The organism is Alteribacillus sp. YIM 98480 (assembly GCF_009765375.1).
GTDB lineage: Bacteria > Bacillota > Bacilli > Bacillales > Marinococcaceae > Alteribacillus.
In genome coordinates, this window is sequence record NZ_VTOK01000002.1 from 57,672 (window position 1) to 173,014 (window position 115,343).

At 35.7% G+C, this 115,343-nt stretch carries 132 protein-coding genes, 7 tRNA genes and 1 riboswitch (2 of these 140 cut by a window edge); of the genes, 120 read left to right on the forward strand and 19 right to left on the reverse strand.

Annotated features, from left to right (window positions below):
• Positions 1–441, forward strand: the 3' portion of a protein-coding gene (locus tag FZF09_RS02920; protein ID WP_158735090.1) for an NfeD family protein. Its footprint begins 201 nt before the window's first position; only the last 441 of its 642 coding nucleotides appear in the window; its start codon lies off the left edge, out of view; its stop codon occupies positions 439–441.
• Positions 442–474: 33 nt separating this feature from the next.
• Here the strand turns inward: FZF09_RS02920 and FZF09_RS02925 are convergent, their stop codons facing one another.
• Positions 475–1,254: a DUF1189 domain-containing protein gene (locus FZF09_RS02925; RefSeq protein WP_158735091.1), complete on the reverse strand. Its 780-nt coding sequence runs from the start codon at positions 1,252–1,254 to the stop codon at positions 475–477.
• A 220-nt stretch (positions 1,255–1,474) separates the two neighbouring features.
• On the opposite strand from FZF09_RS02925, the gene FZF09_RS02930 reads away from it, so the two are divergent.
• The 8 genes from FZF09_RS02930 to FZF09_RS02965 all read left to right on the forward strand — a co-directional run bounded on the left by FZF09_RS02930 (position 1,475) and on the right by FZF09_RS02965 (position 6,083).
• Entirely contained in the window at positions 1,475–3,097 is a 1,623-nt protein-coding gene (locus FZF09_RS02930) for a Na/Pi cotransporter family protein (RefSeq protein ID WP_158735092.1), read from the forward strand.
• An 83-nt stretch (positions 3,098–3,180) separates the two neighbouring features.
• The gene (locus tag FZF09_RS02935; RefSeq protein ID WP_158735093.1) at positions 3,181–3,666 is read left to right on the forward strand and encodes a DUF456 family protein; all 486 of its coding nucleotides are present in this window, start codon (positions 3,181–3,183) and stop codon (positions 3,664–3,666) included.
• 93 nt (positions 3,667–3,759) lie between these two features.
• Positions 3,760–3,834: transfer RNA gene (locus FZF09_RS02940), tRNA-Asn, on the forward strand.
• Positions 3,835–3,838: 4 nt separating this feature from the next.
• Positions 3,839–3,915, forward strand: a tRNA-Met gene (locus FZF09_RS02945).
• Between the two features lie 65 nt (positions 3,916–3,980).
• Positions 3,981–4,056, forward strand: a tRNA-His gene (locus FZF09_RS02950).
• A 25-nt stretch (positions 4,057–4,081) separates the two neighbouring features.
• A tRNA-Ile gene (locus tag FZF09_RS02955) sits at positions 4,082–4,158 on the forward strand.
• A gap of 71 nt (positions 4,159–4,229) precedes the next feature.
• Positions 4,230–4,324, forward strand: a tRNA-Ser gene (locus tag FZF09_RS02960).
• A 661-nt stretch (positions 4,325–4,985) separates the two neighbouring features.
• Complete coding sequence (locus FZF09_RS02965) at positions 4,986–6,083, forward strand: CfrBI family restriction endonuclease (protein WP_158735094.1); 1,098 nt, start codon at positions 4,986–4,988, stop codon at positions 6,081–6,083.
• A gap of 24 nt (positions 6,084–6,107) precedes the next feature.
• On the opposite strand, the gene FZF09_RS02970 is transcribed toward FZF09_RS02965, so the two are convergent.
• Both FZF09_RS02970 and FZF09_RS02975 read right to left on the reverse strand, forming a co-directional pair.
• Positions 6,108–7,289: a DNA-methyltransferase gene (locus tag FZF09_RS02970; RefSeq protein WP_158735095.1), complete on the reverse strand. Its 1,182-nt coding sequence runs from the start codon at positions 7,287–7,289 to the stop codon at positions 6,108–6,110.
• Between the two features lie 59 nt (positions 7,290–7,348).
• Positions 7,349–7,570 (reverse strand): hypothetical protein, encoded by a 222-nt coding sequence (locus FZF09_RS02975; RefSeq protein ID WP_158735096.1) that lies wholly within the window; start codon positions 7,568–7,570, stop codon positions 7,349–7,351.
• 432 nt (positions 7,571–8,002) lie between these two features.
• Between FZF09_RS02975 and FZF09_RS02980 the strand changes: the two genes are divergently transcribed.
• The 3 genes from FZF09_RS02980 (at position 8,003) to FZF09_RS02990 (ending at position 12,304) form a co-directional block, all read left to right on the forward strand.
• A complete protein-coding gene (locus tag FZF09_RS02980) occupies positions 8,003–8,614 on the forward strand; it encodes a superoxide dismutase (protein ID WP_158735097.1) in 612 nt (203 codons plus the stop codon).
• A 287-nt stretch (positions 8,615–8,901) separates the two neighbouring features.
• Positions 8,902–10,185 carry an MFS transporter gene (locus tag FZF09_RS02985; RefSeq protein ID WP_158735098.1) on the forward strand — a complete coding sequence of 428 codons (1,284 nt, stop codon included), beginning with the start codon at positions 8,902–8,904 and terminating at the stop codon, positions 10,183–10,185.
• Positions 10,186–10,282: 97 nt separating this feature from the next.
• Entirely contained in the window at positions 10,283–12,304 is a 2,022-nt protein-coding gene (locus tag FZF09_RS02990; RefSeq protein WP_233269387.1) for a penicillin-binding transpeptidase domain-containing protein, read from the forward strand.
• Between the two features lie 546 nt (positions 12,305–12,850).
• Here FZF09_RS02990 and FZF09_RS02995 read toward each other — a convergent pair.
• Both FZF09_RS02995 and FZF09_RS03000 read right to left on the reverse strand, forming a co-directional pair.
• Positions 12,851–13,330, reverse strand: a complete 480-nt coding sequence (locus tag FZF09_RS02995; RefSeq protein WP_158735099.1) for a hypothetical protein — start codon at positions 13,328–13,330, stop codon at positions 12,851–12,853.
• 12 nt (positions 13,331–13,342) lie between these two features.
• On the reverse strand, positions 13,343–13,681 hold the full coding sequence (locus FZF09_RS03000; protein ID WP_158735100.1) for a hypothetical protein: 339 nt from the start codon (positions 13,679–13,681) through the stop codon (positions 13,343–13,345).
• Between the two features lie 181 nt (positions 13,682–13,862).
• Between FZF09_RS03000 and rpmG the strand changes: the two genes are divergently transcribed.
• The 5 genes from rpmG (at position 13,863) to FZF09_RS03025 (ending at position 17,571) form a co-directional block, all read left to right on the forward strand.
• Positions 13,863–14,012, forward strand: a complete 150-nt coding sequence (gene rpmG, locus FZF09_RS03005) for a 50S ribosomal protein L33 (RefSeq protein ID WP_091587194.1) — start codon at positions 13,863–13,865, stop codon at positions 14,010–14,012.
• Between the two features lie 232 nt (positions 14,013–14,244).
• A complete protein-coding gene (locus tag FZF09_RS03010) occupies positions 14,245–14,808 on the forward strand; it encodes a 5-formyltetrahydrofolate cyclo-ligase (RefSeq protein ID WP_158735101.1) in 564 nt (187 codons plus the stop codon).
• Between the two features lie 136 nt (positions 14,809–14,944).
• On the forward strand, positions 14,945–15,127 hold the full coding sequence (locus FZF09_RS03015; RefSeq protein ID WP_158735102.1) for a hypothetical protein: 183 nt from the start codon (positions 14,945–14,947) through the stop codon (positions 15,125–15,127).
• Between the two features lie 137 nt (positions 15,128–15,264).
• Positions 15,265–16,017, forward strand: coding sequence for an HAD family hydrolase (locus tag FZF09_RS03020; RefSeq protein ID WP_158735103.1), 753 nt, complete (start codon positions 15,265–15,267; stop codon positions 16,015–16,017).
• 6 nt (positions 16,018–16,023) lie between these two features.
• Positions 16,024–17,571 carry a rhomboid family protein gene (locus FZF09_RS03025; RefSeq protein ID WP_158735104.1) on the forward strand — a complete coding sequence of 516 codons (1,548 nt, stop codon included), beginning with the start codon at positions 16,024–16,026 and terminating at the stop codon, positions 17,569–17,571.
• A gap of 22 nt (positions 17,572–17,593) precedes the next feature.
• On the opposite strand, the gene FZF09_RS03030 is transcribed toward FZF09_RS03025, so the two are convergent.
• Entirely contained in the window at positions 17,594–18,406 is an 813-nt protein-coding gene (locus tag FZF09_RS03030) for a hypothetical protein (RefSeq protein ID WP_158735105.1), read from the reverse strand.
• Between the two features lie 135 nt (positions 18,407–18,541).
• Here FZF09_RS03030 and FZF09_RS03035 point away from each other — a divergent pair, with 135 nt between their 5' ends.
• From FZF09_RS03035 to FZF09_RS03070, 8 genes are all read left to right on the forward strand, one after another.
• Entirely contained in the window at positions 18,542–19,999 is a 1,458-nt protein-coding gene (locus FZF09_RS03035) for a spore germination protein (RefSeq protein ID WP_158735106.1), read from the forward strand.
• 210 nt (positions 20,000–20,209) lie between these two features.
• Positions 20,210–20,716 (forward strand): hypothetical protein, encoded by a 507-nt coding sequence (locus tag FZF09_RS03040; RefSeq protein ID WP_158735107.1) that lies wholly within the window; start codon positions 20,210–20,212, stop codon positions 20,714–20,716.
• 19 nt (positions 20,717–20,735) lie between these two features.
• The gene (locus FZF09_RS03045; protein WP_255450319.1) at positions 20,736–20,936 is read left to right on the forward strand and encodes a YqgQ family protein; all 201 of its coding nucleotides are present in this window, start codon (positions 20,736–20,738) and stop codon (positions 20,934–20,936) included.
• A 28-nt stretch (positions 20,937–20,964) separates the two neighbouring features.
• Positions 20,965–21,933 carry an ROK family glucokinase gene (locus tag FZF09_RS03050; protein ID WP_158735109.1) on the forward strand — a complete coding sequence of 323 codons (969 nt, stop codon included), beginning with the start codon at positions 20,965–20,967 and terminating at the stop codon, positions 21,931–21,933.
• A 192-nt stretch (positions 21,934–22,125) separates the two neighbouring features.
• On the forward strand, positions 22,126–23,025 hold the full coding sequence (gene rocF / locus FZF09_RS03055; protein WP_158735110.1) for an arginase: 900 nt from the start codon (positions 22,126–22,128) through the stop codon (positions 23,023–23,025).
• A 22-nt stretch (positions 23,026–23,047) separates the two neighbouring features.
• A complete protein-coding gene (gene aspA / locus FZF09_RS03060) occupies positions 23,048–24,466 on the forward strand; it encodes an aspartate ammonia-lyase (protein WP_158735111.1) in 1,419 nt (472 codons plus the stop codon).
• Between the two features lie 258 nt (positions 24,467–24,724).
• A complete protein-coding gene (locus FZF09_RS03065) occupies positions 24,725–25,348 on the forward strand; it encodes a hypothetical protein (protein WP_158735112.1) in 624 nt (207 codons plus the stop codon).
• Positions 25,348–26,400 carry an MTH1187 family thiamine-binding protein gene (locus FZF09_RS03070; protein ID WP_255450321.1) on the forward strand — a complete coding sequence of 351 codons (1,053 nt, stop codon included), beginning with the start codon at positions 25,348–25,350 and terminating at the stop codon, positions 26,398–26,400. Before FZF09_RS03065 ends, FZF09_RS03070 begins: the two co-directional genes overlap by 1 nt.
• Before the next feature lie 142 nt (positions 26,401–26,542).
• Here FZF09_RS03070 and FZF09_RS03075 read toward each other — a convergent pair.
• A tRNA-Gln gene (locus FZF09_RS03075) sits at positions 26,543–26,617 on the reverse strand.
• A 206-nt stretch (positions 26,618–26,823) separates the two neighbouring features.
• Here FZF09_RS03075 and comGA point away from each other — a divergent pair.
• The 24 genes from comGA to FZF09_RS03195 all read left to right on the forward strand — a co-directional run bounded on the left by comGA (position 26,824) and on the right by FZF09_RS03195 (position 42,051).
• Positions 26,824–27,897, forward strand: a complete 1,074-nt coding sequence (gene comGA / locus FZF09_RS03080; protein ID WP_158735114.1) for a competence type IV pilus ATPase ComGA — start codon at positions 26,824–26,826, stop codon at positions 27,895–27,897.
• Positions 27,878–28,906: a competence type IV pilus assembly protein ComGB gene (gene comGB / locus FZF09_RS03085; protein ID WP_158735115.1), complete on the forward strand. Its 1,029-nt coding sequence runs from the start codon at positions 27,878–27,880 to the stop codon at positions 28,904–28,906. The genes comGA and comGB overlap by 20 nt, the downstream gene beginning before the upstream one ends.
• A gap of 28 nt (positions 28,907–28,934) precedes the next feature.
• Entirely contained in the window at positions 28,935–29,075 is a 141-nt protein-coding gene (locus FZF09_RS03090) for a hypothetical protein (RefSeq protein WP_158735116.1), read from the forward strand.
• Positions 29,076–29,091: 16 nt separating this feature from the next.
• On the forward strand, positions 29,092–29,259 hold the full coding sequence (locus tag FZF09_RS03095) for a prepilin-type N-terminal cleavage/methylation domain-containing protein (RefSeq protein ID WP_158735117.1): 168 nt from the start codon (positions 29,092–29,094) through the stop codon (positions 29,257–29,259).
• Positions 29,260–29,309: 50 nt separating this feature from the next.
• Positions 29,310–29,549, forward strand: coding sequence for a hypothetical protein (locus FZF09_RS03100; RefSeq protein ID WP_158735118.1), 240 nt, complete (start codon positions 29,310–29,312; stop codon positions 29,547–29,549).
• A gap of 228 nt (positions 29,550–29,777) precedes the next feature.
• A complete protein-coding gene (locus tag FZF09_RS03105; RefSeq protein WP_158735119.1) occupies positions 29,778–30,464 on the forward strand; it encodes a helix-turn-helix domain-containing protein in 687 nt (228 codons plus the stop codon).
• A 219-nt stretch (positions 30,465–30,683) separates the two neighbouring features.
• Positions 30,684–31,130 carry a helix-turn-helix domain-containing protein gene (locus FZF09_RS03110; RefSeq protein ID WP_158735120.1) on the forward strand — a complete coding sequence of 149 codons (447 nt, stop codon included), beginning with the start codon at positions 30,684–30,686 and terminating at the stop codon, positions 31,128–31,130.
• Between the two features lie 157 nt (positions 31,131–31,287).
• Positions 31,288–31,491 (forward strand): helix-turn-helix domain-containing protein, encoded by a 204-nt coding sequence (locus FZF09_RS03115; protein WP_158735121.1) that lies wholly within the window; start codon positions 31,288–31,290, stop codon positions 31,489–31,491.
• Positions 31,492–31,540: 49 nt separating this feature from the next.
• On the forward strand, positions 31,541–31,765 hold the full coding sequence (locus FZF09_RS03120; protein ID WP_158735122.1) for a hypothetical protein: 225 nt from the start codon (positions 31,541–31,543) through the stop codon (positions 31,763–31,765).
• A gap of 429 nt (positions 31,766–32,194) precedes the next feature.
• Positions 32,195–32,944, forward strand: coding sequence for a hypothetical protein (locus tag FZF09_RS03125; protein WP_158735123.1), 750 nt, complete (start codon positions 32,195–32,197; stop codon positions 32,942–32,944).
• 89 nt (positions 32,945–33,033) lie between these two features.
• On the forward strand, positions 33,034–35,868 hold the full coding sequence (locus FZF09_RS03130) for a hypothetical protein (protein ID WP_158735124.1): 2,835 nt from the start codon (positions 33,034–33,036) through the stop codon (positions 35,866–35,868).
• Between the two features lie 404 nt (positions 35,869–36,272).
• On the forward strand, positions 36,273–36,500 hold the full coding sequence (locus tag FZF09_RS03135; RefSeq protein ID WP_158735125.1) for an XRE family transcriptional regulator: 228 nt from the start codon (positions 36,273–36,275) through the stop codon (positions 36,498–36,500).
• Between the two features lie 207 nt (positions 36,501–36,707).
• Complete coding sequence (locus FZF09_RS03140; protein ID WP_158735126.1) at positions 36,708–36,926, forward strand: hypothetical protein; 219 nt, start codon at positions 36,708–36,710, stop codon at positions 36,924–36,926.
• Between the two features lies 1 nt (position 36,927).
• Positions 36,928–37,290, forward strand: a complete 363-nt coding sequence (locus FZF09_RS03145; RefSeq protein WP_158735127.1) for a hypothetical protein — start codon at positions 36,928–36,930, stop codon at positions 37,288–37,290.
• Positions 37,291–37,304: 14 nt separating this feature from the next.
• Positions 37,305–37,445 (forward strand): hypothetical protein, encoded by a 141-nt coding sequence (locus tag FZF09_RS03150; protein WP_158735128.1) that lies wholly within the window; start codon positions 37,305–37,307, stop codon positions 37,443–37,445.
• The gene (locus FZF09_RS03155; protein ID WP_158735129.1) at positions 37,442–37,738 is read left to right on the forward strand and encodes a hypothetical protein; all 297 of its coding nucleotides are present in this window, start codon (positions 37,442–37,444) and stop codon (positions 37,736–37,738) included. The genes FZF09_RS03150 and FZF09_RS03155 overlap by 4 nt, the downstream gene beginning before the upstream one ends.
• A gap of 40 nt (positions 37,739–37,778) precedes the next feature.
• Entirely contained in the window at positions 37,779–38,042 is a 264-nt protein-coding gene (locus tag FZF09_RS03160; RefSeq protein WP_158735130.1) for a hypothetical protein, read from the forward strand.
• A 359-nt stretch (positions 38,043–38,401) separates the two neighbouring features.
• The gene (locus FZF09_RS03165; protein WP_158735131.1) at positions 38,402–39,133 is read left to right on the forward strand and encodes a hypothetical protein; all 732 of its coding nucleotides are present in this window, start codon (positions 38,402–38,404) and stop codon (positions 39,131–39,133) included.
• A 144-nt stretch (positions 39,134–39,277) separates the two neighbouring features.
• Positions 39,278–39,595 (forward strand): hypothetical protein, encoded by a 318-nt coding sequence (locus FZF09_RS03170; protein ID WP_158735132.1) that lies wholly within the window; start codon positions 39,278–39,280, stop codon positions 39,593–39,595.
• Positions 39,596–39,677: 82 nt separating this feature from the next.
• Complete coding sequence (locus tag FZF09_RS03175; RefSeq protein ID WP_158735133.1) at positions 39,678–39,890, forward strand: hypothetical protein; 213 nt, start codon at positions 39,678–39,680, stop codon at positions 39,888–39,890.
• Between the two features lie 197 nt (positions 39,891–40,087).
• The gene (locus FZF09_RS03180; RefSeq protein WP_158735428.1) at positions 40,088–40,612 is read left to right on the forward strand and encodes a helix-turn-helix domain-containing protein; all 525 of its coding nucleotides are present in this window, start codon (positions 40,088–40,090) and stop codon (positions 40,610–40,612) included.
• A 40-nt stretch (positions 40,613–40,652) separates the two neighbouring features.
• Positions 40,653–40,728: transfer RNA gene (locus FZF09_RS03185), tRNA-Ile, on the forward strand.
• Positions 40,729–40,799: 71 nt separating this feature from the next.
• The gene (locus FZF09_RS03190; protein WP_158735134.1) at positions 40,800–41,324 is read left to right on the forward strand and encodes a hypothetical protein; all 525 of its coding nucleotides are present in this window, start codon (positions 40,800–40,802) and stop codon (positions 41,322–41,324) included.
• Between the two features lie 79 nt (positions 41,325–41,403).
• Positions 41,404–42,051: a hypothetical protein gene (locus FZF09_RS03195; protein ID WP_158735135.1), complete on the forward strand. Its 648-nt coding sequence runs from the start codon at positions 41,404–41,406 to the stop codon at positions 42,049–42,051.
• Between the two features lie 11 nt (positions 42,052–42,062).
• On the opposite strand, the gene FZF09_RS03200 is transcribed toward FZF09_RS03195, so the two are convergent.
• Positions 42,063–42,686: a hypothetical protein gene (locus FZF09_RS03200; protein WP_158735136.1), complete on the reverse strand. Its 624-nt coding sequence runs from the start codon at positions 42,684–42,686 to the stop codon at positions 42,063–42,065.
• A 147-nt stretch (positions 42,687–42,833) separates the two neighbouring features.
• Between FZF09_RS03200 and FZF09_RS03205 the strand changes: the two genes are divergently transcribed.
• The 19 genes from FZF09_RS03205 to FZF09_RS03295 all read left to right on the forward strand — a co-directional run bounded on the left by FZF09_RS03205 (position 42,834) and on the right by FZF09_RS03295 (position 57,657).
• A complete protein-coding gene (locus FZF09_RS03205; RefSeq protein ID WP_158735137.1) occupies positions 42,834–43,694 on the forward strand; it encodes a hypothetical protein in 861 nt (286 codons plus the stop codon).
• Between the two features lie 46 nt (positions 43,695–43,740).
• Entirely contained in the window at positions 43,741–44,214 is a 474-nt protein-coding gene (locus tag FZF09_RS03210) for a hypothetical protein (RefSeq protein WP_158735138.1), read from the forward strand.
• Positions 44,215–44,232: 18 nt separating this feature from the next.
• On the forward strand, positions 44,233–44,694 hold the full coding sequence (locus FZF09_RS03215) for a hypothetical protein (protein ID WP_158735139.1): 462 nt from the start codon (positions 44,233–44,235) through the stop codon (positions 44,692–44,694).
• 292 nt (positions 44,695–44,986) lie between these two features.
• Complete coding sequence (locus FZF09_RS03220) at positions 44,987–45,433, forward strand: hypothetical protein (RefSeq protein ID WP_158735140.1); 447 nt, start codon at positions 44,987–44,989, stop codon at positions 45,431–45,433.
• A gap of 148 nt (positions 45,434–45,581) precedes the next feature.
• A complete protein-coding gene (locus FZF09_RS03225) occupies positions 45,582–46,427 on the forward strand; it encodes a tyrosine-type recombinase/integrase (protein ID WP_158735141.1) in 846 nt (281 codons plus the stop codon).
• Between the two features lie 226 nt (positions 46,428–46,653).
• A complete protein-coding gene (terL, locus tag FZF09_RS03230) occupies positions 46,654–48,282 on the forward strand; it encodes a phage terminase large subunit (RefSeq protein WP_158735142.1) in 1,629 nt (542 codons plus the stop codon).
• A gap of 18 nt (positions 48,283–48,300) precedes the next feature.
• A complete protein-coding gene (locus tag FZF09_RS03235) occupies positions 48,301–49,617 on the forward strand; it encodes a phage portal protein (RefSeq protein ID WP_158735143.1) in 1,317 nt (438 codons plus the stop codon).
• Between the two features lie 2 nt (positions 49,618–49,619).
• The gene (locus FZF09_RS03240) at positions 49,620–50,495 is read left to right on the forward strand and encodes a minor capsid protein (RefSeq protein ID WP_158735144.1); all 876 of its coding nucleotides are present in this window, start codon (positions 49,620–49,622) and stop codon (positions 50,493–50,495) included.
• Between the two features lie 138 nt (positions 50,496–50,633).
• Positions 50,634–51,296, forward strand: a complete 663-nt coding sequence (locus tag FZF09_RS03245) for a capsid assembly scaffolding protein Gp46 family protein (RefSeq protein WP_158735145.1) — start codon at positions 50,634–50,636, stop codon at positions 51,294–51,296.
• 175 nt (positions 51,297–51,471) lie between these two features.
• Positions 51,472–52,242, forward strand: a complete 771-nt coding sequence (locus FZF09_RS03250) for a phage major capsid protein (RefSeq protein WP_233269388.1) — start codon at positions 51,472–51,474, stop codon at positions 52,240–52,242.
• 77 nt (positions 52,243–52,319) lie between these two features.
• Complete coding sequence (locus tag FZF09_RS03255) at positions 52,320–52,586, forward strand: hypothetical protein (protein WP_158735147.1); 267 nt, start codon at positions 52,320–52,322, stop codon at positions 52,584–52,586.
• A 15-nt stretch (positions 52,587–52,601) separates the two neighbouring features.
• Positions 52,602–52,901: a head-tail connector protein gene (locus tag FZF09_RS03260; RefSeq protein ID WP_158735148.1), complete on the forward strand. Its 300-nt coding sequence runs from the start codon at positions 52,602–52,604 to the stop codon at positions 52,899–52,901.
• Positions 52,898–53,218: a hypothetical protein gene (locus tag FZF09_RS03265; protein WP_158735149.1), complete on the forward strand. Its 321-nt coding sequence runs from the start codon at positions 52,898–52,900 to the stop codon at positions 53,216–53,218. Before FZF09_RS03260 ends, FZF09_RS03265 begins: the two co-directional genes overlap by 4 nt.
• A 1-nt stretch (position 53,219) precedes the next feature.
• The gene (locus tag FZF09_RS03270) at positions 53,220–53,549 is read left to right on the forward strand and encodes an HK97 gp10 family phage protein (protein WP_158735150.1); all 330 of its coding nucleotides are present in this window, start codon (positions 53,220–53,222) and stop codon (positions 53,547–53,549) included.
• Positions 53,546–53,989, forward strand: a complete 444-nt coding sequence (locus tag FZF09_RS03275; protein ID WP_158735151.1) for a hypothetical protein — start codon at positions 53,546–53,548, stop codon at positions 53,987–53,989. Before FZF09_RS03270 ends, FZF09_RS03275 begins: the two co-directional genes overlap by 4 nt.
• Before the next feature lie 55 nt (positions 53,990–54,044).
• A complete protein-coding gene (locus tag FZF09_RS03280; RefSeq protein ID WP_158735152.1) occupies positions 54,045–54,605 on the forward strand; it encodes a hypothetical protein in 561 nt (186 codons plus the stop codon).
• A 107-nt stretch (positions 54,606–54,712) separates the two neighbouring features.
• Positions 54,713–55,039, forward strand: coding sequence for a hypothetical protein (locus FZF09_RS03285; protein WP_158735153.1), 327 nt, complete (start codon positions 54,713–54,715; stop codon positions 55,037–55,039).
• A gap of 44 nt (positions 55,040–55,083) precedes the next feature.
• Positions 55,084–55,356 (forward strand): hypothetical protein, encoded by a 273-nt coding sequence (locus FZF09_RS03290; protein WP_158735154.1) that lies wholly within the window; start codon positions 55,084–55,086, stop codon positions 55,354–55,356.
• A gap of 3 nt (positions 55,357–55,359) precedes the next feature.
• Positions 55,360–57,657, forward strand: coding sequence for a phage tail tape measure protein (locus tag FZF09_RS03295; RefSeq protein ID WP_158735155.1), 2,298 nt, complete (start codon positions 55,360–55,362; stop codon positions 57,655–57,657).
• A 143-nt stretch (positions 57,658–57,800) separates the two neighbouring features.
• Here FZF09_RS03295 and FZF09_RS03300 read toward each other — a convergent pair whose 3' ends face one another.
• The 3 genes from FZF09_RS03300 to FZF09_RS22600 form a co-directional block, all read right to left on the reverse strand.
• Positions 57,801–58,031, reverse strand: a complete 231-nt coding sequence (locus FZF09_RS03300; RefSeq protein ID WP_158735156.1) for a hypothetical protein — start codon at positions 58,029–58,031, stop codon at positions 57,801–57,803.
• 117 nt (positions 58,032–58,148) lie between these two features.
• Positions 58,149–58,286 carry a ribbon-helix-helix domain-containing protein gene (locus tag FZF09_RS03305; RefSeq protein ID WP_158735157.1) on the reverse strand — a complete coding sequence of 46 codons (138 nt, stop codon included), beginning with the start codon at positions 58,284–58,286 and terminating at the stop codon, positions 58,149–58,151.
• A gap of 172 nt (positions 58,287–58,458) precedes the next feature.
• Positions 58,459–58,611 carry a hypothetical protein gene (locus FZF09_RS22600; RefSeq protein WP_199256749.1) on the reverse strand — a complete coding sequence of 51 codons (153 nt, stop codon included), beginning with the start codon at positions 58,609–58,611 and terminating at the stop codon, positions 58,459–58,461.
• A 339-nt stretch (positions 58,612–58,950) separates the two neighbouring features.
• On the opposite strand from FZF09_RS22600, the gene FZF09_RS03310 reads away from it, so the two are divergent.
• The 9 genes from FZF09_RS03310 to FZF09_RS03350 all read left to right on the forward strand — a co-directional run bounded on the left by FZF09_RS03310 (position 58,951) and on the right by FZF09_RS03350 (position 64,033).
• Positions 58,951–59,139 (forward strand): hypothetical protein, encoded by a 189-nt coding sequence (locus tag FZF09_RS03310; RefSeq protein ID WP_158735158.1) that lies wholly within the window; start codon positions 58,951–58,953, stop codon positions 59,137–59,139.
• 89 nt (positions 59,140–59,228) lie between these two features.
• The gene (locus FZF09_RS03315; protein WP_158735159.1) at positions 59,229–60,908 is read left to right on the forward strand and encodes a recombinase family protein; all 1,680 of its coding nucleotides are present in this window, start codon (positions 59,229–59,231) and stop codon (positions 60,906–60,908) included.
• Positions 60,909–61,106: 198 nt separating this feature from the next.
• Positions 61,107–61,538 carry a competence type IV pilus minor pilin ComGD gene (comGD, locus tag FZF09_RS03320; protein ID WP_158735160.1) on the forward strand — a complete coding sequence of 144 codons (432 nt, stop codon included), beginning with the start codon at positions 61,107–61,109 and terminating at the stop codon, positions 61,536–61,538.
• Positions 61,525–61,842 carry a hypothetical protein gene (locus FZF09_RS03325; RefSeq protein ID WP_158735161.1) on the forward strand — a complete coding sequence of 106 codons (318 nt, stop codon included), beginning with the start codon at positions 61,525–61,527 and terminating at the stop codon, positions 61,840–61,842. Before comGD ends, FZF09_RS03325 begins: the two co-directional genes overlap by 14 nt.
• Positions 61,802–62,263 (forward strand): competence type IV pilus minor pilin ComGF, encoded by a 462-nt coding sequence (locus tag FZF09_RS03330; protein ID WP_158735429.1) that lies wholly within the window; start codon positions 61,802–61,804, stop codon positions 62,261–62,263. The genes FZF09_RS03325 and FZF09_RS03330 overlap by 41 nt, the downstream gene beginning before the upstream one ends.
• Positions 62,260–62,607, forward strand: a complete 348-nt coding sequence (comGG, locus tag FZF09_RS03335) for a competence type IV pilus minor pilin ComGG (RefSeq protein ID WP_158735162.1) — start codon at positions 62,260–62,262, stop codon at positions 62,605–62,607. Before FZF09_RS03330 ends, comGG begins: the two co-directional genes overlap by 4 nt.
• 83 nt (positions 62,608–62,690) lie before the next feature.
• Positions 62,691–62,849 (forward strand): hypothetical protein, encoded by a 159-nt coding sequence (locus FZF09_RS23300; protein WP_370514422.1) that lies wholly within the window; start codon positions 62,691–62,693, stop codon positions 62,847–62,849.
• A gap of 203 nt (positions 62,850–63,052) precedes the next feature.
• Entirely contained in the window at positions 63,053–63,643 is a 591-nt protein-coding gene (locus tag FZF09_RS03345) for a helix-turn-helix transcriptional regulator (protein WP_158735164.1), read from the forward strand.
• Between the two features lie 150 nt (positions 63,644–63,793).
• Entirely contained in the window at positions 63,794–64,033 is a 240-nt protein-coding gene (locus FZF09_RS03350; RefSeq protein ID WP_091579207.1) for a DUF2626 domain-containing protein, read from the forward strand.
• A gap of 642 nt (positions 64,034–64,675) precedes the next feature.
• On the opposite strand, the gene FZF09_RS03355 is transcribed toward FZF09_RS03350, so the two are convergent.
• Positions 64,676–65,311: an MBL fold metallo-hydrolase gene (locus FZF09_RS03355; RefSeq protein WP_158735165.1), complete on the reverse strand. Its 636-nt coding sequence runs from the start codon at positions 65,309–65,311 to the stop codon at positions 64,676–64,678.
• A gap of 177 nt (positions 65,312–65,488) precedes the next feature.
• On the opposite strand from FZF09_RS03355, the gene FZF09_RS03360 reads away from it, so the two are divergent.
• Positions 65,489–65,659, forward strand: a complete 171-nt coding sequence (locus FZF09_RS03360; protein ID WP_158735166.1) for a DUF2759 domain-containing protein — start codon at positions 65,489–65,491, stop codon at positions 65,657–65,659.
• Between the two features lie 66 nt (positions 65,660–65,725).
• On the opposite strand, the gene FZF09_RS03365 is transcribed toward FZF09_RS03360, so the two are convergent.
• Both FZF09_RS03365 and FZF09_RS03370 read right to left on the reverse strand, forming a co-directional pair.
• Positions 65,726–66,517 carry a YqhG family protein gene (locus FZF09_RS03365; protein WP_158735167.1) on the reverse strand — a complete coding sequence of 264 codons (792 nt, stop codon included), beginning with the start codon at positions 66,515–66,517 and terminating at the stop codon, positions 65,726–65,728.
• A gap of 17 nt (positions 66,518–66,534) precedes the next feature.
• Complete coding sequence (locus tag FZF09_RS03370) at positions 66,535–68,148, reverse strand: DEAD/DEAH box helicase (protein ID WP_158735168.1); 1,614 nt, start codon at positions 68,146–68,148, stop codon at positions 66,535–66,537.
• Positions 68,149–68,300: 152 nt separating this feature from the next.
• A riboswitch (glycine riboswitch) is annotated at positions 68,301–68,393 on the forward strand.
• 171 nt (positions 68,394–68,564) lie between these two features.
• On the opposite strand from FZF09_RS03370, the gene gcvT reads away from it, so the two are divergent.
• From gcvT to gcvPB, 3 genes are read left to right on the forward strand one after another with little or no spacing between them, the layout of a single operon-like run.
• Positions 68,565–69,665 (forward strand): glycine cleavage system aminomethyltransferase GcvT, encoded by a 1,101-nt coding sequence (gene gcvT, locus FZF09_RS03375; protein ID WP_158735169.1) that lies wholly within the window; start codon positions 68,565–68,567, stop codon positions 69,663–69,665.
• Positions 69,666–69,684: 19 nt separating this feature from the next.
• Positions 69,685–71,043, forward strand: a complete 1,359-nt coding sequence (gcvPA, locus tag FZF09_RS03380; protein ID WP_158735170.1) for an aminomethyl-transferring glycine dehydrogenase subunit GcvPA — start codon at positions 69,685–69,687, stop codon at positions 71,041–71,043.
• Entirely contained in the window at positions 71,033–72,520 is a 1,488-nt protein-coding gene (gcvPB, locus tag FZF09_RS03385; RefSeq protein WP_158735171.1) for an aminomethyl-transferring glycine dehydrogenase subunit GcvPB, read from the forward strand. Before gcvPA ends, gcvPB begins: the two co-directional genes overlap by 11 nt.
• A 222-nt stretch (positions 72,521–72,742) precedes the next feature.
• Here the strand turns inward: gcvPB and FZF09_RS03390 are convergent, their stop codons facing one another.
• On the reverse strand, positions 72,743–73,120 hold the full coding sequence (locus tag FZF09_RS03390) for a rhodanese-like domain-containing protein (protein ID WP_158735172.1): 378 nt from the start codon (positions 73,118–73,120) through the stop codon (positions 72,743–72,745).
• A gap of 238 nt (positions 73,121–73,358) precedes the next feature.
• On the opposite strand from FZF09_RS03390, the gene FZF09_RS03395 reads away from it, so the two are divergent.
• Positions 73,359–74,195, forward strand: coding sequence for a lipoate--protein ligase family protein (locus FZF09_RS03395; protein ID WP_158735173.1), 837 nt, complete (start codon positions 73,359–73,361; stop codon positions 74,193–74,195).
• A 519-nt stretch (positions 74,196–74,714) separates the two neighbouring features.
• Here FZF09_RS03395 and dat read toward each other — a convergent pair.
• The gene (dat, locus tag FZF09_RS03400) at positions 74,715–75,554 is read right to left on the reverse strand and encodes a D-amino-acid transaminase (RefSeq protein ID WP_158735174.1); all 840 of its coding nucleotides are present in this window, start codon (positions 75,552–75,554) and stop codon (positions 74,715–74,717) included.
• 363 nt (positions 75,555–75,917) lie between these two features.
• On the opposite strand from dat, the gene FZF09_RS03405 reads away from it, so the two are divergent.
• The 5 genes from FZF09_RS03405 (at position 75,918) to FZF09_RS03425 (ending at position 80,736) form a co-directional block, all read left to right on the forward strand.
• Positions 75,918–78,485, forward strand: coding sequence for a vitamin B12-dependent ribonucleotide reductase (locus tag FZF09_RS03405; protein ID WP_158735175.1), 2,568 nt, complete (start codon positions 75,918–75,920; stop codon positions 78,483–78,485).
• A gap of 68 nt (positions 78,486–78,553) precedes the next feature.
• Positions 78,554–78,712 (forward strand): hypothetical protein, encoded by a 159-nt coding sequence (locus FZF09_RS03410; RefSeq protein ID WP_158735176.1) that lies wholly within the window; start codon positions 78,554–78,556, stop codon positions 78,710–78,712.
• Positions 78,713–78,887: 175 nt separating this feature from the next.
• A complete protein-coding gene (mntR, locus tag FZF09_RS03415; protein WP_158735177.1) occupies positions 78,888–79,325 on the forward strand; it encodes a transcriptional regulator MntR in 438 nt (145 codons plus the stop codon).
• 61 nt (positions 79,326–79,386) lie between these two features.
• Positions 79,387–79,605 carry a hypothetical protein gene (locus tag FZF09_RS03420; protein ID WP_158735178.1) on the forward strand — a complete coding sequence of 73 codons (219 nt, stop codon included), beginning with the start codon at positions 79,387–79,389 and terminating at the stop codon, positions 79,603–79,605.
• Positions 79,606–79,845: 240 nt separating this feature from the next.
• Entirely contained in the window at positions 79,846–80,736 is an 891-nt protein-coding gene (locus FZF09_RS03425; protein WP_158735179.1) for a patatin-like phospholipase family protein, read from the forward strand.
• An 82-nt stretch (positions 80,737–80,818) separates the two neighbouring features.
• On the opposite strand, the gene FZF09_RS03430 is transcribed toward FZF09_RS03425, so the two are convergent.
• Positions 80,819–81,619, reverse strand: coding sequence for a phosphatase PAP2 family protein (locus FZF09_RS03430; protein WP_158735180.1), 801 nt, complete (start codon positions 81,617–81,619; stop codon positions 80,819–80,821).
• Between the two features lie 95 nt (positions 81,620–81,714).
• Entirely contained in the window at positions 81,715–82,089 is a 375-nt protein-coding gene (locus FZF09_RS03435; protein ID WP_158735181.1) for an SA1362 family protein, read from the reverse strand.
• 948 nt (positions 82,090–83,037) lie between these two features.
• On the opposite strand from FZF09_RS03435, the gene FZF09_RS03440 reads away from it, so the two are divergent.
• The 28 genes from FZF09_RS03440 (at position 83,038) to FZF09_RS03575 (ending at position 108,058) form a co-directional block, all read left to right on the forward strand.
• Positions 83,038–83,496 (forward strand): YqhR family membrane protein, encoded by a 459-nt coding sequence (locus FZF09_RS03440; RefSeq protein ID WP_158735182.1) that lies wholly within the window; start codon positions 83,038–83,040, stop codon positions 83,494–83,496.
• Between the two features lie 135 nt (positions 83,497–83,631).
• Complete coding sequence (locus tag FZF09_RS03445; RefSeq protein WP_158735183.1) at positions 83,632–84,702, forward strand: M24 family metallopeptidase; 1,071 nt, start codon at positions 83,632–83,634, stop codon at positions 84,700–84,702.
• A gap of 70 nt (positions 84,703–84,772) precedes the next feature.
• Positions 84,773–85,330 carry an elongation factor P gene (efp, locus tag FZF09_RS03450; RefSeq protein ID WP_158735184.1) on the forward strand — a complete coding sequence of 186 codons (558 nt, stop codon included), beginning with the start codon at positions 84,773–84,775 and terminating at the stop codon, positions 85,328–85,330.
• 388 nt (positions 85,331–85,718) lie between these two features.
• Positions 85,719–86,642, forward strand: coding sequence for a stage III sporulation protein AA (spoIIIAA, locus tag FZF09_RS03455; RefSeq protein ID WP_158735185.1), 924 nt, complete (start codon positions 85,719–85,721; stop codon positions 86,640–86,642).
• Positions 86,639–87,151: a stage III sporulation protein SpoIIIAB gene (gene spoIIIAB / locus FZF09_RS03460; RefSeq protein ID WP_158735186.1), complete on the forward strand. Its 513-nt coding sequence runs from the start codon at positions 86,639–86,641 to the stop codon at positions 87,149–87,151. Before spoIIIAA ends, spoIIIAB begins: the two co-directional genes overlap by 4 nt.
• A 46-nt stretch (positions 87,152–87,197) precedes the next feature.
• Positions 87,198–87,404 carry a stage III sporulation protein AC gene (gene spoIIIAC, locus FZF09_RS03465; RefSeq protein WP_091272499.1) on the forward strand — a complete coding sequence of 69 codons (207 nt, stop codon included), beginning with the start codon at positions 87,198–87,200 and terminating at the stop codon, positions 87,402–87,404.
• A gap of 12 nt (positions 87,405–87,416) precedes the next feature.
• Positions 87,417–87,812, forward strand: a complete 396-nt coding sequence (gene spoIIIAD, locus FZF09_RS03470) for a stage III sporulation protein AD (protein WP_158735430.1) — start codon at positions 87,417–87,419, stop codon at positions 87,810–87,812.
• Between the two features lie 12 nt (positions 87,813–87,824).
• A complete protein-coding gene (gene spoIIIAE / locus FZF09_RS03475; protein ID WP_233269389.1) occupies positions 87,825–89,027 on the forward strand; it encodes a stage III sporulation protein AE in 1,203 nt (400 codons plus the stop codon).
• 6 nt (positions 89,028–89,033) lie between these two features.
• Positions 89,034–89,651: a stage III sporulation protein AF gene (spoIIIAF, locus tag FZF09_RS03480; RefSeq protein WP_158735187.1), complete on the forward strand. Its 618-nt coding sequence runs from the start codon at positions 89,034–89,036 to the stop codon at positions 89,649–89,651.
• Positions 89,651–90,319, forward strand: coding sequence for a stage III sporulation protein AG (gene spoIIIAG, locus FZF09_RS03485; protein ID WP_233269390.1), 669 nt, complete (start codon positions 89,651–89,653; stop codon positions 90,317–90,319). Before spoIIIAF ends, spoIIIAG begins: the two co-directional genes overlap by 1 nt.
• A gap of 2 nt (positions 90,320–90,321) precedes the next feature.
• Positions 90,322–90,981, forward strand: coding sequence for a SpoIIIAH-like family protein (locus tag FZF09_RS03490; protein WP_158735188.1), 660 nt, complete (start codon positions 90,322–90,324; stop codon positions 90,979–90,981).
• 188 nt (positions 90,982–91,169) lie between these two features.
• Positions 91,170–91,547: a hypothetical protein gene (locus tag FZF09_RS03495; protein ID WP_158735189.1), complete on the forward strand. Its 378-nt coding sequence runs from the start codon at positions 91,170–91,172 to the stop codon at positions 91,545–91,547.
• Between the two features lie 50 nt (positions 91,548–91,597).
• Positions 91,598–91,993 (forward strand): Asp23/Gls24 family envelope stress response protein, encoded by a 396-nt coding sequence (locus tag FZF09_RS03500; protein WP_158735190.1) that lies wholly within the window; start codon positions 91,598–91,600, stop codon positions 91,991–91,993.
• A 197-nt stretch (positions 91,994–92,190) separates the two neighbouring features.
• Positions 92,191–92,589, forward strand: a complete 399-nt coding sequence (gene nusB, locus FZF09_RS03505) for a transcription antitermination factor NusB (RefSeq protein WP_158735191.1) — start codon at positions 92,191–92,193, stop codon at positions 92,587–92,589.
• Positions 92,590–92,607: 18 nt separating this feature from the next.
• Complete coding sequence (gene folD, locus FZF09_RS03510; RefSeq protein ID WP_158735192.1) at positions 92,608–93,456, forward strand: bifunctional methylenetetrahydrofolate dehydrogenase/methenyltetrahydrofolate cyclohydrolase FolD; 849 nt, start codon at positions 92,608–92,610, stop codon at positions 93,454–93,456.
• 5 nt (positions 93,457–93,461) lie between these two features.
• The gene (gene xseA / locus FZF09_RS03515; protein ID WP_158735193.1) at positions 93,462–94,862 is read left to right on the forward strand and encodes an exodeoxyribonuclease VII large subunit; all 1,401 of its coding nucleotides are present in this window, start codon (positions 93,462–93,464) and stop codon (positions 94,860–94,862) included.
• Positions 94,852–95,094, forward strand: a complete 243-nt coding sequence (gene xseB / locus FZF09_RS03520; RefSeq protein WP_304503049.1) for an exodeoxyribonuclease VII small subunit — start codon at positions 94,852–94,854, stop codon at positions 95,092–95,094. The genes xseA and xseB overlap by 11 nt, the downstream gene beginning before the upstream one ends.
• The gene (locus FZF09_RS03525; protein ID WP_158735195.1) at positions 95,091–95,978 is read left to right on the forward strand and encodes a polyprenyl synthetase family protein; all 888 of its coding nucleotides are present in this window, start codon (positions 95,091–95,093) and stop codon (positions 95,976–95,978) included. The genes xseB and FZF09_RS03525 overlap by 4 nt, the downstream gene beginning before the upstream one ends.
• Before the next feature lie 703 nt (positions 95,979–96,681).
• Positions 96,682–97,281 carry a hypothetical protein gene (locus FZF09_RS03530; protein WP_158735196.1) on the forward strand — a complete coding sequence of 200 codons (600 nt, stop codon included), beginning with the start codon at positions 96,682–96,684 and terminating at the stop codon, positions 97,279–97,281.
• A gap of 26 nt (positions 97,282–97,307) precedes the next feature.
• Positions 97,308–99,197 (forward strand): 1-deoxy-D-xylulose-5-phosphate synthase, encoded by a 1,890-nt coding sequence (dxs, locus tag FZF09_RS03535; RefSeq protein WP_158735197.1) that lies wholly within the window; start codon positions 97,308–97,310, stop codon positions 99,195–99,197.
• 3 nt (positions 99,198–99,200) lie between these two features.
• Entirely contained in the window at positions 99,201–100,031 is an 831-nt protein-coding gene (locus tag FZF09_RS03540; RefSeq protein ID WP_158735198.1) for a TlyA family RNA methyltransferase, read from the forward strand.
• Between the two features lie 174 nt (positions 100,032–100,205).
• Positions 100,206–100,655, forward strand: a complete 450-nt coding sequence (gene ahrC / locus FZF09_RS03545) for a transcriptional regulator AhrC/ArgR (protein WP_091579297.1) — start codon at positions 100,206–100,208, stop codon at positions 100,653–100,655.
• A 25-nt stretch (positions 100,656–100,680) separates the two neighbouring features.
• Positions 100,681–102,402 carry a DNA repair protein RecN gene (recN, locus tag FZF09_RS03550; protein ID WP_158735199.1) on the forward strand — a complete coding sequence of 574 codons (1,722 nt, stop codon included), beginning with the start codon at positions 100,681–100,683 and terminating at the stop codon, positions 102,400–102,402.
• 117 nt (positions 102,403–102,519) lie between these two features.
• Positions 102,520–103,773: a SpoIVB peptidase gene (gene spoIVB, locus FZF09_RS03555; protein ID WP_158735200.1), complete on the forward strand. Its 1,254-nt coding sequence runs from the start codon at positions 102,520–102,522 to the stop codon at positions 103,771–103,773.
• Between the two features lie 273 nt (positions 103,774–104,046).
• Entirely contained in the window at positions 104,047–104,835 is a 789-nt protein-coding gene (gene spo0A / locus FZF09_RS03560) for a sporulation transcription factor Spo0A (protein WP_158735201.1), read from the forward strand.
• 660 nt (positions 104,836–105,495) lie between these two features.
• Complete coding sequence (gene steA / locus FZF09_RS03565) at positions 105,496–106,608, forward strand: putative cytokinetic ring protein SteA (RefSeq protein WP_158735202.1); 1,113 nt, start codon at positions 105,496–105,498, stop codon at positions 106,606–106,608.
• Entirely contained in the window at positions 106,605–107,276 is a 672-nt protein-coding gene (locus FZF09_RS03570) for a glycosyltransferase family 2 protein (RefSeq protein ID WP_158735203.1), read from the forward strand. Before steA ends, FZF09_RS03570 begins: the two co-directional genes overlap by 4 nt.
• On the forward strand, positions 107,249–108,058 hold the full coding sequence (locus tag FZF09_RS03575; RefSeq protein WP_158735204.1) for a hypothetical protein: 810 nt from the start codon (positions 107,249–107,251) through the stop codon (positions 108,056–108,058). The genes FZF09_RS03570 and FZF09_RS03575 overlap by 28 nt, the downstream gene beginning before the upstream one ends.
• A 31-nt stretch (positions 108,059–108,089) precedes the next feature.
• Here FZF09_RS03575 and FZF09_RS03580 read toward each other — a convergent pair whose 3' ends face one another.
• Positions 108,090–108,341, reverse strand: a complete 252-nt coding sequence (locus FZF09_RS03580) for a DUF2627 domain-containing protein (RefSeq protein ID WP_158735205.1) — start codon at positions 108,339–108,341, stop codon at positions 108,090–108,092.
• A gap of 101 nt (positions 108,342–108,442) precedes the next feature.
• On the opposite strand from FZF09_RS03580, the gene FZF09_RS03585 reads away from it, so the two are divergent.
• The 5 genes from FZF09_RS03585 to FZF09_RS03605 form a co-directional block, all read left to right on the forward strand.
• Positions 108,443–110,506 (forward strand): sigma 54-interacting transcriptional regulator, encoded by a 2,064-nt coding sequence (locus FZF09_RS03585; RefSeq protein ID WP_158735206.1) that lies wholly within the window; start codon positions 108,443–108,445, stop codon positions 110,504–110,506.
• Positions 110,507–110,764: 258 nt separating this feature from the next.
• Positions 110,765–111,865 (forward strand): Glu/Leu/Phe/Val family dehydrogenase, encoded by a 1,101-nt coding sequence (locus tag FZF09_RS03590; RefSeq protein WP_158735207.1) that lies wholly within the window; start codon positions 110,765–110,767, stop codon positions 111,863–111,865.
• 460 nt (positions 111,866–112,325) lie between these two features.
• Positions 112,326–113,747: a dihydrolipoyl dehydrogenase gene (gene lpdA / locus FZF09_RS03595; RefSeq protein ID WP_158735208.1), complete on the forward strand. Its 1,422-nt coding sequence runs from the start codon at positions 112,326–112,328 to the stop codon at positions 113,745–113,747.
• Positions 113,748–113,767: 20 nt separating this feature from the next.
• A complete protein-coding gene (locus FZF09_RS03600; protein ID WP_158735209.1) occupies positions 113,768–114,775 on the forward strand; it encodes a thiamine pyrophosphate-dependent dehydrogenase E1 component subunit alpha in 1,008 nt (335 codons plus the stop codon).
• A protein-coding gene (locus FZF09_RS03605) for an alpha-ketoacid dehydrogenase subunit beta (RefSeq protein WP_158735210.1) crosses the window boundary here: on the forward strand, positions 114,775–115,343 show its 5' portion. 415 nt of this gene lie beyond the right edge of the window; 569 of the gene's 984 nt are visible here — the first part of the coding sequence; the start codon lies at positions 114,775–114,777; the stop codon falls past the right edge of the window. The genes FZF09_RS03600 and FZF09_RS03605 overlap by 1 nt, the downstream gene beginning before the upstream one ends.

The window sequence follows — 115,343 nt, forward strand, 5'->3', positions numbered from 1 at the left end:
ATTATTTTAGATGGAAAAGTTATCAGTGACGGTACGATAGCTGTTCTCGGTGCGCTCCTTATGGGGCTTGGCATAGCTGTTCCGACACCGAACATTACTTATGGTGTATTAGTTGTATTTGGATTTATAATAGGCCTTTTCGCTGCAGGACTTTTCTTAAAAGTATTTCCTAGAAGAAATTTATGGTCAAAGATAACGCTTAGAGATCGGTTGAGCGGGGAACAGGGGTATAATTCAATGAGTGACACATACAAAGCACTCGAAGGAAAAGAAGGAAAAACAATCACCCCCTTCCGTCCGATTGGAACGATTACTATTGAAGGTGAGCAATATAGTGCAACAAGCGGTGGACAATGGATTGAGTCCGGTGAAGAAATAGTCATCGTATCTGTAGATGGAACAAAAATACTGGTAAAGAGAAAAGAAAGTAATAACGAATAAAGAAAGAAACTGGATAAAAACCAGTTTCTTTCTTTATTCTGATTCGGTATTTTTTGGTTTTGGTAAATTTTTATAAACATTGTATAACATGAAAAATGCAATGGCCCAATAGAGGGTGAAAGCAAACGGTAATTGAAATGGCATTACATCAATAAGTGCTGAAATGACAGTAGGCAATGTCACTGTATAAGCACAAATAATCCAAATTTGACGATAAGTTAAACGGATCGGAGCGGCTTTTTTTATTAATAACCCGAATAGAGTAAGGGCAAATATTCCTATAAATTTTAAAGCAGTTGAAAATAAATAAAGTAACACCAAAACAACAGGAATCAATATAGGAAACAATCCACTCAACGTATCCGCAAATGTTATGATGTCATCTTTTGATAATTGAATATTTCCAGCTTGATCATACCGAAATGTTTGTATTGTGCCATCTTCTGCTATTACCACCTCTTCTCGCAGTAACGCAGTAGTGTTTTCTTCTTGCTCTATATCTTCTCTAGTTATTTCTCCGGTGGCATCAAAAACAATGGTTTCATTCTCATGTTCATATATTTGAGGGTCATTTTGCTCTGAGTGAAGTTGTCCGTTTTGTAGTTGGAAGTCTGGAATTTCTTCTGAAAGAGCATTTTCTACTTTATTTGCTGTCGAAAAAATAGTGTTTGTAAATAATACGCTAACAGGAATACTAGTAAGTAACATTAAGAAAAACACATAACCAATGGTTTTACCAATTCCTTGGAAGCGAAAACGTCCGATAAAGGTAGGGGAGTATAAGCTTTTAATAAATTTTTGGAATATGTTCACAGCATGCTCTCCTTTCTGCGTTTTATTTTACCTTACATTTTATAACGAAGAAAGGATGGGGTTTTTCTAATATGATATTGTGTAATCTCGGAAATAACTTTACGAAAAAATCTTAATAAAATCTTTACAAAAAATAAATAATTGCTCAATATTATATAAGTACGATGTAAGAGGTTTGTCGAAAAAGGGGAAATAATTTTAATCGAAGGGATGAATAGGTGTGGATCTTCAAACAATTTTGTTCACATTTTTCGGAGGTCTCGGTGTTTTTTTATTTGGAATTAAATTTATGGGAGATGGCCTACAAAAAATTGCAGGTGACAGACTACGAGAAATTTTGGACAAGTTTACAAGCAATCCCTTTATGGGTGTGCTGGCCGGGATCATTGTGACCGTATTGATACAATCAAGTAGTGGTTCAACGGTTTTGACTGTAGGACTCGTTAACGCTGGCTTTATGACCCTGCAGCAAGCAATTGGGGTTATTATGGGAGCAAATATTGGAACAACAGTAACAGCTTTCATTATTGGTATAAAGATTGAAGATTATGCTTTGCCTATTTTATTTTTAGGAACAGTTCTTATCTTTTTCTTTAAAAACAAGAAGGCTAACAATTATGGACAAGTAATTTTTGGGTTCGGTGCTCTTTTCTTTGGTCTATCCTTAATGGGAGATGGATTAGAGCCTTTAGAAGGTTTAGAAGCCTTTAAAGAATTAACTCTTAATATGAGTGAAAATCCGCTCCTGGGTGTAGTTATAGGTGCTTTATTTACCGTATCTGTGCAAAGTTCTTCTGCTTCTATAGGTTTACTGCAAGAACTTTATGACCAGGGATCCCTTATGTTGGATGCTGCTCTTCCTGTGTTATTTGGTGATAATATAGGTACAACGATTACAGCTGTTCTGGCCGCTTTAGGTGCATCTCTGGCAGCAAAACGTGCAGCGCTTACACATGTTATATTTAACCTTGTCGGTGCGACAATTATTATTATTTTATTAGTGCCGTATACAGCGTTTGTTGAGAACTTGCAAAGCTGGTTGAATTTGAATAACCCGATGACGATTGCTTTTGCACACGGAATTTTTAATGTATCGAATACAATTATCCAGCTTCCGTTTGTTGGTTTGCTTGCTCTACTCGTTACAAAATTAATACCGGGTAAAGAGACAGAAATAGAATATAAAGCGAAGCACCTTGATACTAGTTTTATACAGCGTTCACCTTCGATTGCGCTAGGACAGGCAAAGTCGGAGACATTGCGTATGGCAGAGTTTGCTGAAAAGGGACTTATAGAAGCTAGAAATTATTTGAAAACAAATCAAAAACGGCATTCCGAATTAACTGTTCAATTTGAAGAAGCGATTAATAATTTAGATAGAAAAATAACCGATTATTTAGTAATGATCTCTGAGCGATCTTTGTCAGATGAAAATTCAAGAATGCATTCTTTGTTAATGGATACAGTCCGTGACTTAGAACGTGTCGGTGATCATATGGAAAATTTAGTCGAACTTGTTGATTATCAGCTTACAAACAAAGTAACACTTTCAGAGGATGCGTATGCTGATTTAGAAGAAATGTTTGATTTAACAATTAACACTTTAAAAAATGCAATAAGCGCACTTGAAAATGATGATTTAGAAGAAGCAAAAGAAGTAGTAAAACAAGAAGAAGAAATAGACAAAATGGAACGCAAACTTCGCAAAAAGCACATTTTGCGTTTAAATGAAGGGAAATGTTCTGGTTCGGCAGGAATCATTTTTGTTGATATCGTAAGCAACCTAGAAAGAATTGGAGATCATTCAGTTAATATTGCAGAAGTAGTGTTAGAGGAAGAATAATGTATAATAAGAAGGTGTCCAAAAAAGGATGCCTTCTTTTCAAATATACGCGTTACTAGTCACAGCTGGAAGGAATAGATTTTATGTTTGATACCATTTTGTATATTTTAGCGGTGATATGTTATATCCTTGCAATAATAGGTGTTGTTTACCCAATTGTCCCTGGCGGTTTATTTTATGGATTGGCTATATTTATACTAGGATATATCAAAGGATTTATGAATTTTGATGTGTCTTTTTGGATTATTCAAGGAATAATAGCCTTTTTCTTATTTTTTGTTGACTATGCAGTTAATTATTTTGGTATACAAAAGAGCGGTGGAACAAAAGCTGCAGTGTGGGGCAGTTTCATTGGTATTATTATCGGTCCCTTTATCATTCCAGTTATTGGTATTCTCATAGGTGCAATCGCTGGCGCTATCATAGGGCAGTTGTTTTCAGGAGAAAAATCGTGGAAAAAAATAGGGAAAGTGGGTTTCGGATCTGGCGCTGGTTTTATTGTAAGTGTATTATTAAAAGGGATTGTGTTAATATCAAATATGATTTATCTTCTTTTTAAAATTATATAAAAAAATTGGATAAAGTTGTTGACTAGGTATTGTTACCATGATAATATAATTATTGTCGTTGAAAAACGGATTGCTTATTCACATAATTAATATTCCACAGTAGCTCAGTGGTAGAGCTATCGGCTGTTAACCGATCGGTCGCAGGTTCGAATCCTGCCTGTGGAGCCATTTTGGCGGTGTAGCTCAGCTGGCTAGAGCGTACGGTTCATACCCGTGAGGTCGGGGGTTCGATCCCCTCCGCCGCTACCATAATAATAAAAATCACACTAGTTTTAAAAACACACAGACAAAAACGGGAAGTTTATTCCTAAATGGCGGTTGTGGCGAAGTGGTTAACGCACCGGATTGTGGCTCCGGCATTCGTGGGTTCGATTCCCATCAACCGCCCCATTATTTGTTCAAAATTTTATAATATGGACCCTTAGCTCAGTTGGTCAGAGCTGACGGCTCATAACCGTCCGGTCGTAGGTTCGAGTCCTACAGGGTCCACCATTTTATAAAAAGCATGGAAAGCGTGCTTTTTTTGTTTCCTGTTTATAATGAATAATAGTAAGGAGGCAAATGGAGGAATACCCAAGTCCGGCTGAAGGGAGCGGTCTCGAAAACCGCCAGGAGTCTTTACGGGCTCGCGGGGGTTCGAATCCCTCTTCCTCCGCCATACATAAACGTTGACTTGACGGAGTATTTAGCGATTGTTGATCGAATTCCTTGGTGAAAGGATAGGCAAGACATGTCAAAACGTGCTAGCTAATCCAAACGAAAACAGCTGCGATTAGTTTCGTGCAATTTATGATTAGTTCATAATTTTTGCAGATTAATTACCGACATGCAGTGGTAAAATCATGGCAGCTATACATAAACGATTTTAGCCTCTCTAAAGCATAACTAGGGGGGCTTTTTTAGTGTGCTCGGCATGCACGCATGCTATAGGGTTGAAGTCCCGAAATAACTGTTAACAAAAGCAAATGGCGTCTATCGGAGCTGGTATCTAAAGGAAACTGGAAGCGAACCTCTGACCCGAGGAACACGAATACCATAAAAGGCTGCCCTATCTGGATGAGACACTCCAAAACAAGTCAAAATCCTAATGACCATAAGGAAGAGAAGTAAATGAGACAGGGGGCCTAACGGGAGAAGAGCACGACCGACCGCATCCTACGTTTAATGATCAATATTTGAGAAGCGATTTTTATGGAGTTTCACAGCCACCAGAGTCTAATTGCTAAATCATAAGCCTTTTTACTAATAAAGAACATTGGTGTAGAATAAAATAGTTAAAATCTAACAAGAAATTCCTAGTATAAAGAAGAGGTGTAGGAATGGAACAAAAAGAAAAAACAGAAATACATGATAACTATCCTGATTACGGTAAAAAGTTAATGAAAGCTTCAGGGGATAAGATGATTGACCAAGTTGGTAATGAAGGCATGCAGGAGCTTTTATATAATGTATTAACAGGAGGAAATGTACGTGATATAACTGAATTTTTAAGTAAACAAAGACTAATGAAATCGAATGCTGCATTAATGGAATTAATTTTTACAACTTTTAGTTATGAAATTAAAGGAGAAGATTACTTTAAAGAAATAAGTGAAGGTCTTAAAAATACAGCTAAGAAAAATGCTTCATTGTACTTATGGCTTTTAGGTTTAACAAATAAGGCTTTAGACAATGTAGTAAGAGGCCCAGAAAATATAGAAAATTATAAAGAACAGCTTATTGAAACATTCAATGAGCAAACTGAAGAGATTGAACAAGAATTTGGTGAAATATCCGGTACTCTTCGGTATAAAGGGAAAGAAATTGAAATTAATTGGAATGTACTCAATAAATTATTTATGGCAATAGGGTCTCAAACCTTAACGATTAGAGGGTCTGAAAAATCTAGTTATGGGAAATTATTCGGTAGTCTTGTTTTAAGTACAGTTTTGCAAATGTTTGGTTTTGAGTTAATCGACGGTCCTCCTAAAGAAGGAGAAAAAAACTCTAAAGTATTTTGGTTGGAGTTTGAAGCTGCGGATAAAAGGGAAGCCGATGCAGTCCTGTTATATGAAAATAAGGGTATAATGTTTGATATTGGTTTTATTGGCAAGGGAAATCCTGAAATCACATATGACAAAGTAACTAGGTTCGATAAACAACAAGAGTATGCTGACCAAGATTTTGAAATGAAGACAATAATAGTAGTCGACACTACTCCGAAAAAAGGAAAAGGAGAGGGGTTGGCTCGAGATATTGGAAGCATTATACAAATGAACCACCCTCACTGGGTTCAACAATTAGCTGCCACAATACAACAGTTTACTAATTACGAAGACCCTATTTTAAATGTACCCATAGAATACTTAGGAAATTATATTGATAAAAACCTTATGGAAATTGATTTTATGAAAGAAATAAATAAGTTTAGAAAATAATGAAGGAGAAGCCACCTCGAAATATTATTCAAATTCAAGGTGGTATTTTTGTTTAATTTCTTTATTTACTTTGTATTCAATATCAAAAAACTTATCAAAGTAAAATTTATGAAAATCATCCATCATGCCTTCCACGTACTTTTGTTCTTTTTCGATTGTTACAAACCTTCTTTCAAGGTCAATTGCAGACTGTCCGACAGTTCCAATCCCAGCAAAAGGGTCTAGAACGACGTCATTTTTAAATGAATAATATTTTATCACCTTATTTGCTAATTCTTTTGGAAATATGGCTCTATGTCTTTTATCTCTTGCAGGGCTTATCTCCCAAATATTTGTAACATCATATTCTCCCAAAACCTTAGAATCCTCTACAATTTCTTTGTTAGGGTGATTTCTTATATACCAATCTATTAGCTTATCAGTTTTCTTTCTATAAACTAATATATTTTCGGTAACTGGAACTGGTTTATATTGCAATGGGTTTCTGTCAGCAGAAAATCGCCTTCCTCTACCGCTAGCCCACCCTGCTCCTTCAGGTTTTTTCCATTGAATGTCATCCATAAACTCAAATCCCTCTTCAATAAACAAACGATGCATATCGAAAGGTACTGCTATTCGTTTAGAAGCTTGATTACGGCTTGCTCTAGGTATGAGTACAGGGGAAACATTCATAACAAAAAATCTTCCTTCAACTAAGACTCTTGCCGTTTTTCTTATTACCAACCTTATTTGTTCTAAATACTCTTCATAACTAGCGTATTCATTATATTCAGGTCGAGCATTGTAATATGGAGGTGAAGTAAAAACAAGGTCAATGCTATTTTCCGGGAGTTTGTCTAACTCTTGTGAGCTATCCCCATGAATTATCATATTGTTTAACGGAGAAATAGGGTACTTTTTTAAAGTTTCCTTTTTCTTTTTTTTTATTTTACTTTCCTCGTTTAACTTCTTTTTTAACAGATAAACTTTAGTTGAACGTTCTTCATCTATTGTGCCGTCTTTAGCGTCTATAATTATGTAGGCAACTGCCTCCTTATCGGAATTCCTTATAATAGGAACTCTCCAAACGTGATACCTGTCATCTATTTCGGGTAATCCAAAATCAAAATTTTCACTGATATTATTGTATTTTAAGTACGCTTTAGTAATTTCTTTTGCATCTGCAGTTGTTTTAACTAAGTAATTTCTTTTTTCACTAACAAACATTTTTGTACATTCTCCTCTCAGAACCACTATTAACATTTTGGATAAATTGTTGTCAGTTGTCAACTATTTTTTGGACGACCTACCTTTTTAATTGTTGGAATCAAATCTCGTAAAGCCTCTTCAGTAGTCACATACATATTTCCATTTTTTCCTATCTTTTGACACTTTAATTTTCCCTCAACACATAATTTATACATATATTGACGAGAGTAAGATTCATTTCTATTTCTTAAAACTGCAAGACGATCAGCAGCTTCAGATAAAGTATAAAGTTTGTTCAACTTATAACACTCCCTTAACATCGAGCAGATAAAAATGATATTCATATATTTTATCATCAAAAACAGTCACTATAAAAGGTGTCCATTCGTCGTAATGATGAGGAAAAGAAGGTCTTAACGTAGTTAGGGATTATTTGACAAAGAGAATCCGGTTGTATCTTATACTTTATTTAATTTAACATTGTTTTTCCATTGAAGATTTACTGATAACCCTAGTATTTCAATGTTTAACTCCTTGATTACTGGGGTACTGTATATACGGTGTTTTTTCGAGGGGTTTCATAATTGTTGAAAAGAATTTAAGATTTTGGTAACGTTAAAAATGGCAGACTTATGAAGCTGTTATGTTTTGTAGGTGCATCGCTTCTATTCAAGAGTTACTCAGCAAGAAAAACACCAAAAAACAAACCTTTTTAAGGAGGAGATTGACTAATGGCAAACCATCAACTACCTGAATTACCTTACGCACCAAACGCTCTTGAACCACATATCGATGAAGAAACAATGAAAATTCACCATGGGAAACACCATAATACGTATGTAACAAAACTTAATGCTGCTCTTGAAGGTCAAGATGACCTTGCAGCGAAAGATGTGAATGAGCTTATCAGTGATTTAAACGCGCTTCCGGATAGCATTCGTACTGCAGTGCGCAACAATGGAGGCGGTCACTCTAACCACACTCTTTTCTGGCAGATTCTAAGCCCAAATGGCGGCGGTGAACCTGGTGGAGAACTTGGGGATGCCATTAACAGTAAATGGGGAAGCTTGGATAAATTCAAAGAAGAATTTAAAAATACTGCACTGGGCCGTTTTGGTTCCGGCTGGGCTTGGTTAGTTGTTAATAATGGTGAACTTGAAATTCAAGATACTCTTAATCAAGATTCTCCGATTATGGAAGGAAAAACACCTATTCTTGGCATTGATGTTTGGGAGCATGCTTATTACCTTAAATATCAAAACCGCCGTCCTGACTATGTAGAAGCATTCTGGAATGTAGTAAATTGGGACGAAGTATCTAAGCGTTACAGCGAAGCAAAATAAATCAATTAAACCGCCGCCAAATAGCGGCGGTTTTTTTAAAAAGGTAAGAAATTATAAATATTTGGCGTTTCACATGTCTAGCTCCAGCGCCTACTCGCTCGAGATTCCTCAGTTCGTCAATGGAAACAAAAGATCAGCTTTCCATATGCCGGCCCTCTAGGACTTGTCGCTCGTGAGCAAGGTGCTTGCGATTTTTTTATGTTAAGATCAATTTCAGCTGTTCCTGCTCAAAGTGCATAGCCGTCTTGACTTTGCGACACAATATGGTCAAGGCGGGTGGGCACACGATGGCTAAGTCAATTACAAAAATTTTACTCGGAAATGTTCACGTAACGAAAAATTTATTAATATTATTAGTGATCGGCGGTCTTTATGCAATATCTATTTCCTTATCCAATACGTTTGTTAATATATATTTATGGAAGCAATCCGGTGAAGTTTCGGATATCGCGTTATATCAGCTGGCATCCGTGACAACTCAACCTGTTGCTTTTTTATTGGCCGGCTATATTTCAAAAAAAGCTGATCGCATTATCTCCTTGCGTTTAGGTGTTTTTATACTAACTGCTTTTTATTTAACTGTTTTATTTGCAGGAGAATCAGCCGAAACGATTCTTTTGTTATTAGGGGCATTACTTGGTATGGGATTTGGTTTTTATTGGCTTGGATATAACGTTCTCACATTTGAAATTACAGAACCGGATACTCGTGATTTTTTTAATGGATTTGCAGGTCTGCTAACCTCGTTTGCAGGAATGATCGGTCCGATAAGTGCAGGGGCTATCATTACATGGATGCCTGATACAAAAGGATATAAAATGATATTTTTTATATCCTTTTTCCTTTTTATTATGGCTGTACTTTTAAGTTTAAAGATGAAACACCGGCATGCTGAGGGACCATTGAAAATACCGGCAGCAGCTAAAGAAATAAAAAGAAATACGGCATGGCGAAAAATTCTATATTCCCATTTTATACAAGGATTAAGAGAAGGTATTTTTGTCTTTATCATTGTTCTGTGGGTTTATATGGCAACAAATAGTGAACTTGCTCTTGGCAGTTATGGCTTTGTAACGTCTGCAGTTTCTTTTGCAGGTTATTTTTTAATCAGCAGATTCTTAAAACCTTCACGTCGTAAAAAAGCCATTTTTATTGGAGGGATTTTGTTATTTGGTGCAGTTTTTCTTATTGTTTTTAATCCGTCTTATCCTCTCTTAATGACATATGGAGTTATTGTTTCAGCTGCGTATCCCATGCTCCTTGTGCCATATGTCTCTTTAACCTATGATGTGTTAGGAAAAGCGTCAAGTGCAGGCCCTCTTCGGATAGAGTATTTGATTACAAAAGAATGGTTTATAAATGGCGGCAGAGCAGTGTCTATCTTATTATTGTTATTAGGTATTTCTTTATTTGATGAGAAACAAATTATTCCTATCCTTATGGTAATTTGTGGATCTGGTCACTTTTTTATCTATTTTGTTATTAAAGGTATTGACACAAGATTTCTCCAAAATAAAAAAGAAGTCAATAGTGGAATGCCTGAAAACGGAGGAGGAGATTCTCTCACTTGAGAGGTTCTTCTCTTTTTTGTTGTTTCATTTATGTGCTAAAATAAGGATGGTTGCCTTCACAAATTTTATGATAGCTGGTAAAGGGAGAGGAATAGATGTGGCAAAAAATAAAGATGGAAAGAATCGAATTCCTTTCCGGTTAAATTTATTATTCTTTGCTGTTTTTATATTGTTTTCGGCATTAATTTTAAGACTTGGTTTTATTCAAATTGTTCAAGGCGATGAGTTTGAACGTGAACTTGAACAAACAAGCAGTGAAACAGCTCGAATTGATGCGCCCCGCGGTCTTATGTATGACAGAAACGGGGAACTTATTGTCGATAATGAACTGGTATTATCTCTTACATATACTAATGAACAAGATGTCTCTGATAACGAGAGGATACGTATTGCGACGGAGCTGAGTGAATTAATTGAAGTCGATAGAGAAGAGATAGAGAATATTCCAGAGCGGGATAAAAAAGACTATTGGCTGGTGACACATCCAGATGAGGCCGCTGAATTACTTACTCAAGAAGATAGGAACACAATAGAAGATGATGATGAGTTATATGACCTGCAGTTGGAACGAATTACAGAAGAGCAGTTAGATGAATTAAATGAGGAACTAGAAATTGTAGCAATTTGGAGAGAAATGACAAGCGGTTATTATGATTCTCCACAGCGAATTAAAAAAGGGCTGTCACGAGAAGAAGCCCATAGTATTAGCGAACGATTGGATAATTTGTCGGGAGTTGACATTTTACGCGATGCAAACCGAAAGTATTTATATGAGGATGCTTTTCCCCGCTTTTTTGGACGTACTGGTTCTATTCCGCGGGAAAATCTTGATGAATATTTGGCAAAAGGCTATGATAGATCTGATGAGGTAGGAACGAGTTTTCTTGAGGAATATTACGAAGAAGCTCTTCGAGGTAACAAAGGTGAAATTTCTAGTGACAATAAATCAAATAGTTCCGGGGAAGAAAGCGATGGAAGCCGTGGCAATGACCTAATTCTTTCGGTTGATATGGCCCTTCAGCAAGAAGTGGAAACCATCATTGATGAAGAAGTAGACAGCTCAACCGGAAGCTTTATTAATGACAAAGAGGCTTATGTGGTAATGATGGAGCCGCAGACAGGAGAAATATTGTCCGTTTCGGGTTATTCTGATCATCTTGGCACCGTTTCGAGCTCGTTTGAAATGGGGTCTACCGTAAAACCAGCTACGGTAATGCTGGGCTTGCAAACAGGTGTAATTAACCAACATTCAGTCGTGGTCGATCGAACGTTAAACATACCTTACACCCCGCCAATAAGCTCTGTGTCTAATTTAGGGCCAGTAAATTACTTGACGGCGCTTGAAAGGTCTTCTAATGTGTTCATGGCGCACATAGCTATGGAATTAGCCGGCTATAATTATGGTGTGAGTCAAACGTGGAATACGACCGAATACAATGAAGCTTATGATACTTTCCGCTACTACTATGACCAATTTGGGTTAGGAGCAGAAACAGGTGTGGACCTTCCATATGAATCTACAGGTATAAATGGAGGGAATGCAAGTCCAGGTAATCTTTTATATCTCAGTTTTGGACAGTTTGACACTTACACCCCTATGCAGCTAGCTCAATATGCAGCAACTATTGCTAATGACGGCTATCGCATGAAACCTCAATTTGTTAAACAGATACGTGAAGCAAGTGCCGACAAATCCAAACTTGGGGCAGTTCGCCAGCAGTTTGAGCCTACAGTGATGAATAAAGTAAATATAAACAATGAGTACATCAACATGGCTCAAGAAGGGATGTGGCGAGTAACAAATGGCAGTAGAGGAACGGCTCGCTCTTATTTTAATAATACAGAATATGTAGCTGCTGGAAAAACTGGTACAGCAGAAATACGAATACGCCAGGATGGTACAGACAGGGTAGTGGAAGGAAATAACCAAGCGTTTATTGGATATGCTCCATATGATGATCCAGAAGTAGCCATTGGTGTCATTGTTCCTTATGTCTATACAGACTCTTCTGGCGGAACAAGCGGTATTGCTAATACCATTGCAAGACGATCACTGGATGCTTATTTTGATTTAAGAAAAGATCGTCCGAACATAGAGCCAGAAGATACAGACGAATAAAAAAGGCTGATGCAGTGTTTTTACGCTGTCATCAGCCTTTTTTATATTTTAGAAAATGTTTAACTTTGTTAAAGGATTAAAGGATAAGCAAAACTACGACATTCGCCATAAGGACTCGGCGGCAAGCTGAGTTATTCTAAAAGGTAATAAAGTATAAATATTTGGCGTTTTACATGTCTAGCTTCAGCGCCCAGCCGCTCAGGCGCACACGAGAAAGAGGAACTTTTGCTAAAACCGCGACGTCCTGTCGCAACGCAAAAGTCCACACCTCCTGTGCAAGCCAGTTCAGCGTTGGCACAGGACGTACTTCCACACGATGTAGTGACTTCTACGTTGCACACTCGTCGCCAAAAACGCCACGTCCTGTGGCATTGGCGACATTAGCACATCCTATGCGTCGACGTGTGCGATCTTAGTAGAAGTTCATTAAAATGAGCTGAACGTCTGATGCCTTCCCTTTCGACTCCGGGCCGCAGGCGACCCTGCGCGAAAGCTCCAGAACCTGTCGCGGCTGACCAGGGCGCTTGCGCTTTTCCTAGTATGTTGTTATTTTGTTATCTTCGTAATAATTTCCTTTTCCGTCATGTCACTATTCACTTCATAAAAACCGGCTCGAATTTTGGTAGCGGCTTCACTATTTTGCAGCTCCTCTTTAAAAGCATCCATGTTTTCGATTATATTTAACCGATTAAGCAATGACACAGCATCATTACTATTCATTCCTTCTTCTATATGTAAGACAGCATGAGTAGGAAAATCATTTGAGGCTTCTTTTTGTTGTGATTCTTTGTTTTGATCTAGTTTTTCTGCTTCCTTATTGTGTAAAACAGTAAATCCTTCTGCTTCTAGATATGAAATGATTTCTTGTTCATCGAGCTGCTCAATAGAATCGTTTTCAACGTCTTGATAAGAAGTATTTTCAGGACCTACTAAAGGATGAGAGGTGAAAATAAAATAATAAATACAAACAATACATGCAGCAAAAAACCAGCCAGCAGCAAAAATTTGAACCCCTTTTCTATTCATTTTTTAACCTCCTTATTGCAGACTGGCTAGCAAGTACTTGACTTCATCTTCTTTTAATTGCATAGCCGCAGCAATTTCATGAACGCTCATGTTTTGCTGAAAATAGTTATAAGCTTCATTTACCAGCTCTTTGTTTGTTTTTGAACGGCTCACAGGAGGGGTAGGCTTAACCGTTGTAAGTAATTCTTCTTCTAACAATTGGAGTCTTTTTTTTATGTGGTACACTTCACCCATTATGTTTAGCGACAATTGCTCTAATTCATCTTTTGTTTGATCTTTGTTTTTTAATAAAAAAGAACAACTAAATAGCAAAACACTTACTAAGAGTAATATAATAATTAACCATTCCATAATATTCCTCCGATTGTAAAATCCCAAGTTTTTCTAAGAATATTATACATGCTTCTACATAAAAGGAGAATGGTTTTTTGTTAAATGAAGGTGGTTTTGCAATTATAACTTGATAGCTAGACGTGTATTTGCTATTATTGATAAGTATGAAAGAAGATGAAAAACGGGGAGGGAATGCGTCATGCGTGTACAAGTAACGTTAGCTTGCACAGAGTCAGGCGACCGTAATTATATTACGTCTAAAAACAAACGTAAAAACCCAGAACGCATTGAACTAAGAAAATTTAGTCCGCGATTGAACAAATACACTGTGCATCGCGAAACAAAATAAGCAGGTGGAGGGAATGCTCCTCTGCTTTTTTTATATTTAACTTTGCTTAAGGAATTAAAGTATAAAAAGATGAAGGCTTTCACAATTTGGACTTGATGCTAGGCCGAGTTTTTCTAACACTGTTAGAAATTAAGTTTTAATAATATCAAACAAACTACGATTTTTCACCTTAAACTTGATGAGAAAATCGTAGTTTTTCTAATACATGTAAAATTGTATAGCAAGGAGTAACATGATGAATCAAAAAAGAGATTTTCGCTTACATATTAGAAATCAATTTGAAGAATTACCGGTTCATCTAATAAATACTAAAAGTAATAAAGTGTATGATCACTTATTTCATTGGAGCATATGGAAAAAGGCATCCAGGGTCGCTATAACGATGGCTACCAATAATGAGGTAGAGACAATACCAATAATCGAAAAGGGCTGGGAACAAGGTAAAACTATGGCAGTTCCAAAAGTAAATCCTAAACATCGAGCATTAGATTTTTATGTAATAGACTCTTTTAATGATACGCGAGAAGATTTTGCCGGTATTTTAGAGCCTGATCCATCGGTAACACGACTCATAACTAAAACAAGTTTCGATTTAATTATTGTACCAGGGCTAGCTTTTGATAAACAAAAATTCCGAATTGGTTTTGGCGGGGGCTATTATGATCGTTTTTTAGAAAGTTTGAACGTTACCACGTGTTCTTTAGTGCTAGACTTCCAATTATTTGATTACGTTCCTAGTGAGTGTCATGACATACCTTTAACTGCATTGATTACAGAAACGGGAATTATTCGTTAGGGATGAAGTTTTATCATCGTTTAACAAGAAGAGACAGTTGGTTTGAAAGGCATAGCAACAAATCAAAAAAGACTTTGGTTTATCTGTATAAATCGCAGCAAATCTGCAAAATATACAGGTAAAAAGAGGGCGAGTCATGTTTAGAAACTGGAAAATGATTATTATGGTATTTGTTATAGTTTTTCTCATTATGCAATTCAGAGGACGTTTTCTTCATTTCTTTCTGTTAAACCGTCCTTTGCGGCGTGTGGCAGTGACTATTGCTTTACGTATCCCTTTAGTACGGAAGTATATGCTCACCCCATTTTCTACACAATAAAATATGTTTGGATAAAAGGTCGCCGTCTAATAAAAAGACAGGGGACCTTTTTTCCTTTTTAATTGCGTCATCAAAAAGTAAATTATTCGATGCGGAGAAGATGCATTGCTATAATATGGAGATGGGGGAGTTGTAATATGCTGTGGAATACAATATGTTTTGACTTAGATAATACATTATTCAGTCACGAAGAAGCATTTGAACATGCTATCATGCATACGTTTGAAGAGACGTTAAAAGAATTGAATCAAAAATATGACGATTTGCCGTCCATTAATATCAAAGACTGGTTTCGTACATTTAAATATAATTGCGATTATTATTGGGAGAATTTTGAAAACAATAAATTGTCCCATGACGCATATAGAAAAGTTCGATATGAAAAAACGATGGAAACATTCGGACTGCCGGTTGAACCAAATAGTGCAAAAAATTTTCACGACCAATACGAAGAAGTGGTGGTTGGTTATAGTGTCCCCTATAAAGGGCTTCATGAACTACTGAATACTTTAAAAGATGCAAAAATAAATTTGGGTATTATAACGAATGGAAAACGGGAAACGCAAGAACGTAAAGTAGTTCAGTTAGATATAAATAAGTATATTCCGTTTGAACACCTCATTGTTTCTGAAGATGCAGGTGCAGAAAAACCCGAAAAGGAAATTTTTGACCTTGCCTTAAAGAAAATAAATGGTGAGGAGAATAAAGCTTTGTTTATAGGTGATTCGTGGAAGCTTGATGTGCAAGGAGCAATCGCTGCTAATTGGGACGCAATATTTTTAAATACACGCAATGAAAAGAGAACTCGAGGGTGTCCTCCATTTGCTGAACATTTTTCTCTTGCTGAAACTGCTCAATTTCTCTACCGGTCGCTCCATTTGAAAGGATGACAGTGTGTGAAGCCAAACCACCTTTTTTGGAAATTTATATATCATTTAGTCATAAAAGAAGATTTACGCATTATTGATATTAGTCCTGATAATAAGCAGGTGTGGATAGAAAAAGAACAAAATGGCAAAAAAGCTGCGATACGTATCGTGAAAGTCGAATATGACTGGATGAAAGATTTAGAAATAGATAAAGAAAAAGCAAAACGTATGTTAAATAAAGTAAAAAAAATAATACCAGCTAGAAAATTAACATTTTTTAATATATACGTTTCAACGTATCCTCCAGTGGACCTAAACAGCAGATTGACCCAGCATTGGGAAAACGAAAAGGACATGAAGTCTTTTTTTATAGCATCAGATTCTGCTCAATCTACCGTTGATCAACCCGGAGATGTTTTAAAAACCATGGGTTTTGAACAGCATTGGGAAGACTCCCGTGATTTAATGGAGGAAGAACATCAGTATTATGCCCGGTATTTTAAAAAAGAGGTTTTTAGAAAACAAGAAAAACTAGAAAAGAAAGATAAAAATTTATTGCTTTTTGGAAAACCTAGGTTTACTTATTTATTGCTCGTTTCTATTTTACTCGTATTTTTTGCAGTAGAGCAGGCAGGCGGCAGTACCGATATACTCACTTTAATTGATTTTGGTGCAAAATATAATCCAGCGATTATAGAAGGAGAGTGGTGGAGATTTTTCTCTGCCATGTTTCTTCATATCGGTTTTTTTCATTTATTTATGAATTCGTTGGCATTGTTTTATTTAGGTGGGGCTGTAGAAAGGATGTATGGCACTGTTCGGTTTGTTATTATTTATTTTATCGCAGGTTTATTTGGTTCTCTAGCAAGTTTTGCGTTCAATGAACAAATCTCTGCTGGTGCTTCAGGTGCAATTTTTGGCTGTTTTGGGGCATTATTATATTTTGGGTTCATTCATCAAAAATTATTTTTTCGTACTATGGGAATGAACGTTTTAATTATATTAGCTATAAACCTTTCCTTTGGATTTATCGTTCCAGCTGTTGATAATGGCGCACATATTGGCGGTTTAATAGGTGGATTTTTAGCGTCAGCCTTTGTACATCTTCCAAAACATGGTTGGAAATTTAGACAAATTTTTATTTTTTTCTTGACGGCTGTATTAAGCGGCACACTGTTTTGGTATGGGCATGCAAATGAGAGCAAAGCAGAATCTCCTCTGCTTGACTTACAAATTGCCCAAGAACATTTGGAAAGGGACAACGTTGAAGAGGCGGAATATATTTTGAAGTCACTCTTAGAAAATAAAGACAATGCTCAGGCCTATTTTTTAATGGGAAATGTGTCAGTTCAAAAAGAAGATTATGAAACTTCCGCTCAATACTTTGAGAAGGCTGCAGAACTTGAGAATGAATTTCCACAAGCCTATTATAATCTTTCATTAGTTTATATAGAATTAAATGAATATGAAAAAGCAGAACTTGCTTTGGCTCGTGCTAAAGAAACAAATGAATCGGAAAATGATGAAAAGCTGAACTTTGAAAAAGTTGAAGAATTATTAAATGAAAAAGAGTAAACTCATTAAATACAGTTATTTCCTAAAAATGACTATAATGAATAAATAAAGATAATTTTCTTTGTTTTTCATCCCAGCTAATAAACGGCATTCCTCTTTTATTTTCCGATCGGTATTTGCGGTTTCCTTCTAATAACTTTTTGTAAATCCCCCCCCACATTTCTTCTAATTGTTCTAGTGGAAGGTGATTATTTGAAGCAGGATCGGTAATCATCTTCCATTTATTTAAGTCTTCTAATGGGAAAAGCAGCGTATCATGAGGAAGATTTGCTTCTTCGCGAATAATCCTTTCAATGTGATCTTGTTGTTGTTCGATTACAGCGTCCAAAATATTTTTAGCCTTTTCGTCTTCTTTTGATCTGGGATCTTTAAAAGAATGCATGTCGGTCATAGGTGTGTCCAAAACATATAATTTATCTTCACTCCAAACAAAGGAAAATTCAGAATCTTCTTCGGCATAATGAAAAGTTAATAAATGATAACGGCTGCTTTCTTCAGCTTTCGTTTGTTTTGTAATATTTAAATCGTTTTGATGCTCCGACCATGCAGAGGATGTATCTTTTAAATATCCATCCTCAAACAGCAAGGTAAAGCCTTGTTGAAATGAAACCTCATTATAAGTTTCGGAAGATCCTGTCCATTCTAAAAGGTATTCGTCATCATCACTGATATGAAGGATTTCAACGGTACTAGTCGAATCAGAAAAAAAATTGTCTGGGTGCTGAAAAGATAATTCAGATTCTTTATTACGTTCATGCGTGGCTAATGAAGTATGATTAAAAACAATAAAAAATAAATAAATAAGGGATAATGCTATATAAAATAATTTTGTCATAGAAAGAACCCCTGTCCTTTTTGTCTATTTTCATGGGTATGTATAGGAAAAAAATTCATGACATCCATCATTCATAAACTTTTGTCTGCATTTTTTTTTTAATTGCGGAGAAAATGGGAAAGAGGGGTGGATTTAATGGACAAAAATGGTGTACCAGTTAGTAAAAAATTGGAAGAAAATCAAAAGTATCTTTCCGAGGAACTGGCTATTGATAAAAATTTTGATATTATTGAACTTCCTGTTGAATATAACGGCAGGAAGATGCTCTTTTATATGGTGGACGGTTTTGTAAAAGATTCAGCGATGACACAGATTCAGCGCGAGCTTGCTCACTTAAAGTATTCTCAATACCGCGCCGATACGTTAAAGTTACTTATCACATCAAGAATACCGTATGTGGAATTAGAAACAAGTGATAATTTAAATGAAACAGTAGACCAGGTTCTCTCTGGACCAGCAGCACTTGTTGTTGATGGTGAAGAGCAGGTCATTCTTATCGATGTCAGAGAATATCCTGTTCGAAGTCTCGAAGAGCCGCAAACAGAGCAAGTCGTTAGAGGAGCGAAAGACGGTTTTGTTGAAACGATAGTATTTAATACAGCACTAGCAAGAAGAAGAATAAGAGATCGTGGTTTGCGGATGGAATATCTATCTGTTGGCAAGCGCTCTTTGACTGATCTATGTATTGGCTATATTGAAGACATAGCAAATAAAGATATGGTGGAAACCATTAAAGAACGTATAGAAAAAATAAAAATTGACGGTTTGCCAATGGCAGACAAAACAATTGAAGAATATTTGTATGGACAGTATTTGAATCCATACCCTCTCGTAAGATATACAGAAAGACCTGATACAGCTGCAGCCCATTTGTTAGAAGGCCATGTATTAATATTTGTAGATGGATCACCAGCTGTTATTATTACTCCGTGTACCTTTTGGCACCATTTACAACATGCAGAAGAATATAGACAAAAACCAGTAATAGGAACAATGCATCGGTTAACAAGACATTTTGCTGTATTTGCATCTTTATTCTTGCTTCCATTGTGGTTTTTGTTTGCTACCGAGGCACTCGACCCGCCGGCATATATGAGTTATATTGGAGCAGAAGAAACAGGGAAGGTACCGCTTTTAACTCAATTCTTAATTGCAGAACTAGGAATAGAAATGTTACGAATGGCAGCAATTCATACGCCTTCCGCTTTAGCAACAGCACTTGGTCTGGTGGCTGCTATTTTAATAGGAGAAATAGCCATTGAAGTGGGTTTGTTTTCATCAGAAGTAGTACTTTATCTTGCAGTAGCAGCTATTGGTTCTTATGCTACTCCAAGCTACGAATTGAGTTTAGCGAATAGGTTGTGTCGTTTAATATTTTTATTGATAGCAGCTTGGTTTGGAGTCACTGGTTTTATAGCGAGTGTAACAGTATGGATATTATTATTGGTAGTGCTAAGACCAGCAGGAGTCCCATATCTATGGCCGTTTATCCCTTTTTCTTTTCACGCGCTTGGTGATATTTTAAAAAGAAGGCCGATTCCATTAAAAAATAGAAGGCCTGACGCATTTCAACTTATTGATGAAGATAAATAAACGAGGAAACTGTCTTTTCCATTTAATAAATCAGGAAAAGACAGTTTTTTTATGTAAATAAGACTGAACGTACTGGACGTTTGAATGTCTGCGGGTTCTTAGAAATAAACAAGGCTCTGTAGGGTGTGAAATGTTTACATAAGTTTGCAGGTTATGATTTTGCTGGACGAACATAGAGTATATTAATCATCTCAACATGAGGAGGAAATCATGTTTGCATCTATGATGGAAATTATACTAGCAGCTATGACTGTGGGAGCGGCTTCTGTCTATACAAGAAATAAACAAACTATGTTATCTGTTCTTTTTATTTTATTGTTTGCTTCTTTTGCTTATCTTGGTTTCCTTTTATCAAGCTATCATATCATTTATCTGGAAGAACTCCATTGGACGGTTGATGTTGTCCGGTTTTTATTAGTGATAATTGTAGGAGCAGCAGCAGTATTTTCGTTTCTTCCTTTCCAAGGTTACTTTCATTCACAAAGCAAACAATTATGGCTCGCGGTTTCCGTGTTTTATTTATTTGTTGGGTGGCATGCTGGGCATTGGTTTGGGTCTTGGTATATGTTCACAGGACTAATAATATTGTTTATTATTTTTTATGTAGCAGGAAATATCTGTCAAGGTATAGTACAGATAAAATTGAAAGAAAAACAAATTGCATCCTTTATCCCTTTTATCATTTTGCTTTTATTTTCAATACTTCTGTTGCTATAATAAAGTTATGTATAATGAAATGAATTCAATATCGGACATTAGAAAATGGCTTATGCAGTTTAGAACAATCGTATATACAAAAGACCGGCAAGCGGATCTTGAATTAATGGAAGCAGAAATGAGAGAAGCTCATCAAATGGGTGTATTGAGTCAAGAAATGTATCAAAAAGCTATGTTGATTTTACGGCGGGAAAAATCTGCACTATCTGATAATAAATGAGAATCAACAAAGGAGCTGTACTTTACATATGGAAGCACAATACGTACTAGGGATCGATGTAGGCGGAACTTCCGTTAAGATAGCAGTGTTATCTGTAGAAGGTAATTTGCTTGAAAAATGGAATATACCGACAGACAAAGCAAACAACGGAGCCAACGTTCTTAAAGACATATCTTCCTCTGTTGATGAACACTTATCAAAACTGAAGTTGAATAAGAATCAATTTATAGGTGCTGGTATTGGCGTACCAGGTTTTATTAATATGGAAAAAGGAATGGTAGATTTTGCGGTAAATATTGGCTGGAAAGACTATCCGATTGTACGTATTCTTTCCGAATGTCTTGATATGCCAGTCGCTGTAGATAATGATGCAAATTTGGCTGCTGCAGGTGAGTACTGGCAAGGCGCGGGAACGGGTGCAGATGATGTGATTTTGTTCACTATTGGCACAGGTGTCGGCGGTGGAATCATTGTAAAAGGAGATATTCTTCATGGAGTTGGAGGCATGGGAGGAGAAATAGGACATGTGACCGTCGTTCCTGAAGGAGGAGCACCCTGCAATTGTGGAAAAACTGGATGTCTTGAAACAGTATCGTCTGCTACAGGGATCGTACGTATAGCTAATATGGAAGCTGAAAAAAATAAGGAATCTTCTCTATATAAACAAAAGCAAGAAGGAATACAATTGACGACCAAAAACATTTTTGAAGCTGCAGCTCTAGGCGATCAAACGGCTGATACTGTTATCGAAAAAGCAATGTATTACCTAGGATTAGCGGCTGCAAACATAGCTAATGTATTAAACCCTCAAAGAATTGTAATAGGGGGAGGCGTGTCGGCTGCCGGAGAACAATTGCTTTTTCCATTAAGGAATCATTACGAAAAATTTGCATTAGATAGGGTGAAGTTGGATTCTGAATTTGTCCTTGCTGAATTAGGAAATGATGCCGGTGTAATGGGCGCGGCATGGCTTGCAAAAAAGTATTTAAAAGATTAGAACTATAAAAACGGCTGTCTTATAAAGGCAGTCTTGTTTTATATTAATAGGAAAAAAACGTTTGTTGGTACAGAGTATACGATTTTTTCTCATCGTGGTAACAGAGAAGACATAATCAAAAAATCATCAACTTGCCTATTCAGTGTCATAAAATATAGAAACAAACTTTTTAATGGAAGGGGAGCCATACATATGAACCGAAACGTAACGATGATAGGTGTGCCGATGGACCTTGGTCAAAACAGGCGAGGGGTAGATATGGGACCAAGCGCTATCCGTTATGCAGGAGTTTTAGAGAGAATCCGCACGTTAGGATACAATATAGAAGACAAGGGTGACATACAAGTTAAAAAAGAAACACTCGGAAACGAAAACATACACAATTTAAGCAACTTAGAACCTGTAACAGAAACAAATAAATCGTTAGCAAGTACAGTCTCTTCCATTAATAAAGAAGGCCGTTTTCCGCTTATCCTGGGCGGCGATCATAGTATTGCTATCGGCACTATTGCTGGAATGTCAGGTTATTTTGATAACCTTGGAGCGATTTGGTATGATGCTCATGGTGATTTGAATACTGCTGATACCTCTCCTTCAGGTAATATTCACGGAATGCCTCTTGCTGTCTCTCTTGGTTTAGGTCATCCTACTTTAACGAAAATAAATGGGGATTTTCCAAAAATTAAACCGGAAAACGTAATTATTATAGGAGCAAGAGAACTTGATAAAGGAGAAAAAGATTATATTCGGCAATCCGGTTTGAATGTCTATACAATGCATGAGATAGATCGTTTAGGAATGTCGGAAGTCATGCATCAATCTATTAATTACCTAAAGCATAGGTGTGATGGCGTCCATTTAAGTCTTGATCTTGATAGTCTTGATCCCCATGATGCCCCAGGAGTAGGAACGCCGGTGTTAGGCGGTCTAACTTATAGAGAAAGTCATTTAGCCATGGAGATGCTTGCGGAAGCAAAAATGATTACTTCAGCAGAATTTGTAGAAGTCAATCCTATACTAGATGAAAAAAATAAAACAGCTGAAGCGGCTGTAGCTTTAATGGGATCGCTATTTGGAGAAAAGCTGAAATAATTGTTGTGAAGGAGAAGATGACATGAGTGAATTTCGAACAGAAAGAGATTTTTTGGGTGAAAAAATGGTACCTATTGATGCTTATTACGGTATACAAACAATACGTGCAAAAGAAAATTTTCCTATTACCGGTTATCCCCCTCATCCGGAATTGATAAAAGCTTTCGGATATGTAAAAAAAGCAGCAGCAATAGCAAATAGAGAAGTAGGTGTGTTAAATAAAAATATTGCAGCAGCAATTATACAAGCCGCAGATGAGGTGATTGAAGGAGCTTTTAATGACCAATTTATTGTGGATGCGATTCAAGGCGGCGCAGGTACATCGTTTAATATGAATGCCAATGAAGTAATTGCAAACCGAGCAATTGAAATATTAGGTGGAACCAAAGGTCATTATTTAACAGTTAGTCCAAACACTCATGTGAACATGGCACAATCGACCAATGATTCTTTTCCTACTGCAATTCATATTGCTGCACTTCGACTAGCAAAAGTACTAATGAAATCTTTAGAACAGATTATTTCTACATTAAAAGATAAAGAAGCGGAGTTTGATAAAGTTATAAAAATGGGTCGTACTCATTTACAAGATGCCGTACCAATCAGGCTCGGACAGGAATTTGGAGCTTACCGGCGGGTTTTAACTAGGGACTTAGCAAGAATTAAAGGCTCAGTAAATCATTTATATGAAATAAATATGGGTGCTACCGCTGTTGGAACAGGCCTAAATGCGAAACCTGAATATATTGAAAAGGTAGCAAAATATTTAGCTGATATAACAGGCTTTCCCTTATACAGTGCCGAAAATTTAGTAGATGCTACACAAAATACAGATGCATATACAGAATTGTCTGCAGCTTTAAAAGTACATGCTATAAATCTGTCAAAAATAGCCAATGATTTACGTTTAATGAGTTCAGGACCTCGCACCGGCCTGAATGAAATTAACCTTCCCCCAAGACAGCCAGGTTCCTCAATTATGCCTGGTAAAGTAAATCCAGTAATGTGTGAAGTAATAAATCAAATTTCTTTTCAAGTTATCGGTAACGATCACACGATAAGTATGGCTTCAGAAGCAGGTCAGCTTGAGCTGAATGTAATGGAACCAGTGTTAGTTTTTAATCTCCTGCAATCTTTATCGGTCCTGCACAATGGTTTGCAAGTTTTTAGAGAGCATGCAATTGTGGGAATAAGCGCAAATGTGGACCATTGCAAGGAAATGGTAGAACATAGTGTTGGTATTATCACAGCTATTAATCCACATGTTGGATATGAAACCGCATCAAGAATTGCAAAGGAAGCAATAGAAACAGGGAGAAGTGTGAGAGAGATTTGCCTTGAAAGGGATATATTAAGCAAAGAAGAGCTCGATGAAATTTTGGATACAAAAGAAATGACAAACCCGGGAATAGCTGGAGCAGATTTTTTGTTTCGATCATAAATTAATGCCTGGTTGAAGGAACCAGGCTGTTTTTTGCATAATATATAATTTATAAGTGAAGTACAAAGCTGCTTTATTTTTCAATAAAAAATCTAAACCTATAAATGATTCTTTTCCACCTATCTTTCTTTGATTGCTGGGATTAACTAAAATTTTCCATTTTATTTTTTACACACCAGCTGAACTCATTGGTGATAAAACATTAGTTTATCTAAAGAAAAACGATTGTATGGAAAAGCATGAGAAAGGATGGTTAACGTGTTTAATGGGAATAAGCTGGTTGTTATTTTGCCGGTTCTGTTGATGATATTTCTGTTTGCCGGAGGAAGTTATTACATAAATCAAACGGAAGTGGTAAATAACGAGGAACTGGATGAAAAAATAAACTGGGAAACAACCCTTTTGCAGACAGAAGACAGTTCGGTCTTAGAAGCAACTTGGAATTGGAGTGTTACTCCAAGCGATGGAATGGCGGGTGAAGATTATATTGGGGTAACTTTCATAGATGAAGAGGGAGAGGCTTTACCAGCTGAATTATTGGATGATTATCAATTGACGTTAAAGCTTGAAGAGGAAGAAATAACAGAAGATGGTGAGGAAACAAAAAATGGAATCATATTTTCATTTCCTAATGAGATAGAAGAAAATAAAACTTTGGGAGATAAAGGCTCATTACGAGTAGAAACAACTTCTGCCTCTAACCCCCCTGTGCGCGCAGTTATTAGTTACTTGCATACTTGGGAGGACCACGGAGGTCTTCAATCAAAAGATGCGAGGTTTTTTGACCGGGAGTTTGCGGGTAAAGGAGACAAAGATGAATCATTTTTCTGGGTGTCAGAACGATTTGTTGATTTAGAAGAGAAAGGCAGTTCGAACGGCTGATGAAAGGTCTCTCTTATCAAAACGGCGTCCTGTTTTTCGGTGAAAAATATATCGGATGGGCCAGCGTAAAGAATAATAAGCCAGTTTCTGAGGTACTTCCATTAAGCAGCATATCTATGTTGAAGATAGCATGCCACGTTTTTAATACGATGCCTCGCTGGTATAAATTATTATTTTATGTATGGGCTGCTGTTGCGTTTGCTTCACCTCTATTTCATTTATTAGGTCCAGATATACCGGTACTTCCTTTTTATACGTTTATTTATTTTGTTTTTGGTACCCATTTTATTTTTCCAAAACAATTAAAGAAGTTTCATGGTGCTGAGCATAAGGTATTTAGTTTTAAAGGGGTAAAAAAAAGAAGAAACATTTTTCGAATAAAAAAGGCAGCCATCACAAACCGTTACTGCTCAACAAATATAGTAGTCATGTATTTTTTAACAGTATTATTTTTTACGCCTGCTGCTTGGTTATGGTATCCGTTTGAACAAGCCATAGCTATAGTATCTTATAGCGCTGTTCTGTTCGTGCCAATTTTTCACCGTATCATCCAGCAAAAAAAGATGGCTGTTTTCAGAAAACCTTTACTTTATCTATCATACGCCGTGCAGCGCCATATCTCTTGTTCTCATCCAGAAAGAATTCATTTGTTAACTGCCGTAGAGGCATACAGAGCTTTGGCTGAAAAGGAATATTCGCATCTGTTAGTGGAAAAGTCTAAAATGAAAAAGGAGGAGAAAAAAATGGCAATCATTGATTTGACAATAGTTCCGGTGGGCACGGAAACAACAAGTATGAGTGAAGATGTGGCAGAAGTTCAAAAAGTTTTAGATCGGCATTCGGATAAAATAGACTATCACCTAACCTCGATGAGTACTATCATAGAAGGTGATCTGAATGATCTATTCCCTATTGTGCAAGAACTTCATGAAATACCGTTTAATCGGGGTGCAAAACGAGTGGCAACAAATATTAGGCTAGACGACCGCAGGGATGGTACACAAGAAAGTATGAAAGGGAAAGTCAGCTCAGTGGAAAATAAGTTGAGTTAAATCAAAAGGGAGCCATTTTTGGCTCCCTGTATTTTCCTTAAAAAAGTTTAAATTTTAAAGTGTTAAAGTAAGGACTTGCGGCATCGGTTTTTTCTAATTGAAAATATGCTGTTATAAGTTTGTTCAGCGCATGGTTGATGAATGGCTGGGATGGCAGGGTTCGAACCTGCGCATCACGGAATCAAAATCCGTTGCCTTACCACTTGGCTACATCCCATCGACAGTTTATAGTATAGACGCTATAAATATTTTTATACTTTAATTTTGTTAAAGGAAAAAAGTATAAGTGAAACCACGACTTTCGCCATACGGGCTCGACGGTAAGCCAGTTTTTCTAATTCACAAAAAAATTTTATATTTTTGCAGGAGTTTTAGTTATTACAGAGAATTGTATATTTGATAATTAGAAAGGATGGTGATTTATTGACGAATATTGAATGGGAAAGCAGAAAGTTAATTGAGCGTGCTTTGTCATTAGATGCTACAGATATTCATCTGCATCCTAATGAGCGCAGCACTTCATTACTTTTCCGGCTTCAAGGGAAACTTCATCACATGCAGTCTTTGAAGAAAAGAGACGCGGAACGTTTAATTGCCCACTTTAAGTTTAGGGCAGGGATGGACATCGGTGAACAAAGACGTCCTCAAAACGGATCTTTTATGTTAAAGAATACTTCTCCTCCGGTAAACCTTCGTTTTTCCACAATCCCTGCATACTTTCGTGAAAGTTTGTCTATTCGATTGCTTCCTCAAAATAATTTTTTTCCTCTATCTTCTTTATCTAACTCTCCGGCTGTGACTTCCTTTTTTTATCGTTTGCTTACTTATAGAAACGGCATGATTATTCTAACCGGGCCAACAGGCTCTGGAAAAACAACCACTCTTTATGCATTCATGAATGCCTTAATACAAGGAGATGATTTACGTGTCATCAGCATAGAAGATCCTGTAGAAATTAGAAATGAAAATGTTATTCAAACAGAAATTAATGAAAAAGCAGGTTTAACGTATACGGAAATGTTAAAAGCTTCGCTGCGTCATGATCCTGATGCACTTATGGTTGGAGAAATAAGAGGCCAAGACACCGCTTACCATGCGATACGTGCAGCGTATACTGGACATTTAGTATTTACAACGATGCACGCTAGTTCCCCGTATGGAGCTATAAAAAGATTAATTGATTTTGGTTTTTCTCCGTTTGATTTACAAGAAACATTATTATGTATTACTTCTCAATTTTTAATTGCAAGGTATTGTCCGTTATGTAAAAGCAATAAATGTTCGCCTTACTGCGGCAAGCATGGTATGTCTTCTCGAATTGCTCTGTTTGATATTTTAGCAGAAAAAGAACTCAAAAATGCTATAATTAAAAAAACTTCCCCTATTTTGACTTTCTCACATGAAGAACAATGGAAAAGAGGGCTTGCCCTTGGTCTATTTTCTGATAAAACAAAGATAAGGAGGTCCTTTACGATGTATGAGAAAGAAATGGAGTAAACATGCTGCAGCAAATTTTTTATTAAAATCTGGTGAACTGCTAGAACAAGGTTATAATCTTGATCAAGTTCTCGAGCTATTGTCTTGGGAACAAACAGCAGAAATAAAACAAATTATCTATGACATGAGAGAACAATTAAGAATAGGATCACCGTTTCATGAAGTACTTGCTCAACGAACTTTCCCATCTGATATTACTGCATATGTATTTTTTTCGGAACAATGCGGTTCTCTTTCGCAAGGTTTGCAAGGTGCCGGTGAACTTTATTTAAAAAGGTTAAATGCTTTAACCAATATCCGGAGATTTATGAGGTATCCCCTTGTTTTACTCTGGCTGCTTATTCTAATATCTATCGTCATGGTCCACTTTTTATTTCCACAATTTAGTCAATTATTTGATTCCCTTCACATGGAATTCCCTTTATTAACCTTAACAATGTTACACATATTTCAATATGCTCCGTATATGTTTCTTTTCATTTTTCCCACCCTTCTATTATGTTTTTTATATTATATAAAGGTTTTTCGCCATTACTCTGCTCATAAACAAGTTAAGATACTGACTCGTGCTCCTTTTTTAGAATCATTTATTCGTTTATTTCTTACTTACTATTTTTGTCTGCAGTTTAGCAGCATGCTCAAAGGAGGTCTTTCTATTTATGAAGCATGTCTTGTTTTTGAAAAACAGCACCATTTTGCTTTTTTTCAGACCGAAGGAAAATTCTTAAAACAACAATTAAAGGAAGGACACCAGCTTCACGCAGCTTTAGAAGCGGCAGGATGGTACAGAGATGAAATGAAATATGTTATTCAGCATGGGCAGGCTTCAGGAAAACTTGGAGATGATCTTTTTTTCTACAGTGAGAAAGTGTTTCAACTGCTTGAAGAAAAAGTAAAAAAGATTGTCATGGCAGTGCAGCCAGTGATGTTTTGTTTCATTGGCATCGTTATTTTAGGAATGTTTTTATCGGTGTTTTTACCTATGTTTCAGTTGATGACATCTATTTAAAATCAGGTAAACATTAAGGAGAGTGAACATGAAATTAATCGAAAATAAATGGCAGAAAACTTTACATGAAAAAGTGAAAAATATGGAAACAAGAATAATAGCACTAGAGGAGACAAAAGAAAAAGATATCATCAGCCTGCTAAAAGTAGTAGCCCGTAAAAAAATATAAGGAGGAGAGTTACTTTATGACAAAAAATTATTGGAACAAAAAGGGATTCACCATGATAGAAATGATGATCGTTCTGCTTATTATTACAGTGTTGTTGTTAATTGCAGTTCCTAATATGGTTACAAATAATAATGTCGCTCAATCTAAAGGCTGCGATGCAACGATTCATATAATAGGAGTATGAAACAAGCGAAAAAACGTTCTTATATATTTTTAAAAATCGGAGGAATTAATATGAAAACTTATGAGGTATTTTCTACAGTAACAGTGCCAGTATCCCTGAAAATTTCAGCTTCAGATATTGTACAAGCCCAGTATGCTTCTCAATTGCTGCTAAATCAATTAGATATTGATGAAATAGAATTGCTTGTAAAAAGGTTGGATCAGTCAAAAATCAAGCCAATTGTCCATGATCACAATGTTGAAGTAGAAAATATTTATGAGGAGGAGACAGAAGAATGGATAAGGTTGTAAGTAAATTCACGAAGTAACAAAAAAGGTAAAACACGATTTGAGTGTCAAGCAATAAAAGGGGCTGAAAGTGCGCCAACACTAACAGCCCTTTGTCACTTCCATACAGAAAGCAACTTCACCTATGTATTTCTATTGTATTTTATTTTTTTGATTTTATCAATAGAAACCCTGCTTTCTGTGTGATTATTTTAAATTTTTTAAATTAACAGAGAGTGAGGGTTATTTGTCATGCAAATTTTTCAATCAGAACGGAACCAATTATCTGCAATTAAAGATTTAGAATGGCTCAATGAGTCTGTGAGTTATCATATGGAAACCCTAAAAAAAAATACAGACAATGTTAAGGTTATGCAATTATTGCAGCGTATGAGCGAGTACAGCCTTTCTACGTTGGGAGTAAGCTTTATGAACAATAAGACTATGGCAAAAATAATTGGCGTATGTACAAGAACAATTCAACGATATACAGCTAAAATGGTTGATTTAGGAATTATAAGTAAAATCGCTACTGCCAGAGACAAAGACGGAGGAAGGACAAGCAATACCTATATTATCCTTCCAGTGTTAAAAAATCCAGTTATAAAGGGAAAAATGAAAGGTTGTCGTGAGGGTTGTCGTGACATTAATCCTTCTTTGAAACCGTCTTTTAAACAAGATAATAATAATATAGTCAGCGAGGATAAGTTATTTGATTTGTTTAAATTTAAATTAAAGGATAAGTGTGTCCAATATGGCAGCAATTACATGGAAAAGGTGATTAATACAGTCACAGATGAATATCACAAACTCCAATATGCACAAAAGCAATACGAGCAACGTAAGCAATCTGTAAATGTAGCTGTGCCTGATTTTGACTGGCTAAATAATTTTGACCTTTCTGATTTTAATGATCGTACAAGTTGGCTTGATGATTAATCCATTACAGAATCAATTCTGTACTTTTAAATCTAACTCCAATTACACAAATAAATATTTTGTATTGCTTCAAGGGGTATTAGTCATTTAGAGGGTTAAACGTTTTAGAAAGCCATACAATGACAATAAAAACTTTTATAAATAAAATTTAATTTATTGGTTAAAAAAGGTTGATTAAAATTTAACCTAGATGTATAATGGAATTACAGATTAAAGGAGGTGAGTCGTATATCACACGGAATAGACTACTTTTGCACACTTTTTAAAATAAAAAAAGGAGAATTAGCTGAGTATTTAGGTATTAAACAACCACAGATTAATTCATGGATAAAGGGTACAAGGGATATTCCACAAAAACATTTAGATAAACTGTGTGAACTGTTCCAAGTACCAAAAGATAAGAAATATTTACTAACAAGACCGGCGCTAAGCAAAATAGATGAGTTAGAAATACATATTATTTTATATTATTTTCAGTTAAATAATAGAAATCTTGATGAAAGGGGAGTGAAACACTATAAAACAAATATTGAGTTTGCTGAACGTGAAATAGAGATACAAGAAGTAATCAATAAGCTGGAATCAAAACTATCTGGATATACGATTTTTCCTGATCAATTTGAAGAAAAAATGGATAAGGTGAAAAGGTTAATTGAAAATTTTTAAAAATGGAGGAATGAAAAATGACAAGGAAAAAAGAAAAGAAAACATGGTGAAAAGTTCATGAATTGCAGGAGATGGCAAAAGAAATATTAGATGAGGGATTAAATGAACCAGATAAAGGTTTTATATATAAACAACTGCAAATCGGGGGACTTTTATCATGAGTGAACCAAATAAAGTTTTACTAACTGTTGAGGATGTAAGAAAGATTACTGGACTTGGGAGAGACAGGGTGTATGAATTTATGCACAGTCGAGAGCTTCCAACAATGAAAGTTGGGAGGAAACTGATGGTACATGAAGATCATTTTTATAAATGGTTAAAGAACGAAGGAAATAAAAATAGCTATTACATGAAGAAGTAGTATAAATAAAAGGATAAATATTATTTATTATTAAATGAGGGGTGTTGATATGAGTGAAAAAATCTTAGAATTGATACTTGAAAAACTTGAAAAAATAGACACAGAGCAGCGAGGGATGAAACAAGGAATGTCAGGAATAAATAAACGCCTTGAGAACATTGAATCAAAACAACATATTGTTTACGAACAAACAGGAATTTTAACAGAGCGACATGAAGAAATAATGTCACGTTTTAATGATTTAGCTACAAAAGAATATTTTGATAAGAAGTAATAGAAAATAACAATTAAAAAATCCCATGGAAAAACCCTCAAAATCTATTGACGAATTTTGAGTTCCATGGTAAGATTGATAGATAAGTAGTTTTTTTAAAAATTGTTAAAGGTATTCCATAATATATTATTACAATTCTTATTTTAGTCGCTTATTAACAAAAAGTCAATAAAAAATGTCTGTATAACAACAGGAAATTTAATTATACAGACACGATTATTAATCAAAAGGAGGTGAAATTAAAGTGGGTAAAATAAAAATTACGACAAAAGGGAAAAGTTTTTATAAAATTTACGAAGATTGGTTGAAAAGTTTTCAAATTACATGTCTAAAGGGGATGTTATTTTGACTGTTTAATAGAGAGAGTATAGATAGACCAATAGATAGATTAACACAAAACGAAATTACCTAATGAAGGAGGTGAGATGTTTGACGAGTGATTCATTCATAAAATTACCCGATTCATTTACAGATGATGGATCAGAGTATCATTTGACTCCAGAGGAGCTATATACATATTGTTTAATATACTCTCTAAGCAACTTGCGAGGGTCAGTCCAGTTTAATATTGATTTACTATCTCAGTTAAACAGCGCTCCATATGCAAAACAAACAAAAGAGGCAAAGAGTAAAGTCAAGAAAATTATTAACAACTTAATCCATAAAAAAGTAATTACAAACTATATAGATGGAGATTTTAAAAATGTGAAGAGTAACACTGAACTTATTGATGTGGATTTTGAAAAAATAGATGAAAATTCATTTTATCGTTTTAGCATAGTCGACTTTGACAAATTTGATGATATGTATGATTGCTATGTATATTGTGCTGTTGCTAAGTGGAGCAGGTTTAATAAAGAGTTTAAATGTGATTTAAACAGATGGGCAAGCATCTTACAGGTTTCTAAACCGACTGCCATAAAATATTTGCAACAAGCAATTGATCGAAACGTGATTTATGTGAACACTGGAGAGTATACAGAAAAAGAGAGTAAAGAAAGAAAACAGAAGCTACAAGAAAAGAATAGTTATCAGATTAAACCATTCAAGGACAAAGAGAAAACTTTTGCTCAAAAAAAGAAAGAGAACAAGAAGAAGTCAAACGTTACTAAAATAGACTTTAAACCAAACAAATTTAAGAAAAAAAGAAAAAAAGAAAGAATAGAAGATATCTTTTAAACAAAAGGAGCGAATGACAATGACAGCACAAACAAAAGTAGCTGTGAGCGTTTATAATCTAAATTTTAACCAAAATGGAGGAATTAATAATGGGAAGGGAAAAAAGAAGAAGTGGAAAGAAGAATAATTTAAGTAGTCAGGTACATGTATTTTCTCTCACAACGGATGCATTTTTATTTGAAGATGAACAAGCAATCAGCGATAGACTTAAAAATAATCGTATTAAATCAAAAGAATTGAAAAAGTTGCGAAAGCTAAATAATAAAAATAAGTTTCAAGATAAAATAAATAAACTGATCAATGAGAAACAGGAAGAGGTTCAGTATTCAAGTGATTCATACTACCAAGTTAACAAGGATTTATTAGAAATTTATATACTCTTACAGCAGACAAAAACTTTTAAGAATACCAAAAAGGAACTCAGGGATTTTATCAAATTAACCAAGAAAAAAATTGAAGATGATGAAATACTACTGAAGCAACGTATTAAAGAAAACATAGACAAAGAAGTTCCTAGAGAATTGAATCCTGATGCTCTGTATTTTAACGATAAAGAAGGGAAGCAACGTTATAATGGTGAGAGTATCATTTCTCTTTTTGATTCAACTCTGACACGTACAATAGGTGCTGAGGTGAATAAAATTAGCACTGACATTATTGTTGTCAAGACATACCATTTTGAAATCCTAGAAAATATGATTAATAATGGCTTTACATATCAAGGTGAGTTTTACATATTCCTGACGGCTAGTGCTGGACAGATGAGACAACGCAAGAGCATGTGGATTAAAGAAGTTGCTTGGGAAAAACATAAGAATCAACTTACTTGCGGCTTATCTGCTTATGATATTAATGATAAAGATGGAGTTAATATTAATAAATACTTGGCTTATCTTGCTTTGTCTGCTACAGCTAGTAAAAAATGGACTAACTTTAGTATTGACCGGGCTATTGTGGTTAATGACTTAGAAACTGATGTTTATGCCGAGGTTGATTACATAAATAGAGATACATATAAGATTAATAGAAAGAAAATGGACATTCCAATTGAACATACTGATGGAGCAGGAATGATATTACCGAGAAATTCTAAAAAGAGCAAGAAAAGTTTTATGTTCAGGATGCCATTTTTTAAAGGGCTTTTAATCCCGATTGATTTCAAAGCTTGGATAAATGAGCATGAAGGCGCAAGTATGAAGGTTAAAGATATATACAATAAGACTTGGGATATTGAAAAAAATGGAATTGAAATTATTTTTACTAAGTCTCAGTTTAAGATGTGGAAATACTATAAGAATTGGCAAGAGTACAAGGACAACTTTAAAAAATATAATTGTGAAGCTGCTAAATTAAATGAAGAAACGAAGCCTGAAGAGGAAATAAAGCTATCATATCAATATTTACAAACACTTACTGATGTATCTGATGAGGAGTTAAAGGCACTAGCACAGCCTACTATTGATGAGATTTCCAATATAGCAAAAGATAAAGATAATATGATGAAGGCTCTTGGCGTCGATATGAAAGAGACGGAAAAAGAAAAGATTGAAAAAAGAACATATTATCAGCAAGCACTTACTATCTATCCTGAGCTTATTGATGATCCATATAGTAAGCAAATGATTAAGGACAAAAAGGAAGCAATGATAAACGGTGCTAAGGCTGGCAAACTTAATATCAAAGGAAATCACGTATATATCTGTCCTGATATGTATGCTTTTTGCGAGAGATTATTTTTACATAAAGAGAAGCCTGAAGGGTTGCTTAAAAATGGTGAAGTGTTCTGTAAGTTATACGAAAATGGCACTGTTGACATGCTTAGGTCGCCACATTTGTACAGAGAGCATGGGACTAGGCAGAATGTGATTGATGAAGAAAAGAAAAAATGGTTTATTACGAATGGTATATATACAAGCATTTATGATCCGATTAGTAAACTACTGCAATTCGATTGTGATGGAGATTCAAGCCCAGTCATACAGGATAAATTATTTACAGATATTGCTGAGAGGAACATAAGAATTGGAGAAAAAGATGAAATTGTACCATTGTACTATAAGATGGAAAAAGCAGATGCACAAATAATTGATAAAGATAACATTATAAAGTCTATAGAGTTAGCCTATCAGGGGAATATAGGCGAAATCTCAAACAACATAAGCAAGATATGGAACGATGAGGAGCTTAACATTTCTGCGGTGAAATGGTTAACAGCCTACAATAATTATATGATTGATTTTGCCAAAACAAATTTTTTACCAGAGCCAAAAGGAGAAAAAGAAGAAATTATTGACGAATATAAGAGTAAGAAGTTGCCTTATTTCTTTAAATTTGCAAAAAATAAGAAGAGAGTACAACCAAAAAATAAGAGTGTAGTGAATAGGCTTGAGGACATTATAGATAATTCTGAAGCGAAAAAGCAGATCCAATTTAAAAAACATGCTGGTGGGTGGTTTGACTATAAATTGCTTATGAGCAATCAGCAATATAAATTTCAAGAAGAGGATTATAAAATAATTGATAAATACAAAGAACTCAGCAGGCAAAAGAAGAAAATGATGTATGATGAGGATGGAGAAAAGCGAAATTTAAGCTGGATTCATCAAGAAATGAAAAAGCAATTGCTTAATAAGGCTGAAGAATTGAAAATGGGAGAAGATGAGGAAAAAAGAAAGAAACGTGTTGTTAATGTGCTTGTAAAGTATGCCTATACAGAAGAGGCAAAATATAAATCAATTCTCTGGGATTGTTTTGGTAACATTATATTAGGCAATCTTAATAACAATGTAGAAAACACTAAACAGTGTAAAGATTGTTTGGAGAGAATTGAAAAGAAAAATAATCGACAGAAATATTGTGACGAATGTGCTAAGATGAGGGAAAAGAGAAGGTTAGAAAGAAAAAATAGGAAGAAGAAAAAATAACCGATTTAGAATCGTTAAAATAATTGAATTTTATTCAATAAATTGAATGTAGTTAAGTAACGATAGCTTATGATAATGTCTGGATGCCTTGTGCAACAAGGTATTCAGGCTGTTTTTTTGTAGTGAGACGAATGGTTATTAGGGAAGAGATGTAAATTCATTTGCATCTTTCAGTTCATTTTTTTTAAATACTTGAACTTTATCCAGATTTACAATATAGAGAGGTTACTAGCCATTCCCTCTCTATTATTCTTCTTTTTTTCTTTTTATTCTGTGTCACTGATCGGGAGTGACAGAGGAGTAAGCATAATGCTTGCTTCTTTTTTTATATTCAATTTTTTTAATAAATAAAATTTTAATGGATATAGATGTCAAATCACAAAATGTGAAATGAGGTGAGGAAAATGAATAGGAATGAACGGTATGATTTGTTATTAAAAATGAAAAGAAAAGAAATAACAAATCGAGAAGCTGCTAAACATGTAGGCTGCTCTGATGCAATGATTAGTCTGTTTCTCAGAAATAAAGCCAATATGAAAGAGAGTAAAATAGAAAAGTTAAAAGAATATATAGAGGGTAAGCCTGAGCGTATTGATATCAATGAGTGGATTAAAGAAAGGAAATCAATTTAATAATTAATAAATATTGTCGGTATCGGTAGCGTAATGCTGTCGCCTCATTTATCCTCCGACAATAAATAAAAGGATAGATATGCGAATATATAATGATACTTGTTTTCATTATTTATTCCTCCTAGAACACATGAGAGTCAGTGAGGGTGTCCAATTGGACATTCCTCTGTTCGTGTGTAGCAAAACGAAATTGAAAGGATGAGTAAGTTGACAAAAAATGAAATTGAAGAATTGATTTATCAGGTTGCACGTAAAAGTGAATTAGAGGAGCTTCAAACAAAAATGTATCAAGCTTCACGTGGAGCGAACAAGGAAATGTTTAATGGGTTATTGCCTTTCTTAGACAAAATTGAAGAGGACAATTATCACATTAGACAGGATTTAGAATACATAAAAACACTACTACAAGAAAAGGGGAATAAATAATATGTCTAAAATGTTGAATGAACTTTTAGAAAGCTTAGAAGCAATGAAAGAGGAGTCAATTAATGATGGCAGTTTGATTGATATGCTTGATGAATTTGATGACATTGGTGAGTTGGAAATAGTTAAAGAAGCATTATTGGATCATTTTGAATTTGTCAGAAGTAAACTGGAAGTGGATGAGACAATACTGAACAAATACGTTCAAAACAGGATGAGAGATAAAATGAGTATTTATGAAAAACTAAATAAAATCGAGCTTAATGATATTAATGTTCCTGATTACATTGGTGAAAACGGCAGAAAAATATTGGAGAGAACTAGAACACTACAAGATAATCAAATATTAAAAAAATGGAATCACTAGGAGGGATAAAACAAATGGATGCTCTACATGGAGCAAGTCTTATTGCAGAACGTTTTGATATGAGAATTGAAGATGTTTTTAGTTTAGATAGGAAGGAAGCTATAGAAAAAGTAATGATATTGCTTGATGAGATTGAAAAGGAAGGGGATTCATGAGTTTTTACTGTACTAAATGTGAATTAACTATTCTTTGGGATGAACTAAGTGATTGGGAATGTGATTGTGCTGCTGAATGTTGGAAGCCAGTTGGCGAAAAGTCTATACATAAGAAACCGATGAATCTATATGAAATGAAGAACGAAAAAGAAAAATGCTATGTGATTGCAGATTGTGAACAAAGAGCAAGAGTATTAGCTTATGAGAAATTAAATGATAGAAGAATGGGTATTAGATGTTTGTTTGAAGATTTATGCAACGAGAGTGTTAGTGATGTGTTTAATATTACATAATGCAAAATAAAGAATAAAAAGAAAAGAGGATGAAGTGAATATGTATAATTTGATTTTTGGCGACAAAACAACAGGAGAAAAGATTCTGACAGGTGTAACCATGTTGTTGTCACTTGTCTTTTTTATTGCTGTTCCATGTGGGATAGCTTGGATTATTAACTTACTCGGTGTAAGTGTTAGTTATTGGGTTGCAGCAGCAATAGGATTATTAATGTATATGTTTTTGTTTTCTATAAGTCTCCTGAGGTTAAAGCAATTTGAGAGAATGACAAAAGCAATGGATGATGAGTTTGGAAAATTTTAATAAAAGTGTTCAATTGATTTGTGTTGAAAATAATTGGTATGTCAAGGATATACATAAAAATGAATTGATAAAATTAGAAGAATACATAAGCAAGGTGTCCGGCAATGCTGGATGCCTTTTATAATTATTTTTTATTAGTACCTAATAATATGAGCAGGTGATAATTATGAATAATGGATTGACATATGAAATTGATAAAGACGGTATCGTACGTAACGTTAGGAAAAAGTAGGTGAGCATTTGGGGAAGGCAGATAGTATAGTACATGACTATTCTCAAAATGTGGAAAATAATAGTAAAGAATTAGCAGGATTAAAGTCTCTTTTTAACGAAATAAGTGAGTAAAAGGGGTGAATAAAGTGACTACAGTTATTTCTTATGTTAATAGCGCTTTCTCAGTTATTTTATCTGATAATAGAATTAATTACGGACACAATCAAGAGGGTGGATATCAAGACGGATTTAATAAGCTTATTAATTTACCTGAGATGGGCTGGTCGAGTGGTGCAGGTTTATCTGATTTCTTAGTAGAGATAAAAGATCAACTTGGCGCATTTGATATAAAAAATACTGATGACATTCTTCATTTATTTAAGGATGTATTAAATAAAGCAAAAGAAAATAATGTATTATATAAAAAAGAAATAGACGAAAGTGTCATTGTTTCCTCATGGTTAGGGTCTGATGGTAATGATGTTTTCTTTAGAGTAGGAATGCTCTCAAATAAACACTTTGGGATTAATTTAAGGGTATTAGAAAAGGGAGAAATAGACATTGTTTATCCAGGTGATTATCTTTCAAATATTCAACGAGTTGAAGAAATTAAAGAAAAGTTTAATCTAACTATCGGAGAAACAGATTTGTTTATGGCTTTAAATGAAATGCTTCAAATTTTTGATGTAATCTCATCTAATTCTACTCAGGTTAGTAGAACTTGTGATATTGGTTTATTTACATTTCAAGAAGATGGAGTTTATAAAATAAGAACAAGTGGTGATGTTGAAGAACTGAAAAAGCACATAAACAATAAGGAATTAGGAGAAAATGCTGAATTAGTAAATGTTATTAAGTTTAATTCTGAAGGTAATTAGCATCCGTAAGGGGTGCATTTTGATTTATTAACAATTTATTTTATGAATAAAAAGTAATAGATAATTTGAACTAAAAAAGAAGGGTATAATCTTTTTTTGTAGAATTAACCAATGCAATATATACTACAAAAGGAGATGATTGTTTTGGTTTCTGTAAAAGTGCATTGTTCCAACTGTGAAAAGGATATTGAGTTAGCACCTGATGACAATAAAAAAGCGAGTATGTTAAAAAGTTTGATTGATAACGATATGTACATATATGGTGAAGAAATAGATACTTCTTCGATTGGATATGATGAAGATGAAAGTGTAGAAAGGGCATTAACAGATGCTAAATCAGTAGATGAAGTAAGAAATTTATTAAACAATATTGTAATGGACACTGTGGAGGTTGAGCCTGAACTAAAAAGCGTAAGAATACAATGTACTGATTGTCAGGACAATTTAACTATCGAGTTTTAAATAGGCATTTAAGTCACTCTGAGAAGAGTGGCTTTTTTATTTGGATTTTTAAATTATATGAGTAAAAGGAGAAATGATAAATATGATTACCAAGAAAGATGTGTTCTATTGTTACGATGCAAAATTAGCGAAATTTTTGAAGGACAAAGGAGTGTATTCTTTGACAACGGCAATTAACCCAGCGTCCAAAAATATGTTTACAATGTTCGTTTCAACGGATGAAATGCAAGAGTATATAAAAGAGTTTAAAGAAATGCGTACAGCAGAGGAAGTTGAGGATGAAGAGAATAAATAATCAGGAGTGGATACCCATGAATCAAAAAGAATTTATAAGCAAAATGAATGAATATCATTATATAATGAATGAGTGTAATAGGCGGTTAAATGCACTAATAATAAAATGTAATGTTGCTGAAAGTGATTATAATGCATTTAGAAATAGGTTGATGTGTGATAGTACAATTAGTTGCAAAATAAATGAGTTGAGCAACAATGAGTAAATCGAAAAAGAGAAAGTCTATGAGAAATGGTTATGTAACTGTTTATTGCCCAGATCATCCTAAAGCTTCTAAGGACGGTTATGTATATGAACATGTTTATATAATGGAGAAGTTATTAGGTAGATACATAAAGGATAATGAGCATGTACATCATCAAGACTTAAATAATCTAAATAATAATCCTGAAAATTTACTTTGTTTGTCACATGGTCAGCATACAAAGTTACATAACTTTTTTAGGAAGAATGATTTATATGATGTATTGAAAGCAACTGGTGAAGAAGGTTATCAAGTAAAAGAGTGTGCTTATTGTCAAGATTATTTGATTGCAAATGATAAGTTTTGTGATAATGAATGTCATGATAAATATAGAGTAGAGAATAAAAAGAATAGACCGAGTAAAGAAGAAATTGAAGCTTTATTAAAGGATTATAATAAAGTTGAAATTGGACGGATGTATGGAGTACATAGAAGCACAATAAATAATTGGTTAAGAGAATATGAAGAAGCTAATTAATGGTTTATTAAGACTGACAGCGTGTCAGTTATTTCTTTTTGGACTTGTAGTCAAATGGTTAAGGCTTTCAGCTCATAACTGAATTATTGCAGGTTCGAATCCTGCCGAGTCCACCATGGAAAATGTTATAAAAGTTGCAGGAATTTGGAAGACTTTGCCGAAATTAGTAGGCGAAGGAGATGGTATAATGAGTGAAATTTTAAATTTGTGTGATGATATTTTAAGCAAGTATGATATGAAAAATATTGACATCTCCATGACGGATAAAGATAATTATGCAATGTATTATAACATTGATACAAGTGAAATATTTATCAATGTAGAAATTTTGAAACAGGAGTCGATGAGTTTTTTGATTCCGTTTTTAGATTATGCACAGATAATATTTTTACATGAATTAGGTCATGCCTTAGATAACGATTTACAGAAAATACATAAAGATAATAAAGAATGCTTTGATGAGTTAAGAATAAATCCTTTTGCAGATAATACAGATGATTTATTATTAAGGATAAAAAACAATAATATTAAAGCCGAAATTAACGCATGGAATATTGCAGAATCAATAATAGATAAAAGATTGAAAAGAGTTTGCCGTCAAATAAAAAATAAAAGTTTAAAAACAGATGAAGAAATTCAGCTTTTACAAATGGAGAAAATCAAATTAAAGATTGAAATTGCACAAAATAAAGTTCAGGAAATGAACGAATGAAAGACATGGATCTTAAGGTAAGGCTACCCGATGAGATTAAAAGAAAGTTATAAATTCAGTAAAAGTTTGGTGGATATCTATGGATGAATCAAATTATTATCGTATAGATGAATTAGAGAATGCAGTAGATTACTTGGAAACAACATTAATATACCTTAAAGATACAGAGCATCCCCATAGGTTCAAATGGTTGATGATAAGTTTGCATGGTGCATTGTATGGTTTTGGTGTTTTGGCTATAAAAGGAACAGATCCTACTGCAACAGTGTACAAGTCTCTAAATAGATCAATGAAGAAACATGAAATTGAAACGGTATATAAAATAACAAAAGAAAAATATGAGTATATGGGGATTGATTATACTGAAGATGATTTAAAAAAGGTTGCTTTACGAGAAAATGGACAATTGGAAGGTATATGGTCAATATTAGAAAGAACTCAAATGAAAGAATATATGAATAAAGAATTTGAGAGAAGTAACACTCTTATCCTCACAGACAAACAAGAGAGTGCGATATCTAAAATGATTGACTATAGAAATCAATTTATGCATTTCATACCAATGGCTATGGGATTTATGGGAGATTATGAAAAAGAAATAGTGAATCCTGTACTTGAAGTTATTGAATTTTTGGCATTAGAATCAGGGAATATTTTATATTACCAAAATAGTGAAAATAAAGTTGAACAGATATTTGAAGAGATAAACACATTGAAGAGCCAGTAATAAACTGGCTTTTATTGTGAACTTTTATAATTAAATATATCTAATAGAAGATTTTCCACTACATTAAGGAATTCAATACAAGCGTTGGATTCAAGCTTTATCTTATCATTATCGATGTAAAATCCGGGCAGCTTTTCAATTTTATCTTTTAATGTTGTATCACTTTTACTTAACTCGCCATTGTTGTGAATTATTTTATTTCTGACGTCTTGGTAACTTGTTACTTTCTCCCAAAGCTGGTTATCAATTTTAATACCAGCAATTTTATTTAGATAGAGTCTGTATTTATCAATACCTTTGCCTTTTAAATCATTTATTATAATAGGGCTTGTACTATTATCTTCATGCACCTTACATCGGTCAAACATTCTTTTTTCTAGGAAAGAATAGATAGTAACAAATAATGAATTTCTGTGCGTCTGAGCATATGTAACTCTATAAGAATACCATTCATCGATGTAAAACTCATAATATTCTTCTTGCTCTTCTTCAGAATATTGAGAGGCTTCTTGCTCAAATTCTTGTAATTTCTTTTTTAAATTATTTTCGATTAATTCTGCGTAATCTTTAAAGTCATTTATTGGATAGGTAATATAAAAGTAATTGCGAATTGAGCTTATTTTATTGTTTGTCATTATTAATCCCCTTGTAGGATTATAATGGATACTTTTGTCAAATGTAAAGTGAGGTGAAAATAGTCCCGCAATCTTCTATAACAAATACCACCTTCAAGGTAAGCTATGGTAAAATAATACAAAGCTTTTTGAAGGAGTTTGTTATTAATGAGCAATGGTAATCATAATGAAGAGTTCCGTAAAATTATGCAAGAAATAGCAGCAAAGGCATATCCAAGCCAACAAGTAATAAATCAAATCTTAGAACATCAAAGACAATGGGAAAAAGTCACTAAATCATTTGTTCAGCAAGTTGGTAGTCAGGTTAGAAGCGCTATTGAGTCATTGAAGCCTAATCTAACCAGGATTGTTGAATTGGCTAATCAAGCTGCTCTTACCCTTGAAGAATTTGAAGAAGAATTAGCTAAGTTGAATTACCCTCCTCTCTCATTACATATGAGCGCTGTTTATATTAAACTACTTCGAGATGAAATTAAAAGTGCAGAAAATGAAAAAGAAGCAGAGCAAATTTTAGATGAATTTATTGTTAACTTATATGATAATGAACATTTAGATGAATGTTTAGACATGTGGAAATCGTTTGAATGGTTGCAAGAAAGATATATTATTATTGAACAAATCATTCAAGCTCATAAACAAGGATTATATTATTTATCAACTCTTGCTGTATTCCCACAAATTGAAGGTATTTTAGCTGAGTTGTTTCCAGAAAAGAGAGAAAAGAATGGTAAGTTTTCAACACGGTGTATTAAAGAATCATTTAGAGAAATTTTAGCAGTGGAAAATGACAGGTTAGATCAAATGTGGGATAAATATTACGTTGATAACTTACTTGAAGGTTTTAAACATTTAGAGCCAATACAATATTTAAGTAGACATGCTTTAGCTCATGGTGCTGATTACAGCTATGGAACGCAAGTAAACTCAACAAAAAGTATTATGATCATGGAATATTTATTCACAAAAATTGAAATGTACTTTATAAACAACCTAGAAGATAATTCTTGATAATATGACCTATTCCTTCTAACATTAACTTGTTGGGAGGTAGTACATGGAAATAAATATCACTGCTGATTACATTCAAGGTTTAATTACTGGTGTAGCTGTTCCAGTAATATTGTTTATTATTTATCATTTCTTCATAGATAAACCTAAGCTGAACATCCAGTTTATTGAGCGTTCTTTACATTCATTTATAGGTATAAGTGATGGTATTGGTGGATATAAAATAGTCGATGAACAAGTAACTGAAGATAAAATTATGTATCATCTTTACTTAAAAATAGCTTTAAATAATACAGGTAAAAGGAAATTATCAGTCCAATCAATTTATATCAAGGATGATAAATTAAACAAACCCATACAATTAACTGATGAAGTAATTGATTTATTTGATGGTGATACCAAAATAAAAGAATTTAAAATATTTCTATCAAGTGAAGAATTTGAATGTATTGAGGAAAATAATTATGAGCTAATTGCTATAGATCACAAAAACAATAAAATAAAAATGGAAAAGAATTAACTCAAAAGGGGTGCGGATATGGGAAGTAAATTTGAAAGGAGAAGGAAAGAGCAAGAGAACTATAAAAAAGCACAAGAAATGTTTGAGAAGTACAAAAAAACGTTAGAGAAGGAAAAAGAATTATCCCCTCCTAAACCAGCAGAGAAAATTGATTTAACTGAGAATAGTTTTATTAGCAAGTGTTTAAATACTATCAAGACAATTAGGCGTTATAAACATAATAGTAAAACCACTAATGAACTGATTGATAGGCGGTTAAAATTAATTAATAGTACTCAGTCTTATGAAAACCCAGAAAGTATAGTAACATTAGATTTGAGTGATGTTCTAATTCCGAAAAAGGTATTAATGCTTATAGGTGAAGTCTATAATCATTCTGAGACTAGTAAACAAACTAAAGATCTAGTACGTTTTGAGCTTAATAAGTTACTTGGTTCAGAATATGATATAAAGGGTTTTTTAGATGATCCGATGTTTTAGTATTGTCATCCGAATGATGGATGGCTTTTTGTTTTGTCAAGTGATTTTGCTTTACAGTTATCTGTGGTGGAAATAAATAATGTGGATATAAAATTTTAAGATGAGTGTAAGGTGAAATGGCTTTACAAAAATGTGAGGATTTTGGGAAAGTGTGTATTGAATTTTCAATATGGTGTAAAGTGTTTTTGCTTTACGGGAAATGCAGTGAAATAAGGGAAAATGAAATATTAGTGATTATGGAATAAATAGGGCAAATGAGGTTTCGGATTGTTATAAGAAGGGGGTGAGGTAAATGCTAAAAGAAAGTCATAAAGAAATGATTGAAATGTATTATAGCGGAATGTACACAGCAAAAGAAATCACAGACAAATACGGCTATGCTGATAGGAAATCTCTGTATGATGTACTAAAGAAACCTGAAGCGAAAGAATATATTGAAGAGCTATCTAATGAATCACTCAAGGATGCATTACATACATTCAAAGTTTCATCTAAAGCATTATCAAAGAACATGCTTAAAATTGCTAATGGTGAAATTGAAGATACAAAGAAAGTTTATGCTCAATTGCAAGCACTCAATAGTATTCTTGAAAAGGCTGGACTTAATAGTAAAACACTTGTCATTGAAGATAAGAAAAGCAATGATGATGATTACAATGAGCTTATGGATATGTTAGATAGTAAGGAAGAAGATCAATCTGATAAGCAGCAGGGTGAAAAAGAAAATACAGAAGAGTAAGCGTTATTTTTTTATTTTCAAACTGTCTAGATAATAATAATTATCTTGATAGATGTTATCTTTAATGGTACAATTTACATATAGATTGGAACGATTAGAGATAATAAATCTGTCTAGATAATAATAAAGACGGTTTGGAGGATTAATTATGTTGGATGAATTTCATACTTATATTCAAGGAAAGTCTGATAATACTATTCGCACATACTTACAGAGAGTTAGTAAGTTTATTGACTGGCTTAGTGAACAATATGGTGAAGATGATCCTACAAATGTTACAGCATTAGACTTAAAGGAATTTCAAAAGCAATTAAAAGGATCAGCTTCAACAGTATCTCAATACATGTTTGCTGTTCGTTGTTATTGTGATTTCTTATATGAAAGAGGATACATTGAGAAAGACATATCAAAGTCAGTTAGAGTTAAGAAAGAAAGTAAAGCTACAGCACCTAAGACTCTAAGTAAGAATGAGTTTAATAAGTTCAGACGTATGATTCATTCAACAGATAATCCTTTGTATATTGCTATCATTGAACTGCTTATGGCTACTGGAATACGTGTTCATGAATGTACTTCTTTAACAGTGGATGATGTTACATTATCACAGAGAAAAGGAAGTATTAAGATTCAAGGGAAAGGTATCAAGGAAAGAGTTATTCCTTTGAACAATGACGCAAGGAAAGCCATATCCAATTACTTATTGTATCGAAGAGAAACAGACAGTGATAAACTTTTTATTGGTCAACGTGGTGCAATGAGTGATGATGGAGTTAGGAAATTAATTGATAGGTATAGAAAGAAAGCAGGTATTAAAAAGAAAGTAACTCCTCATATGTTACGGCATCAATTAGCTACTGAATTAATAAGAAATAAAAAGAAAGATTTGGTTATGGTTAAAGATATACTTGGTCATTCAAATATTAATACACTTTATGTGTACAGTAAGAGTACAGAAGAGGAACAAGCCGAAGCATTAGAAGACTTATATGAATGAAAGGCAATCACAAATAGTGGTTGTCTTTTCTTTTTATCTGTAATTCAAATTGGAAAATGAAAAGGGTGGGGGATTCTAATGACAGCAAAGAGTCTCTACAACAACACTTCTAAAAAAATCTGCCGTATTTTCTGCCCTTAAAAATTCATATTACATTCATTAATATTACAATCTATAATATTGCCTTACATAACATTAATCAATCCAATGAGAAAGGGGTGATACATTGCCAACAAATAAAACAAATCAATCTAATCAACTAAGCAAAAAAGAAAAACAACTCCTTCTTACATATCTAAAGAAGCATTTTAATCAATCAGAAATAAAACAACTACTCTCATCACATAAAAATAATTTAACTGGTCAAAATGGTTTACGTAAAAAATTAGCAGAATTAGATGTAGAATATTTTGCACTTGCTTATTTCCCTAAAGTATTTTGGCGTTCATTTGGAAACTTTCAACGAGAATTATTAGATGAACTTGATGAGTTACTACATAAAGAAGGGCAGCGTTTAATATATGCTGTACCACGTAACCACGGTAAATCCACTATAGTATCATTCTTAACTCCATTACACTTGATTCTCTTCAAGCGTATCCAATTTGTTTTATTATTATCTGCTTCAGATGATCTTGCTGTTTCACTAATGAATGATATAAAAGCTGAATTAGTATCAAATGATGCAATCATTGAAGATTTTGGAGAACTAAAGTCATCTGAAAAATGGTCAGCACAAGAGATTTGGTTAAAGAATGATTCTGCAATTATGGCACGTGGTATTCTAGGTACATTAAGAGGTATCAAATGGAAAGGTATTCGTCCTGAATTAGTTCTCTGTGATGACATGGTAACTGATGGAATGGTTGAAAGTGAATCAAAGAATGAAAAGGTTAAAAACTTGTTTAAAGAATCGGTTTTAAATCTGGGTGACTCCTATTCAAACTTTCTCCTAGTCGGTACAACATTAAGTGAAGATGATTTAATATCAGATATTCTTGATCCTTCTACAACAGGCTGGAAGAAAGTGAGAAAGCAAGCAGTTACATCATTTAGTGATGCTATTGATTTATGGTCAGAATGGGAATCTTTATATACCAATAGGGAAGATGAAGATAGGGAACAAACTGCCCTGTCTTTTTTTAATGCTCATAAAGGGGAAATGTTAAAAGGCACTTCTGTATTATGGTCTGAACGTTGGTCTTATTACGAATTAATGAAAAAGAAAATAGATGACGGTGAAATATCATTTTGGAAAGAGTTAATGAATGAACCTAAATCAGCGGGTGAATACATATTTCAAAAGCTTCAGTATTATAAAGAGCTTCCTGAATTATCTGAAATGGATATTGTCATGTACATAGATCCTGCCATTAAAGCAGGAAAAAGAAATGACTTCTCTGCAATAACTATTTTAGGTGAACATAAGAAAACAAAACAGAAATATGTCATAGATGGCAGTATGCATAAAGTATTGCCGGATGAATTATTTAAAATAGCGGCAAATAAAATAAATGATATCCCAGTTGACCGCATTGGTTTTGAATCTATACAGGCTCAATCCTATATGAAGACAAAGTTTGAAGAAACTCTGTGGAATAACAATATCTATCTGCCTATTATGGGTGTTAACTCTAAAGGCAAGAAAGAATCAAGAATAGAGAGTTTACAGCCTGAAGTCAATGCAGGTGATATTCTCTTTAACCCTGATAACCATGCATACAATACTCAAATCAAAGACTATTCAAGCAAAAGCAAGTACGATGATTGCCCGGATAGTCTATTTGGTGCTGTTCAAATGCTCAAGAAGAATAAACGTATTCAGACATTTGACCGCAAAGTATTAGGAATTTAATAAAAGGAAGGTGATACATTGGTTACACATGAACAATTAAAAGAAGCAATTAAGAAACACAAACAAGAGTTACCGCATTATCAAAAGCTCTACAATTATTATGTTGGAAAGCATGATATTCTTTATCGCAAGTTACCTGATCCAGAGAAACCAAATAATAAAATTGTTGCTCAATATCCTAAGAAAATTATTAATACTATGCTTGGTTACTTTGCCAGCGTTCCAATTTCTTATGTTTCTAAATCAGATAATGAAGATTTTCTGAATGAGTTGAAGTTAATCAATTACTTAAACAATGAAGAAGATGAAAACGCAGAATTAGCAAAGAACTTTTCCATTTTTGGCAAGTGTTATGAGCTATATTACATAGATAGAAATGGATTTACACGTTTTAAGCATTACTCTCCTCTTGAAATGTTTGTTGAGCAGGATATTAATGGTGACATTCTCTTTGCTGGTCGTTATTGGACAATAAGAGATAAAGATAATCAGAAAATCATGAAGATTGAGGTATATGATACTGAAGATATTTATTATTTTACTTCAACTGATAAAGGGAAAACATTCAAGCCTGATCTAAATGAAAGGAATAAAGAACATTATTTCGGTGAAGTGCCTGTTTCTATTTATCAAAATTCGGAAGAAGAAATAGGAGACTTTGAAGAATTCATTTCATTGGTCGACAGCATTGATAAATTATTATCTGATAGTGTAAATTCTGTGGAATCATGGGTTAACGCTTTTCTTGTACTTGGAGGAATGCAAGGGACTACTAAGGAAGACTTGGAGAAGATGAAACAAAACGGTGCTTTGTTGCTTGAAGATGTTACCCAAGCTAAGTTTCTTACCAAAGATGCTGATTCTGAATTTCAGAATAACTTATTTGAAACTCTTGATAACATGATTCATGAACATAGTGATACACCAAGATTAACTAGTGAAGGTTTCCAAAGTAATTTATCTAGTCAAGCGCTTAAGTGGCATCTTTTCGGATTAGAAACGAAGTCAGCCATGAAAGAACGTAAAATGGAAAAGGCTTTGCGGAAACGTATCAGAATGATTACGAAAATTTTGAATATGCAAGGCAAGTCTTATGATCCTGCTGATATTCGATTTAAGTTTACTCGTAACATTCCATCTGATGAGAGTGGAATTACTGATCAAATTGTAAAACTGTTTAACATTATACCAACTGAAACACTTCTAAGCTGGCATCCACGTATTCAACATCCAGAAAACGAAATAAAGAAACTACAAGAAGCACAAGATAGCATGGATCTTGAATCAAATTTGCAACAACTAAATCAGAATAGAATGAATCAAGCAGGTGATTAATCATGCTTGAAGATGAACTATTAAATGTATTGGCTCAGTTGTTGGATGAATCAGATCAGGATTATAAAAAAGTATTAGAACAGTATGATGTATCTAAAGAAAAGCTTGAAAAGTTAATATTCAAACTTTATAAAAAGCACTCTAATGAAGATGGAGAAATTGATTATTCTTCTGCTGTCACATCGGGAACTATGCGAGAAATTAATGAAACGATTGAAGAGGAATCAGAAACAATTGGTGCGCTTGAAGTAGCAACAATGACTGCTGTATTAGCAAGTACATATAGAAAATCTTATCATCAAACAGCTTTTACAATGGATCAAAACACTGACTTAGCTATTAATTTTAAAAAGCTTAATGATTCAATTGTTAATCAGTTTATTAAACAAGACTGGTCGGGGGCTATATTTTCTGACCGCATTTGGAGAAACCAAGCAGCTTTAAAAGATTCACTTAAAAGAAATCTTGAAAGAGGAATTAGAGAAGGTCAGAACATTAAAAAGATGGCAAAGTTATTTGATGAGGAGTTTGGCACAAAGCGTTTCCAGTCACAAAGACTTGTCCGTACTGAGACAGCATACATAATTACTGAAGCAAGAGAAAATGTGTACAAACAGAATGGTATTGAACAGGTACAGTGGTTAGCTACATTAGAAGGAAATACGTGTTCGGACTGTGCTGAGTTGGATCGGCAAGTTTGGAACATTGATGATTCTGCAAGACCTATCGTGCCTTTTCATCCAAATTGCCGGTGTGATATTATCCCTGTCATTCCTAATAATTTAGGCTCTGATATGCGCAAGGACAACGAAACAAAGGAATATGTAAAAAATCAATCGTATAAAGAATGGGCTAAGGATAAGGGTATTGAAGTTTAAATTTAATCACTTTCAAAGTGGTTAACATTGATATATCAATGGTTTTGACCTGAATAGGTCGTTAAACTGTTCAATAAAAAACAAAAGAACATGCAGGATTGATTACAATACTGTATGGTCTATGGAGGTTAAGTACATATGAATTTAGAAGAAATTAAACAATGGATTGAAGCAAATAAAGAAGATCAAGAAGTAAAGGACTACATTAACGGTATTGCACCTGAAAAGGAAATTACAGTTGATGGGGTTAATGAATTTCTTGATACTGATGAAGGTAAGAAGTTGTTACAACCGATGCTTGATAAATATCATGCAAAATCGCTTGAAAGCTGGAAGTCAAAGAACCTTGAAAAGATCATTTCTGATGAGCTTCAAAAGCGCACATCTGATAAGGATGATAAAGACATTGCTATGGATGAAATGAAGAAAGAAATTGAAGCAATTAAGCGTGATAAGCTCAAAGAGTCACTGAGAAACTCTTCTTTCAAGTTTGCTACTGATAATTCATTACCGACCGATTTGATTGATTATTTCATTAAAATTGAATCGGATGATGATGAGACAGGAACAAAGAGTAAGCAAGCAACAGAGGAGAATCTTAATACGTTCAAGGAAATTTGGTCTAATCATTTACAAACTACTGTGAATGAAAAGCTAAAGTCTAATGGTCATGAACCAAAAGGTGGTAACAATGAAAATAAAAAATCAATTACCTTTGAACAGCTTCAAAGTATGTCTACTGAGGAAATTGCTTCATTAGATCAAGATGTAGTGAATGAAGCATTAAAGCAAGCAAAATAAAAGTAAATCGTAAATTTGACATGTAAGGACTTGGTTAATGAGCCATGTCTATTTTTTTATGTCTTTTTTAAGCTTTAAGACGATAAAGAAAAAGCAAAAATAATTAATTCAGAAAAGGAATGATGTAATAATGTCAGTAAATAGTTTCTTACCAACAGTTTGGGAAGCACGTCTAATGGGGAATTTTACAAAGGAAAGTGTAGCAGCAGCTATTACTACTGCACCAACAAGAACAGAAGGAAAAACAGTAACATTCAATAAAGCAGGAGATGTTACTGTTTCTGATTACGATGGATCTATTAATTGGGAAGAAGTTTCTACTACAGCTGTAGATTTGAACCTTGATCAGAAAAAATACTTTGCATTTTCAGTTGATGATGTTGATGCAGTTCAAGCTTCAGGGGATATGGTTGATACATTTGTTTCAAATGCATCTGGAAGTATTCAAGAAGAAGTAGATTCTTACGTGTTTGGTCTGTACACTGAAGCACATGAAGATAATGTTATTGGTGACGACACTGAACCGGAAAGCGTAACAAAAGATAATGCATATGACTACATTGTTGATCTCGGTACTAAGCTTTCTAAGAAGAAAGTACCTAAGAATGATCGTTATGTAGTTGTAAACGCTGAATATCTTGGATTGCTTTCAAAAGATGACCGCTTTTCTTCTAATCCAACAGTACTTGAAAATGGTGTCGTTGAAGGTCAAGTAATCAACGGTATGCAAGTTGTAGTCTCTGAGGAGCTTTCCACTAACGAAAACGGTGATTACAAAGTAATTGCTATGCATCGTTCGGCTATTGGTCATGATACTCAAGTAGATGATGTTGAAGCACTTCGACTTGAAAGCCAGTTTGCAGACGGTGTACGTGGATTGTCTGTATATGGTGCTACTGCTCTTCGTCCTGAAGCAATGGCAGTACTTACAGCCTCCATTGGATAATAATTTCACATACTATATTTAAAGGGATAGAGTCATTACTCTATCTCTTTTTTAATGTTTTCTGAAAGGGTGAAACAATGAAATTTAAAAATAAAAAAACAGGTTTAACTTGGGATGTTTTGCATCCAGCACATATTAAACGCTGTAAAAATGATCCGAATTATGAAGAAGTAAAACAAAAAGCTAAAACAAAACCAAAAACGCAACCTAAAAAAGATGAAAAGGTTGAAGATGATAAGCAGGACAACAAACAACCTGAAACTGAGAAGGTTGAAAATAAACCGAAACAAAACACAACTGAATCAGCAACAAAAGCTGAAACAGCAGAAAAGAAGTCAGAATAAAGGTGAGGTGATAACATGGCTTCACTTACGAATATTAAACTAATCATTGGTATTAGTGATGATTCAAAAGATGATTTATTGAATCTCTATATAAGTCGGGCTGAATCATTTGTTAAACAATATTGTAATATTGAGGAGCTTAATGAGGTTCAATCCGCAATTGTTGAGGATATGACAGTTTATTTGTATCGAAATAATGGCATTGAGAATATTTCCTCTGAATCAAAAGGAAGTCTTAGTGAAACATATCGTGATCTTATACCTGATCATCTTATCAAAGCTTTAAACAGCCATAAACGGATGAGATACATATGAGACTTACAAAAGATTTTTATATCGTTGAAGAAATTGAGGGCGAAATTGTTGACTATGATGAGTTAGATCGTCCTATTTACGCTGAAACAGATTATGAGTACCGTCATTTTTTAGGTGAGCTTGAACCTTATTCTGCTCAATTGGCAGAACATAACTATGGATTATATATTGAAGTGACTCATAGAGTTTTCTGTGAACCAAACGAGAGAATTAAAATAGGTGAAACAATTACATATGAAGATGAAAAATATCATGTTACAGAGTGTTTGCGGTATGACAAGCATTATGAAGTCATGTTAAAGAAAGGAGACATGTGATATGGCTCTTAACATAGACAAAGCAATACAAGATGTAAGGCAAAAAAGAGAAAAAGTAGCAACAGATATTTCAATGTTGCTGGAGCGTGAAGCAAAACAAAAAGCACCGGTTTTAACTGGACATTTGAGAAGAAATACAAATGCTGAAGCTGAACATAATGATGATTCAAGCAGTATTACAGTTGGAACTAATAATGTGGAATATGCTGAAGCTGTACATGAAGGTTCTTTAGTGAAACAGACTCAAGGTCAACCATATATTAGAGATTCAATTGAAATGAATATGCAGCAAATGCAAAAGATGATTCAGGATGGAATGAAAACATCATGATGACAGAAATATATCAATATTTAAACGCTGATACTGAATTATGTGAGTTACTTGAACATTCCCCTCAAGAAGAACGGCTAAAAATATTTCTTGGTCGTCCCCAGTCTTTTTCCCCACATCAAGTAAATGACAAAGGCAGTTTTATTGACTATCCTTATATCGTTTACCGAGTTGAGCCATTTTCACAGGCTGTAATGACTTCTGATTATCGTGTGCAAGTTATACTTGTTTCATCTGATGATATTCTTATGTCTCAGATTTCAGATAGATTGCTTAAATTATTAGACTTTACAAAGCCTTATGTGGAAAGACCGTCAAATGTAGTTAATGATACAGTAGTTCTTAACTCACAATTACAAAATGGTGGGAGCTTACAGTATCACGAAAATGAAAATGTATTTGAACAGATTCAGTACTTTCTAGTCCGTGTAAAGGGGTAGATTTTTTTATTATATTTAACTTTAATAATTTAAATTGTGAAAGGAATGATTATAAATGGCAGAAGAACAGTCCATTTTATTTGGTGCAGGTGAAATTTTTATTGTACCGGATGATATTGATGTTGATAGTGCGACAGACGAAGAAATTGAAGATGCACTGGTAAAAATTGGAGAAAGTTCCGGGGAAGCGACCCTAAATTACTCTGGTGAATTCGCTGATGTAAGAGGGGGTAAACACAATCAAATTCTTGCTTCATTCATGACCTCGGAATCGACAAATTTTAATTGTGGTGTGGTAACTTTTGATTTATCAAAGATTAGTGAATTTTTACCTGGCTTTTATAATGAAGAAGAGGATGCAGATGGGAATGTAACGGAACGTACGTTAGGACTTGGAGGTAAAACATCTGTTCCTGTTAAGCAATTACGTTTTGTCCATGAGAAACGTCAGGATGGAAAAGATATATACGTTGATATGTGGAAAGCTCAGAATAGAAGCGGTCTTGAAATGACATTCTCCCCTGAAGCTGAATCAGTTTTTAACATGGAGTTTACTTTACTAGCTGATGACAGCAAGAGTGATGGAAATATTGTACGAATTACGGAAGAGCTTTAATTGATTAAATGAGGGTGAAATTATTCACTCTCTTTTTTTATTTTATATATCAAGTTTGATTGCGCAATCAAATTTAAAAAATCTAAATCACAAAGGAGACATGACACATGAGCAATATTATTGATCTTTCTATTTTAACAGCAGAGCCTTTAGAACTTAAATTTTCAGAGGATGATACATTTACTATTCCAGCAGAGCCTACTGTTGCTCTAGTGAATCAATTACTTGATTTTGAGCAAAAGGCAAGTAAATCCAAATCTAACAAGGAGCAATTTAATTTATTTGTAAAAATGGCAACGTTGATTTTACAGCAAGATAATTCAAGAGAAATTGATCAAAAGTTTGTAGAAAATAACGTCAGTATTTCACAAATGCGTAAGATTGTTGAGTTATATAAAGATAAAGTACAAGAGAATGCAACGTCAAAAAACTAAAAGTTCCCTACTATCCAACAGGTAAAAAGGATAGTGGGGGTTTTTTGTATGGAGATAAAGATGAATATGAACTATTCAGTGATTTTGCTTTACTGGCTCATTATTATCATTTCTCTCACGAACAGATTATGAATCTTCCTCATTCACATTTTCTTGCTTACATAAAACAAGCACACATTAAAGAATTACAGAAATCTGAAGAAGGCAGAGAATATCTAAGTAAAGCTTATCGTTACATGAATCCTAGAGTGGACGCTGATATTAATGCTATTCGTTCGCTTACTGGTTACACCTCCACAAAGAAAGGGGGTGAATAATTCATGGCATATGATTTAGGAAGCTATCAAGCTGAAATAAAAGTTGATGATTCACAACTTACAAAAGGCTTAAAAGAAGCTGGAAAAGGCATGGAAAATACCGAGAAAAAAGGTTCTAAAATGGGAAAAGTCTTGGCTGGTGGTGTAATGGGAGCAGTTGCCGGACTAGGAACAGCTCTAGTTGGAATAGGAACTGCTGCTTTTAACGCTGGTCAAGATTTTGAGGAAGCAAGTAATATTATTAGAACTGGTACAGGTGCAACAGGTGATGATTTAGCTGATTTAGAAGATAGTTTTAAGAATGTATTTAAAGATGTACCGCAAGATTCTGAGGAAGTAGCAACAGCTTTAGCAGATTTAAATACTAGGACAGGCGAATCAGGAGAGGAATTAGAAGAGCTTTCTAAACAATATCTTGATTTATCTCGTATTAGTGGTGAAGCATCTGATGAACTCATTGAAAGTGGTTCAAGAGGTTTTGAATCATGGGGCATTGGTGCTGAAGAATCAGCCGAGAAAATGGACAACTTGTGGAAAATTGCTCAAACAACTGGCGCTGGTGTCGGTGACTTAATGAATCAAATGGATCAGCATGGTGCTACGATGAGGCAAGCAGGCATGGAATATGATGACGCTGCATTACTCATGGGGAACCTTGAAGCAGCAGGTTATGATGCTGATACTGCTATGTCTGCTTTTTCAAAAGGTATTGCAAACATTGCTGAAAGTGGTCAAGATCCAGCCGAGGTATTACCCGGAGTTGTTGAAGAAATTGAAAACATGGGCGATTCTAGTGATGCCACACAACTTGCTATTGATACATTCGGTAAACGTGCTGGTCCCGAATTAGCAGAAATGATTCAATCAGGTGCATTCTCTATTGAAGAATTAGAAGAAACAATTGCAGGAAGTTCCGAAACAATTGATAAAGCTGGAGAAGATACCCTTACACTTGGTGAGCGTTTTCAAATGTTTAAAGATAGTGCCATGACTGCTTTAATGCCAATTGGTGAAACACTTATGGATGTTGCAGAATCGGCTTTACCTGTTTTGCAAGATGCAATGGAAAGCACATTTGCTTATATTGAAGAAATTATAAACTGGTTTAAAGAAAATATTGGCACTATGTCAGATGAAACAGGCGTTACATTTGATGAGATAAAACAAACATTAACTGAATTCGCAACAACTATTGAAGAAATATTTAATACTATAGTTGAAATCGCTACAGAATTATGGAGTATGTTTGGCGATACTCTTATTGAGTATGCTACAAATACTTGGGAAAATATGACAACAATCATACAAGGTGCGCTAGATATCATTCAAGGCATTTTTGATACGGTGCTAGGTATATTGACTGGTGATTGGGAAAAAGCATGGGAAGGTATTCAACAGCTTACAGAAGGTGTCCTAGAAGTCTTAGAAGCTGTTATATCTCAAGCGCTCAATACTATAGAAACAGTCGTAAATACTGTTCTCACGGCTATTTCTGAAATATTTGGAGATATTTGGGAAGGTATTTACTCGGCAGTGGAATCAGCAATTAGTGAAACAGAAGATACTATATCAAGTACCCTTGACTCTATCTCTTCTACTACATCAAATATTCTGTCCTCTATTTCTGATACATTTTCCAATATTTGGGATAATATCAAATCAACTGTATCTAATCTAATTAGCGACACTTCCAGTAGTGTAAAAAATACAATTGAAACTATGAAAAGCAATGTCTCAAGTACATTTGATTCAATTTACTCAACAGCAGAACGTATTTTTAACAAGATTAAAAATGCTATTTCGAATCCAATTACAACAGCTAAAGATACGGTACTCAGAATGATTGAAAATATTAAGGATGCTTTCAATTTTTCTTGGAGCATACCAAAGCCCAAAATTCCTAACGTTTCAGTAGATATGAAAGAAAACAGTTGGGGTATTCCATATCCTGATTTTAATGTTTCATGGCACAGAAAAGGCGGTATCTTTGATGAGCCTACTATTGCAGGGCTTGGTGAAGCAGGGAAAGAAGCTATAATGCCATTAGTAGGAGATGAAATGAATCCTTTTGCTGATGCTGTTTACAACAGGCTGCAAGACAATATTAATAGAGGAGACACAACAAACAATAATAATACAAATAATAATACTGAGGTTTCAAATGAAATTAATTTAAACAGCACTTTTAACTTTGATGTTAAACATAAGCTTGATAAAAAAGAAATGAAGAGAATTTCTAAATACATATCTACAGAGCAAGTTAAAAGATTGGAGAAAAGAGGTGTTAGGTTTAAAATATAAATATATCCCAATTTACCCTACTTACTAAAAAGTGAGTGGGGTATTTTTGTCTAATGTCACTAGATCCTTCTAATACTCCCATAAATTATTCACTTTAAAATCAAGGCGTTTTTTAGTTTGGACGAGGGAATCTCTCCTTTTTATTAAATGCTAATCGTATTCCCTCGTCCGTCTTTCCAACCGTCAACATCTTTTCCGTTATCAAGATCCTTAATGATTTTTTCTTGGTTATCTAAGTCAGCAGGTGTGATTGTCGCTACCACTTCGCCATTTTCTTTTACAACCATAAATTCGTGTAAATCCCCATCAAATTTTACTTCGTTGACCTCGTATAAAAGATATCCGTCTTTATCCTTGCGCTCCCATGTTTTCATTGTTCATTCTCCTTCCGGGGATGGCTGCTACCTGTGGTGTTTATTTTGTCTGTGTTGTCTAACATTCTATCTTTATTATAAATTATTTGTCATGACATGTAAATACAATAAAGTGAATTACTTTTTGTTATTTTCCACGTACTCTTCAATCCACTTTCGCACCAACAGAGAAGGGGTTTGAGCGTTGTCCTTTGCTTCTTTTTTAAACTGATCATACAATTCATTCGGTATTCTAACTTGCATTTTTTTATCCAATTCAATCGTCCTCCAGATAGGGGCTTTATGATATTTTTCTTCTTCAATTTACTTCTCGTTCGCATCTGTTTGATTTGTTAACCTTAGTATATCATGACATGTCATGACTAACCAATCGGATATAGAAAAATAATTCAAAATAAATAAAGAGCAGGTTTAATTCCTGCTCTCTTCATTTAAATAATTTCCCTAATAATCTCCCTGTTCCTTTACCTGCAATTCTCCTTCCAACTCTCTTTCCTACTGTTCCCCGTTTAACAGCATTAATGTCTCCAAGAATCTTAGCAGTTTTATATAATGCACTTCTTAATTTATTAATGCTCATTTCTACCTATCCTTTCTCGTAAATCATTTAACCTTATTATACTAGTACTTTTACAAAACAACCATATATTTGTAATTTCATAACAACGATAAAATGTAATTTAATTTATGTAATAAAATTATAAGTTGATATAGCAATACTTTGAGACAATAAATTTATTTAAAAAACCGGTAAAGATAATTTAAAAAAGTAATATATTATAATTTATGTATTAAAAAAAGTCAATAAATTTAGCGAAATTAATTGTTTTGTGTCTAAAGTTGTGATAGTTTTGAATCATGTTGCAGAGTTTTTTTCCATTTATTTTGTAGCAAATTATTTTTTTGGAGGAATGCGATAATGAAACAGTATGAAGTGTTTGCAGCAGAAACAGCAGTATTGAGTGTAGAAGTTACAGGTGAAACTTCTGAAGATGCATTAAATAAAGCTCAAGATATCTTTGATAATCAGATAAAAAGAAGCAATTTAATTAAAGTCCATGACGATAGATTGATAATTGAAAGAATTTTTAATGATGAAGAAGAATAAGAAAAGAATATAGCTGAGGTATAGTTATATCATTTGTAGTATTCTCAAACATCCTTTGCTATTATTGTGATATATGGAGGTGTTTGACAATGAAAAAAGAAAAAGTTGCTGTTTATACAAGAGTTAGTACAAATCACGAAGAACAATTAACTTCCATGAAAAATCAAAAAGATTATTATACATCTTACTGTTCAAGAAATGATTATGACCTTACCAAGATATATGCGGATGAAGGATTGTCAGCTACTTCAACCAAGAGAAAGGCATTTTTAGAAATGATACACGATGCAGGGTTAGAAGTTGTTAAAAATGAAAACACAAACGATATTGATTTTTATTTATCATATAGAAAACCAAAGTTTAAATACATTATTACAAAGGATGTAACAAGATTTTCTAGAAATGTTGATATTACTAAAACTATTCGTAATCTTAGGGAAAAAGGAGTATATATAGTTTTTGAAAATGCAGGATTCTCTACAGAAGAAAATGATTGGGAATTGAGAACAGGTATTCTACTTCTTTTTGCACAACAGGAGTCATTGGACAGATCAAAAAAAGTAGAATGGGCGTATAAACAACGTGCAAAAAAAGGTATATTCCATATGACTGTTCCTTTATATGGATACAGTTATGATCCTAACACTAAAGAAGTTTCTATTGTGGAAAAAGAAGCTGAAATTGTAAGAGAAATTTTTGATATGTACGCTAATAAAAATATGGGTGCAACTTTAATTGCTGTTGAATTAAACGAGAGAGGTTTAAAAAGCAAGAAAGGTAAGAAATGGAGATCTGATCAAATTAGACGAATGATAAGGAATGAAAAGTACAAGGGATGGCTTGTTAGTAATAAATGGACTTCAACAGGAATCACAGGAAGCAATAGAAAAATACATCGTCCTGAAGATGAATGGATAACACACGAAGGCGTTATACCAGTTATCATTGATGAAGAAACTTGGGATAAAGCAAATGAAATACTGGATAATCGCACCCTTGAAACCAAAACTGGTGAAACAAAAGGCGGTAGACGGATTGAAAATATTTTTCATGGGAAAATGTTTTGTGATAAATGTGGAAATGAGTATATCCGTCATACAGCACACAAATTTAGAGCCGGTGAAAAAGTAAAAGAGTACATCTATATGTGCAGAGGGAAAAGATACCAAAAAACATGTGACAACAAAGGAATTTCACATAATGTATTAGAACGAATACTTGTTAAATTTGGTCAAACAACCCTTCCTCATTCATTAAGTATAAAAACAGGTCATGAAAAAACAGCAAGAGACTTTATGTTGGATGAAATTGATGAACGTATAAGCGAAATTGATGTAGTACGGAAAGAGATACAAGGTAAAATTGATGAAAAATCAAATGAAGTGACTAAGTTATTTAATAATTTCTTAAGTTCTGATGCAAGTCAAACAATTAAAGATGCTACTGAAAAAAGAATTGAAGAATTAGAAGATGAGAAGAAAAAACTTGAAAAAGAATTATTTGAAAACTCACCAGCTTACTTAGAAAAGATGAAAGATGAAATTAAACTAAGATATGAAAAAGTTTTAGAAATGGCAGGGAAAGAGTATTTTTCATTTGATGAAGTGTTAGAGTTGTTGGATGAAATTAAAATACAAGAAACCAAAGAAAATAAAGGTAAAAAAGATAAAGAAAGAACGATCGAAATTAATATGGCTATTCCATCCTTAATTATTGACGAGTTGTCCGAACTCCCACACTTATATCATATTGATGTAGAAAAATATTGAAAATAGAACTGTTGTTCGCTTGTATTAAACTACTAATATTCAATTATTGGAGGCTCAAGTAGGAGCGTACGAGGTCGAATTTAATGAAAAACCTGAATCACTTGAAGCGTTAAAAGATGCAGAATATGTAGATCGAATTGTATGTCCAGATGATTCGACACTGATATTGGTTGATGGAAGTGTGCAGAAGGCTGACGAATGAACAAAGGACACACATTAGTGGAGATGCTGATTGTTCTGCTTGTTATTACGGCAGCAATCGGCATCCCTCTTTTATCTTTTCAGTCTTTGAAAGAAAAAGCTTCTATTTACTATTTTCTAGAGGTTCTTGCAGCTGATATTAGGTTCTCTCAGCAATATGCTTATGCGAATGAAAAAATGGTGTTTTTCAATATGCAAGATAATTATTATTACGTCAGGACAACGGAAATGGCTGCTGAACCTTTGAAGAAAAGAAAGATTCCAAACGAGGTGAAATTTGAAAAAGGCTCACTGGATTTGCGTGATGTAAGCTATAACCAAAAAGGTAATATTAAAAAAGCAGGTACTATCTTAATACACACACCAAAAACAAACTACAGGCTTGTGTTTCTTTTAGGTAAGGGGCGGTTTTATATTGAAGAACGTTGAAAAAGGAATGACTTTATTAGAGACAGCAGGGGCTTTAACCCTTCTTATATTTTCCGTTGTCTTTCTGCTGCCTGTTTACTCCCTGATAATAAGTGAACAGCAGTCAATTATACAAGAAAGGACAGCTCTTTACCTTCTAGAAAAAAAAGCTCTCTCTATACAAGAGAATAATCATGACACTTCATGGTATGTTGATGGTTATGATTTGCAAATAACCTATTTAGATGAAGGAAGAGATATTTGTGTTACGTGGGAGGGAAGCAATGAAAGAAAATATAAAAAATGTATTTTTGTTTTACCGTAAAAATCAAGGGATGACATTGATAGAAGTATTAACCGCCCTAACTATAACATTGGTATGTGTTAGCATCATCATATTTTACGTGCCACTGTTAAAGGCTTCATTCCAAACATCTGGACAAGATATTCACATGTTTTTTCAACAAATTAAAGATGATTTAAACAATGCTTTTCAAATACAGATAAATGAAAATGAACTGCTCATATATGATGAAGAGGAGAATTACCGATACTATCAGTCTAATTCAAACATTATCCGTAGTAAAAGTGGTGCAGGGTATGAAATTGTATTGCAAGGAGTTAAGAAACTAGATGCAAGTTACCAGGATTACGGTGCAGATTTAACAATCACAGATACAAACGGGGTGGAATGGGACGCAGCTTTAGGATTCCGTCCATCTGTCGAAAGGGGAACCAAGGAGTGAAGCAAAAAGGAGCTATAATGCCTATAATCTTAATCATTTGCTTTTTATTTTCTGCACTGCTTCTTTTTCAAGTTAAGATATATGTGAATGAAAAACAAAATATAAGGCATGAACATCGTGTGTTAACACTTGAGTGGATGCTTCGAAATGCGGAGAAACAATTGGTTGAGGATGAAAAGTATGTAAGTGAAAGAGAAGGTTCCTACGATTTTCCTAATGGTGAAGTTTACTATCAAACGAAAAAAGAACCGGAAGGCAGTTTTAGCATTCAACTTCGCGCGAAAGATAATTTAGGAAATGAAAGAAATCATGATTTTTATATGGAAAACGAGCAGGGAGAATAAAGATAATTTTTCAAGGCTAAGCTAAACATAATAAATCATTTGAAAGGAAGTTAGCGTTGAAACCACATCCATTCGTCAAATATTTGACGCAGCAAATTGTTGAAGCATTAGATAATCGGGTGACACAAAAGTCAAAAGTTTCTACGTCTAAAAATCTATACAGCTTTTGGACAAGATGGTTTGGGATGCTTCCTTATTCTATAAGTGTGACATTGAGGAAAATGAAAAGAATTAGGAACTAGTCAAATAGTTACATTTTTTTTATGAATTATATTTATGATTAGATGCCCCTGTAATATAATAATACTCAGAACACCAGAGGGGGTGTAGTAATGGAACAAAAAACACTAAAGCTAACCAATGTACTGGCCGATCCGACAAGGTTTTCTATTTACGAATATATTTTAACTTACGTTCAAAAGTAACCGTGCTAGATATCGCCGAAATGTTTGGTATACATGCGAATGTAGCACGCCTGCACTTAACAAAATTAGAAGATGTTTCCCTGCTTGCCTCAGACACCAAAAAAAGTGGAAAAGGGGGGCGGCCAAGTCGTTTTTACGAGGTATCAGATAAGGTTGTACAAATTCAGTTCCCATTTCGAGATTATGAGCGATTAGCAGAACTAGCTATGCAATCCCTCGTAAAATTTGGAGAAGATGGAAAAAAGGAACTTCAAAAAATTGGGGAAAATTTCGGTAAAGAAGCTGTTGACCATTATATGTATTACATAAATACTTCAGGTAACTCTTTATCTTTAAAAGAAAAAGTCGATGTTATTAGAAAAGTTGCTGTACAGCAGGGTTTAAATCCTGAAATATTTTTGACGGAAAACAATAGGTATGTTACTTTCCGGATTTATAATTGTCCATATAAAGGTTTAATAGGTAAACATGCAAGTTCTTTATGCAGCATGCATCATGCTATGATTGAAGGCATGTTTGAATCGGTTTTTCCTGCTGCAGACGTGGAAGAAGAGGCTTTAATGGCAGGTGGAGAGTTTCCATTCTGCTCTTATAGAGCAGTCCGTTTATAATTTAGAAAGTATGCATTTAAACATTTACAAGTATTGATGCCCTCATATATAATAAGTGTAGTAATTTTTTATCCAATTGGTAATACTATAAGCAGATCCGAATACTGCACTAGTGACACTATTAAATAAAGAAGAGGGGGGAGTCAGAAAATGGATCGCATGTTTCGTATGATGGGGTTTTGGACAGCTGTTTTTGCTATTTTATTTTTTGTTGGTGATATGTTTAGCATGGCCATCTTGTTCTTTGCGCAAACAGCTGGCTTTTTAGCGCTTGGATACATGAGACTGACAGAACGTATGTATATTTATATTTTTGGAGCTTATCTGACTGTATTCTTTGTTGGATTCACTTATTATACAACTTTCCTAATGGAGCCAGGTTTCCATTAATTCAGGTTTCTTATACTGGGAACTACATAAGCATTTTTAAAGGAGCAATGCCCCAGAATTATGAGGCACTGCTCCTTTTTTCGCGTTTTTTACTCCGTGAGATATTGACATAGACCTAAGCTGGCTCTATGCCTAGTATCTCGTACATTGAAGGGCTTTTGGCGGGATGAACAGAATAGTGGGATATGTTCTATATGGAGCTTTTTTTTAGCTGGTGACTGTGTTTTCTTATTTTGTTACTCTATGTTAGAGGCTAATATCCTTATTTTATCCACTAAACGTTCGATGTGAATTTTATTCTGTATCATCAACTTCCTAAATCTGAACGTAGTCATAAACGTTTAAATTTATTATAAGTTTATACTATTGACATAGTGTTAATACATATAATATACTAAAACCACATTGTTAGAACAATGATTAGGGAGTCCCCCTCCCCCTCATAGTTCATTTTTCAATACGATTTACTCCCCTTAAAGATCTCCCTCCCCCGGGAGATCTTTTTCTTTTAAAAAGCCATAATAATAGCAGACGCAGCTATTATTATGGCTTTTATTCATACTTCATTTTTATCATAAAAGTAAAAATTTTTTCGGTAAATGAATATAAAATAAGTTCTTTCTAAAAATGTTTAGAAAAGACTTAAAATCCATTTAAAAATGGATTGCTGTCCATTTCTACGCCAATTGTTGTGACAGGACCGTGCCCGCAGGCTACCTGGGTGTTTTCAGGCAGCTCAAGAAGTTTATCGTGTATGGAGTTTAATAAAGTTTGATGGTTTCCTCCAGGAAGGTCTGTACGTCCAATACCACCAGAAAATAAAACATCTCCCGAAAATATTGTTTCGCTTTCAGAATGATAGAAGGAGACGCTTCCAGGAGAGTGGCCCGGGGTTTCGTACATTTCAAATGAAAAAGTACCGATGGCCAGGTTTCCTTCTCCATTAAAATGATGATCAGCTGGTTCAGATGTTATGGAGGAATTCCCCATAAATAGAGCTGAGCCGTTTTTGTTCGGATCTGTTAACCAATCTTTTTCCTTTTCATGAAGATAAACATCAATATCATACGACCGTCTAATATCACTTACTGCTCCTATGTGATCAAAGTGAGCATGGGTTAACAAAATGGCTGCAGGGATAAGCTTGTTTTCATTCAGCCAGCTTTTTAAAATTTGTGCGTCCCCGCCTGGATCAAATATCACAGCATTTTTATCAGAATCGTACAAAACATAACAATTTGTTTGTAAAGGCCCTAATGGAATCTGCTTCCACTTCATTATGTATTCCTCCAACTTTTTTTGAGTTTGATGATACCATTATATCAATGTATGAATTAGAGTTAAAATTTTTAATGCATATCTTGTTAAAAAAGGGTATAATAATAATGAAATTTGTCATATCAAATAATATAGTTGAAAATGAATCGAACCATACATAAAAGGGGGGAATGCTCCATGGCACTAGGTGTTATGCTTCTTGTTGTAGCTATTTTATGTGCATTTGCAACAATCCGGGAAATTAAAAGAAGAAACTTTTTTGCAGTCGGCTTTGCTGGAATTTCTTTTTTAGTTTTCGGGTGGTTTTCTATTATGACGATATTTGTAAGCGGAGCCCCTGAAGTTTAGGAGTGCTAAAACCAATACTTATAAAAAACGAGGTCCAAACCGTGGGACCTCGTTTTTTGCATTTCATCATTGAAAGGAAGAGTCTCCTAAATAAAAAAGTCCGGAATTAATAATATCCACATATATTCTCGGTTTATACCTTTCAATAATTGCATTTTTTTCTTGCATATATTCTTCTTCCGGCTGAGAAGAAGAGTGATAGTAAGCTTCTAGAATGTTTATTTCTTCTTTCATCTTTTGGTATGCTTTTTCTGCCCAATGATTAGGTTCATTTAGAAGCCTGTTTTCAATATGCCGTTTAACCCGTTGCAGGCCGCTGTTTACTTGAATGAGGGAATGCATAGGAAATGAATGTGCAGCTATTATATTATTTAATTTCTTGCTATTTAGATGTTCCATCATATTTTCAACCATTTGACCGTGTATTAATTGAAGGCCGATCGATTGTATACTGTCTTTGCGCTGATAAGACGTGTATGAAACTTTAATATTAACAACAAGCCATGGGAACAATGGAGTGGGTTCTTTCCCTTCTATCTTCTCTTCATAAAGAATTGTCCAATTTCCTTGTTTTTTTGCAGATCGAAATATTTGATGCAAGCGCGGTGAACCGAAATGAAGGTATTCAGCTTTTTCTTGCTTTTCTTTTTCTCCTTCTGTAATGAGAGTAAGGGTCATGGGCTGTGGAATTCCGCCTGTTTTTTGTATATATTGCCAATAAAAGGGACGATTCATTAACTGTTGATCTAACTCTTCTGTTAATTGTACTTTAAGACGTTTATTATCATCTATTAGAATCTCTGCATCATTGGCTTGGAAATATCGTTTAACAAATTGGTGGAGAACTTTTTGTTCCATGACGTAACACCTTCTCTTTAATTAGATTGCTGCATCAATTCGGAAAGGTGATGCAATTTTAATTCTATTTCTTGTTCGGAATCAGATGTATGCAAAGCATCTGTAATGTAACCTTCAAAGGAAGAATAGGAAGTTGAAGCTAAAATCGTATCAAGTTCACCAATAACGTTTTCGAACAGTTTAATTTTTTCATATAGAAGGGAAAGAATATGTTCTTCGACCGTTTGTTTAACGGCAAAATTGTAGACCTCCACATCTTTTGTTTGGCCGAGCCGGTGTAATCGGCCTATTCTTTGTTCTAACCGCATAGGGTTCCAAGGAAGATCATAGTTTATGATGGTACTGCTGAATTGCAGGTTGATTCCTTCTCCCGCCGCTTCTGTAGCAATCATTACTTTAGCACGATCTCTGAAAAGCTGCTGCATCCATTCTTTTTTCGTTCTTTTGAAGCCGCCGCGAAAAGGTACGGACAATATTCCGTGCTGGCGAAGAAACCATTGCAAATACAGTTGTGTGGCTCGATATTCTGTGAACAGCACTACTTTTTCATCTGTTCCCTGAATAATGTCTAAAGCCTTTTCTGCTTTACTATTGGAAGAAATAGATTGCAGGGACGTCATTAGTTGTTCAAATAAAGTACTAGAAATCTCTTTTTGTTCATATAAATTTTTTAACGTCATATATGCAGCTTCTCTGCTGCTGCATGCTTCTCTCAAAAGCGTGGTTGCGGTAAAGCCGTGTATCATATTTGCAGGGTTCTTTTTTAATTGAAAGAGTGTGTCATAAAACGTTCTCTCTTTTTCACTGAAATCAATGTAAGTCGAATATACATTTCGCTTTGTCCATGTAAGGCCGGTTTGGTCCCGGCGGTTTCTTACCATTACTTTTTGAACGATATGTTTTACAGCTTCTTGTCCTTTTTCTTTAAACAGTGTTTTAAATTCTTGCATGTTTCCTAACAAACCGGGTTTTAATAAATTAATTAAATGATACAGCTCCCCAGGATTATTTTGAACAGGAGTTGCCGTTAACATGAGACAAAACTTCTTTTGGAGCAATCGGGCAAATTCATAGTTTTTTGTTTTTGGATTTTTTAATTTATGGGCTTCATCAAAAATAATCATATCGTATTCTTGTTGCAGTACAATATCTCTATGAGGAGGTCGTTTTGCTGTATCAATGGAAGCAACGACGATATCAGCTTCTTCCCATACATACGTTTTTCTTTGCGTAACCGCCGGAATATAAAATTTTTCATTCATCTCTTTTGCCCACTGGCCAGTAAGAGAAGCTGGAGCTAATATTAATACTTTTTTTACTAGACCTCGGACCATATATTCTTTTAAAATTAAACCTGCTTCAATTGTTTTTCCTAGTCCAACTTCATCAGCTAATATGGCTTTGCCGTCCATTTCTTCTATGACTCGTTTTGCTGTTTTTTCTTGATGTGGAAATAGCTCGAGGCTGGAAAGATGGTTTTGACATAACAATCCATCAAATGAGGTGGTTGAGGTCCATTGTTCGGATTCATAACCTAAAGAAAACTGTTCCCACGTGGATATTAATCGATTTTCATAGTTTTTGTCCTTTGGAAGTTCCCAATCCGAAAGAAACTTAATTTCAGCCTCCATAACGTTCGCTCCTTTATAAAAAAAAGATTGTCAACCACGAACCCTCATGATAGAATAAAACGCAGTAAGATTAGTATGATGCAATTAAAAATATTTTTATTCATATATTGAAAAACTTCTATCCATACATAATGAATAAATAAACAAAGCGGATGACGACAAAGGGAGAGATCGTTTTAAACGGCGCCGAAGGAGCAAACTGTTTGTGCAGTGAATCTCTCAGGCAAAAAGACTTTTGTCTGACGCATCTCTGGAGAGAGCTCTTTAGAGCCACCCACGAAGACATTCTCCGCGATGGAGAAGAAACTTTCTGGTTGTAGGACAGAGGAATCTTTTTAAGGGATTCCTCTGTTTTTTTTGTATTAAAAAAATTTTCTAAGAAATTTGAATTTATCTAAGAGAGGGGCGGTTGAAAAATGACGGAGTTAAAGCGTACTTCATTATTTTCTTTGTACAAAGAAAGTGGTGCTAAAACAGTTGATTTTGGAGGATGGGAGATGCCTGTTCAGTTCACAAGCATTAAAGAAGAACATCGGGCAGTAAGAGAAAAAGCAGGTCTATTTGATGTTAGTCATATGGGAGAAGCTGAAGTAAAAGGAAAAGACGCTTACGATTTTTTGCAGTCTGTTATTACAAATGATATGGCCAAACTAGAACCGGGAAAAGCTCTTTATACTCTCCTTTGTAATGAAAATGGAGGTACCGTAGATGATCTATTAATATATCAGCTGGATGTTGATCATTATTTGCTTGTGTTAAATGCCGCCAATACAAAAAAAGATATCGATTGGTTAAAAAAGCATGCTAGAGATGAAGAATTGATAAAAGATATGTCTTCTTATTATGCACAACTGGCGGTTCAAGGGCCTAAAGCTGAACAAATAGTGCAAAAGCTTGCGAATGAAGATTTGGCAGATATCGGTTTTTTTCGGTTTCGTACAAACGTAGATCTAAACGGCGTAAATGCCTTGGTTTCTAGAACAGGTTACACCGGAGAAGATGGTTTTGAAATTTATTGCAGTGCTGAAAAAGCACCTACTTTATGGAAAGCCATTCTAAAAGCAGGACAGTCAGACGGAATCTTACCATGCGGACTTGGGGCTCGGGATACGCTCCGTTTTGAAGCTCGTCTTCCTCTTTACGGTCAAGAAATAGATGAAACGATCAGCCCGTTAGAGGCAGGTCTTGGGTTTGCTGTTAAACTGCAAAAAGATAGTGATTTTGTTGGTAAAGAGGCATTAATTAAAGAGAAACAATCCGGGGTTAAACGGAAAACAGCAGGGATTGAAATGCTAGAAAAAGGCATACCTAGAACCGGTTATGAAGTATTAAATGAAGAAGGGAATATCATTGGCCGTGTCACATCGGGAACACAATCACCGACACTCGGGAAAAATGTAGGCCTTGTTCTTATACAAACACCATATGCCAAACTTGACCAAGAATTTTATATACAAATACGTAAAAAAACATTAAAAGCTGTCGTTATTTCAACACCTTTTTATAAAAAGGCTTAACAATAAGGAGGCTGAAACATTGAATTTTCGATATTTGCCAATGACAGAAGAAGATAAACAAGAAATGTTAGATTATATTGGAGTTAACAACACAAGTGAACTTTTTTCAGCAATACCCGAAAAAATTCGTTTTACTGGAGAAATGAACCTTGCTTCTCCTTTATCAGAACCAGCACTTATAAAAGAATTTCAAAAGCTAAGCAGTAAAAACGAGAATATAAAAATGCATCCCTCGTTTTTAGGAGCTGGAATTTATGATCATTACATCCCATCTGTTGTGGATCATGTTATACGAAGGTCTGAATTTTATACAGCCTATACACCTTATCAACCTGAAATTTCTCAGGGAGAACTTCAGGCCATTTTCGAATTTCAATCAATGATTTGTGAATTAACTGGGATGGAAATTGCCAACTCCTCCATGTACGACGGTGCGACTGCTTTAGCGGAAGCTGCATTAGTGGCGGCAAGTTACAGCAAGATGAAAAAAACGAAAATCATCGTATCAGAAGGGGTTCATCCAGAAGCATTAGAGGTTTTGAAAACATACGCCAGCGGTCCCGATTTGACTGTTCAACAAATCCCCCTTCTTAATGGACAGACAGACGTGGAAGCTGTGCAAGATGCAATGGATGACAATACAGCAGGAGTTATTGTACAATACCCGAATTTTTATGGTTCTTTAGAAAATTTAAAAGAAATAGAAAAAGCGGCACATAATTACAAATCTTTATTTATCGTATCGAGCAATCCCCTAGCACTTGGTGTTCTGACCCCGCCTGGAGAATTTGGTGCCGACATCGTAATAGGGGACGCGCAGCCTTTTGGGATCCCTTCACAAATGGGAGGACCGCATTGCGGATATTTTGCAGCTTCTAAGAAATTAATGAGAAAAGTGCCTGGCCGATTAGTTGGTCAAACTGTAGATGAAGATGGCCGCCGGGGTTTTGTTTTGACCATTCAAGCTAGAGAGCAGCACATCCGTCGAGATAAAGCGACTTCTAATATATGTTCTAATCAGGCTCTAAATGCTTTGGCGGCATCCGTTGCGATGAGTGCTCTTGGAAAAAAAGGGCTCAGACAAATGGCGTTACAAAACGTAAAGAATACCAATTATCTTAGAGAACAGGTGAAAAATAGAGGTATAAATATTGTCAATGAACAGCCGGTATTCAATGAATTTATTATTGATGTAAAACAACCTGTATCATCTATAAACAAAAAGCTGAAAGAAAAAGGGATTATTGGCGGTTTTGATCTATCTAAAGTCGATAGTAATCGTAATGGACAGATGCTTGTATGTGTGACGGAGCTAAGATCAAAAGAAGAAATGGATTATTTTGTAAAAGAATTGGAGGGTGCCGTAAATGCAGACTGAAGAACAAGCCCTTATTTTTGAATTAAGCAGACCAGGGCGGACTGGTTATTCACTTCCTGAAGATGAACTGGGTGAAACGGATGTGGAGAATCTACTCCCAGCACAATATCTTCGAACAAACGAACCAGAACTTCCTGAAGTATCAGAATTACAGATTATGAGACATTACACAGCATTGTCTTCTAGAAACCATGGCGTAGACTCAGGTTTTTATCCATTAGGTTCTTGTACGATGAAATATAACCCGAAAATTCATGAAGACATTGCTCGTATGCCTGGTTTTGCTCATGTCCATCCTTATCAGCCAGAAGAGCAGGTGCAGGGAGTTATGAAATTGATGTATGATCTGCAAGAATCCCTTGCTGAAATTACAGGAATGGATCAAGTTACGTTGCAGCCTGCTGCCGGAGCACAAGGTGAATGGACCGGTCTAATGATGATCAGATCTTTTCATGAAGCCAATGGGGATCATCATCGAAACAAAGTTATTGTTCCGGATTCTGCCCACGGAACGAATCCTGCTTCGGCTTCTGTCGCAGGGTTCGAAGCTGTCACCGTGCGTACAAATGAAAGAGGTCTTGTTGATTTAGAGCATTTAAGAGAAGTGACAGGCGATGACACAGCAGCGCTTATGTTAACAAATCCTAATACGCTAGGTTTGTTTGAAGACGAAATAATAGAAATGTCTGCCATAATACATGATGCTGGCGGCAAACTTTATTATGATGGAGCAAATTCTAATGCCATCCTCGGCATAACAAGACCAGGAGATATGGGATTTGATGTGGTTCATTTAAACTTGCACAAGACGTTTACGGGGCCGCATGGAGGAGGCGGACCAGGAAGCGGACCAGTAGGTGTTACAAAAGAGCTTGCACCTTTTTTGCCTAAACCAATATTGATAAAAAGTGAAACAGGTTATACATGGGAAAATAACCGGCCGCACTCTATTGGAAGAGTGAAACCATATTATGGAAATTTTGGGATTAACGTACGAGCGTATGCGTATATTCGGACAATGGGAGCAGAAGGGTTGAAAAAAGTTTCAGAATACGCTGTGTTAAATGCTAACTATTTAATGAGAAGACTTCAGCCTTATTTTGAGCTGCCCTACAATCGTAACTGCATGCATGAGTTTGTACTATCAGGAAAACGTCAAAAAAAGTTAGGTGTAAGAACCCTGGATATGGCAAAAAGACTACTCGACTTTGGGTACCATCCACCAACTATTTACTTTCCAATAAATGTAGAAGAATGTATGATGGTTGAACCGACAGAAACAGAATCAAAAGAAACACTTGATGAATTTGCAGATGCAATGATTCAAATTGCCCAAGAAGCAGAAAAGGAGCCAGAAATTGTTCAAGAAGCTCCACACACGACTGTAATAAAACGGCTCGATGAAACTTTGGCAGCACGAAAACCTGTTTTGAAGTATAAAAAATGTGTGGATTCAGAAAATAAAGTAAAGGCATAAAAACAAAAGCGGCGTAAGCGCCTTGATAGAGGAAGTTAGGCTAAGACAAAAGATGCTTATTATCGTGTGCGCCCGAGAGCTAAGCCTGAAGCTAGACGCAGACCAAATAATAAGGAGATAATTACCCGCAATAAAAAATATACATTCCTACACAGTAAAAAGGCTGTTTATTTAACAGCCTTCAGATTGTTTGGAAACCCCTAATTTTTTGGTTAGGGGTTTTTATTTTTTAATTTTTCCTGTCCATTTCTTAAAACCTTTTTTTAAATGAAAAATATTATCCGTTCCGCGTTGTTTTTTGATAATTCTTGCGGCCTGCCTGCTTCTTGCACCAGATTGACAATAAAGATATACAGGCTGGTCTTGGCGTATTTCATTAATTCGTTGTTTTAATTGAGATAAAGGGATGTTTCTGGCGCCAAGGATATGCCCCCCGTTAAACTCACGAGGTTCGCGAACGTCAATTAATTGAGCTTTCCGATACCCTTTTTTAAACTCACTCTCGTTTAACTCTGTTAAAAATTTCGGATTTACAAAACGCCGGATAATCATAAAAACGAGAACGGCTGTTAATATCCCCCATAAAATCCATGTAATCATTTCAATTCCCACTCCTTTATTAGGCTACATGATGTATTATAATAATGATTCTATCAGTAAGCAAAACCTTTTGATTGGAAACTTCTTAACAATCATCAAACTTTTGTTTTTCTAAAAGGTTTGGTAGACTATTTTTGCACTAAAAATTAATACAGCCTATCGCAATTCTCTATCAATGAGGCTTTTTCAAGCCGAGTGTTGTTCTGTTGGGAAAAGAACAGGAAGAAAGGTGGAGGTTATGGATAAAGAAACATGGTATTTTATAGATTCGGGTAATTGTTCTCCTGCATATAATATGGCGATGGATGAAATGCTTCTTCATTGGCACAGCAAAGGGGCAGTTCCGCCTATCGTTCGTTTTTACGGATGGAATCCAGCAACACTTTCGATTGGTTATTTTCAAAAAGTACATAAAGAAATAGACCTTGAGGCTGTAAATAAATATGGACTAGGATTTGTTAGACGGCCAACAGGTGGACGCGGTGTACTTCATGATCAAGAGTTAACATATAGTGTGATCGTTTCAGAAGAACATCCGCAAATGCCTGCTACAGTAACAGAAGCTTATCGAGTTATATCAGAAGGGATTTTACAAGGATTTCGGTATCTTGGACTTGATGCTTATTTCGCTGTTCCGCGTACGAAAGAAGAAGAAAATCAATTGAAAAATCCACGTTCTGCTGTTTGTTTTGATGCCCCCTCGTGGTATGAACTGGTTGTAGAAGGAAGAAAAATAGCAGGAAGTGCTCAAACGAGACAGAAAGGGGTTATTCTGCAACACGGTTCGATTATTTTAGATATAGATGAGGATAAATTATTTGATCTTTTTAAGTATCCAAGTGACCGGGTAAGAGAAAGAATGCAAAAAGCATTTAAAAATAAAGCGGTGGCGATCAATGAGCTGAAGAGTTCACCTGTTGAATTAAAAGATGTTTCTAAAGCATTCCATAAAGGTTTTGCAGATGGCTTGAATGTGGATTGGGAGCCTTATCAATTAAATGATAAAGAAGAAAATGAAGTATGGGAACTTGCAAAGAGCAAATATGAATTGGAAGAATGGAATTTCCGCCGTTAAAGGAAAGAGCGGTTCCGCTATGACAAAGGAACCGCTTTATTGTTTGTCTTTTTTGATGTCTAGCTTCAGCGCCCAGCCGCTCAGGCACACACGATAAAGAGGAACTTTTGCTAAAACCGCGAACGTCCTGTCGCAACGCAAAAGTCAACACCTCCTGTGCAACCCATTTCAGCGTTGTCACAGGACGTCCTTCCACACGATGTGGTGCCTTCTACGTTGCACACTCGTCGCCACTAATGCCACGTCCTGTGGCATTAGTGACATTAGCACATCCTATGCGTCGACGTGTGCGATCTTAGTAGAAGTTCATTAAAATGAGCTGAACGTCTGATGTCCTCCCTTTCGACTCCGGGCCGCAGGCGACTCTGCGCGAAAGCTCCAGAACCTGTCGCGGGCTCCCAGGATGGGAGTCAGTTCGGCGTTGTCACAGGACGTGACGCTCGTAGCCGAACTACCTTCTTTTAAGGCGCTTGCGCTTTTCTAAGTTAAACGATAATAAATAAGTAGAAAAAACAATTTCTAACCAGCATTTGTATGTTCTTTAAAAGCTTGCTGCAACTTTCGGGTAATAGTTCCAGGCTGCAAAGATGTTTCAATCGAACCTTTTACATTTATTACCGGCGCGATTTCAAGAGTAGTACTAGTCACAAAAATTTCATCAGCGTTTATCGTTTCTTCAAGGGGAAAAGCTTCTTCAAAAATTGGGATTTTTTCTTCCTGTGCAAGGTTGAAGACGTATTGCCTGGTAATGCCGTTTAAAATATGGTTATTAGCAGGATGTGTGTAAATGACTCCTTTTTTAACGAAAAAGATGTTAGTAGAAGACCCTTCTGTGACAATGTCTCCACGATGTTGCAAAGCTTCATCACAATCATTGTCTTCTGCTTTTCTTTTTGCCATAACATTGCCAAGCAAATTGATCGTTTTAATATCGCAACGGAGCCAGCGTATATCTTCCGTTGACAACAGGGAGACCCCGTTTTTTTGTTTAGTTACAGGCACTTCTGCTTCTTTTGTAAATGCAGTGATGACAGGTTGTATATCTCGAGAGTAAAGATGGTCTCTAGCTTGTTCGCCTCTAGTCATTTGTATATAGACGTAACCGTTTTTGATATCGTTTTTTTGCAATAGAAACCTGGTGTTTTCCTTCAGTTTAGTAATGGAATAAGGAAGGGGCATGTCTAGTTCTTTAGCACTTCTTAAAAAACGCTCAAAATGTTCATCAAACAAAAATGGTACTCCTTCGTACACTCGGATAACTTCGTAGATACCATCGCCGAAGTAGTAACCTCTATCATCGAAATGAACATAGGCGTCATGTCTTGATATTATTTTGTCTTTTAACCAAACGTATTCCAAAGTACAACCTCCATTCAGATGTATTTTAAATAATTTGTTTCTTTTCTAAACTGTAACATACAATCCATTCAGGAACCGATAATATAAAAAAGTGTTTTGTTTTGACGTAAAATAAGAGGGTTTTGTTTTTTTAATCTGCAAGATAGAAATTAATGTAATTATATAAATGAACAAAGAGATGGTCAGATATGCTTGATTATTCTCTTGATATCGTATGTTTTTGTAGTTGACAAATTTCAGCAAAAATCTATTTATCACCATATGTAGTGTGTTAGACATTTCATTGAATACAATATATTGATTTGTTGTTAGTAAATATGGTAAGCTTAGACATACCATAGAATGAACGGGGAGGACGAAAAAATGAGCGCTACCATGCAGCAAGTAATGAAAGTTGATAAGCAAAAGTTAAACCAAGATATTGAACTTTTTCCCCAAGTACATCCGGTTACCGAAGATATGCATATGACAAAAAAAGGTGTATCTCGTTTAGTTATGCTTGATCGGTATACCTTTAAAGATACAGAGAAAAAAACATTGAAAACCGGGGACTTTGTAGTACTGACTGTTAAAGAAGATCCAAAATTCCCAGCTAGAGGGTTTGGAATTGTTATGGAATTAGATTGGGAGGCTGGAACAGCGAAAGTATTAGTAGATGACAGTTTTCACCATGTGCTCGACCCAGGAGAAGCAGAAACAGGGGTAATAACGAGATCACTTGACGTCATCGAAAAACCGCTTGAAATTTACTATGAACAAATAGCGAAACGAAATGCGACAGGCCTGGCTGAAGTAGAAACAACAGATGAGAAACGAGAACAATCTTTTCAACGGTTTTATGAAGAATTGGTCAATATGAACTTCATTCCTGCAGGACGTGTTTTATACGGAGCAGGAGCTAAAACAGATGTTACTTATTTTAATTGTTATGTGATGCCTTTTATTGAGGATTCAAGGGAAGGAATCTCTGAGCACCGTAAACAAGTTATGGAAATAATGAGCCGAGGAGGCGGAGTGGGGACTAACGGATCTACTCTTCGACCTAGAAATACTTTAGCAAGAGGGGTAAATGGAAAATCCTCAGGGTCTGTTTCCTGGCTCGATGACATTGCCAAGCTTACTCATTTAGTTGAACAAGGAGGATCTCGCCGCGGGGCTCAAATGATCATGCTTGCAGACTGGCACCCAGATATTCTCGAATTTATTATTTCTAAGATGCAAAATCCTCGGATTTTAAGGTTTTTGTTAGAGCATACAGAGGATGAGCAGATCAAAACGCTGGTGAAAGAAAAGTTAAAATTCACTCCGTTAACGGAAACAGAAGAAGCTTTATATCAGGGAGTATTAAACTATAAAAATATCCCCGGTCAAGGTGGTTTTGATTCTAAAGTTATTCAAGAAGCAGAAGAAAAATTGAGAAATGGCGGAACCTATTCTGTCAATTCACCGGAATTTTTAACAGGGGCCAATATTTCTGTATGTTTAACAAATGATTTCATGGATGCGGTCGGAAATGATGAAGAATATGACTTGCGCTTTCCTGACGTAGAAAATTACACAGAACAAGAAATGAAACTGTACAATAAATATTGGCAGGAAACTGGAGATGTCCGTGAGTGGGAAGCAAAAGGATATGGTATTCGTACGTATCGAAAGATTAAAGCAAAAGAATTATGGAAACTGATAAATATATGTGCCACTTACTCTGCAGAACCAGGTATTTTCTTTATTGATAATGCCAATGAGCAAACAAACGCTCAAAGCTACGGACAAAAAGTAGTGGCAACGAACCCCTGTGGTGAACAGCCGCTAGCACCATATTCAGTGTGCAACTTAGCAGCAGTGAATCTTGCTGAAATGGCGGATAAAGAAAATAAAGCAGTAGATTTTGAGAAACTTAAGCAAACAGTAGAAACCGGTGTACGTATGCAAGATAATGTAATCGATGCGACTCCGTATTTTCTCGAGGAAAACACAAAACAGGCCAAAGGAGAACGGCGGATCGGACTGGGTGTGATGGGGCTGCATGATTTACTGATTTACGCTGAAACAAGTTACGGATCAAAAGAAGGTAATCAGCTTATTGATGAAATCTTTAAAACGATTGCCACAACCGCATACCGGACAAGTGTTGAATTAGCCAAAGAAAAAGGCAGCTTTCCATTTCTTGTAGGAGAGACAGAAGAAAAAACGAAAGAACTGCGCCAAGCATTTATTAATACAGGTTATATGCAAAACATGCCAGAGGACATACGACAAGCTGTTTTACAGCATGGGATCCGCAACTCTCATCTTCTTACAGTAGCTCCAACTGGAAGTACGGGAACGATGGTTGGAGTAAGTACCGGCCTTGAACCTTATTTCTCTTTTAAATATTACCGAAGCGGAAGGCTTGGTAAATTTATTGAAGTAAATGCAGAGATTGTTCAAGAATATTTAAAGCAAAACCCAGAAGCCGACAACAGCAATCTTCCTGAGTTTTTTATCTCTGCAATGGATTTAACACCAGAAGCGCATGCTGATGTTCAATGTGTCATACAAAAATGGGTAGACAGTTCTTTATCTAAAACGGTTAATGCCCCACGCGGTTATACGGTTGAACAGGTGCAAAAGGTGTATGAAAGACTTTATCGCGGAGGAGCCAAAGGCGGCACGGTTTATGTCGATGGAAGCCGCGATGCCCAAGTTCTTTCTCTAAAGGCGGAAGAAAATGATTTGGATGCCAGCTCAGAAGCGACGGAGAACGGCCAAGAAAAAAATGAAAATAAGGTTGTACTCGTAGATACAATCAAAGATGTACGTTCTACTACCATTAATTTTGGAAATGAAATCGGTGATACTTGCCCAGTCTGCCGAGAAGGAACGGTGGAAGATATGGGTGGATGCAATACATGTACAAACTGCGGTGCTCAATTAAAGTGTGGTCTGTAAATAACACTTTATCGAAAAAGAGGGGAAATCTCCCCTCTTTTTTTTAGGAGGTAAGAAGATATAAATATTTGGCGTTTTATATGTCTAACTTCAGCGCCTACTCCCTCGAGATTCCTTCGGTCCGTCAATGGAAAGCAAAGATCAGCTTTCCATATGCCGACTCTCCAGGACTTGTCGCTCGTAAGCAAGGCGCTTGCGCTTTTCTTAGGAAAGTTCAATTTTGTTAGAGGAATAAGTATGACTACAAACAATAATATTTGCCAGGGGAAAATGAGGTTTTCTGACATTGAACAATAAAAAGGCTGGTTTGTGGTTCAAAAGAATATATTGTACACTATATGCAGCACTAATTTAACTTAATTATCCATGTAACTATTGTTATCTCGTATTGGAGGAACCAGGATGCCCACCCCAAGTATGGAAGATTATTTAGAAAGAATTTATAAATTAATAGAAGAAAAAGGATATGCAAGAGTGTCAGATATAGCAGATGCACTTGAAGTGCATCCATCTTCGGTTACGAAAATGGTCCAAAAACTTGATAAAAAAGATTACCTGGTGTATGAAAAATATAGGGGACTTGTACTAACAGCAAAGGGAAAAAAAGTCGGAAAAAGATTGGTTTATAGACATGAACTGCTAGAGGACTTTTTAAAATTGATTGGTGTAGATAAAGCATATATCTATAATGATGTAGAAGGGATAGAGCACCATCTTAGCTGGGATGCCATAGATCGTATTGGAGATGTAGTTCAATTCTTTCAAGAAAACGATGAAAGAATACGATTATTAAAAGAGGTTCAGCGGAAAAATGAAGCGGATGAAATAGAAGAAACGTAAGCCTGTCCATGAAGGGATGGGTTTTTTTAAAAGGTAAGAAATGATAAATATTTGGTTTTACATGTCTAGCGCAAGCGCCTACTCGCTCGAGATTCCTTCGGTTCGTCAATGGAAAGCAAGATCAGCTTTCCATCTGCTGCCCCTCCAGGACTTGTCGCTCGTGAGCAAGGCGCTTGCGCTTTTCTTAGTATGTTTAACTTTGTTAAAGGATCAAAGTATAAGCAAAATTACGAATCCGCCATTGAGCTCGGCGGCAAGACGAGTTTTTCTAATTATTTAGCACATTATATTTTAATCAAATGTGGATAACTATCTCCATATTGTTTATTTTCGTCTAGCTTCACACCTAGCCGTTCAGCCGCAAACGATAAAGAGGAATTTTTGCTAAAACCGCGAATGTCCTCCTGTTCCAGTCATATACAAGTCAGCATCCTAATAGAATAATACGTTTTTATGTCAAGATCAACACATCAATGACGTTTGGGCCATAGTATAAAAAAAAATACTTGGGGAGAGGTCCATGAAAATTGATGGTGTATTTGCTGGTGGTGGTGTAAAGGCATTTTCATTTTTAGGAGCTTTAGAAATACTGGAAGAACGAGGGTATTGTTTTGAGAGGACAGCTGGAACGAGTGCAGGTGCACTAATGGCAGCTTTAGTAAAAGCAGGTTATACTGCAACAGAACTTCAATCTATCGTCATGCCATTAAAAGCAAACGATCTGCTTGATAAAACGAAATTAATGGAACATGCTCCTTGGCTGTCATGGTTGTCTGTTTATTGGAATTTAGGGTTATACAAAGGTGATAAACTTGAAAGATGGATAAACAGCTTATTAGCCCAAAAGAATATTTATACATTTAAAGACCTTCCGAAGGGAAGTTTAAAAATTATCGCCTCAGATGTTACGTCTGGCAGAATAATGGTACTTCCAGATGATCTTTCTTATTATGGCTATAAAGAAGAAGAATTTCCAATATCTTTAGCAGTGAAGATGAGTTGTATGCTGCCATATATTTTTCGACCGGTTAAATTAAAAACTGGATATAGAAAATCGAATATTGTAGTAGATGGAGGAATATTAAGTAATTTTCCTTTGTGGCTTTTTATAGAACCAAAGTCAGGACGTTGTAAACGACCAGTTATAGGATTTCAATTATCCCCGTCTCTTCAAGAGATGCCCTCTAATAAAATAAAAAATGCTGTAGAATTATATCAGTCGCTGTTCGACACGATGAGAAAAGCGCATGACTTAATGTATATATCGAAAAACCATGCTCAAAATGTCGTGTTTCTCCCCGTAGAAGATATCAAAAGTACACACTTTGATTTAGATAATCAACAAAAGGAAAAATTAGTGAATATAGGACGAATAGAAACAAAAAAATTTTTAAGAAAATGGCAAGGATAAACTGCAATTTTGTATATTCAAGTCTTTATTAAACATGATTCTATGTCGTTTATTTTCGGCTATATCAAATAATCATTAAACGTTATAAGTTATTATTACGTATGCTTCCTGCTCGTTCACACAACCTTAATTTTATCGAAAGCATAGGGAGAAGCAGTGTAATCCAAAGTCCTATAAATGCTGCGTGTAAAAATTGCAGCAGTGTCGTTTGAGATAATAAACTTTCTAAATAGACAATAAATAAAAGACCGACTAGTCCTGCGATTGCAGCAGCGGCTTTTTTCCATAGATTTTTAGAAAATAGCATTCTGTTTTTAATCAATTCAAAACTGTATCCCACACCTCCTCCTAATAGAAGGCCAGCATAATGAGCTCCCTCTGGAAACAGAAGTAACAATGAAGAAGGAAGCACCAGCGAAAAGGAAAAAATAATTGGCTCAGGAACACTTCCAATCCAATCCATTGATCGATAAACAATATAAACAACAAAAATACCTAAAAGTAAGGCGACAACTATATCTTGTATGGAACGTCCGCCATGAAAGATGGATATGAAGGAAGCAAAAAATATAATACTGCAAGCAAGAGCGGTATAACGACGGTCAGATATTTCAGGAATAAGGAATCCCCAAAAGGCGGATGCAAGTTGCACCTCTTTTGGAGGGAATACAAATTCGAAAGATCCCGAGGAGAGTTCAGAGGTTTCAGCAGACGGAACGGCAAACTGTAGAAATCCATTGATATAAACAGTAAGAGAAAAAATAACTAGTAAATTAAACCCTATATTTTTATCAATGGTCCAAAAAACCAGTGCTATAATGGTTAAATAAAACCAATCATTCATTAATAATGCTGCAGTATTTGCCATCCAATCCATAAACATCTCTTTCCCTCCTTCGGTAAAGAGAATTTTTGTATCTAAAAAAATTACGGCTGGCAGTAAAAAGCAATACGTAAAGAAAAAGAACTGGGCTCAGCTTAAAAAAGAGCCCTGTTCTTTTTTCGATTCTTTTTCCCCTCAATTACAGTTAAATTATGATCGCTGCGCCGTTTATTTATTGGGCGAGAGGGGCGTTTTTTTAATGGTTTATTTTTAGTTTGATGTTGTTTGGCTGCTTTGTAGCTTTTGTTTTTAGAATTTGATTTAGGGCGTGCAGCAGTCTGATATTGGCTCATACTCATTCGTTTTAAAATCACTCTTGTAAATAAGAAATACATACCAACAGCAACTGCAGCACCTACAACCAGATAAGTAATTAAACCTAGTGGGTTTGTTACCAGCTGATACCCTAACCCTAAAGCCGCCAGCCCGAAAAGAAGGAGCAAAAAAGGATTTGCCGGTAGACGGGACATGGGATCACCTCCGCAATCCTATATTTTAAAATGCTATAAAAAAGCGGTTAAACCAACTTTGTTAGTTTTTGTCTTTTCTCAGTGACATTTAAAGTAAAATTCTTTCTCATTTATTTCACTTAGAAAAGTATACGTTTTATTGGCACAAAGTATAAGAAAACTACAGCATTCATCGCAGACGATGCACTAATACTGTGTTGCTGCAGGGCGTGGTGACTTCTACGTTGAAAATAAAGGATTAGACTTCTGCGCCCGGAACAGGTGCCGGCTTGAATAAATCAAAAGGTATTTCAACGCTTACAATAATAGTAAATTATACGCGCCTGCTTTAGCGGCAGTGATGTAAACACGTCAATAATTTTTAACTTCTTCAAAAATAATTGATTTTCCTGCTTAAAATGTATTTATATCTTTGTGTACTTATAATGCTCCAAATTTAAGTTTTCAACAAAATCGGTTTAACAGGCTTTGTTCTTTAGAAATATATAACGGAACGTCAAACATCCGAATAAAGGGAACTTCCGCAAACATTTACGTTATGAACACTATAACGATTTATCATACTTATTGGTCATGATTAAAAATCAGTAATAATATTTAATTATTACTACTATTCTACATGAGTGAGCGATATTCCTCTATAGCAAAGGGTATATTGAATTAAAAAACAGGAAAACTAAATTTACAGCTATTTCAACCAGGAAACGCTCTGTATATATCCATTCCCTCTTTTATAAAAAAATACACCTGTAAAGAATAAAATACGTGAAGTTTATAAAAGTATGATTGAACTTCACCTAAAAAAATGAATTCAACCTTCTCTTTGCAGCAGTCTATATTAAATAGTTAATCAATGGATCGGTAATAGACCATATAATTTTTTAGGGTGACTTGAACTCTGATCCTTTTACGTATTATAGAAAAATATTTTGTGCAGGAGGAAAAATAATGGAAAAGTATTGGTTATATCACCAAAGAGTAGCTGCAATTGGTTTTTTTGGAGGTTTATTTTGGAGCTGTATTAGCTATGCCTTACATTATTTAAATTTTACTAAACTTGGCCCGGCTATGGCGATGCTTCCGTGGGCTCTGCCCGATTGGAAAAATTCTTATCTCGGCCATATAACGGGTATCTTGTTTATTTCGCTTTTGTCTATTGCTGTAGCTTTTTTCTATCGGTTTATATTTCAAAAATGGGATTCCATTTGGCCCGGAATTGGTTATGGATTAGTTCTTTGGCTCGTGATTTTCTATTTGCTTCATCCATTATTTCCTGGAGTAGGGCCTGTCAATACTTTAGATACATCAACGGTGGTTACAACTCTATGTCTTTTTATATTATATGGTGTATTTATAGGTTATTCCATCTCTTATGAATACAATGAATTTCAACGCCACGAAGCGTAATCTATTCAAAAAATCGTCTGTATGGTAAAATATTCTAAGGATAAAAACGAAAGAAACAAAAAGGTGCTGCACAAATGCTGCTCTGATGGCGCCTGAAACTGCCAGTGTCAAAACAATTACAGGGGGAGGAATAGCATGAGCAATAGATTAGAACAACTTCGCCGTGTCTTACGTGACCGCTCAGTTGAAGGAATATTTATAAACAGCCATGCAAATAGAAGGTACATGTCAGGGTTTACTGGTACAGCCGGGGCTTTATTTGTTACGAAAACGGATGCTTATTTTATTACTGATTTTAGATACATACAGCAAGCCGAAGATCAATGCAGAGATTGTAAAATTATAGAACAAACTGCGTCTATATATGCATCCTTAGGCAGATTAATAAAAGAAACGGACATTAAGTCTTTGGCATTTGAAAAGGAATATGTGAGCTATTCTGCATATGAATTTTTAAAAGAACATGTCGATATTGAATTAAAACCGATGGAAGGCATCGTAGAAGAAATTAGACTAATTAAAGACGATAAAGAAATAGCAGTATTAAAAGAAGCAGCAGAAATAGCAGACATTACTTTTAAACATATTGCTGCCTTTATAAAACCGGGTATGAAAGAAAAAGATGTAAGTAATGAAATTGAATTTTTTATGCGTAAACAAGGAGCAGATTCGTCTTCTTTTGATATTATTGTAGCTTCTGGGTGGAGGAGTGCACTTCCGCACGGAGTCGCAAGTGACAAAGTCATTAAAACCGGAGAGTTAGTTACTCTTGATTTTGGGGCTTACTATAGAGGATATTGTTCTGATATTACTCGGACGTTAGCAGTAGGTGAACCTTCTGAGGAGTTAAAAAAAATCTACGAAACTGTTTATGAAGCACAAGTAAAAGCAGTGGAGGAAATAAAACCTGAAATTTCCGGTGTTGAAGCAGATGCAATAGCCAGGGAATACATAAACGACCAAGGTTATGGAAAGTATTTTGGGCACGGCCTTGGGCATGGTTTAGGGATGGAAGTCCATGAAGGACCGCGGCTTTCTCCTAAAGGCAAAAAGACATTAAAACCGGGAATGGTTGTAACCGTTGAACCTGGTATCTATGTTCCTGAGGTTGGGGGAACTCGTATTGAAGACGATATTGTGATTACGAAACAGGGGAATGAAAGACTCACCCGGTCTCCGAAAGAATTAATGATAGTTGGAGAATAATTCGTATATAAACAAGACCTATGTTATAGTAGAACGGAATGAATGATTTGGCAGATATGGAGGAAATGTTATGATTTCAGTAAATGATTTTAAAACAGGCCTAACAGTAGAAGTAGACAATGACATTTGGCAGGTCATTGATTTTCAACATGTGAAACCTGGAAAAGGTGCAGCGTTTGTAAGGTCCAAATTGCGCAGTCTGAGGACCGGCAACATTCAAGAAAAAACATTTCGTGCCGGAGAAAAAATAAACCGTGCACACATAGAACGCCGCAAAATGCAATATTTGTATTCGAGTGGAGATGACCATACTTTCATGGATAGCGAAACATTTGATCAACTTGAGCTAACGAGCAAGCAAATTGAACAGCAGCTTAACTTTTTGAAAGAAAATATGGAGGTTCAAATTATAACTTACGGATCAGAAACACTTGGAGTAGAAGTGCCAAATACAGTAGAACTAGAAGTAACCGAAACAGAGCCTGGTATTAAAGGAGATACTGCTTCAGGTGGAACAAAACCAGCTGTACTTGAAACAGGCTACACGGTTCAAGTTCCTTTCTTCGTTAATGAAGGTGAAAAGCTTGTTATAGATACTAGAAGCGGTGAGTATGTATCAAGGGCATAATTATATTTTTAGAGGAGCTATTTCAACGAATAGTTCCTTTTTTCGAATTTGGCGAAGGATAAAATTATATTTGTACATAACGACTCGGCGGCAAGCCGAGTTTTTCTACACAATCTAAACGAACATATGTTCTTTTTCGGTGTTCTCCGTTACATTAAAAAAGGAATTTGGTCCGAGTAGACGCTCTGAAAGCGTAAACGTTGTTAAGAAATCCGTTTCTTCCTTTTGCGTCTAGAAGATCTCTTCCCCATTTTAAAGTATTTACTTCCAATAGTTTATAAATACTCCATTCTCCTTTTATTCCCCCCCTAAGCAGGATGTCTTTCAGTTCTATATAGAAAAAAGATGAATAAAGTGTACAAACAGCAGGTTGGGAGGAGGAAAAGAAATGGATGACATCCTTGCGCTTTTGCCTGAAAATCTACAACAATTATTCGATCGAATTTCTAATTGGTTTTCCATAGAAGAAATTCGGATTAGAATATTTTCTCCCGTAGAGATTATAACGTCAGAAAAAGCATTTTATCTTTGTAACAATGAGAATGACCCGTATGTCATTACGGAGGAAGATATTGAATATATATTAAACCAGTTAAGCGAATTTTCGATGTATGCATTTCAGGAAGAATTGAAGCAAGGTTTCATAACGACCAGAGGTGGACATCGGGTTGGAGTCGGAGGACAAGTTATCCATGAAAAAGGGATTATACAAAGTTTAAAACATATTCGATATTTTAACATTAGAGTTGCCAAAGACCATAAAGGAGTAGCTAAGCAATATTTAGACAAGCTATATGCCAACGGTTATGACGATACATTGATCATCGGTGCTCCTCAATCGGGTAAAACAACCTTCCTTCGTGATCTTGCTAGATGTGCTAGTAAAGGTATGCCCGAAATTAATCTTCCTTCAAAAAAAGTAGCAGTTGTTGATGAGCGTTCTGAACTGGCGGCGTGTTATAAAGGAATCCCTTCCTTTGATGTTGGGCCGAGGACGGATGTGTTAGATGGCTGTCCAAAAGCTGTTGGAATGATGATGATGATTCGTTCGATGAGTCCTGAAATGATAATTGTAGATGAAATCGGGAGGCCAGAAGATGCAGAAGCAATTATGGAAGCCATACATGCAGGTGTAACGATCGTTTGTTCTGCACATGGAACTTCACTTAATGAGATTAAAAGGCGTCCCATTCTACAAGAATTATTGACTAAGGGAATTTTTAGTAACATTGTTACGCTCATTCGAAGGCAAGGAGCCATGAATGTAAATATAGACAGCTTTGAAAAATGGCAAAAGGCGGCTGAAAAATGAGTTGGCTTGGTGCTTTATTTATATTAACGGCATGTACGTGGATTGGTTTTGAAATTGCAAAAAAGCTGACAGAAAGACCGAGACAGCTCCGTCAATTAAAAGTTGCGCTGCAAAGTTTTGAGGCAGAAATAATGTATGGAATGAGCCCGCTCGCTGAGGCAAGTGAAAAAATTAGCAAGCAGCTTCCGGCACCTGTGTCATACTTGTTTAAATATTTTGGGGAGTATTTAAAAAACGGGGAGCGAAATGCTCAAAAAGCTTGGACAAAAAGCCTTGAAGAAACATGGCCGTATACAGCAATGGGAACACAGGAAAAAGAAGTTATGATGCAATTTGGGTCCACGCTTGGAAAGCACGAGAAAATACAGCAGCAAAAGCACATCAGACTAGCAATGGTCCATTTAGAAAAAGAAGAATCAGAAGCTAAGGAAAAACAAAACCGATATGAAAAGATGTCAAAAACACTCGGATTTTTAGCAGGATTGCTGTTAATTATACTGTTTTTATAGTTGGATCAGTCCAGCCTCATTTCAGAGGACAAAGGGGGACACAGCATTGGCCTATGATGTAAACACTATATTTCAAATAGCAGGCATTGGGATTGTCGTAGCTATGATCCACACAGTATTAAAGCAAATGGGAAAAGAAGATTGGGCGCACTGGGTAACATTGATTGGATTTGTCGTTGTTTTGTATATGGTTGCAACTATTATAGATGATCTTTTTCAAAAGATAAAAAGCGTTTTTTTGTTTCAAGGATAGGAGGCGATGGTTATTGAAATCGTGCAAGTGGTCGGTTTCGGTCTCATCGCCACTTTTTTAATTATGGTCATTAACGAACAAAAACCTGTTATTGCACTAGCCATTGCATTAGTAACAGGGGCCATGATTTTTTTGTTTATAATGGCTCCATTGCAATCTGCGTTAGAACTAATCTCAACTCTCTCTGGACAAGCTGGCATTAATAATATGTATATTCAAACACTTTTAAAAATTATTGGCATTGCTTATTTATCTGAGTTTGGAGCACATATAGCAAGAGATGCTGACCAGGAATCGATTGCTTCTAAAATTGAGCTTGCAGGGAAAATGATGATTATTATGATGGCTATCCCTATATTTCAAGTATTAATTGAAACGGTACTGGCTCTTATACCCGGCGGAGCGTAAGGATGTGAAATTATGGTGAAAAAAATGTCTCTATGCATCCTTTTTATCATATTGCTTTTACCTGGAATGCACACCTATGCAGAAACAGAAAACGAAGCGAAAGTTGATGGGGAAGAAAATTCTGCGATTGAAGAGTTAAAAGAACAACACTTGGAATCTTTAGGGCTTGAAGAAGTAACGAAATTTTGGGAGCAGCTATCAAGGGATTACGGAGTTTTTTTACCAGAATCACAAAAAGGGTCCATTAAAGATTTCTTAAACGGTGACAAGTCGTTTCATCCTAAAGAATGGGGTATAGCTTTCATTCGTTTTACGCTGCATGAAATAACAGCAAATGGTCAATTGATGGGAACATTGCTGCTGCTGGCTGTATTTAGTGCGATATTAAAAGCATTACAAAATGCTTTTGAAGAGGAATCGGTTAGTAAAGCAGCATATGGTGTCATTTTCATTGTATTAATAATTATTGCTCTAAATAGTTTTTATATTGCAATGAATTATGTGCAAGAAACCGTAGCTGATATGGTCCATTTTATGATTGCTTTATTACCTTTAATGCTTGCTCTTTTAGCTTCTAGCGGATCATTTGCTACCGCTGGTTTATTTCATCCTCTCGTCATAATGCTCGTACAATCGAGTGGTATATTAATACAGTACGTTATATTACCTTTTTTATTTTTCTCGGCAGTACTTAGCATTGTGAGCAGCTTAAATGAACACATCAAGGTAACTAAACTTGCTGAATTACTAAGAAACGCTGCTATGGGGATACTTGCTGTGTTTTTTACCGTTTTTCTAGGAGTGATTTCTGTTCAAGGGGCAACGGCAGCTGTAACCGATGGAATTGCTATCCGGACTACTAAGTTTCTAGCAGGTAACTTTGTTCCAGTAATCGGGAGAATGTTTACGGACGCTGCAGATACAGCACTGGGGGCATCTGTACTTCTTAAAAACACGATCGGACTTGCAGGTGTAGGAATACTATTTATTATTTGTGCGTTTCCAGCCATTAAAATTTTAGTGATTGGATTTATTTTTCACTTAACCGCAGCACTAATACAGCCTTTGGGTGAAGGTGCGTTACTAGATGCACTTTCTACACTGGGAAAAACAGTACTTTCCATGTTCGCGGCATTAGCAGCTGTATCATTCATGTTTTTCCTTGCACTTACATTAATTATAGCTTCAGGTAATATTTCTTTGATGGTGAGGTGAATCACAGTGGATTGGTTAACCAGCTGGATGAGCAATTTAATTGTTTTTCTGCTTGCGGCGTTCTTATTGGAAATGCTGCTTCCAGCCTCATCTTTGCAAAAATATGCCAGGCTGGTGCTTTCTTTTATATTAATGCTTATAATTATTGAACCTCTTTTATCGTTAACAAATGGACAAGTAGAAGATATATGGGATCAAGAATTAGCAAACTTAAATTTCCAGCCAATTCAATCGGCATCGATAGAATCTAACATGAATAATAAGAAAAACGAAATAGAAGAGGGACAAGATGCATATATTTCTAAACAAGTATCTAACCATCTAAGAGAACAAGTAGAAGAAACAATAAAAGAACGTTGGGGGTGGGAAATTGAAGAGCTCCAAACTGAATGGGAAGGAGACGATCCAGAAGAAATGAAGGTTTATCTTTCCCTTGCTAGATTTTCACCTGAAGAAAACAAGTCGGATATTGAACCAGTAAACATTCAGGTGGAAGAAACGGAAGAATTAGATGACAAAGAAGAAATTTCAGCAATAGAACAAGACATATACTCGTATTTGACGCAAACATGGGAAGTAGATGAAGAACAAATTCACATCACAACAGCAAAGGAGGGGGGATAGTGGCTGAACAGAACGATAAACAAAACGTAAAAGAGCGGTTTAAAAAATGGTTCGATAAAGAAGAGAAAACAACTTCGAAAAAACCGGTTCCCATCTACCTCGTCATCATCTTAATATTTGGGATTATATTAATGGTTATAGGGACTTTGGGTAAAGAAAAAGAGGAAGAACCTTCTGATCAACAATGGGTTCAAGATGAACAAGAACAAAAAGAATCTTTAGAAGTGAATTCTAAAGCTTCCGAAAACTCCGATATGTCTGATGCAGAAAGAGCTATTCAAACTAGGTTAGGCGAAATGCTTGAAAAAATTTCAGGAGTTTCAGAGGTAACTGTAATGGTGAATTTACAAGGAACGGAAGAAAAAGTATATGAAAAAGATACTACGATACGTCAACAAATTACTTCAGAAGAAGATCGAGAAGGTGGAAAAAGAGATTTAGAAGATGGGACGAAAGAGGAACAAGTTGTGATTATAAGACAAGGTGAACAGGAAGAACCACTTCTTATTCATACAAAAAAACCAGAGGCAAGGGGGGTGCTTGTCGTTGCTGAAGGGGTGGAAGACATAAAAGTAAAGGAATGGGTGGTTGAAGCGGTAACAAAAGTTATGGATATTCCACCGCATAAAGTATCTATATTGCCAAGGAATAGGGAGGAAGGAGAATAAATATGGTATTAAAAAAGCAAACCGTATGGTTAATGACGATGCTTAGTTTAACAATTGTTCTAGCTGTTTATTATATTACGTCGCCAAGCGAGGTCGCAGAGAACGACCCAGAAGCTGATGAAACGAGTGAAATGACTGCTGCAACAGAAGATGAAGAGTGGGTAGAGTGGCTGTCAGAAGAGGACATGGAAACGACAATTGAAGAAACTGAACCTCCAACAGAAGGTGAAGAAACAGGAGGGGAAGAAGAAGTTCCCGCAGAGGAAGCAGAAATATACAATGAAAACCAGGAAGCAAATACACAAGGAAACTTATTTAGTGAGCTGCGCTTAGAAAGGGATGAATCGCGAAGCAGGTTACGTGAAGAATATACAGATACGATTGCATCTGAAGATTATTCTGCTGCAGAGAAAAGTGAAGCGTTTGATAGACGAGAACAATTGCAAGAGACACAGCAAAATGAAAGTATGCTTGAGAGCTTAATTCAATCTGAAGGATATGAAGATGCCGTTGTTATTTCCGAAGAAGATAGAACTAGAATTATTGTCCAGGCAGAAGAGTTATCACGAGAAGATGCAGTGATGCTAAATCGACTTGCTGCCGAACACTTAGATGTGTCTGATGTGGTGATTGGACACCAGGCAACAGCAGCAGGACAGTAAGAAAAAGCCTGTGAGACAGTCTTATATTGTCTTACAGGCTTAATATTTTAAATACATATTTTAAACGCACATGTTTTTATTATATACACACGTATGAAGGGGATAATGAAAAATAGACTTCACCATGATATAATTTGAGTATAGTTTAAAACTTAGTGTCAACTAGCTGATGAGGAGCGATTTTATTCATGGAATGGAACGATTTAACAGACGGAGCAAAAGCGGTATTAGAACAAACGAGAAACATGAAAAACGACCACATACAAATCGTTGAATTTGAAGTTGGTTTTGAACATGAATATGGAGAAGGAGAAAACACCTATACCGTTTCCATACAAGAAGAAGATTATGAGAACTTGAAACGTTTCACCAAGGAAAATGAATATGGAGATAAATACCATATGGCAAGAAATAAAAACATCGTAAAGATTATTTTACTAGAAAATGGAAAAATACCTGATAATCTTTCGGAGTTTCCTGTTTTTCGTCAATATAAATTTGATTATGTACAAAAACAAGCGGAAAAAGCTGCCGAAGCAGAGGAAGCCAATACAGAAGAAGATTGATAAGAAAAGTAACCGGTGTTTTTATTGTTTAAGCCATGGAGGTGAGAAGCATGAATGAATACCGCACAATTGATTTGGAAGAAGAAAAGAATGAGTTAGGCAAAATAGAAATATCTCCCGAAGTCATTGAAGTTATAGCCGGACTCGCTGCCTCTGAAGTGGAAGGTGTCCATTCTTTAAGAGGTAACTTTGCTGCTGGAGTTGTGGAGCGTCTCGGTCGTAAAAACCATGGCAAAGGCGTAAAAGTCGAACTTGGTGAAGAAGGGATTACGATTGAATTATCTGTAACGCTGCGTTACGGTGTCTCTGTACCGGAAGTAGCGAGAAATATTCAGACTAATATTCAACAAGCGCTTCAAACCATGACTTCTATTACTTTGGATTCCATTAACATTCATGTGCTCGGTATACAATTTGAGGTGCAAGATGAAGAGGAAGAACAATAAACGAGGCTTTTTATCTGCAAAAATTATTGTTAAGGGGCTGATAAGTGATGGCTGGAAAACGTGCTGTCATTGCAGCCTCTTTTTTTCACTGTGAAGAAAGTATAAAAAATTATGGATGAACAAGTATAAGTAAAACTACAGCATTCAACGTACAGGATGCATGAATTGAGATAGATTTTAATAAAGGAGAATAGAGTATGAACCGACGTCTAGCACGATTAAGAGCTGTTCAGACATTGTATCAAATGGAGCTCACCGATGCAGGTTGGCAAGCAGCATTAAACAACTCTCTTGAAGAAGATGAAACAGCTGATGAATTTTTAACTACATCCGTGAAGGGAACATTAGATCATTTAACTGAAATAGATAATAAGATACAAAAGCACTTAGAACACTGGACTTTGGAGAGAGTCGGAAATGTTGACCGTTCTATTCTTCGAAAAGCTGTGCATGAAATGTTGTATATGGAAGATATTCCACTGCATGTCAGTGTTAATGAGGCAATTGAACTTGCAAAAGCTTTCGGGGGCACAGAATCTGGAAAGTTTGTCAATGGCGTATTATCTAACATATTAAAACAATGTGAAAGTGATTAAAACAAGGAGAGGATAAGAATGAGTGCAACTATTATCAGCGGAAAAGAAGTAGCTTCAAGTTTGCGAGAAGAAATCAAGACGGAAGTGAATTCTATTAGTGTTACACCAGGCCTAGCCGTCATTCTTGTAGGGGATAATCCTGCTTCTAGATCATATGTGAAAGGCAAGGAAAAAGCTTCAAAAGAAGTAGGCATTTATTCAGAATTAAAAGAGCTGTCTTCTGATATATCTGAAAAAGAATTGTTGGATATAGTTGATTATTATAACGATAAGCCTTCTATACACGGCATTCTTGTACAATTACCTCTGCCAGACCATATTTCAGAAAAGAAAGTGATTGAACATATTTCACCAGAGAAAGACGTGGATGGCTTTCACCCTATTAATATAGGGCGGATGATGACAGGTAAGGATGCTTTTTTACCTTGTACACCATATGGTATATTGCAAATGTTAAAATATAAAAATATCCAAACTGAAGGAAAGCATGCTGTCGTAGTTGGAAGAAGCAATATTGTCGGAAAACCTGTTGGACAGCTCCTTCTAAATGAAAATGCTACGGTTACATACTGTCATTCTAGAACCCCTGACTTAGCTTCTTATACCTCAAAAGCTGATATTTTAATTGCAGCTGCAGGCAGAGCAGAATTTATAGATGCTGCATTTGTAAAAGAAGGAGCTGTTGTCATAGACGTAGGTATGAATCGCAAAGATGACGGAAAACTTTGCGGGGATGTTGCCTTTGAAGACGTGAAAGAAAAAGCTTCGTTTATAACGCCTGTCCCAGGAGGAGTAGGTCCTATGACCATTACAATGCTGCTTTATAACACGCTGCAGTCAGCGAAGAAGCATGCAGAAAGGGTTTAACAGTAATGCTGTTTGAACAAGGGAAATGGACCACAGTTTCACAGCTTACAACACATATTAAAAAGACAATAGAGATGGAGTCTAATCTCCAGCAAGTATGGTTAAGAGCTGAGATTTCAAATTTTAAAAAGCATAGCCGCGGTCATATGTATTTTACCTTAAAGGATGAAAAATCAAGGATCTCAGCTGTCATGTTTGCTGGTAATAATCGCTTTTTAACCTTTCAGCCTGAAAATGGAATGAAAGTTTTAATAAAGGGTCATGTATCTGTGTATGAGCCATTCGGGCAGTACCAACTGTATGTGAAAGAGATGGAACCAGACGGTATTGGGCAATTGTACATTCAATATGAAAAATTGAAAAAACAGTTAGAAACCGAAGGTCTTTTTGCACAAGAGCGTAAAAAGTCGTTGCCTGTATTTCCACGTGAAATAGCTATCATTACGTCTCCAACTGGTGCAGCAATCAAAGATATGATGACAACACTGAAAAGGCGTTTTCCTTTAATTAGAATTACGCTGTTTCCGGTGCTCGTACAGGGCGAGAACGCACCTGCATCCATATCTTCTGCGATGGAAAAAGTTGAATTAATGGGTGGATTTGATCTCTTAATTTTCGGCAGAGGCGGCGGTTCCATTGAGGAATTGTGGGCATTTAATGAAGAAGTTGTCGCCAGGAAAATTGCATCTCTAACTGTTCCGACTATTTCAGCAGTGGGTCATGAAACAGATTTCACTATTGCCGATTTTATAGCTGACTTAAGAGCAGCCACACCAACCGCGGCAGCTGAACTGGCTGTTCCGGTGCTTTTAGAACTCGAAAAGCAGCACAACCAGTTGAAAACCCGTCTTCAAAAAGCGTTGAAACACCAAGTTAAAAGAAAAAATGAAAAGCTCGAGCGAATAAAGAGATCATATGCCTTTAGGTATCCAACTCATTTAATAAAGCAAAAAGAACAAGATTTAGATCGTTTATTAGAAAGATTAAATAAAGCACTAGTTGACAAAAAAGAACTTCGTAGAGAGCGTCTTCATACGTTTGAAAAGCGCCTTGAACGACAGCATCCTTATCGGCTGTTAGAAGGTGAACAGTCGAAACTCAATCATATGGATGAAAAAATCTTTAAAGCAATGGAACGTTATTTAACAGGGAAAAATGAACGTTTTAAACATACGCTGCAAAAGCTTAATATTCTTAACCCTCTCGAAGTGATGCAAAGAGGATATAACGTCACTTATAATCGGAAGGGGCAGTTGGTGAATTCGATCAAACAAATTGAACCAGGTGAACAGATTTCTATGTATATTCAAGATGGAACAGTTTACGCCAAGGCTGAATCTATCTCAAAGAATTCATTATGGTTTGGTAATAAGTCGGATAAGGGGGATGGAGCACGTGACAGATGAGAATTTTAAAAATGTATCGTTTGAAGAAGCGATGGAGAAATTAGAGGGCATTGTAGAAAAACTCGAAGAAGGTGAAGTTCCTTTAGAGCAGGCAATTGCTATGTATCAAGAGGGGATGAGCCTTTCTAATGTTTGTCATGAAAAACTGCAGCGTATTGAAAAACAGATGGACAGAGTAGTCGAGGAAGATGGGGAAGTAAAACCTCTCTTATCTGAGGAGGATGAAGAGTGAGTATCACAGAACTACAAGCTTTTATTTCTCAATTTAAAAATGAGCTGGAAAAAAGACTACCAGTATTTTTGGAAAAACTGGAATGTCCAGATACCTTGAAAGAAGCAATGCTTTATTCTATTAATGCCGGTGGAAAAAGAGTCCGTCCCTTGTTAATGCTTGCGGCTGTCCAGTCATATCGTAACGTTGAAGAATCTGATTATGCGGTAGCTTGTGCAGTCGAAATGGTTCATACGTATTCACTCATTCATGATGACTTACCGTCTATGGATGATGATGACTACCGGCGAGGAAAACCCACAAACCATAAAGTATTCGGAGAAGCATTTGCCGTTTTGGCCGGTGATGCTCTCTTAACCAAAGCATTTGAAGTTATTAGTTCCCTTAAAGAGTTAGAAAGTCATAACAGAATCTTATTAATAAGAGAGTTAGCCAAATCAGCGGGGGCTGAAGGAATGGTTGGGGGACAGGCTGCAGATTTAGAGGGGGAAGGAAAAGATCTCTCGTTAGAGCAGCTTGAATATATTCATCACCATAAAACAGGAGATCTTTTAAGTTTTTCCGTTGTGGCAGGCGGGATATTAGGTGAAGCTCCAGACACTGATATGGATAATATCAGAGCGTTTGCCAGAGAGCTGGGTCTTGTTTTTCAAATCAAAGATGATATTTTAGATATTGAAGGCGATTCAATAGAAATGGGAAAGGCAGCCGGAAGTGATGAAGGCAGAGAAAAAAGTACATATCCACGACTATTGACACTTGATGGTGCCAAAGAAAAGCTCATCACTCATGCAGATAATGCTAAAGAATACTTGCGTTCTGTGTCAGGTAATCCACTATTGCTTGAGGATTTTATACATTATATTACGGAGCGCACCAAATAATTTTGTGATATTTCAATTATTTGTGCTAAGATTTTAGATCGTGGTATAATATATATACAAAATATCGGATGGCGCAGTATTCTAGTCGATTCTCCATTCTCGAGGGCGGGCCTAAAAATCCGCTGAAGGGCACATCGATGAAGTTCCTGATGCCGGCTCGAAGCGCCCAGCTTTGGGTCGGTGTTGGGAGTAAAGGTGTAAGGGCGATCCACAAAGGCATGTGGGCGTGAACCCTTTCACCGCGGAGGCCTCTTATTTTATGGGTAAATAAGAGGTAAGACCTGCAAAACATGCCAAAGGGTAGGTATGTGTGCAGCGTAGCCTGCCTTGAGTGGAGCAGCGGGGAAGGTAAAGTCTAGGATGATTACCGTAGGCCAACGGATACTTTCCTATCACCTGAAACCTGCTCTGCAAAAGAGGCTAAGAGAGTGGCACGGAATTGTTGAGGAAAACTCCTAGACTGTTCATATAGACGAATAAAGTGGATTGCAGTGTGTGCTGAGTGGCAATCCAGTCTGATGTCCGGCGACGGCATCAAGCTGTTTTTAAAGGGAAACCACCAAGGCGGCGACGCTTTGGCAAGCAGCTGGGAAATCCTACTGGACCTAAGACACAATGTTTACGCTTTATATCGGCCATCCGATTTCTACATATGTTTATTTTAACCAACATTCGTAAAATATATTAGGTGATTATGCAAATAATGAAAAGTATATGGAAAAATTCTATACGTTGGAGCGTTTTAATTGCCGTTATCACACTGGTGTTAGCGGCTATTTTTTCAATTATCTCCACAGCTGTTTTAAGTGGAGTAGGCTGGGCTGTTGGAATGATTATTGTGCTGATGATCGTTTTTGTTGGTGTGTTTTTTGATATGATTGGAGTAGCGGCGACTGCAGCATCTGAAAAACCATTTCATTCGATGGCTTCAAAAAAAGTTCCCGGGGCATACCAGGCAATGAAAATAACAAGAAATGCAGATAAAGTAGCGAATTTTTGTGCAGACGTTATCGGTGATATATCTGGCGTAGTAAGCGGAACAGCAGCTTCTGCTGTTGTATTGCAATTAACATTTGCTGCGGGTTCAAGTGATGGAAGTACGCTTCAATTTATTTTAAGTGTAATATTTACAGGTGTAGTAGCAGCATTAACAGTAGGTGGAAAAGCATTAGGCAAAACATTTGCCATTACTTTTTCTACCACGATTATTTTTCAAGTTGGCCGTATCTTTTATTTGCTCGAACATAAATTAAAAATTAAATTATTTAACAAAAAGTCGACCAAGAAAACAAAGAAAGTTTAAAACGATTGAAAGTGAGGGTTCGCTTCATGGATTTAAAAACAATAAAGGACCCGGCATTTGTGCAAGCATGCAGCCGACAAGAACTCGAAAGTTTAGCTCAGGATATTAGAGAATTTCTCATTCAAAAGCTGTCGGTGACAGGCGGCCATTTAGGCCCTAATTTAGGTGTAGTAGAATTAACACTTGCTTTGCATCATCTGTACCAAACACCAAAAGACAAAATCATTTGGGATGTTGGACATCAAGCTTATGTTCATAAGATACTGACTGGACGAGCTGGACAATTTGATAGTCTTCGTAAATATAAGGGGTTGTGCGGTTTTCCAAAACGAGATGAGAGTGAACATGATGTTTGGGAAACTGGCCACAGCTCTACCTCACTTTCTGCAGCTATGGGGATGGCGGTAGCTAGAGACTTGAAAGGAAGTAACGATCAAATAACAGCTGTTATCGGAGATGGTGCTTTAACTGGTGGAATGGCACTTGAAGCATTAAACCATATCGGTCATGAACAAACGAATTTGACCATCATATTAAATGACAATGAAATGTCTATTGCACCAAATGTTGGAGCTCTTCACAGCATTCTTGGACGTCTCAGAACAACAGGTAAATATCAAAAAGTTAAAGATGATATAGAATTTTTAATCAAAAAAATCCCTGCTTTTGGAGGGAGACTCGCTTCCACTGCTGAACGAGTTAAAGACAGTTTGAAATACTTGCTTGTCTCTGGAATGTTTTTTGAGGAAATGGGATTTACCTACCTCGGTCCTGTTGATGGTCATGATTTTGACGATCTGTTGTCTAATATTAAATATGGACGAGATACAAAAGGCCCGGTAATCGTTCATGTGTTAACCAAAAAAGGAAAAGGCTATGCTCCGGCTGAAAACGATGCCAAAGGTACTTGGCATGGGCTCGGACCTTATAAAATTGAATCAGGAGAAGTAGTAAAAAAACCAGGGCCGCCTGCTTACAGTGCAGTATTTAGCAGTACATTACAAAGACTCGCTCATGAAGATGAAAGAATTGTAGCTTTAACCGCTGCTATGCCCGGCGGTACCAAACTGGATCAATTTGGTGCTGAGTTTCCGGATAGAATGTTTGATGTAGGGATAGCTGAACAGCATGCCACCACTATGGCAGGAGGATTAGCGACACAAGGGATGAAACCTGTATTTGCCGTGTACTCCACGTTTTTGCAGCGAGGTTATGATCAACTTGTACATGATGTATGCAGGCAAAACTTAAATGTATTTTTTGCGATTGACAGAGCTGGCCTTGTTGGGGCGGATGGAGAAACGCACCAAGGGGTTTTTGATATTGCTTATTTACGCCACCTTCCAAATATGAAAGTGTTAATGCCAAAAGATGAGAATGAATTACAGCATATGATTTATACAGCTTTACAATATGATGACGGCCCTATTGCAGTTCGTTACCCTCGCGGTAATGGCTATGGAGTTAAAATGGATGAGGAATTAAAAGAGTTAGAAATCGGAAAATGGGAAATCCTTAGGGATGGTAAAGATGCGACAATATTATCTTTTGGTACAATGCTTCCGGTAGCTGTTGAAGCAGCTAAGACGCTTTCTGAACAAAATATCCATGTTCGGGTTGTAAATGCCAGATCGGCTAAGCCATTAGATGAAGATCTTCTGCAAGAGCTGCAGGAAGAAGGACAGCCTATTCTTACATTGGAAGAAGCAGCTTTAAAGGGAAGTTTTGGAAGTGCAGTTCTTGAGCACTTTCATGACACTGGCTGCCATAACATGGTAATAGAACGGATGGGCATTCCAGATAGATACATTGAACATGGCAGTGTACCGGAATTGTATGAGGAAATAGGATTGACTGCAGAAGAAGTTATAAATAAAATTTTTACTTTTGTCCCTAGAAGACAGCAAAGGGCGTAGGCCATGAAAAAAGAACGAATAGATATATTATTAGTTGAACAAGGTTTTTTTGATTCACGAGAAAAGGCAAAGCGCTCGATAATGGCAGGTTTAGTATTAGCTGACAATGAACGTGTCGATAAACCAGGTACTAAAATTGACAGATCTACCTCTATTCGTATAAAAGGAGAGGCGCTCCCTTACGTTAGCCGCGGTGGATTGAAACTTAAAAAAGCTTTAAATGTATTTCCGTTAAATCTGCAAAACAAAATTGTGCTGGATATAGGAGCTTCTACTGGAGGTTTTACGGATTGTGCTTTGCAAAATGGGGCTAAAATGGTATACGCTGTGGATGTTGGATACAATCAGTTATCGTGGAAGCTGCGTAATCACGAAAAAGTTGAAGTAATGGAACGCTTTAATTTTCGATATGCAACACCTGAACATTTTAAAGAAAAGCCTGAGGCAGCGGTAGCTGATGTATCTTTTATATCTTTAAAACTTCTGTTGCCTCCATTAAAAAATATATTAATGAACGACAGTCAAGTATGTTTGTTAATAAAGCCTCAATTTGAAGCAGGACGTGACAAAGTTGGAAAAAAAGGTATTGTTCGTGATCCTCACGTCCATCATCAAGTTATTTATGATATTCTTTCGTTTGCAACATCCATAGGTTATACTCCAGTAGATATGAATTTTTCTCCTATTACTGGAGGAGACGGTAATGTTGAATTTTTATTGTTTATGCATTGGCACCCTTTGAGAGAAAATGAAAATTTAATTACGGAAAAGACTATATCTTCTGTCGTTGAAAAAGCCCACTCCCACTTTCATGCCGTTCAACGGGGTGAGTAAGTATTTCTCATCCCCCGTTGAATGAATCCCCCTTCAAATCCTGCGTATATTTTCTCGTCCTTTTCATTATATTTTTACTCGTATGTTTGTATAAATATAAAAAATTAGTTATGATACAATTAGCACTTTTACTTTATAGTTAATGATATTGGACGCATCAAGAGGAGGTTGCACATGAATAAAGGGCAGCGTCATATTAAAATTAGAGAATTAATAACAGACTTGGATATAGAGACACAAGATGAATTGGTGGATCGGTTAAAAAAGGGTGGTTATAATGTAACTCAAGCAACTGTGTCTAGAGACATAAAAGAGCTGCATCTGGTAAAAGTACCTATGATGGACGGAAGATATAAATACAGTTTGCCAGCAGATCAAAGATTTAATCCTTTACAAAAATTAAAAAGAGCACTTGTTGACAGCTTCATCGGAGTTGATCAAGCTGACAATCTCATCGTTATGAAAACCCTTCCTGGAAATGCTAATGCTGTTGCGGTATTAATTGATAATTTAGATTGGGAAGAGATATTAGGTACCATTTGTGGAGACGATACGATATTAATTATCTGCCGAGATAAAAAACAAGCTGGTCCTATTGTGGATCGGTTCCTTGAAATGCTTTAATTTAAAAGATGATCGAGGTGCTTTCATGCTCGAAGAACTTTCGATAAAAAATTTCGCTATTATTGAAGAATTAACTGTTCCATTCGGTGCAGGACTGACAGTATTAACTGGAGAAACAGGTGCCGGTAAATCCATTATTATCGATGCTATTGGCTTATTAATTGGAGGGCGCAGTTCAGTAGAATATGTACGCCACGGGGAAAAACGTGCAGAAATAGAAGGATTGTTTCGAATTGATGCTTCACATCCTTCAAGAAAGAAGCTTGAGGATGCAGGCATTGAAGTAGAAGAAGATATGGTGGTATTAAGAAGAGATATTACAGATCAAGGAAAAAGCGTTTGCCGTATAAATGGAAAATTAGTAACTTTAGCTATACTACGGGAAACAGGTCAATCTTTGGTCGATATACATGGTCAACATGAACATCAGGAATTAATGCAGCCTGAAAAACATATTACTATGCTTGATCGTTTCGCAGGAAAAAAACTGTATGAAACCCTTCAGGATTACAAATCACGGTATCAAACCTTTATAAATCTTCAATCAGAATTAGAAAGATGGAGGGAAAACGATCAAGAAACCGCGAACCGCCTTGATTTTATCCAATACCAATTAAATGAGATAGAAGCAGCAAGTTTAGTCCCTGGAGAAGATGAACAATTAGAGAAAGAAAGACATATTTTATCGAATAGCGAAAAATTATTCAGTCAGCTGAATAACACCTATGAAAGCCTCTATGGTGAAGGGAAAGCATTAGACTGGGCAGGACTGGCTATGTCACATTCTGAAGATGCTGCAGCTATTGATAGTGACATGGACAATGTAAATGAATCCATTCATACAGCTTATTATATGCTTGAAGAAGCAGCTTTCTCATTGAGAAATTATGTAGATTCTTTATCATTTGATCCTGAACGTTTAAATGAAATTGAAGCAAGATTAGAGGAAATTCAAAAGTTAAAACGAAAATACGGCAATTCTGTCATGGAAATACTTGAATTTTCCTCAAAAATCGAAGAAGAAATGGAGCACCTTACCAATAAAGACGAAAAAATTCAGGAATGTCAAGAACAACTAAAAATAGCAGCCTTAGATTTAAAAGCAGAAGCTGATACGTTAACGGATTTGCGGTATCAAGCCGGAAAAGAGCTTTCGGAAAAAGTGAAAACGGAACTTAAAGAGCTGTATATGGATAAAGCTGAGATGGAGGTAAACATAAAAGAATTAAAAAAAGGAAAGCAGTATGAATGGGAGAATGGACGAACCATTTTTAATGACAATGGAAAAGATAAAGTTGAATTTTTAATGGCCACCAATGCCGGCGAACCTTTAAAACCACTTGCCAAAGTCGCATCTGGCGGAGAAATATCAAGAATTATGCTTGCCATGAAAACGATTTTGTCAGGTTTTCAGCACGTTACCTCCCTAATATTTGATGAAGTAGACACCGGAGTAAGCGGGCGTGTCGCCCAAGCCATCGCACAAAAAATATACCACGTTTCGGTTGGTTCTCAAGTATTGTGCATTACCCATCTTCCGCAAGTTGCTGCTATGGCTGATAACCATTTATTTATCGAAAAAAGAGAAAAGGAAGACCGCGTAATAACTACTGTAAAACCAATAGATGGAATAAAAAAGGCGGATGAAATTGCCAGAATGATATCAGGGGTAGAAATAACGGAATTAACACGAAAAAATGCAAATGAATTATTGGCTATGGCCGAAAAGATTAAAACCAAATCATGAAAAGCTGACCAAAACAGGTCAGCTTTTTTATTTTTACCTGCTTATAAATCCTTTGTCAGGAGGCAACTATATGAATACAACAGATAATTTAAATTGGGGACGAGGAGGATTTAATGCATGGATTGGGGGAGAAGAATTACTGGTGTTGCGCTATTATTATTATTTACCATAGGAATAACAAATCATACGGTTCAAACATTTTTAAATATACCGGATGAATTCACTTTTTTTGAGTCCGATTGGCAAAATGACAATATTGTCAGCGGTATTCAAAACAAAGTAAATATAAGAAATAAAAACGATGTACAAATCACTGAAAATCAAGAAAAATCAAACGCTTCAATAAAAGTCACGTCTATGCCGAAAAAACAAAGTAAAATAAAAACATTACCAGATATCAAATTAGTTCCAGGCGGTGACTCTATTGGGGTAAAACTGCAATCAGACGGGATAATGATTGTAGGTTTTCATGAAATAGCTGCAGATAAAGGAAGAATTTCTCCGGCAAAAGAGGCAGGAATGAAAGTAGGAGACAGGATTATTTCTATAAATGGAAAGAAAGTAAATCAGTTAGAAGACGTTGTACAAATCTTAGAAAATGCCAAGACAAGTGAATCACTTCAAGTTAAAGTAAAAAGAAACAATGAAGAACGAAAATTAAATGTAAAAATGCATCAAGGAAAAAAAGGAAATGTGATTGGAGCTTATATTCGCAATGCAGCATCAGGAGTAGGTACGTTAACGTTTTATGAACCTAAAAGTGGGAAATTTGGCGCTTTAGGTCACGTGATTGCTGACTCGGATACTAAAAAGCCTATTATCGTTGAAGATGGAACGATTGTCCGTTCTTCCGTTAGGTCTATTGAAAGAGGAGCTAATGGCAAGCCGGGGGAAAAGCAAGCTGTGTTATCGACTGACAACGATATTCTAGGAAAAGTGACAAAAAATAGTTCGTTTGGTGTGTTTGGTCATTTAGATAAAGACAGACTTTTAAAAAAGCCATTTTTTTCAAAACCGCTTCCTATAGCATTTGCTCATGAAGTAAAAAAAGGACCTGCAGAGATATTAACTGTAGTAGAAGGTGAAAAAATCGAGAAGTTTGAAATTGAAATTGTACAATCTGTCCCTCAAATGCACGCAGCCTCCAAAGGAATGGTCATAAAGGTGACAGATGATGAATTATTAGAAAAAACAGGCGGAATTATTCAAGGAATGAGCGGCAGCCCTATCATCCAAGACGGAAAAATCATCGGAGCGGTTACACACGTATTTGTAAATGATTCAACCTCAGGATACGCTTCTCATATCGAATGGATGCTTGAAGAAGCAGGAATTGAGACGTATATAAAGGAAAGGAAAAAAGCAAGTTAAGGAAAACTGGATTCAGTTTTCCTTTTTATATATTCGCTAATGAAATAATTGTGGTACGATAATATATATAACTTTATGAATGTAAAAATAATGTCGATTCATACATATTAAATTTTGTCAAACGGCAAAAAACGACAAAAAGACAGAAAATGAAAGATGTAAGGAGCTGGATTTTATTTTCTAAGAATTTTGAATTAAGGAAAGGGTATTAGACAGTCTTGTCGAAAAGAATATACAGACATGTGAAGAAAAATATAATAAGGAGGTACATTTGTGAATAAAATTAAAGTTTGTGTAGCTGACGATAATAGAGAATTGGTCGGTTTGTTAAATGAATATATTGGGGCACAGGAAGACATGGAGGTTACTGGAAGAGCCTATAACGGGCAAGAGTGCTTAAAAATGGTAGAAGAAACGCAGCCGGATGTGCTTGTTCTTGATATCATAATGCCTCACTTAGATGGGTTAGCAGTTTTAAATAAAATCAATTCTGGTCAGTATAATCCGCGCCCTAAAATAATTATGCTAACAGCTTTTGGTCAAGAAGATGTAACAAAAAAAGCAGTTAATCTTGGTGCTTCTTATTACGTTTTAAAACCTTTTGATATGGAAACCTTGATTTCTAATATTAGAGAAGTGTGCGGCGGAGAATCTTCTGTCGTCCAACAAGCGTACAGTTATAATAATGAAAGTAAAGAAGAACCTGAGATTAATTTAAATCAGAGTATTACAAATATTATTCATGAAATCGGAGTACCTGCTCATATTAAAGGATACATGTATTTAAGAGAAGCTATTTCCATGGTTTATAATGATATCGATTTGTTAGGTTCCATTACAAAGGTACTGTACCCTGATATTGCTAAAAAATACAACACCACTTCAAGCAGAGTAGAACGAGCCATCCGACACGCTATTGAAGTTGCTTGGAGCAGGGGCAATTTTGAATCGATTTCTCGGATGTTTGGGTATACGATAAATGTATCAAAAGCTAAGCCCACTAACTCAGAATTTATAGCAATGGTTGCAGATAAACTGAGACTTGAGCACAAAGTAAGTTAAGAGCGCTGTTGGAAGGAGCCGCCCTATTAAAGGACGGCTCCTTTTTGTACTTTAAGAAAATTTAACTTTGTTAAGGGACAAAATATAAGAAAAACTAGGGCTTCCACTTTAAGGACTTCTTGAGCAGAGAAAAGTAAATGTGGCTACTACGTCTTGTTGGCAAAGTGTCTTGGCCCGAAATATTAACTTTGTTCAGAAATGTAAGACTCAAAAAGTCGTGAAACCATGGAAGAACTTTCAGTATAAGGTCGTAATTGATTAATTTTTTTAGATGAAGGTTCGTATTGAATCACATATTGTTCGCCATTATATGAGGCCAGATACATATCAAATCCGTGTCTTGATTCAATAAACTGAAACAATTTGGTCTCCCCCTTACATTTTTCGTTCATACTTCCTCTTTACATTTACAAATAGACAATAATGGTTTTAAATCACGTCTATAAAATTTTTCAATTTATAATTATCTTTTTCCTCATTCTTATATCTATGCATGTAATCCCTCCCATTTGGACCATACTAGGAAAAGGTATTAGAAAAACTGGCTTAACACTGGTCCTGTGGCACGGCATTATCACGTAAAGCCTTATAGTCTTTTCTTATACTTGATTCCTTTATCAAAATCACTTTCCTAAAGTATAAAAAAGGGGTGAAAGCAGCGTGGATAAGATTCAAGGAAAAGCGCACTTTCATGAAAAAACAAAAATTCTTGCGAATCAAATTGAAAAAAAACAAATTGCTGTAATTGCTCATGAAGATATCGATCCGATTGCTGCAGAAAGTTTAATTAAAAAAAATGTCAAAGCCGTCATAAATTTAAAACGTTCCATGAGCGGAGAATTTTTTCATGAAGGTGTCAAAAGGCTGTTAGAGCATAAAATAAAGGTATTTGATATTCACCCAAATAGTAATATAGGTAAATGGATAGATGGAAGAGAAGTTGAAATTAATCATAATTATTTGTTTGTGATTTATGCTCATAAAAGATATGAGGTTGGCCCATTAAAAGAATACAATATACCATTTGTGCGTTTACTAGAAGAAAAAGGAAAGAAAAATCTTCCTGATACTTTTGAGAAGTTTAGCAGCAACAGTATATCATACGCAAAAAAAGATTTAATACAGCTGTTAGAATGCTGGAAAACATGGGAGTATGGTTCAGCTTTACAAGGAAAAGAAGTGTTAATTGTTATTCGGGGAACTGATTATGAAAAGGATTTGGATTGCGTGAAAAAATACTTTATCAGAAATGGTAATAATATTTCGTTGATAGCAGTTGATGGAGCGGCTGATGAGATGCTTCATAAGAATATGCATCCTGATTACATTATAGGAGACATGGACTCTGTCAGCAGTAGAGTATTACACTGCGGAGCTAAGCTTATTGTACATCAAGGCGCAAAAGGTCATTCACCGGGTATGCAAAGGGTGAAGGATCATCAATTATCAGCTAATACTGTAACGTTTATCGGTTTGAGTGAAGATGCAGCCATTGCATTTGCCTTAAAAGAAGGGGCAAAAAAAATCTATTTACTGGGCGGTCACCGTGATATGGAAGAATATCTAAGCAAAGGAAGAAAGGGCATGGGCTCTTCTTTGTTAATAAAAATGCTTGCAGGCAGTAAAATTATTGATTTAAAAGGGATACATCACCTTTATGATAAAAGCAGTAAGTCGCAGTCATTATTTTGGCATGTTAGAAAAATATACAATTCTTTACCATTTTTACGTGCTTCGAAATCAGAAAAAGAAATGAGGGAAATGAAAGCGTGAAAACAAGTGTTATTATTCCAGCTTATAACGAAGAACGACATTTAAAATCAACATTGCAAACTCTGCGCAAAGCAGGCTGGGCTAACGAATTAATCGGAGTAAACGATGGAAGTTCTGATTCTACTGGAAGAATTATGGAGAAATATTGTGATGTATCGATTTCATTTATTAAAAATCATGGGAAAACAGCTGCAGCAAAAGCAGGATGGTTAGCGAGCAAGGGAGAGATTATTGTAATTTTAGATGCAGATTTAAGAGAAAGCGCAATATACGGCAGCGAATTATTATATCCATTGGAATCAAATGAAGCGGACTTAGTAATTGGTACGGTAATGGGAAATGGAAAAAATGGTTTTGGACTTGTTAAGAGAAGGGTACAGCGTCTTATCCATAGAAGAAGCGGGCTGCTTTTACAAATGCCATTATCAGGACAAAGAGCATTTCGAAGAAAACATATTGAACATTATCATCAATTACAGGCAGAAGGTTTTGGTCTTGAAACAATGATGACATTAAAAGCTGTACAAGAAGGATTTAAAATTAAAGAAGTAGAAGTGCCATTTGTACATGACGGTAAAGGATGGGGAATTCAAGGTATGTGTCACCGTGCGAAGCAATGGCTGGAGGTGGAAAGGTGCCTGTGGAAATATGGAAAATCATACTCTTAAGTGCAATGGTGCCTATATTTTGGCCTGTATTGAAAGACAGCTCTATAAAATTTGGATGGACGGCTGTTAATTATAAAAATATGTACATTCCATTTACACTAGGAATCGTTTTGTTACTTTTTGTTTTTAATTTTATTCTTTTATGGCCGCCCGATCATTTATTAGCTTTTATGGTATATATTGTAGGAATTTGGAGCGCCGGGTGGATTGATGATATGTGGGGAAGTCATTACCCAAAAGGAATAAAAGGACATCTATGTTTTTTTATAAAAAAAGGAGAGTGGACGACAGGACTTACAAAAATTGTACTTATTGCTGTTTCCGCGAGTGTGAGTCTTCTGTTAACAGAAGCAACGATGCAAATAGGTACGGTGATTGCTTTTATGTTGTTCGTATTATCGCCGCATGTGTGTAATTCTCTCGATACACGACCACTTAGAGTTTGGAAATGGGTAAGCATTCACGTTTTAATATTCCTTATATTTCTATCTGTAAAGCCGGTGCCAGGCATGTTTTTTTATATAGTGTCGGCAATGGGGGTATGGGGATATTTAGAAATAACGAAAAAAGGAATGCTTGGAGATAATGGAGCTGCTTTGGCCGGAGGAATCATAGCCTGGGTGGGAATGCAGTTTTCTCCCTTCAGTATTCAACTTTTTCTTATAAGCATTCTTATTGGCATCACTTATTTAGCAGAAAAAATTTCGATTCACGCTGTTATTGAGAAAGTTCATATTTTAAAGGAAATTGATCATTTAGGGAGAAGGGAAAGGATTGAATAAAAAAAGGCTGACTCTAAAGAGAATCAACCTGCTACTTGCTGCTCGGGTCCGTTTTTGATTGATACCGAATACTAACTTTTTTATTTTTACGATCACGGTAAAAAACAAAACCGGAAATAAACCAAATCCCAAAAATAAGCATGAACAGCCCAATTAAAAATTGCAGCCATAAAAAGGGAAAAGGAGGCTGTAAAATTTGAAAAAGCATATCTCTCATTAACTTAATGCCTAAGGCCGCCATAATTCCAGGAATAACTAAAATTAATAATGCAATCAGCCGCATGAGTTATTTCTCTCCTAAACAATAACTATAAAGGCTTGGCTTTGCCAAGTTTCTTTTTTATTGTACTCTATTTATACAATGTTGTCCAAAGGGGGATATTTGTGAAAACAGCTGTTATTGTTGGCGGGGGAAAAGGCGGAACGGCTCTTTTTAATATGTTAATGGAAAGCGAACGCCTTAAAATAATCGGAATAGCTGATATTAATCCTTTTGCTCCAGGGTTAAAAAAAGCAGAAGAAGCAGGAATATCATTTAGCGAAGATTGGAAAGAACTATTAAAGTTAAAACCTGATATGGTGATTGAAGCAACAGGTGAAGAAAAAGTATTCCAACAAATTTATGATTACTCTAACAATCAATTTCTTGTTATTCCAGCCTTTGTTGCTAATGTGCTCTATGATTTAATTCATGATAAAGAACAATTAATTCAAACCCTTCAAACCCATGACAGAGTAAGATCTACCATTTTACATTCTACTCATGATGGTATGATAGCGATTAATACTGAAGAAAAAATCATTTTATTCAATCGGGCGGCCTCGGAAATGACTGGAACTTCTCAAAGCCAGGCAGAAGGAGCATTAATTGATGAAATTCTTCCGGAAAGCGGGTTAAAAAGAGTGATGAAAACCGGTATGGAAGAAACAAACAGAAAGCTCACTTTTCGAAACGGCCGCTCGATTATTACTACCCGCCTTCCTTTAAGGGAACACGGCTCTTGCATCGGTGCTTTAGCTGTTTTTAAGGATGTGACGGATATTGCGAAAATGGCTGAAGAAGTTACAAACTTAAAAAGCATTCAACAAATGCTTGAGTCTATTATTCATTCCTCAGAAGAAGCTATATCCGTTGTAGATGAAAACGGCTATGGTACAATGATCAATCCGGCATACACCCGTTTAACAGGTCTATCAGAAGAAGAAGTTATTGGAAAACCTGCTCATACCGACATTTCAGAAGGTGACAGCATGCACATGCAAGTGTTGGAAACGAAAAAACCTGTAAGAGGGGTTAGGATGAAAGTCGGTCCTAAGAAAAAAGAAGTTATCGTTAATGTTGCACCGGTGATCGTAGATAAGAAAATAAAAGGCAGTGTCGGAGTACTGCATGATGTTTCGGAAATACGATCTTTAACGGAAGAATTAAAACGCGCTCGAAAACGTATTCGAACATTGGAAGCAAAATATAATTTTGAAGATATTATCGGAAGATCAAAAGAAATGCAAGTCCCAATAGAACAGGCAAAATTGAGCGCTGGAGTCCCCGTTACAGTTTTATTACGCGGGGAATCTGGTACAGGAAAAGAATTGTTTGCTCATGCTATTCATAACGCAAGCAGCCGTAGATTCAATAAGTTTATTAGAGTCAATTGTGCGGCTATTTCCGAGTCATTGTTAGAGAGTGAACTTTTTGGTTATGAGGAAGGTGCTTTTTCTGGAGCTAAGCAAGGAGGAAAGCGCGGATTATTTCAAGAAGCCGACAAAGGAAGTATTTTTTTAGATGAAATTGGAGAAATGTCGCCGTCTACTCAAGCTAAATTACTGCGTGTTTTACAAGAAGGAGAGATTGTTAAAGTTGGAGCTGCAAAATCAATTACTATTGATGTAAGAGTGATCGCAGCTACAAATATAAATCTCGAAAAAGCGGTTCATGAAAATACATTCCGTGAAGACTTATATTACCGCTTAAACAAGATGCCGATTTATATTCCTTCATTGCGGGAAAGAAAAAGTGATCTAGAAGAACTTTGCAACCACTTACTTGATAAAATAAATGCAGATTTTGGAAGAAGTGTCTCTAACATATCAGACGAAGCACTAGATACTTTAGATCAATATGATTGGCCAGGAAATGTCAGGGAACTTGAGAATGTGCTAGGAAGAGCTGTTATTTCGATGCAGAATACGGACCAAATGATTAAAACAAGACATCTTCCGCCACTTCGGTTGACACGACATTCCAATCACGTCCAAACACCAGGTAATCATAATAGGCGTACTACACTGCAAGAAGACGTTCAAGCATTTGAAAAAAATAAAATTCTTGAAGTACTAAAAGAGAATCAGAATAATAAAACCTTAACTGCGAAACAACTCGGTATTTCCGTAAGGAATTTGTATTACAAATTGGAAAAGCATAAAATTGAATATAATGGCATGCAATAATTTTCTAGTATGAAAAAAATTGCACACATTTCATTAGCTATACCCCTTACGAATGATACGTTTTTTTATTTTAGTCATTGGCATGTCATTTGCATTTTTACATAATAAGGCAATAGATGATAAATTGAGTCAGAACTATCTTGTATATAGAAAAAATAAAGCTGCTGCAGCTTATAAAATAAGAAATCTACAAAATAAAGGGTAGATGCCAAGTATTTGAATATGATGATAAAAATACAGAATCAGGGGGCACTACTAATGAAATTGTTTCAAGAGATGGAAAAATATAATTATGAACAGGTAGTGGTATGCCAAGATAAAGCTTCAGGCTTAAAAGCAATCATTGTTATACATGACACTACCCTTGGTCCTGCTCTTGGCGGAACGAGAATGTGGAGGTATGATTCCGATGAAGCTGCTTTTGAAGATGCTCTTCGTCTTGCAAAAGGGATGACATATAAAAATGCAGCGGCGGGATTGAATCTTGGCGGGGGTAAAACAGTTATTATAGGAGATCCCCGAAAGGATAAAAATGAAGAAATGTTTCGTGCTTTCGGCCGCTATATTCAAGGGTTGAACGGCCGCTATATTACAGCAGAAGACGTAGGAACGACAGTAGAAGATATGGACATTATCCATAATGAAACAGATTTTGTTACCGGTATATCACCGGCTTTTGGTTCGAGCGGTAATCCTTCACCGGTTACTGCGTACGGAGTTTACGTGGGAATGAAGGCTGCTGCAAAAGAAGCATTCGGCTCTGATGAATTAACAGATAAAGTAATCGCAGTTCAAGGGGTTGGAAATGTTTCTTATCATTTATGCAAGCTTTTGAATGAAGAAGGTGCGGTATTAATTGCAACAGACATTCATAAAGAGGCTGCAGAACGGGCTGTCCGAGATTTTAACGCAAAAGCTGTGGATCCTGATAGTATATTTGACGTAGAGTGTGATATTTTTAGTCCATGTGCTTTAGGTGCTGTTATTAATGATGATACAATAAACAGATTAAAAGCAAAGGTGATTGCCGGAGCCGCTAATAATCAATTAAAAAATGATGAACATGGAGAAATGCTGCATGAGAAGGATATTGTTTATGCACCGGATTATGTTATTAATGCAGGAGGAGTTATTAACGTAGCGGATGAACTTCATGGGTATAATCGAGATAGAGCAATTAAAAAAGTAGAAGGAGTGTACGACAACATTAAGAAGGTCATTGATATATCAAAAAGAGATCGCATTCCGACTTACTTAGCAGCTGACAGGCTGGCGGAAGAAAGAATTGAAAAAATGAAAAACTCTCGAAAACAATTTTTAAGAAATGGCTGCCATATCTTAAGTCGACGATCTAATTAAGTATAAAACGTTAATACCAATTAATATAATTTGTTCAAGAGAATAAGCTCTTTGTGCTGGAAGGAAGAGGCAGTTACATGCTATTGTTCTAATTGCAGGTGTTATATCCAAGCTATTTTTTACTTTTTGAAAGTTTAGCTTTGTTAAAGGAATAAAGCGCTAGAAAAGACTAAGGCTTTCAACGTACAGGACGTTTACTGCCGCCGTTTCCACAGATCTGTTTCCACACGATGTGACGACTTCTACGTTGAACACAGGTATTGTACATTTTTAATAGAAGCTCCCTGACCTAGGCGGTTTCCTCTTATCAGGGTTGTAAGCCAAGTTTTTTCTCAAGACAAATGATGAACCACTCAACTAAAATAGCATAAGTGTTTTAATACCAGAGATAACTCAAGTGTTTAGAGAGGAAATAAAACAATCTTAAATTATGGGTAGATACTAGAAGGAGGGAACAATTATGGCTAAGGAATATGACCTGGTCATACTAGGTGCTGGTACAGGAGGTTATGTTGCAGCAATTAAAGCTGCACAACACGGATTGAAAACAGCTGTTGTTGAAAAAGAAAAAGTAGGAGGAACCTGTTTACATAAAGGTTGTATCCCGAGTAAATCTTTACTTCGAAGTGCTGAAGTTCATGCTACGATTAAAGAAAGTGACCAATTTGGCATCTTTGTACAAGGCATAGAATTACAGTTTGATAAAGTACAAAAAAGAAAAGATAACATTGTCAATCAACTTTATAATGGTGTTCAAAGCCTAATGAAAAAAGGAAAAATTGACATATTTGAAGGCCACGGACGTATTCTTGGTCCTTCTATATTTTCTCCTGCAGCTGGCACTATATCAGTGGATATGAAAGACGGCTCAGAAAATATTATGCTGCTTCCTAAAAATATTATTATTGCAACAGGTTCAAGGCCCAGGCTGCTCCCTGAAATAGAGGTAGATGGAGAAAAAATTCTCACCTCAGATGAAGCATTAGGTTTAAAAGAACTTCCTGATTCTGTAAACATTATAGGAGGCGGTGTAATAGGAATTGAATGGGCTTCGATGTTATCAGATTTCGATGTAGATGTTACGGTGCTTGAATATGCAAATCGAATTCTTCCAGGAGAGGATGCAGACATTTCGAGCGAAATGACCCGACGATTGAAAGATCGGGGAGTCCAAATTGTTACAAACGCTAAAATATTACCAGGTAGAACAACCAAGAATGAAAAAGTATCCATTACAGCTGAAGTGAATGGAACAGAACAAAATTTTACAGCTGACACGTTATTACTGTCTGTTGGACGGAATGCAAATATAGAAGATATCGGGTTAGAAAACACCGATATTAAAGTAGAAGATGGATTCATTGCCACAAATGAATATTACCAAACGAAAGAATCTCATATTTATGCAGTTGGAGACGTTATTGGAGGTATGCAGCTTGCGCATGTTGCTTCAAGAGAAGGTATCATAGCAGTTGAGCATCTCTGTTCAAAACAACCGTTGCCGCTGGATGCAACGACTGTTCCAAGATGTACTTACAGCAGACCAGAAGCGGCCAGTATCGGTTTAACAGAAGACCAAGCAGTAAGTGATGGGTATCACATTAAAACGGGAACTTTTTCATTTCAAGCAATAGGGAAAGCAATCGTAAATGGGGAGGCAGAAGGTTTTGTGAAGTTCGTAGCCAATAAAGAAAATGATGATCTTCTAGGCGTCCACATGATAGGAGCACATGTAACAGACTTAATCTCTGAAGCGGCGCTTGCCAAATTAGTAGATGCTTCAAACTTTGAAATCAGTGAAACGATACACCCTCATCCTGCCTTGTCAGAGATTTTAGGGGAAGGTTCACTAGCAGTTGATGGAAAAGCGATCCACTCATAAAACTATTAAGGAGGTATAATATGGCCTCAACAAAGCATGAACAACTGGGATTATCAAATGAAAAAGTATTAGAGATGTATAAAACAATGCTATTAGCAAGAAAGATTGATGAAAGATTGTGGCTGTTAAATAGGGCTGGAAAAATACCATTTGTTATCTCTTGTCAAGGACAAGAAGCAGCCCAAGTAGGTGCCGGAATGGCTTTGAACACGGAGGAGGATTATATTCTGCCTTATTACCGTGATATGGGGTTAGTATTAAGCTTTGGCATGACACCAAAAGATTTGATGATGTCTAGTTTTGCTAAAGCAGAGGATCCAAGTTCAGGCGGCAGGCAGATGCCTGGACATTTTGGAAAGAAAAAAAATCGAATAGTCACCGGGTCTTCCCCAGTAACTACTCAAGTGCCACATGCAGCTGGTATTGCCCTTGCCAGTAAAATGGAAAAGAAAAATTTCGTTACGTTGACAACGTTTGGAGAGGGATCTTCTAATCAAGGTGATTTTCATGAAGGTGCTAATTTTGCTGGTGTCCATAAACTGCCTGTTATTTTCATGTGTGAAAATAACAAGTATGCTATTTCTGTTCCAATTGAAAAACAGCTTGCGTGCGAAAAAGTTTCAGATAGGGCAGTGGGTTATGGAATGCCCGGAGTGACCGTGGATGGAAACGATCCGCTTGCTGTCTATGAAGCAGTTAAAGCAGCTTGGGAACGTGCTAAAAAAGGAGAAGGGCCATCCTTGATTGAAACTGTATCCTACAGGCTGACTCCACATTCCAGTGACGATGATGACAGGTCTTATCGAACGAAAGAAGAAGTAGAGGATGCAAAGCAATTGGACTCCATTCATACGTTTGCTAAATATCTAAAAGAAACAAATACACTAACGGATCAAATAGAAGAATATATGCTCGAAGATATAAGAAAAACAGTAGACGAAGCAACAGAGGCTGCTGAAGAAGCTCCGTATGCTGACCCAGATTCCACTCTGCAGCATGTCTATAGTGAAAAGGACGGTGAGTTGTAATGACTGTCTTAACTTACATTCAAGCTGTAACGGCGGCTTTGCGTGAAGAAATGGCAAGAAATGATAAAGTCTTTGTATTAGGCGAAGATGTTGGCGCAAGAGGAGGCGTTTTTCGAGCGACAGACGGACTTTATCAAGAGTTTGGAGGCGAAAGAGTACTTGATACACCTCTTGCCGAATCAGCTATTGCAGGTGTAGGCATAGGGGCAGCAATGTATGGAATGAGGCCGGTTGCCGAAATGCAATTTGCAGACTTTATTATGCCCGCTGTCAATCAAATCGTTTCTGAAGCTGCTAAAATACGTTATCGTTCAAACAACGACTGGTATTGTCCCTTAACGATTCGTGCACCATATGGCGGCGGAGTTCATGGGGCCTTGTATCATTCTCAATCAGTGGAGGCTCATTTTGCTAATGTTCCAGGGTTAAAAATTGTGATGCCTTCTACCCCATATGATGTTAAAGGCCTTTTAAAGGCAGCGATCCGTGATGATGATCCGGTATTATTCTTTGAACATAAAAGAGCCTACCGTTTAATTAAAGGGGAAGTGCCCGATGAGGACTATAC

Bases quoted from the DNA above. Each gene is read 5' to 3' on its own strand.
- FZF09_RS03015 (WP_158735102.1), top strand. From the start codon at position 14,945: ATGTTTAGAAACTGGAAAATGATTATTATGGTATTTGTTATAGTTTTT.
- spoIVB (WP_158735200.1), top strand. From the start codon at position 102,520: ATGGATTGGGGGAGAAGAATTACTGGTGTTGCGCTATTATTATTATTT.
- FZF09_RS03040 (WP_158735107.1), top strand. From the start codon at position 20,210: ATGTTTGCATCTATGATGGAAATTATACTAGCAGCTATGACTGTGGGA.
- FZF09_RS03390 (WP_158735172.1), bottom strand. From the start codon at position 73,120: ATGATTACATGGATTTTATGGGGGATATTAACAGCCGTTCTCGTTTTT.
- FZF09_RS03105 (WP_158735119.1), top strand. From the start codon at position 29,778: ATGCAAATTTTTCAATCAGAACGGAACCAATTATCTGCAATTAAAGAT.
- FZF09_RS03445 (WP_158735183.1), top strand. From the start codon at position 83,632: ATGAGCAATAGATTAGAACAACTTCGCCGTGTCTTACGTGACCGCTCA.
- FZF09_RS03350 (WP_091579207.1), top strand. From the start codon at position 63,794: ATGGATCGCATGTTTCGTATGATGGGGTTTTGGACAGCTGTTTTTGCT.
- FZF09_RS03300 (WP_158735156.1), bottom strand. From the start codon at position 58,031: ATGAAAACATGGGAGCGCAAGGATAAAGACGGATATCTTTTATACGAG.
- FZF09_RS03360 (WP_158735166.1), top strand. From the start codon at position 65,489: ATGGCACTAGGTGTTATGCTTCTTGTTGTAGCTATTTTATGTGCATTT.
- FZF09_RS03365 (WP_158735167.1), bottom strand. From the start codon at position 66,517: ATGGAACAAAAAGTTCTCCACCAATTTGTTAAACGATATTTCCAAGCC.
- FZF09_RS03200 (WP_158735136.1), bottom strand. From the start codon at position 42,686: ATGACAAACAATAAAATAAGCTCAATTCGCAATTACTTTTATATTACC.
- FZF09_RS03030 (WP_158735105.1), bottom strand. From the start codon at position 18,406: ATGACAAAATTATTTTATATAGCATTATCCCTTATTTATTTATTTTTT.
- gcvT (WP_158735169.1), top strand. From the start codon at position 68,565: ATGACGGAGTTAAAGCGTACTTCATTATTTTCTTTGTACAAAGAAAGT.
- FZF09_RS03180 (WP_158735428.1), top strand. From the start codon at position 40,088: ATGAGTAAATCGAAAAAGAGAAAGTCTATGAGAAATGGTTATGTAACT.
- FZF09_RS03600 (WP_158735209.1), top strand. From the start codon at position 113,768: ATGGCCTCAACAAAGCATGAACAACTGGGATTATCAAATGAAAAAGTA.
- FZF09_RS03215 (WP_158735139.1), top strand. From the start codon at position 44,233: ATGGGAAGTAAATTTGAAAGGAGAAGGAAAGAGCAAGAGAACTATAAA.
- FZF09_RS03150 (WP_158735128.1), top strand. From the start codon at position 37,305: ATGGATGCTCTACATGGAGCAAGTCTTATTGCAGAACGTTTTGATATG.
- FZF09_RS03000 (WP_158735100.1), bottom strand. From the start codon at position 13,681: ATGGAATGGTTAATTATTATATTACTCTTAGTAAGTGTTTTGCTATTT.
- FZF09_RS03045 (WP_255450319.1), top strand. From the start codon at position 20,736: ATGAATTCAATATCGGACATTAGAAAATGGCTTATGCAGTTTAGAACA.
- FZF09_RS03345 (WP_158735164.1), top strand. From the start codon at position 63,053: ATGTTTGGTATACATGCGAATGTAGCACGCCTGCACTTAACAAAATTA.
- FZF09_RS03115 (WP_158735121.1), top strand. From the start codon at position 31,288: ATGAGTGAACCAAATAAAGTTTTACTAACTGTTGAGGATGTAAGAAAG.
- xseA (WP_158735193.1), top strand. From the start codon at position 93,462: ATGCTGTTTGAACAAGGGAAATGGACCACAGTTTCACAGCTTACAACA.
- FZF09_RS03155 (WP_158735129.1), top strand. From the start codon at position 37,442: ATGAGTTTTTACTGTACTAAATGTGAATTAACTATTCTTTGGGATGAA.
- FZF09_RS03205 (WP_158735137.1), top strand. From the start codon at position 42,834: ATGAGCAATGGTAATCATAATGAAGAGTTCCGTAAAATTATGCAAGAA.
- FZF09_RS03425 (WP_158735179.1), top strand. From the start codon at position 79,846: ATGAAAATTGATGGTGTATTTGCTGGTGGTGGTGTAAAGGCATTTTCA.
- FZF09_RS03190 (WP_158735134.1), top strand. From the start codon at position 40,800: ATGAGTGAAATTTTAAATTTGTGTGATGATATTTTAAGCAAGTATGAT.
- FZF09_RS03495 (WP_158735189.1), top strand. From the start codon at position 91,170: ATGGAATGGAACGATTTAACAGACGGAGCAAAAGCGGTATTAGAACAA.
- FZF09_RS03250 (WP_233269388.1), top strand. From the start codon at position 51,472: ATGGGGAATTTTACAAAGGAAAGTGTAGCAGCAGCTATTACTACTGCA.
- FZF09_RS03095 (WP_158735117.1), top strand. From the start codon at position 29,092: ATGACAAAAAATTATTGGAACAAAAAGGGATTCACCATGATAGAAATG.
- FZF09_RS03010 (WP_158735101.1), top strand. From the start codon at position 14,245: ATGATGAATCAAAAAAGAGATTTTCGCTTACATATTAGAAATCAATTT.
- FZF09_RS03580 (WP_158735205.1), bottom strand. From the start codon at position 108,341: ATGCGGCTGATTGCATTATTAATTTTAGTTATTCCTGGAATTATGGCG.
- FZF09_RS03530 (WP_158735196.1), top strand. From the start codon at position 96,682: ATGAAAAGTATATGGAAAAATTCTATACGTTGGAGCGTTTTAATTGCC.
- FZF09_RS03265 (WP_158735149.1), top strand. From the start codon at position 52,898: ATGAGACTTACAAAAGATTTTTATATCGTTGAAGAAATTGAGGGCGAA.
- FZF09_RS03310 (WP_158735158.1), top strand. From the start codon at position 58,951: ATGAAACAGTATGAAGTGTTTGCAGCAGAAACAGCAGTATTGAGTGTA.
- nusB (WP_158735191.1), top strand. From the start codon at position 92,191: ATGAACCGACGTCTAGCACGATTAAGAGCTGTTCAGACATTGTATCAA.
- rocF (WP_158735110.1), top strand. From the start codon at position 22,126: ATGAACCGAAACGTAACGATGATAGGTGTGCCGATGGACCTTGGTCAA.
- FZF09_RS03295 (WP_158735155.1), top strand. From the start codon at position 55,360: ATGGCATATGATTTAGGAAGCTATCAAGCTGAAATAAAAGTTGATGAT.
- aspA (WP_158735111.1), top strand. From the start codon at position 23,048: ATGAGTGAATTTCGAACAGAAAGAGATTTTTTGGGTGAAAAAATGGTA.
- FZF09_RS03315 (WP_158735159.1), top strand. From the start codon at position 59,229: ATGAAAAAAGAAAAAGTTGCTGTTTATACAAGAGTTAGTACAAATCAC.
- FZF09_RS03285 (WP_158735153.1), top strand. From the start codon at position 54,713: ATGAGCAATATTATTGATCTTTCTATTTTAACAGCAGAGCCTTTAGAA.
- FZF09_RS03220 (WP_158735140.1), top strand. From the start codon at position 44,987: ATGCTAAAAGAAAGTCATAAAGAAATGATTGAAATGTATTATAGCGGA.
- ahrC (WP_091579297.1), top strand. From the start codon at position 100,206: ATGAATAAAGGGCAGCGTCATATTAAAATTAGAGAATTAATAACAGAC.
- FZF09_RS02935 (WP_158735093.1), top strand. From the start codon at position 3,181: ATGTTTGATACCATTTTGTATATTTTAGCGGTGATATGTTATATCCTT.
- dxs (WP_158735197.1), top strand. From the start codon at position 97,308: ATGGATTTAAAAACAATAAAGGACCCGGCATTTGTGCAAGCATGCAGC.
- FZF09_RS03405 (WP_158735175.1), top strand. From the start codon at position 75,918: ATGAGCGCTACCATGCAGCAAGTAATGAAAGTTGATAAGCAAAAGTTA.
- FZF09_RS03020 (WP_158735103.1), top strand. From the start codon at position 15,265: ATGCTGTGGAATACAATATGTTTTGACTTAGATAATACATTATTCAGT.
- FZF09_RS03370 (WP_158735168.1), bottom strand. From the start codon at position 68,148: ATGGAGGCTGAAATTAAGTTTCTTTCGGATTGGGAACTTCCAAAGGAC.
- comGB (WP_158735115.1), top strand. From the start codon at position 27,878: ATGAGAAAGAAATGGAGTAAACATGCTGCAGCAAATTTTTTATTAAAA.
- spoIIIAA (WP_158735185.1), top strand. From the start codon at position 85,719: ATGGATGACATCCTTGCGCTTTTGCCTGAAAATCTACAACAATTATTC.
- efp (WP_158735184.1), top strand. From the start codon at position 84,773: ATGATTTCAGTAAATGATTTTAAAACAGGCCTAACAGTAGAAGTAGAC.
- FZF09_RS02985 (WP_158735098.1), top strand. From the start codon at position 8,902: ATGGCTAAGTCAATTACAAAAATTTTACTCGGAAATGTTCACGTAACG.
- FZF09_RS02970 (WP_158735095.1), bottom strand. From the start codon at position 7,289: ATGTTTGTTAGTGAAAAAAGAAATTACTTAGTTAAAACAACTGCAGAT.
- FZF09_RS02965 (WP_158735094.1), top strand. From the start codon at position 4,986: ATGGAACAAAAAGAAAAAACAGAAATACATGATAACTATCCTGATTAC.
- FZF09_RS03255 (WP_158735147.1), top strand. From the start codon at position 52,320: ATGAAATTTAAAAATAAAAAAACAGGTTTAACTTGGGATGTTTTGCAT.
- FZF09_RS03260 (WP_158735148.1), top strand. From the start codon at position 52,602: ATGGCTTCACTTACGAATATTAAACTAATCATTGGTATTAGTGATGAT.
- mntR (WP_158735177.1), top strand. From the start codon at position 78,888: ATGCCCACCCCAAGTATGGAAGATTATTTAGAAAGAATTTATAAATTA.
- FZF09_RS03355 (WP_158735165.1), bottom strand. From the start codon at position 65,311: ATGAAGTGGAAGCAGATTCCATTAGGGCCTTTACAAACAAATTGTTAT.
- spoIIIAE (WP_233269389.1), top strand. From the start codon at position 87,825: ATGGTGAAAAAAATGTCTCTATGCATCCTTTTTATCATATTGCTTTTA.
- gcvPB (WP_158735171.1), top strand. From the start codon at position 71,033: ATGCAGACTGAAGAACAAGCCCTTATTTTTGAATTAAGCAGACCAGGG.
- FZF09_RS03490 (WP_158735188.1), top strand. From the start codon at position 90,322: ATGGTATTAAAAAAGCAAACCGTATGGTTAATGACGATGCTTAGTTTA.
- FZF09_RS03130 (WP_158735124.1), top strand. From the start codon at position 33,034: ATGGGAAGGGAAAAAAGAAGAAGTGGAAAGAAGAATAATTTAAGTAGT.
- FZF09_RS03120 (WP_158735122.1), top strand. From the start codon at position 31,541: ATGAGTGAAAAAATCTTAGAATTGATACTTGAAAAACTTGAAAAAATA.
- FZF09_RS03050 (WP_158735109.1), top strand. From the start codon at position 20,965: ATGGAAGCACAATACGTACTAGGGATCGATGTAGGCGGAACTTCCGTT.
- lpdA (WP_158735208.1), top strand. From the start codon at position 112,326: ATGGCTAAGGAATATGACCTGGTCATACTAGGTGCTGGTACAGGAGGT.
- FZF09_RS03435 (WP_158735181.1), bottom strand. From the start codon at position 82,089: ATGTCCCGTCTACCGGCAAATCCTTTTTTGCTCCTTCTTTTCGGGCTG.
- folD (WP_158735192.1), top strand. From the start codon at position 92,608: ATGAGTGCAACTATTATCAGCGGAAAAGAAGTAGCTTCAAGTTTGCGA.
- FZF09_RS03430 (WP_158735180.1), bottom strand. From the start codon at position 81,619: ATGTTTATGGATTGGATGGCAAATACTGCAGCATTATTAATGAATGAT.
- FZF09_RS03275 (WP_158735151.1), top strand. From the start codon at position 53,546: ATGATGACAGAAATATATCAATATTTAAACGCTGATACTGAATTATGT.
- FZF09_RS03500 (WP_158735190.1), top strand. From the start codon at position 91,598: ATGAATGAATACCGCACAATTGATTTGGAAGAAGAAAAGAATGAGTTA.
- FZF09_RS03090 (WP_158735116.1), top strand. From the start codon at position 28,935: ATGAAATTAATCGAAAATAAATGGCAGAAAACTTTACATGAAAAAGTG.
- FZF09_RS03160 (WP_158735130.1), top strand. From the start codon at position 37,779: ATGTATAATTTGATTTTTGGCGACAAAACAACAGGAGAAAAGATTCTG.
- recN (WP_158735199.1), top strand. From the start codon at position 100,681: ATGCTCGAAGAACTTTCGATAAAAAATTTCGCTATTATTGAAGAATTA.
- FZF09_RS03100 (WP_158735118.1), top strand. From the start codon at position 29,310: ATGAAAACTTATGAGGTATTTTCTACAGTAACAGTGCCAGTATCCCTG.
- FZF09_RS03245 (WP_158735145.1), top strand. From the start codon at position 50,634: ATGAATTTAGAAGAAATTAAACAATGGATTGAAGCAAATAAAGAAGAT.
- FZF09_RS03070 (WP_255450321.1), top strand. From the start codon at position 25,348: ATGAAAGGTCTCTCTTATCAAAACGGCGTCCTGTTTTTCGGTGAAAAA.
- FZF09_RS22600 (WP_199256749.1), bottom strand. From the start codon at position 58,611: ATGAGCATTAATAAATTAAGAAGTGCATTATATAAAACTGCTAAGATT.
- FZF09_RS03195 (WP_158735135.1), top strand. From the start codon at position 41,404: ATGGATGAATCAAATTATTATCGTATAGATGAATTAGAGAATGCAGTA.
- FZF09_RS03145 (WP_158735127.1), top strand. From the start codon at position 36,928: ATGTCTAAAATGTTGAATGAACTTTTAGAAAGCTTAGAAGCAATGAAA.
- FZF09_RS03135 (WP_158735125.1), top strand. From the start codon at position 36,273: ATGAATAGGAATGAACGGTATGATTTGTTATTAAAAATGAAAAGAAAA.
- FZF09_RS03280 (WP_158735152.1), top strand. From the start codon at position 54,045: ATGGCAGAAGAACAGTCCATTTTATTTGGTGCAGGTGAAATTTTTATT.
- FZF09_RS03330 (WP_158735429.1), top strand. From the start codon at position 61,802: ATGAAAGAAAATATAAAAAATGTATTTTTGTTTTACCGTAAAAATCAA.
- FZF09_RS03395 (WP_158735173.1), top strand. From the start codon at position 73,359: ATGGATAAAGAAACATGGTATTTTATAGATTCGGGTAATTGTTCTCCT.
- rpmG (WP_091587194.1), top strand. From the start codon at position 13,863: ATGCGTGTACAAGTAACGTTAGCTTGCACAGAGTCAGGCGACCGTAAT.
- FZF09_RS03240 (WP_158735144.1), top strand. From the start codon at position 49,620: ATGCTTGAAGATGAACTATTAAATGTATTGGCTCAGTTGTTGGATGAA.
- FZF09_RS03420 (WP_158735178.1), top strand. From the start codon at position 79,387: ATGTCTAGCGCAAGCGCCTACTCGCTCGAGATTCCTTCGGTTCGTCAA.
- FZF09_RS03590 (WP_158735207.1), top strand. From the start codon at position 110,765: ATGAAATTGTTTCAAGAGATGGAAAAATATAATTATGAACAGGTAGTG.
- FZF09_RS03210 (WP_158735138.1), top strand. From the start codon at position 43,741: ATGGAAATAAATATCACTGCTGATTACATTCAAGGTTTAATTACTGGT.
- FZF09_RS03270 (WP_158735150.1), top strand. From the start codon at position 53,220: ATGGCTCTTAACATAGACAAAGCAATACAAGATGTAAGGCAAAAAAGA.
- FZF09_RS03440 (WP_158735182.1), top strand. From the start codon at position 83,038: ATGGAAAAGTATTGGTTATATCACCAAAGAGTAGCTGCAATTGGTTTT.
- FZF09_RS03175 (WP_158735133.1), top strand. From the start codon at position 39,678: ATGATTACCAAGAAAGATGTGTTCTATTGTTACGATGCAAAATTAGCG.
- FZF09_RS02995 (WP_158735099.1), bottom strand. From the start codon at position 13,330: ATGAATAGAAAAGGGGTTCAAATTTTTGCTGCTGGCTGGTTTTTTGCT.
- FZF09_RS02980 (WP_158735097.1), top strand. From the start codon at position 8,003: ATGGCAAACCATCAACTACCTGAATTACCTTACGCACCAAACGCTCTT.
- FZF09_RS03540 (WP_158735198.1), top strand. From the start codon at position 99,201: ATGAAAAAAGAACGAATAGATATATTATTAGTTGAACAAGGTTTTTTT.
- spoIIIAB (WP_158735186.1), top strand. From the start codon at position 86,639: ATGAGTTGGCTTGGTGCTTTATTTATATTAACGGCATGTACGTGGATT.
- FZF09_RS03225 (WP_158735141.1), top strand. From the start codon at position 45,582: ATGTTGGATGAATTTCATACTTATATTCAAGGAAAGTCTGATAATACT.
- FZF09_RS03035 (WP_158735106.1), top strand. From the start codon at position 18,542: ATGGACAAAAATGGTGTACCAGTTAGTAAAAAATTGGAAGAAAATCAA.
- comGD (WP_158735160.1), top strand. From the start codon at position 61,107: ATGAACAAAGGACACACATTAGTGGAGATGCTGATTGTTCTGCTTGTT.